This is a genomic window from Sphingomonas canadensis, assembly GCF_026013525.1.
GTDB lineage: Bacteria > Pseudomonadota > Alphaproteobacteria > Sphingomonadales > Sphingomonadaceae > Sphingomonas > Sphingomonas canadensis.
This window is the reverse complement of record NZ_JAPDRA010000005.1, coordinates 1-112,332: the sequence shown is the minus strand read 5'-3', so window position 1 is coordinate 112,332 and position 112,332 is coordinate 1. Positions and strand designations below refer to the sequence as shown.

General features: G+C 68.8%; 110 protein-coding genes and 1 tRNA gene (1 of these 111 only partly in view). 54 read left to right on the top strand and 57 right to left on the bottom strand.

What is annotated here, in order from left to right; all coding sequences use genetic code 11:
- The 3 genes from OM513_RS11950 to OM513_RS11940 form a co-directional block, all read left to right on the top strand.
- Positions 1-525 carry the 3' portion of an EF-hand domain-containing protein gene (locus OM513_RS11950; RefSeq protein ID WP_264944542.1) on the top strand. The gene continues 36 nt to the left of window position 1, outside the view, so the window shows 525 of its 561 coding nt (coding positions 37-561); the start codon falls outside the window, past its left edge; the stop codon is at positions 523-525.
- An 81-nt stretch (positions 526-606) separates the two neighbouring features.
- Positions 607-1,326, top strand: a complete 720-nt coding sequence (locus OM513_RS11945) for a response regulator (protein WP_264944540.1) — start codon at positions 607-609, stop codon at positions 1,324-1,326.
- Positions 1,323-2,726, top strand: a complete 1,404-nt coding sequence (locus OM513_RS11940) for a sensor histidine kinase (protein ID WP_264944539.1) — start codon at positions 1,323-1,325, stop codon at positions 2,724-2,726. The genes OM513_RS11945 and OM513_RS11940 overlap by 4 nt, the downstream gene beginning before the upstream one ends.
- 27 nt (positions 2,727-2,753) lie before the next feature.
- Here the strand turns inward: OM513_RS11940 and OM513_RS11935 are convergent, their stop codons facing one another.
- The gene (locus OM513_RS11935) at positions 2,754-3,962 is read right to left on the bottom strand and encodes a CapA family protein (protein ID WP_264944537.1); all 1,209 of its coding nucleotides are present in this window, start codon (positions 3,960-3,962) and stop codon (positions 2,754-2,756) included.
- A 386-nt stretch (positions 3,963-4,348) separates the two neighbouring features.
- Here OM513_RS11935 and OM513_RS11930 point away from each other — a divergent pair, with 386 nt between their 5' ends.
- Complete coding sequence (locus OM513_RS11930) at positions 4,349-4,885, top strand: cell wall hydrolase (protein ID WP_264944535.1); 537 nt, start codon at positions 4,349-4,351, stop codon at positions 4,883-4,885.
- Between the two features lie 61 nt (positions 4,886-4,946).
- On the opposite strand, the gene OM513_RS11925 is transcribed toward OM513_RS11930, so the two are convergent.
- From OM513_RS11925 to OM513_RS11900, 6 genes are all read right to left on the bottom strand, one after another.
- Positions 4,947-5,669 carry a hypothetical protein gene (locus tag OM513_RS11925; protein WP_264944534.1) on the bottom strand — a complete coding sequence of 241 codons (723 nt, stop codon included), beginning with the start codon at positions 5,667-5,669 and terminating at the stop codon, positions 4,947-4,949.
- A gap of 10 nt (positions 5,670-5,679) precedes the next feature.
- Complete coding sequence (locus tag OM513_RS11920; protein ID WP_264944532.1) at positions 5,680-7,086, bottom strand: MBOAT family O-acyltransferase; 1,407 nt, start codon at positions 7,084-7,086, stop codon at positions 5,680-5,682.
- Entirely contained in the window at positions 7,087-8,466 is a 1,380-nt protein-coding gene (locus OM513_RS11915) for an SGNH/GDSL hydrolase family protein (protein WP_264944530.1), read from the bottom strand.
- Complete coding sequence (locus OM513_RS11910; RefSeq protein WP_264944529.1) at positions 8,459-9,403, bottom strand: SGNH/GDSL hydrolase family protein; 945 nt, start codon at positions 9,401-9,403, stop codon at positions 8,459-8,461. The genes OM513_RS11915 and OM513_RS11910 overlap by 8 nt, the downstream gene beginning before the upstream one ends.
- 184 nt (positions 9,404-9,587) lie before the next feature.
- Positions 9,588-10,010: a nucleoside-diphosphate kinase gene (ndk, locus tag OM513_RS11905; RefSeq protein WP_264944528.1), complete on the bottom strand. Its 423-nt coding sequence runs from the start codon at positions 10,008-10,010 to the stop codon at positions 9,588-9,590.
- Positions 10,011-10,160: 150 nt separating this feature from the next.
- Positions 10,161-10,604, bottom strand: a complete 444-nt coding sequence (locus OM513_RS11900; RefSeq protein WP_264944527.1) for a DNA polymerase III subunit chi — start codon at positions 10,602-10,604, stop codon at positions 10,161-10,163.
- 152 nt (positions 10,605-10,756) lie between these two features.
- On the opposite strand from OM513_RS11900, the gene OM513_RS11895 reads away from it, so the two are divergent.
- The 4 genes from OM513_RS11895 (at position 10,757) to rsmA (ending at position 16,353) form a co-directional block, all read left to right on the top strand.
- Entirely contained in the window at positions 10,757-13,042 is a 2,286-nt protein-coding gene (locus tag OM513_RS11895) for an LPS-assembly protein LptD (RefSeq protein ID WP_380916333.1), read from the top strand.
- A 185-nt stretch (positions 13,043-13,227) separates the two neighbouring features.
- A complete protein-coding gene (locus OM513_RS11890) occupies positions 13,228-14,511 on the top strand; it encodes a peptidylprolyl isomerase (RefSeq protein WP_264944524.1) in 1,284 nt (427 codons plus the stop codon).
- A gap of 19 nt (positions 14,512-14,530) precedes the next feature.
- Positions 14,531-15,538, top strand: coding sequence for a 4-hydroxythreonine-4-phosphate dehydrogenase PdxA (pdxA, locus tag OM513_RS11885; RefSeq protein ID WP_264944523.1), 1,008 nt, complete (start codon positions 14,531-14,533; stop codon positions 15,536-15,538).
- Positions 15,535-16,353 (top strand): 16S rRNA (adenine(1518)-N(6)/adenine(1519)-N(6))-dimethyltransferase RsmA, encoded by an 819-nt coding sequence (gene rsmA, locus OM513_RS11880; RefSeq protein ID WP_264944521.1) that lies wholly within the window; start codon positions 15,535-15,537, stop codon positions 16,351-16,353. Before pdxA ends, rsmA begins: the two co-directional genes overlap by 4 nt.
- Before the next feature lie 7 nt (positions 16,354-16,360).
- On the opposite strand, the gene OM513_RS11875 is transcribed toward rsmA, so the two are convergent.
- The 9 genes from OM513_RS11875 to OM513_RS11835 all read right to left on the bottom strand — a co-directional run bounded on the left by OM513_RS11875 (position 16,361) and on the right by OM513_RS11835 (position 26,896).
- A complete protein-coding gene (locus OM513_RS11875) occupies positions 16,361-16,912 on the bottom strand; it encodes a tetratricopeptide repeat protein (protein ID WP_264944520.1) in 552 nt (183 codons plus the stop codon).
- 32 nt (positions 16,913-16,944) lie between these two features.
- The gene (locus OM513_RS11870; protein WP_264944519.1) at positions 16,945-18,129 is read right to left on the bottom strand and encodes an RsmB/NOP family class I SAM-dependent RNA methyltransferase; all 1,185 of its coding nucleotides are present in this window, start codon (positions 18,127-18,129) and stop codon (positions 16,945-16,947) included.
- Between the two features lie 124 nt (positions 18,130-18,253).
- On the bottom strand, positions 18,254-20,467 hold the full coding sequence (gene katG / locus OM513_RS11865) for a catalase/peroxidase HPI (RefSeq protein WP_264944517.1): 2,214 nt from the start codon (positions 20,465-20,467) through the stop codon (positions 18,254-18,256).
- Between the two features lie 118 nt (positions 20,468-20,585).
- Positions 20,586-22,043 carry an IMP dehydrogenase gene (guaB, locus tag OM513_RS11860; RefSeq protein ID WP_264944516.1) on the bottom strand — a complete coding sequence of 486 codons (1,458 nt, stop codon included), beginning with the start codon at positions 22,041-22,043 and terminating at the stop codon, positions 20,586-20,588.
- A 74-nt stretch (positions 22,044-22,117) separates the two neighbouring features.
- On the bottom strand, positions 22,118-23,362 hold the full coding sequence (locus tag OM513_RS11855) for an adenosylmethionine--8-amino-7-oxononanoate transaminase (protein WP_264944762.1): 1,245 nt from the start codon (positions 23,360-23,362) through the stop codon (positions 22,118-22,120).
- On the bottom strand, positions 23,359-23,982 hold the full coding sequence (gene bioD / locus OM513_RS11850; protein ID WP_264944515.1) for a dethiobiotin synthase: 624 nt from the start codon (positions 23,980-23,982) through the stop codon (positions 23,359-23,361). The genes OM513_RS11855 and bioD overlap by 4 nt, the downstream gene beginning before the upstream one ends.
- Positions 23,970-25,103 carry an 8-amino-7-oxononanoate synthase gene (locus tag OM513_RS11845; RefSeq protein ID WP_264944513.1) on the bottom strand — a complete coding sequence of 378 codons (1,134 nt, stop codon included), beginning with the start codon at positions 25,101-25,103 and terminating at the stop codon, positions 23,970-23,972. The genes bioD and OM513_RS11845 overlap by 13 nt, the downstream gene beginning before the upstream one ends.
- A 51-nt stretch (positions 25,104-25,154) precedes the next feature.
- Complete coding sequence (locus tag OM513_RS11840) at positions 25,155-26,084, bottom strand: DMT family transporter (protein WP_264944512.1); 930 nt, start codon at positions 26,082-26,084, stop codon at positions 25,155-25,157.
- Positions 26,084-26,896 carry an HpcH/HpaI aldolase/citrate lyase family protein gene (locus tag OM513_RS11835; RefSeq protein WP_264944511.1) on the bottom strand — a complete coding sequence of 271 codons (813 nt, stop codon included), beginning with the start codon at positions 26,894-26,896 and terminating at the stop codon, positions 26,084-26,086. Before OM513_RS11835 ends, OM513_RS11840 begins: the two co-directional genes overlap by 1 nt.
- 49 nt (positions 26,897-26,945) lie before the next feature.
- Here OM513_RS11835 and OM513_RS11830 point away from each other — a divergent pair, with 49 nt between their 5' ends.
- From OM513_RS11830 to OM513_RS11820, 3 genes are read left to right on the top strand one after another with little or no spacing between them, the layout of a single operon-like run.
- Positions 26,946-27,932, top strand: a complete 987-nt coding sequence (locus OM513_RS11830) for an SPFH domain-containing protein (protein WP_264944510.1) — start codon at positions 26,946-26,948, stop codon at positions 27,930-27,932.
- Between the two features lie 3 nt (positions 27,933-27,935).
- The gene (locus OM513_RS11825; protein ID WP_380916326.1) at positions 27,936-28,403 is read left to right on the top strand and encodes an NfeD family protein; all 468 of its coding nucleotides are present in this window, start codon (positions 27,936-27,938) and stop codon (positions 28,401-28,403) included.
- A 25-nt stretch (positions 28,404-28,428) separates the two neighbouring features.
- Positions 28,429-30,243 (top strand): DUF885 domain-containing protein, encoded by a 1,815-nt coding sequence (locus tag OM513_RS11820; RefSeq protein ID WP_264944506.1) that lies wholly within the window; start codon positions 28,429-28,431, stop codon positions 30,241-30,243.
- Between the two features lie 74 nt (positions 30,244-30,317).
- Here the strand turns inward: OM513_RS11820 and OM513_RS11815 are convergent, their stop codons facing one another.
- From OM513_RS11815 to OM513_RS11805, 3 genes are read right to left on the bottom strand one after another with little or no spacing between them, the layout of a single operon-like run.
- Positions 30,318-30,638: a hypothetical protein gene (locus OM513_RS11815; RefSeq protein WP_264944504.1), complete on the bottom strand. Its 321-nt coding sequence runs from the start codon at positions 30,636-30,638 to the stop codon at positions 30,318-30,320.
- A 39-nt stretch (positions 30,639-30,677) separates the two neighbouring features.
- The gene (locus OM513_RS11810) at positions 30,678-31,136 is read right to left on the bottom strand and encodes a hypothetical protein (protein ID WP_264944502.1); all 459 of its coding nucleotides are present in this window, start codon (positions 31,134-31,136) and stop codon (positions 30,678-30,680) included.
- A 46-nt stretch (positions 31,137-31,182) separates the two neighbouring features.
- Positions 31,183-32,805 (bottom strand): phosphoenolpyruvate carboxykinase, encoded by a 1,623-nt coding sequence (locus OM513_RS11805; protein ID WP_264944500.1) that lies wholly within the window; start codon positions 32,803-32,805, stop codon positions 31,183-31,185.
- Between the two features lie 176 nt (positions 32,806-32,981).
- Between OM513_RS11805 and OM513_RS11800 the strand changes: the two genes are divergently transcribed.
- The 8 genes from OM513_RS11800 to OM513_RS11765 all read left to right on the top strand — a co-directional run bounded on the left by OM513_RS11800 (position 32,982) and on the right by OM513_RS11765 (position 38,941).
- Complete coding sequence (locus OM513_RS11800) at positions 32,982-33,689, top strand: response regulator transcription factor (RefSeq protein ID WP_264944499.1); 708 nt, start codon at positions 32,982-32,984, stop codon at positions 33,687-33,689.
- A complete protein-coding gene (locus OM513_RS11795) occupies positions 33,658-35,241 on the top strand; it encodes a sensor histidine kinase (protein WP_264944498.1) in 1,584 nt (527 codons plus the stop codon). The genes OM513_RS11800 and OM513_RS11795 overlap by 32 nt, the downstream gene beginning before the upstream one ends.
- Positions 35,238-35,684, top strand: coding sequence for an HPr kinase/phosphorylase (locus tag OM513_RS11790; RefSeq protein WP_264944496.1), 447 nt, complete (start codon positions 35,238-35,240; stop codon positions 35,682-35,684). Before OM513_RS11795 ends, OM513_RS11790 begins: the two co-directional genes overlap by 4 nt.
- Positions 35,681-36,604: an RNase adapter RapZ gene (rapZ, locus tag OM513_RS11785; protein ID WP_264944495.1), complete on the top strand. Its 924-nt coding sequence runs from the start codon at positions 35,681-35,683 to the stop codon at positions 36,602-36,604. The genes OM513_RS11790 and rapZ overlap by 4 nt, the downstream gene beginning before the upstream one ends.
- Positions 36,605-36,624: 20 nt before the next feature.
- On the top strand, positions 36,625-37,032 hold the full coding sequence (locus OM513_RS11780; protein WP_264944493.1) for a PTS sugar transporter subunit IIA: 408 nt from the start codon (positions 36,625-36,627) through the stop codon (positions 37,030-37,032).
- Positions 37,029-37,301, top strand: coding sequence for an HPr family phosphocarrier protein (locus OM513_RS11775; protein WP_264944492.1), 273 nt, complete (start codon positions 37,029-37,031; stop codon positions 37,299-37,301). Before OM513_RS11780 ends, OM513_RS11775 begins: the two co-directional genes overlap by 4 nt.
- Positions 37,302-37,332: 31 nt before the next feature.
- A complete protein-coding gene (locus OM513_RS11770; RefSeq protein ID WP_264944491.1) occupies positions 37,333-38,142 on the top strand; it encodes a TrmH family RNA methyltransferase in 810 nt (269 codons plus the stop codon).
- A 73-nt stretch (positions 38,143-38,215) separates the two neighbouring features.
- On the top strand, positions 38,216-38,941 hold the full coding sequence (locus tag OM513_RS11765; RefSeq protein WP_264944490.1) for an META domain-containing protein: 726 nt from the start codon (positions 38,216-38,218) through the stop codon (positions 38,939-38,941).
- Between the two features lie 6 nt (positions 38,942-38,947).
- Here OM513_RS11765 and OM513_RS11760 read toward each other — a convergent pair whose 3' ends face one another.
- The 3 genes from OM513_RS11760 to recR all read right to left on the bottom strand — a co-directional run bounded on the left by OM513_RS11760 (position 38,948) and on the right by recR (position 41,591).
- Positions 38,948-40,222 carry a DNA recombination protein RmuC gene (locus OM513_RS11760; protein ID WP_264944489.1) on the bottom strand — a complete coding sequence of 425 codons (1,275 nt, stop codon included), beginning with the start codon at positions 40,220-40,222 and terminating at the stop codon, positions 38,948-38,950.
- 141 nt (positions 40,223-40,363) lie between these two features.
- A complete protein-coding gene (gene def, locus OM513_RS11755; RefSeq protein WP_264944488.1) occupies positions 40,364-40,891 on the bottom strand; it encodes a peptide deformylase in 528 nt (175 codons plus the stop codon).
- A 103-nt stretch (positions 40,892-40,994) separates the two neighbouring features.
- Positions 40,995-41,591: a recombination mediator RecR gene (gene recR / locus OM513_RS11750; RefSeq protein WP_264944486.1), complete on the bottom strand. Its 597-nt coding sequence runs from the start codon at positions 41,589-41,591 to the stop codon at positions 40,995-40,997.
- An 85-nt stretch (positions 41,592-41,676) separates the two neighbouring features.
- Between recR and fmt the strand changes: the two genes are divergently transcribed.
- The 3 genes from fmt (at position 41,677) to OM513_RS11735 (ending at position 44,189) form a co-directional block, all read left to right on the top strand.
- A complete protein-coding gene (fmt, locus tag OM513_RS11745) occupies positions 41,677-42,579 on the top strand; it encodes a methionyl-tRNA formyltransferase (RefSeq protein ID WP_264944484.1) in 903 nt (300 codons plus the stop codon).
- Complete coding sequence (truA, locus tag OM513_RS11740) at positions 42,576-43,313, top strand: tRNA pseudouridine(38-40) synthase TruA (RefSeq protein ID WP_264944483.1); 738 nt, start codon at positions 42,576-42,578, stop codon at positions 43,311-43,313. The genes fmt and truA overlap by 4 nt, the downstream gene beginning before the upstream one ends.
- Before the next feature lie 639 nt (positions 43,314-43,952).
- Complete coding sequence (locus OM513_RS11735; protein WP_264944482.1) at positions 43,953-44,189, top strand: hypothetical protein; 237 nt, start codon at positions 43,953-43,955, stop codon at positions 44,187-44,189.
- A gap of 266 nt (positions 44,190-44,455) precedes the next feature.
- Here the strand turns inward: OM513_RS11735 and OM513_RS11730 are convergent, their stop codons facing one another.
- The 9 genes from OM513_RS11730 to OM513_RS11690 all read right to left on the bottom strand — a co-directional run bounded on the left by OM513_RS11730 (position 44,456) and on the right by OM513_RS11690 (position 55,123).
- Positions 44,456-45,658, bottom strand: coding sequence for a class I SAM-dependent RNA methyltransferase (locus OM513_RS11730; RefSeq protein WP_380916327.1), 1,203 nt, complete (start codon positions 45,656-45,658; stop codon positions 44,456-44,458).
- On the bottom strand, positions 45,649-47,022 hold the full coding sequence (locus tag OM513_RS11725; RefSeq protein WP_264944478.1) for an NAD(P)H-hydrate epimerase: 1,374 nt from the start codon (positions 47,020-47,022) through the stop codon (positions 45,649-45,651). The genes OM513_RS11730 and OM513_RS11725 overlap by 10 nt, the downstream gene beginning before the upstream one ends.
- A gap of 20 nt (positions 47,023-47,042) precedes the next feature.
- Complete coding sequence (locus OM513_RS11720) at positions 47,043-47,474, bottom strand: hypothetical protein (protein WP_264944476.1); 432 nt, start codon at positions 47,472-47,474, stop codon at positions 47,043-47,045.
- 97 nt (positions 47,475-47,571) lie between these two features.
- Positions 47,572-49,293 (bottom strand): dihydroxy-acid dehydratase, encoded by a 1,722-nt coding sequence (ilvD, locus tag OM513_RS11715; RefSeq protein ID WP_264944473.1) that lies wholly within the window; start codon positions 49,291-49,293, stop codon positions 47,572-47,574.
- A gap of 82 nt (positions 49,294-49,375) precedes the next feature.
- On the bottom strand, positions 49,376-50,095 hold the full coding sequence (locus OM513_RS11710; RefSeq protein WP_264944471.1) for an N-formylglutamate amidohydrolase: 720 nt from the start codon (positions 50,093-50,095) through the stop codon (positions 49,376-49,378).
- Positions 50,092-50,826, bottom strand: a complete 735-nt coding sequence (locus OM513_RS11705) for an enoyl-CoA hydratase/isomerase family protein (protein WP_264944470.1) — start codon at positions 50,824-50,826, stop codon at positions 50,092-50,094. The genes OM513_RS11710 and OM513_RS11705 overlap by 4 nt, the downstream gene beginning before the upstream one ends.
- A gap of 190 nt (positions 50,827-51,016) precedes the next feature.
- Positions 51,017-51,844: a 4-(cytidine 5'-diphospho)-2-C-methyl-D-erythritol kinase gene (locus OM513_RS11700; protein ID WP_264944469.1), complete on the bottom strand. Its 828-nt coding sequence runs from the start codon at positions 51,842-51,844 to the stop codon at positions 51,017-51,019.
- Between the two features lie 2 nt (positions 51,845-51,846).
- Positions 51,847-53,436, bottom strand: coding sequence for a tetratricopeptide repeat protein (locus OM513_RS11695; protein WP_264944468.1), 1,590 nt, complete (start codon positions 53,434-53,436; stop codon positions 51,847-51,849).
- Positions 53,437-53,473: 37 nt separating this feature from the next.
- Complete coding sequence (locus tag OM513_RS11690) at positions 53,474-55,123, bottom strand: electron transfer flavoprotein-ubiquinone oxidoreductase (protein ID WP_264944467.1); 1,650 nt, start codon at positions 55,121-55,123, stop codon at positions 53,474-53,476.
- A 127-nt stretch (positions 55,124-55,250) separates the two neighbouring features.
- On the opposite strand from OM513_RS11690, the gene OM513_RS11685 reads away from it, so the two are divergent.
- From OM513_RS11685 to moaB, 3 genes are read left to right on the top strand one after another with little or no spacing between them, the layout of a single operon-like run.
- On the top strand, positions 55,251-55,988 hold the full coding sequence (locus OM513_RS11685) for a uracil-DNA glycosylase family protein (protein WP_264944466.1): 738 nt from the start codon (positions 55,251-55,253) through the stop codon (positions 55,986-55,988).
- Positions 55,985-57,805, top strand: a complete 1,821-nt coding sequence (locus tag OM513_RS11680; RefSeq protein ID WP_264944465.1) for a lytic transglycosylase domain-containing protein — start codon at positions 55,985-55,987, stop codon at positions 57,803-57,805. Before OM513_RS11685 ends, OM513_RS11680 begins: the two co-directional genes overlap by 4 nt.
- A complete protein-coding gene (gene moaB, locus OM513_RS11675; protein ID WP_264944464.1) occupies positions 57,795-58,322 on the top strand; it encodes a molybdenum cofactor biosynthesis protein B in 528 nt (175 codons plus the stop codon). The genes OM513_RS11680 and moaB overlap by 11 nt, the downstream gene beginning before the upstream one ends.
- A 68-nt stretch (positions 58,323-58,390) precedes the next feature.
- Here moaB and OM513_RS11670 read toward each other — a convergent pair whose 3' ends face one another.
- Together OM513_RS11670 and OM513_RS11665 are read right to left on the bottom strand one after the other, a co-directional pair.
- Positions 58,391-58,888, bottom strand: coding sequence for a YbjN domain-containing protein (locus OM513_RS11670; protein ID WP_264944463.1), 498 nt, complete (start codon positions 58,886-58,888; stop codon positions 58,391-58,393).
- A 64-nt stretch (positions 58,889-58,952) separates the two neighbouring features.
- Positions 58,953-59,303, bottom strand: a complete 351-nt coding sequence (locus OM513_RS11665) for a VOC family protein (protein WP_264944462.1) — start codon at positions 59,301-59,303, stop codon at positions 58,953-58,955.
- Between the two features lie 55 nt (positions 59,304-59,358).
- Between OM513_RS11665 and OM513_RS11660 the strand changes: the two genes are divergently transcribed.
- Positions 59,359-60,429 (top strand): PA0069 family radical SAM protein, encoded by a 1,071-nt coding sequence (locus tag OM513_RS11660; protein WP_264944461.1) that lies wholly within the window; start codon positions 59,359-59,361, stop codon positions 60,427-60,429.
- 60 nt (positions 60,430-60,489) lie between these two features.
- Here OM513_RS11660 and OM513_RS11655 read toward each other — a convergent pair whose 3' ends face one another.
- Both OM513_RS11655 and OM513_RS11650 read right to left on the bottom strand, forming a co-directional pair.
- On the bottom strand, positions 60,490-61,932 hold the full coding sequence (locus OM513_RS11655; protein WP_264944460.1) for a hypothetical protein: 1,443 nt from the start codon (positions 61,930-61,932) through the stop codon (positions 60,490-60,492).
- Positions 61,933-61,997: 65 nt separating this feature from the next.
- Positions 61,998-63,236: an SGNH/GDSL hydrolase family protein gene (locus tag OM513_RS11650; RefSeq protein ID WP_264944459.1), complete on the bottom strand. Its 1,239-nt coding sequence runs from the start codon at positions 63,234-63,236 to the stop codon at positions 61,998-62,000.
- 116 nt (positions 63,237-63,352) lie between these two features.
- Between OM513_RS11650 and OM513_RS11645 the strand changes: the two genes are divergently transcribed.
- On the top strand, positions 63,353-64,021 hold the full coding sequence (locus tag OM513_RS11645; RefSeq protein ID WP_264944458.1) for a cyclic nucleotide-binding domain-containing protein: 669 nt from the start codon (positions 63,353-63,355) through the stop codon (positions 64,019-64,021).
- 19 nt (positions 64,022-64,040) lie between these two features.
- Here OM513_RS11645 and rutA read toward each other — a convergent pair whose 3' ends face one another.
- The 7 genes from rutA to dnaE all read right to left on the bottom strand — a co-directional run bounded on the left by rutA (position 64,041) and on the right by dnaE (position 72,933).
- Positions 64,041-65,105 carry a pyrimidine utilization protein A gene (gene rutA, locus OM513_RS11640; protein WP_264944456.1) on the bottom strand — a complete coding sequence of 355 codons (1,065 nt, stop codon included), beginning with the start codon at positions 65,103-65,105 and terminating at the stop codon, positions 64,041-64,043.
- Positions 65,106-65,108: 3 nt separating this feature from the next.
- Positions 65,109-65,894, bottom strand: a complete 786-nt coding sequence (gene rutD / locus OM513_RS11635; protein WP_264944454.1) for a pyrimidine utilization protein D — start codon at positions 65,892-65,894, stop codon at positions 65,109-65,111.
- Complete coding sequence (gene rutC, locus OM513_RS11630) at positions 65,894-66,277, bottom strand: pyrimidine utilization protein C (RefSeq protein ID WP_264944453.1); 384 nt, start codon at positions 66,275-66,277, stop codon at positions 65,894-65,896. Before rutC ends, rutD begins: the two co-directional genes overlap by 1 nt.
- Before the next feature lie 114 nt (positions 66,278-66,391).
- Positions 66,392-67,111, bottom strand: coding sequence for a pyrimidine utilization protein B (rutB, locus tag OM513_RS11625; RefSeq protein WP_264944452.1), 720 nt, complete (start codon positions 67,109-67,111; stop codon positions 66,392-66,394).
- A gap of 59 nt (positions 67,112-67,170) precedes the next feature.
- Positions 67,171-67,749 carry a hypothetical protein gene (locus tag OM513_RS11620; RefSeq protein ID WP_264944451.1) on the bottom strand — a complete coding sequence of 193 codons (579 nt, stop codon included), beginning with the start codon at positions 67,747-67,749 and terminating at the stop codon, positions 67,171-67,173.
- A gap of 11 nt (positions 67,750-67,760) precedes the next feature.
- Positions 67,761-69,362 (bottom strand): long-chain fatty acid--CoA ligase, encoded by a 1,602-nt coding sequence (locus OM513_RS11615; protein WP_264944450.1) that lies wholly within the window; start codon positions 69,360-69,362, stop codon positions 67,761-67,763.
- A gap of 91 nt (positions 69,363-69,453) precedes the next feature.
- A complete protein-coding gene (gene dnaE, locus OM513_RS11610; protein WP_264944449.1) occupies positions 69,454-72,933 on the bottom strand; it encodes a DNA polymerase III subunit alpha in 3,480 nt (1,159 codons plus the stop codon).
- A 415-nt stretch (positions 72,934-73,348) separates the two neighbouring features.
- Between dnaE and OM513_RS11605 the strand changes: the two genes are divergently transcribed.
- Positions 73,349-73,780, top strand: coding sequence for a hypothetical protein (locus OM513_RS11605; RefSeq protein ID WP_264944448.1), 432 nt, complete (start codon positions 73,349-73,351; stop codon positions 73,778-73,780).
- Positions 73,781-74,051: 271 nt separating this feature from the next.
- Positions 74,052-74,237, top strand: coding sequence for a hypothetical protein (locus OM513_RS11600; protein WP_264944447.1), 186 nt, complete (start codon positions 74,052-74,054; stop codon positions 74,235-74,237).
- Positions 74,238-74,245: 8 nt separating this feature from the next.
- On the opposite strand, the gene OM513_RS11595 is transcribed toward OM513_RS11600, so the two are convergent.
- From OM513_RS11595 to OM513_RS11575, 5 genes are all read right to left on the bottom strand, one after another.
- Positions 74,246-74,725: a glutathione peroxidase gene (locus OM513_RS11595; RefSeq protein WP_264944446.1), complete on the bottom strand. Its 480-nt coding sequence runs from the start codon at positions 74,723-74,725 to the stop codon at positions 74,246-74,248.
- Positions 74,722-75,327, bottom strand: coding sequence for a GNAT family N-acetyltransferase (locus tag OM513_RS11590; RefSeq protein ID WP_264944445.1), 606 nt, complete (start codon positions 75,325-75,327; stop codon positions 74,722-74,724). The genes OM513_RS11595 and OM513_RS11590 overlap by 4 nt, the downstream gene beginning before the upstream one ends.
- A gap of 4 nt (positions 75,328-75,331) precedes the next feature.
- Entirely contained in the window at positions 75,332-76,006 is a 675-nt protein-coding gene (locus tag OM513_RS11585) for an ABC transporter ATP-binding protein (protein ID WP_264944444.1), read from the bottom strand.
- On the bottom strand, positions 75,999-77,249 hold the full coding sequence (locus OM513_RS11580; protein ID WP_264944443.1) for a lipoprotein-releasing ABC transporter permease subunit: 1,251 nt from the start codon (positions 77,247-77,249) through the stop codon (positions 75,999-76,001). The genes OM513_RS11585 and OM513_RS11580 overlap by 8 nt, the downstream gene beginning before the upstream one ends.
- Positions 77,250-77,688: 439 nt before the next feature.
- On the bottom strand, positions 77,689-80,148 hold the full coding sequence (locus tag OM513_RS11575; RefSeq protein ID WP_264944442.1) for a TonB-dependent receptor: 2,460 nt from the start codon (positions 80,146-80,148) through the stop codon (positions 77,689-77,691).
- Between the two features lie 295 nt (positions 80,149-80,443).
- Between OM513_RS11575 and OM513_RS11570 the strand changes: the two genes are divergently transcribed.
- Positions 80,444-80,920: an Hsp20 family protein gene (locus OM513_RS11570; RefSeq protein WP_264944441.1), complete on the top strand. Its 477-nt coding sequence runs from the start codon at positions 80,444-80,446 to the stop codon at positions 80,918-80,920.
- A 214-nt stretch (positions 80,921-81,134) separates the two neighbouring features.
- Complete coding sequence (locus OM513_RS11565; protein WP_264944440.1) at positions 81,135-81,320, top strand: hypothetical protein; 186 nt, start codon at positions 81,135-81,137, stop codon at positions 81,318-81,320.
- 130 nt (positions 81,321-81,450) lie between these two features.
- On the opposite strand, the gene OM513_RS11560 is transcribed toward OM513_RS11565, so the two are convergent.
- Both OM513_RS11560 and secG read right to left on the bottom strand, forming a co-directional pair.
- Positions 81,451-83,082, bottom strand: coding sequence for a CTP synthase (locus OM513_RS11560; protein ID WP_264944438.1), 1,632 nt, complete (start codon positions 83,080-83,082; stop codon positions 81,451-81,453).
- Between the two features lie 95 nt (positions 83,083-83,177).
- Complete coding sequence (gene secG, locus OM513_RS11555) at positions 83,178-83,567, bottom strand: preprotein translocase subunit SecG (RefSeq protein ID WP_264944436.1); 390 nt, start codon at positions 83,565-83,567, stop codon at positions 83,178-83,180.
- A gap of 203 nt (positions 83,568-83,770) precedes the next feature.
- On the opposite strand from secG, the gene OM513_RS11550 reads away from it, so the two are divergent.
- From OM513_RS11550 to OM513_RS11510, 9 genes are all read left to right on the top strand, one after another.
- On the top strand, positions 83,771-84,124 hold the full coding sequence (locus OM513_RS11550) for a MarR family transcriptional regulator (protein ID WP_264944761.1): 354 nt from the start codon (positions 83,771-83,773) through the stop codon (positions 84,122-84,124).
- 52 nt (positions 84,125-84,176) lie between these two features.
- Positions 84,177-84,440 (top strand): SH3 domain-containing protein, encoded by a 264-nt coding sequence (locus tag OM513_RS11545; RefSeq protein ID WP_264944435.1) that lies wholly within the window; start codon positions 84,177-84,179, stop codon positions 84,438-84,440.
- Positions 84,437-85,381 carry an N-acetyl-gamma-glutamyl-phosphate reductase gene (argC, locus tag OM513_RS11540; RefSeq protein WP_264944434.1) on the top strand — a complete coding sequence of 315 codons (945 nt, stop codon included), beginning with the start codon at positions 84,437-84,439 and terminating at the stop codon, positions 85,379-85,381. Before OM513_RS11545 ends, argC begins: the two co-directional genes overlap by 4 nt.
- A gap of 91 nt (positions 85,382-85,472) precedes the next feature.
- Positions 85,473-86,930, top strand: coding sequence for a glucose-6-phosphate dehydrogenase (zwf, locus tag OM513_RS11535; RefSeq protein ID WP_264944432.1), 1,458 nt, complete (start codon positions 85,473-85,475; stop codon positions 86,928-86,930).
- Between the two features lie 16 nt (positions 86,931-86,946).
- The gene (pgl, locus tag OM513_RS11530) at positions 86,947-87,654 is read left to right on the top strand and encodes a 6-phosphogluconolactonase (protein WP_264944431.1); all 708 of its coding nucleotides are present in this window, start codon (positions 86,947-86,949) and stop codon (positions 87,652-87,654) included.
- A gap of 109 nt (positions 87,655-87,763) precedes the next feature.
- Complete coding sequence (gene edd, locus OM513_RS11525; RefSeq protein ID WP_264944430.1) at positions 87,764-89,584, top strand: phosphogluconate dehydratase; 1,821 nt, start codon at positions 87,764-87,766, stop codon at positions 89,582-89,584.
- Positions 89,585-89,661: 77 nt separating this feature from the next.
- The gene (gene glk, locus OM513_RS11520) at positions 89,662-90,630 is read left to right on the top strand and encodes a glucokinase (protein ID WP_264944429.1); all 969 of its coding nucleotides are present in this window, start codon (positions 89,662-89,664) and stop codon (positions 90,628-90,630) included.
- Positions 90,631-90,647: 17 nt separating this feature from the next.
- A complete protein-coding gene (gene eda, locus OM513_RS11515) occupies positions 90,648-91,238 on the top strand; it encodes a bifunctional 4-hydroxy-2-oxoglutarate aldolase/2-dehydro-3-deoxy-phosphogluconate aldolase (RefSeq protein WP_264944759.1) in 591 nt (196 codons plus the stop codon).
- A gap of 389 nt (positions 91,239-91,627) precedes the next feature.
- Entirely contained in the window at positions 91,628-92,656 is a 1,029-nt protein-coding gene (locus OM513_RS11510; RefSeq protein ID WP_264944427.1) for an aspartate-semialdehyde dehydrogenase, read from the top strand.
- 488 nt (positions 92,657-93,144) lie between these two features.
- Here the strand turns inward: OM513_RS11510 and mltG are convergent, their stop codons facing one another.
- The 4 genes from mltG to OM513_RS11490 all read right to left on the bottom strand — a co-directional run bounded on the left by mltG (position 93,145) and on the right by OM513_RS11490 (position 96,684).
- Positions 93,145-94,152, bottom strand: coding sequence for an endolytic transglycosylase MltG (mltG, locus tag OM513_RS11505; protein WP_380916334.1), 1,008 nt, complete (start codon positions 94,150-94,152; stop codon positions 93,145-93,147).
- A 19-nt stretch (positions 94,153-94,171) separates the two neighbouring features.
- Positions 94,172-95,431 (bottom strand): beta-ketoacyl-ACP synthase II, encoded by a 1,260-nt coding sequence (gene fabF, locus OM513_RS11500; protein WP_264944426.1) that lies wholly within the window; start codon positions 95,429-95,431, stop codon positions 94,172-94,174.
- A gap of 154 nt (positions 95,432-95,585) precedes the next feature.
- Positions 95,586-95,822: an acyl carrier protein gene (locus OM513_RS11495; RefSeq protein WP_264944424.1), complete on the bottom strand. Its 237-nt coding sequence runs from the start codon at positions 95,820-95,822 to the stop codon at positions 95,586-95,588.
- A 94-nt stretch (positions 95,823-95,916) separates the two neighbouring features.
- Complete coding sequence (locus OM513_RS11490; RefSeq protein ID WP_264944423.1) at positions 95,917-96,684, bottom strand: hypothetical protein; 768 nt, start codon at positions 96,682-96,684, stop codon at positions 95,917-95,919.
- A gap of 155 nt (positions 96,685-96,839) precedes the next feature.
- On the opposite strand from OM513_RS11490, the gene OM513_RS11485 reads away from it, so the two are divergent.
- Positions 96,840-97,181 (top strand): acyl carrier protein, encoded by a 342-nt coding sequence (locus OM513_RS11485; protein ID WP_319951612.1) that lies wholly within the window; start codon positions 96,840-96,842, stop codon positions 97,179-97,181.
- A 41-nt stretch (positions 97,182-97,222) separates the two neighbouring features.
- Here the strand turns inward: OM513_RS11485 and fabG are convergent, their stop codons facing one another.
- Together fabG and fabD are read right to left on the bottom strand one after the other, a co-directional pair.
- Complete coding sequence (gene fabG, locus OM513_RS11480) at positions 97,223-97,960, bottom strand: 3-oxoacyl-[acyl-carrier-protein] reductase (protein WP_264944422.1); 738 nt, start codon at positions 97,958-97,960, stop codon at positions 97,223-97,225.
- 184 nt (positions 97,961-98,144) lie between these two features.
- Positions 98,145-99,080 carry an ACP S-malonyltransferase gene (gene fabD / locus OM513_RS11475; RefSeq protein WP_264944754.1) on the bottom strand — a complete coding sequence of 312 codons (936 nt, stop codon included), beginning with the start codon at positions 99,078-99,080 and terminating at the stop codon, positions 98,145-98,147.
- A gap of 198 nt (positions 99,081-99,278) precedes the next feature.
- On the opposite strand from fabD, the gene OM513_RS11470 reads away from it, so the two are divergent.
- From OM513_RS11470 to OM513_RS11440, 7 genes are all read left to right on the top strand, one after another.
- Positions 99,279-99,665, top strand: a complete 387-nt coding sequence (locus OM513_RS11470) for an RcnB family protein (RefSeq protein ID WP_264944421.1) — start codon at positions 99,279-99,281, stop codon at positions 99,663-99,665.
- A gap of 141 nt (positions 99,666-99,806) precedes the next feature.
- Positions 99,807-100,745 (top strand): hypothetical protein, encoded by a 939-nt coding sequence (locus OM513_RS11465; protein ID WP_264944419.1) that lies wholly within the window; start codon positions 99,807-99,809, stop codon positions 100,743-100,745.
- 165 nt (positions 100,746-100,910) lie between these two features.
- Complete coding sequence (gene rpsF, locus OM513_RS11460; protein ID WP_264944417.1) at positions 100,911-101,291, top strand: 30S ribosomal protein S6; 381 nt, start codon at positions 100,911-100,913, stop codon at positions 101,289-101,291.
- A 12-nt stretch (positions 101,292-101,303) separates the two neighbouring features.
- The gene (rpsR, locus tag OM513_RS11455; protein ID WP_188055160.1) at positions 101,304-101,528 is read left to right on the top strand and encodes a 30S ribosomal protein S18; all 225 of its coding nucleotides are present in this window, start codon (positions 101,304-101,306) and stop codon (positions 101,526-101,528) included.
- Between the two features lie 12 nt (positions 101,529-101,540).
- A complete protein-coding gene (gene rplI / locus OM513_RS11450) occupies positions 101,541-102,137 on the top strand; it encodes a 50S ribosomal protein L9 (protein ID WP_264944415.1) in 597 nt (198 codons plus the stop codon).
- A gap of 240 nt (positions 102,138-102,377) precedes the next feature.
- A complete protein-coding gene (locus OM513_RS11445; RefSeq protein WP_264944414.1) occupies positions 102,378-102,830 on the top strand; it encodes a hypothetical protein in 453 nt (150 codons plus the stop codon).
- A gap of 239 nt (positions 102,831-103,069) precedes the next feature.
- On the top strand, positions 103,070-103,453 hold the full coding sequence (locus OM513_RS11440; RefSeq protein ID WP_264944413.1) for a hypothetical protein: 384 nt from the start codon (positions 103,070-103,072) through the stop codon (positions 103,451-103,453).
- Between the two features lie 6 nt (positions 103,454-103,459).
- Here the strand turns inward: OM513_RS11440 and mutL are convergent, their stop codons facing one another.
- On the bottom strand, positions 103,460-105,292 hold the full coding sequence (gene mutL, locus OM513_RS11435) for a DNA mismatch repair endonuclease MutL (RefSeq protein WP_264944411.1): 1,833 nt from the start codon (positions 105,290-105,292) through the stop codon (positions 103,460-103,462).
- A 149-nt stretch (positions 105,293-105,441) separates the two neighbouring features.
- Between mutL and OM513_RS11430 the strand changes: the two genes are divergently transcribed.
- From OM513_RS11430 to OM513_RS11405, 6 genes are all read left to right on the top strand, one after another.
- Complete coding sequence (locus OM513_RS11430; RefSeq protein ID WP_264944410.1) at positions 105,442-106,482, top strand: rod shape-determining protein; 1,041 nt, start codon at positions 105,442-105,444, stop codon at positions 106,480-106,482.
- Between the two features lie 19 nt (positions 106,483-106,501).
- Positions 106,502-107,401 carry a rod shape-determining protein MreC gene (mreC, locus tag OM513_RS11425; protein WP_264944409.1) on the top strand — a complete coding sequence of 300 codons (900 nt, stop codon included), beginning with the start codon at positions 106,502-106,504 and terminating at the stop codon, positions 107,399-107,401.
- A gap of 74 nt (positions 107,402-107,475) precedes the next feature.
- Positions 107,476-107,910, top strand: a complete 435-nt coding sequence (mreD, locus tag OM513_RS11420; RefSeq protein ID WP_406701369.1) for a rod shape-determining protein MreD — start codon at positions 107,476-107,478, stop codon at positions 107,908-107,910.
- 7 nt (positions 107,911-107,917) lie between these two features.
- The gene (mrdA, locus tag OM513_RS11415) at positions 107,918-109,951 is read left to right on the top strand and encodes a penicillin-binding protein 2 (protein ID WP_264944408.1); all 2,034 of its coding nucleotides are present in this window, start codon (positions 107,918-107,920) and stop codon (positions 109,949-109,951) included.
- Positions 109,948-111,069 carry a rod shape-determining protein RodA gene (rodA, locus tag OM513_RS11410; RefSeq protein WP_264944407.1) on the top strand — a complete coding sequence of 374 codons (1,122 nt, stop codon included), beginning with the start codon at positions 109,948-109,950 and terminating at the stop codon, positions 111,067-111,069. Before mrdA ends, rodA begins: the two co-directional genes overlap by 4 nt.
- Before the next feature lie 122 nt (positions 111,070-111,191).
- A tRNA-Lys gene (locus tag OM513_RS11405) sits at positions 111,192-111,267 on the top strand.
- A 609-nt stretch (positions 111,268-111,876) separates the two neighbouring features.
- Here OM513_RS11405 and OM513_RS11400 read toward each other — a convergent pair.
- Positions 111,877-112,158, bottom strand: a complete 282-nt coding sequence (locus tag OM513_RS11400) for a hypothetical protein (protein WP_264944406.1) — start codon at positions 112,156-112,158, stop codon at positions 111,877-111,879.
- Positions 112,159-112,332: the final 174 nt, after the last annotated feature.

Genomic DNA, 112,332 nt, shown 5'->3' with positions numbered 1-112,332 from the left:
GCCGCGCTCGCCGGCCCCGCCGCCGCGCAGGACGGCCCGCCGCGCTTCGACCCGCTCGCCGCCGCGGACGCCAACAAGGACGGCGTCATCACCAAGGACGAGATGCTCGCCAGCGTCTCCACCCGCTTCAAGGCGGTGGACAGCAACAAGGACGGCAAGCTCACCCCCGCCGAACGCGAGGCCGCCCGCGAAGCCATGATGGGCGACCGCGGCGAAGGCCGGGGCGGACGCGGCCAGCGCTTCAAGCGCGAACGGCTCGACGCCAACGGCGACGGCGTGGTCTCGCTCGCCGAACAGCAGGCGCAGGCCGCGCGCCGCTTCGACTGGGTCGATACCAACAAGGATGGGAAGATCGACCAGGCCGAGCGTGCGGCCGCGCGCGGCAAGATGATGTCGATGCGCGGCAAGGGCCGCCATGGACGCCACGGCCCGCCTCCCGGCCCCGGCTGGGGTCCGCCCCCGCCGCCCGAAGGCGCCGCCCCTCCCCCGCCGGCCGGTGCCCCCGACGCCCCCGAAGGCAACTAACCGGCCGGCGCGCCCGGGCGGGCTTTTCCTCTTCGCCCGCCCGGGCCTTCCGCTCCGCCAACGAGATGCTATCTCCCGGTCATGTCCGAGATTCCGCACCTGCTGCTCGTCGATGACGAGCGCTCCATCCGCGAGCCGCTCGCACAGTATCTGACGCGCCAGGGCTTCCGCGTGACCCAGGCGGGCGATGCCGAGGGTGCCCGCGCGCGGATGAACGCCTATGCGATCGATCTCGTCATCCTCGACATCATGATGCCGGGCGAGGATGGGCTCAGCCTGTGCCGCCACATCCGGGCGACCAGCGAAATCCCCGTGATCCTGCTCACCGCGCGCAGCGAGGAGACCGACCGCATCGTCGGGCTGGAGATGGGCGCCGACGATTATGTCGTGAAGCCGTTCAGCCCGCGCGAGTTGGCCGCGCGCATCAAGGTGGTGCTGCGCCGCACCGGCAACGGCGCCGCCCGCCAGCATGCCCCCGAAACCGGCAGCTACGCCTTCGCCGGATGGGTGCTGAAGAGCGGCGAGCGCACGCTGGTGGACCGCGACGGCGTTTCGGTTCCGCTGTCCACGGGCGAATACAATCTGCTGCTGACGCTGGTGACGCGCCCGCGGCAGGTGCTGACGCGCGACCAGCTCCTCGACCTGACACAGGGGCGCGAGGCCGCCGCCTTCGATCGTGCGATCGACAACCAGGTCAGCCGCCTGCGCAAGAAGATCGAGCCCGATCCCAAGAACCCGGCGATCATCAAGACCGTGTGGGGCGGCGGCTATACGCTGGCCGCCGAGGTGACGCGGCTTTGACCGCGACGCTGCGACGCTTCCTCCCCAAGAGCCTGACCGGGCAGATCGCGCTGCTGGTGGCGGTGGCGCTGTTCGTGGCGCAGGCGATCAACTTCGGCCTGCTGCTGCGCGAGCGGCGGGAAGCCCGGTTCAGCCAGGTGATCGTGCCCGCCGTCACGCGCATCGCCGATACGGCCGATCGCGGGGCCAACGGCAATGCCGATGCCGCGCAGCAGCCGCGCGAACGCCGCCATGGGCGCCCCCCGTCCGGCCCCTTCGACCTGCGGCTGCGCGTCCAGCAGTTCGATGCGAACCCGATCCCCGCCGGATTGCCGCGCCGCTCCGATGTCGAGCAGGCGGTCCGGCAGGGGCTGATCGACCTCGGCGTCACGCCGCGCGACGTGATCGCCACGATCCGCCAGATCGACGAACGCGAGCCGCTGCTGCGCCGGCTGGACCCCATCCGCCGCGATCGGCTGTTGCGGCTGGGCGCCGAGCTTCAGGTGGCGGTGCAGCTCGACGACGGCCGCTGGGTGGCGCTGCGCAGCGCCTGGCCGCGCGCCGAGCGGATCGTCATCTGGCAACTGATCGCGCAGACGCTGATCCTCTATATCGTCGTCCTCCTGCCGGTGCTGCTGGCCGGGCGGCGGATCGCCCGGCCGCTGCGGCGGCTGGCCGAGGCGGCGCGGCGCTTCACCCCGGGCGAACAGCCCCAGCCGGTGGAGGAGCGCGGCCCATCGGACGTGCGCGCGGTGATCGCCGCCTATAACGCGCTCAGCCTGCGCGTGAACGCGATGCTGGACGAAAAGGACCGGATGCTCGGCGCGATCGGCCACGATCTGCGCACCCCGCTCGCCGCGTTGCGCGTGCGCATCGAATCGGTCGAGGACGACGAGGATCGCGCGCGGATGGCCGATACCATCGACGAGATGAACCGCACGCTGGAGGACATATTGAGCCTGGCGCGGCTCGGCCGCCCGAGCGAGCCGCCGGTCGAGGTGGACCTGGCGGCGCTGATCGACGCGGTGGTGGAGGATTTCCGCGACCTGGACCAGCCCGTGCAGTTCGAAGAGGCGCCGCGGCTTACCATGCGGCTGCGCCCGTCGCTGATGCGCCGCGCGGTGCGCAACCTGATCGAGAATGCCGTCAAATATGGCGGCGCGGCCGAGGTGCGGCTGGTTCCCGGCGAACAGCAGATCGCGATCGAGGTCGCCGATCGCGGCCCCGGCATCCCGGAGGCCCAGCGCGAGGCGGTGTTCGACGCCTTCACCCGGCTGGAGGGATCGCGCAACCGCGATACCGGGGGCATCGGGCTGGGGCTCGCGCTGGCCCGCGCGATCGTGCGCGATGCCCGCGGCGACATCACGCTGCGCCCGCGCGAAGGCGGCGGGCTGGTGGCTACGATCAGGCTGCCGCGCTGAGGCGGCCCGGCGGGCGGCCCGGGCCTGTTACCTGCGCCAGCTCACATTGCCGTCCGCGTCGATCGCAATGCCCGCTTCGGGGAAATCCTGGCGCGAAAGCTGCTCGATCCGCGCCGCGGCGGCGCCCGAGGGGTCGAGGAACGGCCCGCCCGGCTTCACCTGCCTGGCCGACACGATCCGCGCCGACTGGAGCGCGCCGTCCGCCCCCACCTTCAGCGCCGCGATCGGCGCATAGCCGGCGGTGTTGCTCAGGTTGAAGCGGCCATAGGTCCAGAAATTGCCCAGGCTGTAGGCGATGAAACGGCCCTTATAGACCTCGATCGCGCGCGGGATGTGCGGGCCGTGGCAGAAGACGATATCGGCGCCCGCGTCCACCGCAGTATGCGCGAAGGCATAGGGATTGCCGCGGTTTTCGCCCAGGAACATTTCGGTCTGGCGCGTCACGGCGCTGCGCCCCTCGCCCTCGCCGCCGATGTGGCAGGAGACCATGACGACATCCGCCACCCGGTCCGCCTCATGCACCATCGCGGTCAGGCGGGCCAGGTCGGTTACCTGCATCAGCCCGGGGTTGTGCCCGAAGGCGACGAGCGCGAAGCGCGTGCCGTCCGGCAGCGTCTGCACGCCGATGCGGGTGCCCGGCGTGTCGGCGCCGCTCACCGCCAGCCCCGCACCGGTCAGGTAGCGATAGGTCTGCGCGCGGTTCGCCTCGCCGAAATCGCGCGAGTGGTTGTTGGCGTTGGAAACCAGCGTGAAGCCGACGCTCGCCAGATATTTCGCGTGGAACGGCGGGCTGCGAAAGGTGAAGCACACCGCCGGGTTGCTGCAGCTCTTCGCATTGTCGCTGTTGGTGTGGATCGTGCCTTCGTAATTGCCGAACACCACGTCGCCGCCCTTGAACAGGCGCAGCATCTCCGGCCCGATCACGTCCGCCGGATCGGCGCCGGGGGCCACGCGCGCGTCCATGATCGGGCTGGGGTAATCGCTGCCCATCATGATGTCGCCGACGCCGATCACGCTGTATCCGCCCTTCGCCGGGGCGCGCACGGCGGCCTTGGCCGGTGCGACGAGCTGCGGCGCGGGCGCTTCGGCGGCAGGCGGAACGGGCGCCGATTCGGCCGCCGCCTCGGCCGGGGGCAGCTCCGCCGCGGGCAGCAGCGCGGTGCGGCCCAGCGGATAGGCCATCGCCGCGGCCGCCACACTGCCCACCAGGATAACCGCCAAACTTCTGAAACGCATAGAGAAACTTCCACCCCGCCGGCGCGAATCACGCTGCCTCAACGATATCCGCATACCAGCCGCGGGCGTTCGTTTCGACTCCGAAGGCGGGCCAAAACTCCGACTTGGGGACTAGGCATTCATCCCGCCCACCGCTCGCTTCGCCGCACTTTCGTTGCATTGGCGGTTCTTCCGCGCCAATCGCGCCTTCGATCGCGGGAGGGGCGTATTTAACTCTCCGATCACGACGTGGATCGCGTCCCTGTGCCACCGGGTATTTTCGGCACCGGCGACCCGCTTCGCGCACTCGACTGGAGCAATAATTGAAGTTTCTTCGTAAGTCGCACGCTGCGGCGCTTGGCGTTGCAGTGGCTTTCAGTGCCGGTACGGCGCTGATGACGGTCCCGATGGGCGGTTCCGCAACCGCGCAGGCCCAGGGTGCCGATACCGTTTCCCAGGATAGCCTCGCCACCGCCCAGGCAAATGCCGTGCAGGCAGAGCAGGACGAGGTTCCGGCGCAGACCGCGCCCGTCGCCGCCAAGCCGGCTATCGACGATTCCGCCCTTGCCGCCGCCAGCATGCCGGTTGATTCCGAGCTGGTGTGCCTGGCGAAGGTGATCGTGCATGAGGCCGGCAACCAGTCCCGCGAGGGCCAGCTTGCCGTTGCTCAGGTGGTGATGAACCGCCTCCGTTCGCCGAAGTTCCCCAAGACCATCTGCAGCGTGGTGATGCAGCGCGGACAGTTCTTCAACGTCCACGCCTATAACCCGCCGAAGGACAAGCGCTGGACGCTGGCGCTGGAGATCGCGCGCGATGCCCGTGCGGGCGTCAGCGATCCGGTGGTCGGCAACGCGCTGTTCTTCCGCGCGGCGCAGGTGAACCCGGCGTTCTTCCGTTCGCGCCCGATCGTGGGGCGGATCGGAAACCATTATTTCCACGAATAGGGGCGGCTTCGCCCTTACGGCAGCGAACGGCCCGGCCTCCCCTTGAGGCTGGGCCGTTCTGCTATTCGGCGGCGGCCGCCGCGTTTTCCGGCCCGCCCTCTCCCGCCTTGGCATCCTCGCCGAAGCGCGCGTCTTTGAGATCGCCGTACCAGGCGTGGAGCGCCGCATAGGGCCGGTCGAGCCCGACGGAGGCGGTGATGTTGAACCAGGTCTCGGCCGCGCCGGCGATGCTCGCGCTCAGCGGGCTCGGCGGAAGCTGATAGGCCCAGCTCCGGATCGTCTGCGCGTTGAACAGCGCCAGGAACAATGTGGCGACCGCGATCACGATGGTCGTCCAGCGCAGCGGATGCGGCAGCGGCACGGCCGGCTCGGGCAGGTCCACCGGCGAAGTCGTGTCCCCAAGCCGCTCGCGGACCGGCGCGGGCGCAGGCGCGGATTCCGGCTCACGCGCGGCTGGCGCGACGGGCTCCGCACGCTCCGGCGGTGCGGGCGGAGGCGGCGGCGTGGGCGCGAACACCGCCAGTTCGGGCGGTGCGTCCTGCATCGCCCGCGCGACATCGGCGGCGGAGCGGGGCGGCGGCGCATCGGCGGGCGCGGTCTCCGGCTCCTTGTGATAGGCGGGCTCCGGCCCCAGCTCGGGGTCGGCGAGCGGCGCATCGTGCGGATCGGTCGCCGCGATCTCCTCGCGCGCGGTGGGCGTGCCGATCCCGTCCAGCGCCGCGCGGGCGCGGGCCAGCGCGTCGGAGGCTACCGGCTTGGGCTTGCTGTCTTCGGGATCGCTCACAGCCCCTCCCTCAGAACTGATAGTAGATGAAGGGCGCCACGCCCTCCGGCCGCATCGATTCGATCACCAGCACCAGCACGCCCACCATCAGCCCGGCCCAGATCGCCGGGATGGTGCGCAGCCGCATCGCCGCATGATGCAGCGTATGCGCCGGGAAATAATGGAGCGACATGCCGATCAGCAGCAGCCCCAGCATCAGCGGCGTGATCGTGCTCGTCCAGTTTCCGGCGAAGATGCCGCCGATATAGGTCAGCGCATCGTCCAGATGCTCCAGCCGGAAGAAGATCCAGCCCAGCAGCACGATATGGAAGGTGATGACGATCCCCGCCACCGGCGGCAGCGATCGCCAGCCCTCCGGTTTATATTCGCGCCACAGCCGCTCGGCCGCCAGCACGCCGCCGTGCAGCGCGCCCCAGATGACGAAGTTCCAGCTCGCGCCGTGCCACAGGCCGCCGAGCAACATCGTCGTCATCAGCGCCATGCACAGCCGGGCGATGCCGTAGCGCGATCCGCCGAGCGAGATGTACAGATAGTCGCGCAGCCAGCTCGACAGGCTGATGTGCCAGCGCCGCCAGAAATCCTGGAGCGATTGCGCGCGATAGGGCTGGTTGAAATTGTGCGGGAAACGATAGCCGAGCAGCGCCGCCAGCCCCACCGCCATGTCGCTGTATGCGGAGAAATCGCAATAGATCTGCACCGCATAGCCATAGGCGGCCAGGACCAGGTCGCCGCTGGAATGCGCGCCCGGATCGAAGAACACCGCATCGACATATCCGGTCGCCAGCTCGGACGCGATCACCGCCTTCTTGAACAGGCCCCAGACGATCAGCGCGATGCCCATCGCCGCCATGCCGCGGGTGATGTGCGGCGTTTCCTTGAACTGCGGGATCAGGTGCGACGCGCGCACGATCGGCCCGGCCACCAGATGCGGGAAGAAGCTCATCAGCAGCGTCATGTCGAGCAGCCCGGCGGGCTGGGTCTGCCGCCGGTAGATGTCGATGACGTAGCTCATCCCCTGGAAGGTGAAGAACGAGATGCCGACGGGCAGCACGACCTGCATGATCGCCAGATCGCGTTCCCAGCCGAAATCGCGCAGCAGCGCCTCGAGCTGCTCCATGAAGAAGCCGTAATATTTGAACCAGCCCAGGATCGCGAGGTTGATCGCGATGCCCACGCCCAGCAGCGCCTTGCGCGTCCCTTCCCTGCCCTCCGCCGCGACGATCAGCCGCGCCGCGCCCCAGTTGAGCACGCCGCTGGCGATCAGCAGCGCCACGAAGCGCGTGTCCCACTCGGCGTAGAAGAACCACGACGCCATCAGCAGGATGATCTTGCGCCATTCGTTGCTAGCCTTCGCCCCCCACGCCAGCGCGTAGACGACAAGGAAGAACAGGCTGAAGTTCAGCGTCGGAAAGAGCATTTAGGGGCGCTGGACCTCCGAAGCGCCGGGGGGCGCGTCGCCGGCCCGGTCCCGGAGCGCCTCCTCGGCCTGGTCCATGTTTCCGGCCGAGACCTGCACCAGCGGCGGCGTGAGCCGCGGCCGCAGCACCGCGGGACGAACCGCCAGCGAGGCGCGGGTGAGATCGGAATCGAGCATCTGGCCGATCATCGTTCCGCCCTCGCGGGTGAAATGGACGAAATCGCCGCGCATCTGGCCCGCGGTCTTCCAGCTATAGGCCGCGCATTGCGATCCCATCGCCGCCGCCCAGTTCCAGAAGCCCAGCCGCATGTCGTGCGCCACGCGGATCTGGCGCGCGCGCACCTCGCCCAGCGAGCGCGGGGGGCCGAGGCCCTCGCCGCAATCATATTCGGGCCTGAGCGCCACGTTGCGCGTCGCCGCGTCGGGCGCGCCGAGCAGCAGGATCGGCACGTTCGGCCCCGCCAGCCGGCGGATGCGCGCCACCTGGCGGCGAAGCTGGGTCTCGTAATTGTCGATCGCGAAGTTCGGCGCAAAGCCTTCGTTGGTGCCGAAGGCGAGAACGATCAGGTCGGGCGCATAGGCCTGGAACTCGGCGCGGACCACCGCGTCGCTGGCGCGGTTCAGGTGGATCGCCTGCGATCCCACCACGCCCAGGTTGGAAAGCACGACGCCGCCATCGCTGCGGAAGGTGGCGAAGGAGGTGATCGAAACCGGCCCCTCGTCCAGCGTCACGATCTCGGCAGAGGCGACCTTGGTGCGCGTGCGCATCGTGCGGCACGCCGGCTGGCGCTCAACCGACGCGAGCCGCCATTCCTCCTCGGCCACCATCCCCATGCGCAGCAGCACCGCGCCCGCGCCCGGCGAGGTCATCGCGCAGACGGTGATCTGGTCGAAATACTGATCGGGCGAATCCGCCGCGATCGACAGCCGCTCGCCCGGCGCCGCCACGCTCTGGGTAAAGCCGGAGATGCCCAGTTCCGGGCCATATTCGGAATAGGCCTTGCCGAAGGTGGCATTCACCACCCAGCCCGGCGTCTGCGACGCGGTGACGCCCCAGGTGAGGTAGCCGCCATAGGGCTTGCCGCCGGCCAGCACCCCGCGCCCGCCGTTGCCGTAACGCGCCTGGAGCTGCATGCGCCAGCCGTTGGTGATCATGTCGCCGGCGGTGTGGCTATCGCCGATCTGGATGATGTGTACCGGCACATGCGCCCGGCGCGGATCGGCGCGCAGCTTGGCCAGGAACGGCGCGATCGATTCGGCGTAGCAGAGGCGCCCGTCGCAGGCCCCCGGCTCGGGTGGGTAGCCGTCGCGCGCCATCGCCGCGGGCGCCCCGCACAGCAGCAGCGCGAGCGCCGCGGCGGCGGAGCGCAGCCTAGCCATCGCTCTTCGCCGCTTCCCCGGCGGGCTTGCCGGCGTCTTGCCTTGCGGGATCGCGATTGGCGGCGCCGCGCGCCTGGGCGATGGATTTCTGGATGTCGCCGGTAAGCCCGTGAATAAGGAAGCCATAGCCGCTCATCGTCATGTGGATGCCATCGTTGGCGCGGGCCATGACGCGCTCGCCCGTATCCGGGTTGCGGAGATAGGGAGCGTATTTGCCATCCGCGTCGACGCTGGCTGGCACGGTATCGATGAACGGGACGTTGAGCGCACGGGCGCGGGCGGCGAAGAATGCGTTGAGTTGCTGGATATCTGCGTCGAATTCCGGCTTGCGCATGCGCGGCAGGCCCACCCAATAGACCTGGGCGCCGCGTTCGCGCAGCATCGTGACGATCGCCGCCACGCGATCGCCGACGATCTTCTGCCAGTCCTCGCTCATGAACTTGGCGGCGTGGCCGTTGTCGTAGATGCCCTGGGTGTCGTTCGCGCCGAACGAGATCACCGCGATATCGACCGGCTGGCGATCGATCTTGCCGCGGATGTCGTCGAGCAGGTTCAGGCTGCGATATCGGGTAAAGCCCGTCGATCGCTCGCTGAACTGATGGACCTTGATCGTGTCGTCCTTGCGCAGCCCGTTGTAGAGCGCTGCCCAGATGCCGTCGCCGAAGCTGTCGCCGAACACGCCGACATGCACCTCGCGGCCCGCCGCGGCGGTGCTGGCGAGCGCCGGCCCCACCGTCACGGTGGGCGGCAGCGCGGCGGCGGGAACCGCAGGCGCGCCGGGCTGGTCCCCGGCCGGTGCCCCGGGCTGCGGAGCGGCCGGCGGCGCGACGGGCGCGTTCACCGTGTAGAAGGATGCCGTGATGAAGGCGCCCGCGGCAAGGCCGAGGAACAAGACCGCCGTGCGATCGGCCAGGAAGGCCAGCTTCCCCCGCATCATCTCGAAACCCGGAACCTCCGCATTACGCAACGATTCGAGCCCCCCGCCCGAACGCCTCCGGGAGTTAATAGGAGCTTAGGGGCGTTGGCAAGCCGGGCAATCCCGGAAGCCTGCCGATAAATCGCAGGATTCCGGGACATTCCGGACAATCAGGCCGGCCAGTCAGGCCGGACTGGCCCGCGCCTCAGCCGACGATCTCTTCCGGCTTGAAGAAATAGGCGATCTCGATCGCCGCATTCTCGTCGGAGTCCGAACCGTGGACGCTGTTCGCCTCGATCGATTCCGCCAGTTCCTTGCGGATCGTGCCGGGCTCGGCGTTCGCCGGGTTGGTGGCGCCCATGATGTCGCGGTTGCGCTGCACGGCGTTCTCGCCCTCCAGCACCTGCACCACCACCGGGCCGGAGATCATGAAGGAGACCAGATCGCCGAAGAAGGGGCGCTCCTTGTGGACCGCGTAGAAGCCCTCGGCCTGCTCCTTGGTCATCTGGATGCGCTTGGAGGCGACGACGCGCAGGCCGGCCTCCTCCAGCATCTTGGTGACCGCGCCGGTCAGGTTGCGGCGGGTGGCATCGGGCTTGATGATCGAAAAGGTCCGGGTCGCGGCCATGGCCGTGCGGCTCCTGTGGTTAAGGGTGTGGAAAAGTCGCGGCTCCCTAGTCCGCGAGCCCGCCCAAATCAAGCGTTCGCACGTGCGAAGACCGCCCCGATCGGGGCATTTCGTGCCATCCCGGGCTGGGCCGCTGCCGATACCGGCCGGTCAGGCGGCCTGTTCCCAGCCGCCGCCTTCCTTCTGCTTCCAATAGCGCCGCTCGACGCCTTCGCGGCCGGCCAGCGATTTCCAGGCGGTGCGCGCCTCCGCGATGCGGTCCTCGCCGAAGAAGTGGAAGGCGCGGTCGAATTCCAGCGCGGCATCGCGCCACACCCCGTCGGCGATCGCCACGTTGCGCGCGCCATTGGCGGGCGGCGCGGCATCGGCGGCGATCAGCACCGGCTGGCGCGCGTCATGCTCGCCCCCCGCCTGGCCATGCGGCAGGAAGCTTTCGGGCGAATAGGCCCACAGCAGCCGATCCAGCTTTTCGCGCGCGGCGGGCTCGTCCGCCACAACCAGCAGCCGTCCGCCGTCCGCCAGCACCCGTTCGGCGATTCTGGGTAGCGTGCGTTCGAGCGGCAGCCGCGTGAGGTGATAGAAGTCAACCTTCATGCGCCCCGATTAGCGCGCCGCGCCGCCATATCCAACGCGGCGTTGCGGAGCGCACGGTCCGGTGCGATAGGGCGGTGGAGCGCCATGCCGGTTTCGCATGGGCGCAGCGGAGCGTTGTAGGGAAGGTGGATCGAGTCTTGACGCGCAAGGCCATGTTGCTCGCCACCGCCTGGCCGATCGCGCTGCTGTCCGCGCCGCATGCGCTCGCGCAGGAGCAGGAGGCCCCGGCCGCCCCCGCCCCCCCGGCGGCACAGGCGCCGTCCGCGCCGCCTTCGCTCACCGCACCCGTGCCCGCCGTCCCGGCCTTCCCCGATGCGGCCCCCGCCGAGCCGGACGAGGTCAGCTTCAGCGCCGACGTGCTGGAATATGACCAGAAGGCCGAAATCATCACCGCCACGGGCGAGGTTCGCCTGGTCCGCCGCGGCGACCGGCTGCGCGCCGACAAGGTGGTGTGGAACCGCGGCACCGGCGAGGTGGTTGCCGAGGGCAACATCGTCATCATCAACGACACCGGCGACACCGCCTTCGGCGATCGCATCCAGCTAACCGACACGCTGCGCGACGGCGTGGTGGAGAATATGCTGGTGGTGCTGGAGGGCGGCGGCCGGATCGCCGCCCAGCACGGCGTACGCGACAACGGCGTGATCACGGTGGACAACGCCGCCTACACCCCCTGCTCGGTCGTCGATTCGGAGAATTGCCCGAAAGAGCCGAGCTGGAAGATCACGGCGAAGCGCGTCGTCTATGATCCCGCGGCGCAGCGGCTGCGCTACACGGGCGCCCGCGTGTCGGTGTTCGGGGTAGCGACGATCCCCCTGCCCGTCTTCTCGCATCCGGTTGGCGGCGCCAGCGGCACCGGCTTCCTGATGCCCGACATCAGCTACAACCGCACCAACGGGCTCCACGTCGAAGTCCCCTATTTCTTCAGCTTCGGCCCGAATCGCGATCTGCGCGTCACGCCCCATTTCTATTCCGCCGTGCTTCCGGTGCTTCAGGCGGACTATCGCGAGCTGAACGAGCTCGGCGCGATCCACCTGGGCGGCTATGTGACCTACAGCCGCCGGGCGGACGACCTGCTGGTGCCGGTTACGCCGGCCACCTCGCGCAACGCGGTCCGCGGCTATCTGGACGGGGTCGGCCGCTATCAGCTCACACCGGAATGGAGCGTCAGCGGATCGCTGCGCGTATCGAGCGACCGCACGTTCCTGCGCCGTTACGACATCTCGCGCGACGACCGGCTGCGCAACAACATCCGCGTCGAACGGATCGACCAGGACAGCTATTTCGCGATCAACGGCTGGGCGGTGCAGACGCTGCGCATCGGCGATCGCCAGGGCCTTCAGCCGATCGCACTGCCCGAGATCGACTATCGCCGCCGCCTCGACGACGGGCTGATCGGCGGCCGTGCCGAGGTGCAGGTCAACACGCTTGCGATCACCCGCACCGGCGGACAGGATTCGCAGCGCGCCTTCGCCTCGCTGCGCTGGGATCTGCGCAAGCTGACCTCCTGGGGCCAGGAGATCACGCTGACCTCCTATGGCCGCGGCGACCTGTACAACGCCTCCAACACGCTCGCGACCACGGTGGCCAGCTATCGCGGCGAGGAAGGGTTCCACGCCCGCGGCATCGGCGCGCTGGCGCTGGACATGAAGTGGCCGCTGGTCGGCCCGGCGTTCGGCGGCACCCAGCGCATCACCCCGCGCTTCCAGGTGGTGGCAGCGCCGAAGATCGCGAACCTGCTGGTCCCCAACGAGGACGCCCGCGCGGTGGACCTTGAGGATTCGAATCTGTTCGCGCTCAACCGCTTCCCCGGATACGACCGGTTCGAGGATTCGACGCGCTTCACCTGGGGCGTCGATTATTCGCTGTTCCTGCCGGGCTTCTCGCTCGATGCGACGATCGGCCAGAGCTATCGCCTGACCGACCGGCCGACGATCCTGCCCAACGGCACCGGGCTGGACGGCCGCGTCTCCGACGTCGTGGGCCGCACCGTGGTGCGTTTCCGCGATTTCCTGACGGTCACCCACCGCTATCGCATCGACAAGGACAGCTTCGCCGTCCGCCGCAACGAGGTGGACGCGACGGTGGGTTCCAGCACCACCTATGTCCAGCTCGGCTATCTGCGGCTCAACCGCAATATCGGCGCGGCGCTGGAGGATCTGCAGGATCGCGAGGAGGCCCGCATCGGCGCGCGCTTCCAGATCGCCCGTTTCTGGTCGATCTCGGGCTCGATGCTGGTCGACTTGACCAGCCGCAACGAAGACATATTGTCGCTGTCGGACGGTTTCGATCCGGTGCGTCACCGGCTCGGCATCGCCTATGAGGACGATTGCCTCCGGCTCGGCTTCACGTGGAAGCGCGATTATGAGACGACGGGCGACGCGGTGAAAGGCAACAGCTTCCTGCTTTCGCTTTCGTTCAAGAACCTGGGCCGCTGACCAATGGCCGGGAGCATCGTTATGGTACAATGCGTTGGCGGCCGCCGATCAGCCTTGGTTCAGGCACAATTGACGAGTAAGCGGCTGAAACTTCGGCACTGGATGAGGGTGTCTTGCTGGTGAATTTTGGTGTTGTGAATGCGGTGCGCGCTGCCCGCGGCGTGATTGCGGTGTTTGGAACCGCGGTGTTGGCGACGGCAGCCGCCGCGCAGACCGTGCCCGACGAGGAGGTCCCTTCGGCCGGCCTCGACCTGCCGGCGAACCTCCAGATCTTCGGCAAGGCGGACCCGAACGTCCGCAAGCCGACCGCGATCGTCAACAACACGGTGATCACCGGGACCGACGTGGACCAGCGCCTGGCGCTGGTGCTGGCGATCAACGACCTGAACCCGCCCGCCGCCGAGCGCGACCAGATCCGCCTGCAGGTGCTGCGTTCGCTGATCGACGAGACGCTGCAGATTCAGGAGGCCGCGGCGGCCAAGATCACCGTCGACAAGGCGGAGGTCGACCAGACCTTCGCCCGCGTGGCCCAGCGCCGCCAGCTTACGCCGGATCAGTTCCGTCAGTGGATTCGCTCGGTCGGCTCGTCGGAACGTTCGATCCGCCGCCAGATCGAGGGCGAGCTGGCATGGAGCCGCCTGCTCCGCCGCCGCGTGAGCATCGACATCAGCGATGCCGAGGTGGAATCGATCCTGAAGCGTATCGAGGCGGCCAAGGGCACGCACGAATATCGCGTCTTCGAAATCTACATGAGCGCGACGCCCGAGCGCGCCGAGGAAGTCTATCGTCAGCAGCAGGCGCTGCTCCAGCAGATGCGCGAGGGCACGCCCTTTGACTCGCTGGCGCACATCTGGTCCGAGGCGACGACCAAGATCAAGGGCGGCGACCTGGGCTGGATCCGCACGGTGACGCTGCCCGAACAGCTCGCCACGCCGCTGCAAACGATGCAGGTCGGCCAGGTGGCCGGGCCGATCGAGGTGCCGGGCGGCTTCTCGATCATCTATCTTGCCGACACGCGCCAGGTGCTGGTCGCAGATCCGCGCGACGCGCGCCTGAACCTGCGCCAGATCACGCTGACCTTCGCACCGGGCACGACCGAAGAGGCAGCCACGACCAAGGCGGCCGAGCTGGCCAAGCAGACCGCTTCGATGCAGGGCTGCGGCGATGTGCCGCGGATCGCCCAGGCGCTGGGCGCCGATGTGGTGAACCGCGATTCGATCCGCGTGCGCGATCTGCCGGGTCAGGTGGCGAACCTGGTCGTCGATCTTCAGGTCGGCCAGGCGACCCAGCCGTTCGGTTCGCTGGAGAGCGGCGTGCGCGTGCTCGTGCTGTGCGGACGCGACGATCCCGTGGCGGAGCTGCCCTCCAAGCAGGACGTAAGCCAGTCGCTGGAGGATGAGCGCACCGGACGCCGGGCGGAACGCATGCTGCGCGATCTGCGCCGCGACGCCATCGTCGAATATCGCTGATGCCGGCACCGGGCCGGCGATGATCCGGCCGCTGGCCGTTGCGATGGGCGATCCCGCCGGGATCGGTCCGGAGATCGTCGCAAAGGCGTGGAAGGCGCGCGAGCTCCACTCGCTGCCCCCCTTCTTCACGATCGGCGATGCGCGCGCCGTGCAGCGCGTGTGGGACGGGCCGGTGCGCGAGATCGCGTCGCCGGACGAGGCGGAGGCGGTGTTCGCCGAAGCGCTGCCGGTGATCCAGATCGCCGACGCGGGCGCGATCGTGCCGGGGAAGCCCGATGTGGACGGCGCGCGCTGCGCCTTCCAGTCGCTCGAGATCGCGGTGGGCCTGACCCGTGCGGAAAGCGCCGGCGCGCTGGTGACGGGGCCGGTGTCCAAGGCGCAGCTCTATGGCGTCGGCTTCACCCATCCCGGCCAGACCGAGTTCGTCGCCGAACGCTGCGGCGTGGCGCGGAACAACACCGTGATGATGCTCGCCGGGCCGTCGCTGCGCGTCGTGCCGGTGACGGTGCATGTGCCGCTGGCGCAGGTGCCCGAGCTGCTGACCATCGAGCTGATTGTCGCCAAGGCGCGCGGCGCGGCGCGGGGGCTGCATCGCAACTTCGGGATCGAGAACCCGCGCCTCGCCTTCGCGGGGCTCAATCCGCATGCCGGAGAAGGCGGCGCGATCGGGCGCGAGGAGATCGAGATCGTCGCCCCGGCCATCGCCCAGTTGCGCGAGGAAGGGATCGACGCCACCGGCCCCTTCGCCGCGGATACGATGTTCCACCCGCGCGCACGCGCCGGCTATGACGCGGCGATCTGCCTCTATCACGATCAGGCGCTGGTGCCGCTCAAGACGCTGCACTTCGACGAAGGCGTCAACATCACGCTGGGGCTGCCGATCGTGCGCACCGCGCCGGACCATGGCACCGCCTTCGGCATCGCGGGGAGCGACCAGGCCAATCCGGGCGCGATGATCGCGGCGATCCGCATGGCGGCCTCCGCCGCCCAGCACCGCGCCGAACTGGCCGCCGCCGGAGCGCCGTGACCGGGCTTCCGCCGCTGCGCGAGGTGATCCGCAAGCACGGGCTCAGCGCCAGCAAGGCGCTGGGGCAGAACTTCCTGTTCGACCAGCAGCTCCTGGCCCGCATCGCCCGGGTTCCCGGCAATCTGGACGGTGCCGAGGTGTTCGAGGTCGGCCCCGGTCCCGGCGGGCTCACCCGCGCGCTGCTGGAGGCGGGCGCCCGGGTGACCGCGGTCGAACGCGACCGGCGCTGCATCCCCGCGCTGGAAGAGGTGGCGGCGGCCTTCCCCGGCCAGCTCCGCGTGATCGAGGGCGACGCGCTGGAGATCGACGCGCCGGCGCTGTTCGCGGGGCGGCCGCATGTCGTGGCGAACCTGCCCTATAATGTGGGCACCGCGCTGCTGGTCGGCTGGCTCTCGGTGCCGTGGCAGCCCTGGTGGGCGAGCCTGACGCTGATGTTCCAGAAGGAGGTCGCCGAGCGGATCGTGGCCCCGGCCGGGGGCGAGGCCTATGGCCGCCTGGCGGTGCTGGCGCAGTGGCGCTCCACGCCGCGGATCGCGATGACCGTCCACCGCTCCGCCTTCACTCCGCCGCCCAAGGTGATGTCGGCGGTGGTCCATATCGTCCCCGCCGAGCCGCCGGAGGGCGTGCGGCTGGAACGGCTGGAGGCGCTGACCGCCGCGGCATTCGGCCAGCGGCGCAAGATGCTGCGCCAGAGCCTGAAGTCCGTCCCCGGCGCGCTCGACGCGCTGACCGCGCTCGGTATCGACGGCAGCCGCCGGGCGGAGACGGTGAGCGTCGCCGAATTCGTGGCGATCGCGCGGATATTGAGCCGCTGACCGCCCCTCAGGGCTTGGGGTCCTTGGCGGGTGCCGATTCCGGTGCCGCGGGGGTGCCGAGCTGGGCGGCGACCGCGGCCGGCCCGGCCGGGGCTGCGGCAACCGCGGGCGGCCCCTTCGCGATCACTGCGGCCAGCACGGCCGCATCCTTGCACTGGGTACGGCAGATCGTCTTGATCTTGGCGAGGTTCTCCTTCGCCTTCTCGACCGCGCCCTTCTCCATCATCGCCTCGCCCTGCCCGCGCAGCGCGGCGAGATCGTTGGGCTCCAGCACCAGCGCCTCGCTGTAGAAGCGGATCGCCTTGCCGGGCAGGCCACGCTTGCGGGACACCTCGGCCAGCAGGATATAGGCCTGGCGGTTACGCGGATCGACGGCCAGCGCGGTTTCGAACGCATCGACGGCGCCGTCCAGATTGCCCGCGGCCTGCGCCGAACGGCCTTCCTGAAGCAGCGTCATCGATCGCGGATCGATCTGATCGTCGGGGCGCTGCGCCGTCAGCGCGGTGGAAAGGGTCAGCGCCATCAGCGCGGCGGGAACCGAAATCGCAGCGAACCGCATCAAATTCTCCGAAACAGACACGCCCCAGGCTATCATCGCCGGATCAGCTTCGCGACAAAAAAGCCGTCGGTGGAATGGGACAGCGGGGTTAGGCGCATGCCCGGCCCATGCGCCTGCCCCGCGCCCAGGGCAAGCGGCGCCGCGTCCCACTCCGGATGCCGCTCCAGAAAGGCCTGCACCTGCCCCGCCCCTTCCGCATCCAGCAGCGAGCAGACGACATGCACCAGCGCGCCGCCCGGCCGCACCAGCCCTGCGGCGACGTCCAGCAGATGCGCCTGCGTCCGCACCAGCCGTTCCAGCCGCGCGGGGGTCAGCCGCCAGCGCGCCTCGGGATTGCGGCGCCAGGTGCCCGTGCCGGAACAGGGCGCATCGACGAACACCAGATCGGCACGGTCCCGCCAGTCGGCCAGCCCCTCCGCCTCGCGCCCCGGATCGAGCAGGCGGGTGGCGGCGATCGTCACCCCTGCCCGCTCCGCGCGCGGCATCAGGCGCGAGAGGCGCGGACGATCCACGTCACAGGCCAGGACAGCACCCCGGTTGTCCATCGCGGCAGCGAGCGCGAGCGTCTTGCCCCCTGCCCCCGCGCACAGATCGATCACCTGCCAGCCCCGCTCCGCGCCGGACGCAATCGAGACGAGTTGCGAACCCGCGTCCTGCACCTCGATCGCGCCGTCGCGATAGGCGGGAAGCTGCTCGACATTGGTGTCGGGCGGCAAGCGCAGCGCATCGGGAACGGAATCCAGCGGCCGGGCATCCGGAATCTGCGCGGTGATCGCGCCGCGGTCCGCCTTCAGCCGGTTCACCCGCAGGTCGAGCGGCGCGCGATCGAGCAGCGCGGCCTGCTGCGCGGCGTCCAGCCCCGATGCGGCCATCGCACGGGCCAGCCAGCGCGGCAGCGCGCCAGTTTCGGCCGGAGGTTCGTGCGGGTCCAGCGGCGCGGGGCCATAGGGTGAGCCATCGAAGGTAGCGGCCAGCGCCGGATCGCCCAGCGTCAGCGCCACCATCGCGCTGCGGCCGCTTTCGGGCCGTTCGCCGCACAGGCGGATCGCGTCATAGACCAGCTCGCGGATCGCGCGGCGGTCCTTCGACCCCGCATAGCGCCGCGCCGCCAGCCCGCGTGCCAGGATCGTGTCCGCCGCCGGGCCGGAATCGCGCGCGGCGGCGATGATCTGGTCAAGCAGCTCGATCGCCGCCTGGGTGCGCGCGGCGGGGGTCATTCGGATTCGCGGTCGCGGACGAACATGGCCCGGACGTGGAGCAGATGAAGCCCGGCTTGGCCAGCCCCATCGCGGCCCGCCGGAACGGCTGCGGGCTCCCGCCAGTGCGGGAGCCCGGGCCGGGTCAGGCCAGATCGAAGCGATCGGCGTTCATCACCTTGTTCCAGGCGGCGATGAAATCGTCGACGAACTTGCGGCCCGCGTCCGCCGAGGCATAGACCTCCGCCAGCGCGCGAAGCTGCGAGTTGGAGCCGAACAGCAGGTCCACGCGCGTCGCGGTCCATTTCGGCGCTCCGGTGGCGCGATCGGTGCCGGCGAACACGCCCTTCTCCGTCTCCTTCCACGCCGTCGCCATGTCGAGCAGGTTGACGAAGAAGTCGTTGGTGAGCTGGCCCGGACGCGCGGTGAACACGCCATGCGCCGATCCGCCGTGATTGGCGCCCAGCACGCGCAGGCCGCCGATCAGCACCGTCATCTCCGGCGCGGTGAGCGCAAGCAACTGCGCACGATCGATCAGCAGCTCTTCGGCCGAGATGCTGAAATCGGCCTGGAGATAGTTGCGGAAGCCATCGGCGCGCGGCTCCAGCACGGCGAAGCTCTCCGCGTCGGTCTGCTCCTGCGCCGCGTCGGTCCGTCCCGGCGCGAAGGGCACCGCCGCGGGATAGCCGGCGTCGCGCGCCGCCTTCTCAATCGCCGCGGCGCCGCCGAGCACGATCAGGTCGGCGATGCTCACCTTCTTGCCGGTCGATCCGTCGAAATCGCGCTTGATCGCTTCATAGACCGCCAGCACCCGCGCCAGATCGGCGGGCTGGTTGACGTCCCAGTCCTTCTGCGGGGCAAGCCGGATGCGGCCGCCGTTGGCGCCGCCGCGATGATCCGATCCGCGATAGGTGGAGGCGGAGGCCCAGGCGGTGCGCACCAGATCGGCGACGCTGAGGCCCGACGCCAGGATGCGCGACTTCAGCGACGCGACGTCGCCGTCATGCACCGGCGAATAATCGGCCGCCGGGATCGGGTCCTGCCAGATCAGGTCCTCGGCCGGAACGTCCGCGCCCAGGTATCGCGCCTTCGGCCCCATGTCGCGGTGGCACAGCTTGAACCAGGCGCGGGCGAAGGCATCGGCGAACTGAGCGGGATTGTCGCGGAAACGCAGCGAGATCGCGCGATAGGCCGGGTCCTCGCGCATCGCCATGTCGGCGGTGGTCATCATCGTCGGCAGGCGGCGTTCCGGGCTGCGCGCGCCGGGGGCCAGATCCTCGGGCTTCGCGTCCACCGGCTGCCACTGGTGTGCGCCGGCGGGGCTCTTCACCAGCTCATATTCATAGTCGAACAGCATGTGGAAATAGCTGTTGTCCCATTTGATCGGCGTCGGCGTCCAGGCGCCCTCGATGCCGCTGGTGATGGTGTCGTCGCCGTTGCCGGTGCCGTGCGTGCTCATCCAGCCGAAGCCCTGCAGCGCGATGTCCGCGGCTTCCGGTTCCGCGCCGACATTGGCGGCGCTGCCCGCGCCGTGCGCCTTGCCGAAGGTGTGGCCGCCCGCGGTGAGCGCCACCGTCTCCTCGTCGTTCATCCCCATCCGCGCGAAAGTCTCGCGGATGTCGCGGCCGGAGGCGACGGGATCGGGCACGCCGCCCGGCCCTTCGGGGTTCACATAGATCAGGCCCATCTGGATCGCGGCCAGCGTATCCTCCAGCCCGATCTGCTTTTCGGGCTGGATGCGGGTCTCGTTGCCGGGCTGGCCGACCCATTTGTCCTCGCTGCCCCAATAGACGTCCTTCTCGGCCTCCCACACGTCCTTGCGGCCGCCGCCGAAGCCGAACACCGGGCCGCCCATCGATTCGATCGCGACATTGCCGGCCAGGATCATCAGGTCCGCCCAGCTCAGCTTGCGGCCATATTTGGCCTTGATCGGCCACAGCAGGCGGCGGGCCTTGTCCAGGTTGCCGTTGTCCGGCCAGCTATTCAGCGGGGCGAAGCGCTGCTGCCCGGCGCCCGCGCCGCCGCGGCCGTCGCCGGTGCGATAGGTGCCGGCGCTGTGCCAGGCCATGCGGATGAAGAAGGGGCCGTAATGCCCATAGTCGGCGGGCCACCAGGGCTGGCTGTCGGTCATCAGCGCGGTCAGGTCGCGCTTCACCGCGTCGAGATCGAGCGACTTGAACTCGGCGGCATAATCGAAGTCCGCGCCCATCGGATCGCTGGCGGGGCCATGCTGGGCCAGGATGTCCAGCGGAAGCTGGTTCGGCCACCAGTCGCGGTTGGTGCGCCCCAGCAGCGAGCGCGCCGAACCGGCGTGCTTGACCGGGCAGCCCCCGGCGGCGTCGTTCGTGTTCGCGTCCATCGCTCTCTCCTGCATCCTGCAAGGGCCTGCGGAAACCGGCCCGGTGGACATGGTGTAGGAGCGAAGCAGTGATCGGTAAAAGCGATTAACTTAGCTTAGTGTGAGCCGGAAAATCGATCTATCGCGTCGGATAGTTGGGCGCCTCGCGCGTGATGGTCACGTCGTGGACGTGGCTTTCCTTCAGGCCCGCGTTGGTGATGCGGACGAAGCGCGCCTTCTTCTGGAATTCCGGAATGGTGCGCGCGCCGACATAGCCCATCGCCGCCTTCACGCCGCCGACGAGCTGATGCACCACGTCGCGCGCGGTGCCCTTGAACGGCACCTGGCCCTCGATCCCCTCGGGCACCAGCTTGAGCTGGTCCTTGATGTCCTGCTGGAAATAGCGGTCGGCCGATCCGCGCGCCATCGCGCCGACCGATCCCATGCCGCGATAGGATTTATAGGCACGGCCCTGGTAGAGGAAGGTCTCGCCCGGCGCCTCCTCGGTCCCCGCCAGCAGCGAACCGACCATCACCGTAGCCGCGCCCGCCGCCAGCGCCTTGGCGATGTCGCCAGAGGTGCGCAGGCCGCCGTCGGCGATCACGGGAACGCCGGCCTTCGCTGCTTCGTTCGCCGCCTCCATCACCGCGGTGAGCTGGGGCACGCCCACGCCCGCCACCACGCGCGTGGTGCAGATCGATCCCGGGCCGATACCCACCTTCACCGCATCCGCGCCCGCGCCGATCAGCGCCTTGGCGGCCTCTGCCGTGGCGATATTGCCGGCGACCACCTGGACGCGGTTCGACAGCTTCTTCACCCGCTCGACCGCGCGGCTCACGTCCTTGTTGTGGCCATGGGCGGTGTCGATCACGATCAGGTCGCATTCGGCATCGACCAGCGCCTCGGTCCGCGCATAGCCCTTGTCGCCCACGGTCGAGGCGGCGGCGACGCACAGGCGGCCGGCCGCGTCCTTGGTGGCGTGCGGATAGGTGACCGCCTTCTCGATGTCCTTGACGGTGATCAGGCCGACGCAGCGATAATTTTCGTCGACCACCAGCAGCTTCTCGATCCGGCGCTGGTGGAGCAGGCGGCGGGCCTCCTCCTGGCTGACGCCGGCCTTCACGGTGGCCAGGTTCTGGTGCGTCATCAGCTCGGACACCGGCTGGTCCGGGTTTTCGGCGAAGCGCACGTCGCGGTTGGTGAGGATACCCGCCAGCTTGCCCGATTCCTCGACGATCGGGATGCCGCTGATGCGGTGGCGGGCCATCAGCGCCTGCGCCTCGGCCAGCGTGCCGCCAGGCGTCATGGTGATCGGGTTCACCACCATCCCGCTCTCGAACCGCTTGACGGCGCGGACCGCCTCCACCTGCTCCTCGATATCCAGGTTGCGATGGAGCACGCCGATGCCGCCGAGCTGCGCCATCACGATCGCCATGTCAGCCTCGGTCACCGTGTCCATCGCGGAGGACAGGATCGGGATGTTGAGGCTCAGCCCGCGCGTAACCTGCGTCCGCGTATCCGCCATGCTGGGCAGCACCTCGGATTCGCCCGGATACAGGAGGACGTCGTCGAAGGTGAGGCCGAGGGGGATTTCCATGGGGTGCGCCAAGTCCTGAGTCGGAAGTTGGCGGCCCATGTAACCGCGGTGGTGGGGAAGCGCTAGGGCCTGTTTCAGCGCAGCCCGGCCGCCTCGGCGATCGCCGCGTGGATATGGTCCAGTTCCGCGGCCCCGGTGCAATAGGGCGGCATGACATAGACGGTGTTGCCCAGCGGGCGGATCAGCAGTCCCTGGTCGCGGAAAAAGGCGAGCAGGCGCGGGCCGAGCTCGGAGAGATATCCGCCCTCGCGCGCGTCGATCTCCAGCGCGGCGATGGTGCCCAGGGCGCGCGCGCCGCTGACGCCCGGCAGCTTCGCCAGCGCGGCCACGTGCGCCGCCTGGCGCTCCGCCAGCAGCGCGATCCGCTCGCGCACCGGCTCGTCGCGCCACAGCTCCAGGTTCGCGCAGGCGGCGGCGCAGGCGATCGGATTGGCGGTGTAGCTGGAGGAATGGAAGAAGGTGCGCGAACGATCGGTGCCGTAATGCGCCGCGTACACCGGCTCGATCGCCAGCGTGACCGCCAGCGGCACGGCGCCGCCGGTCAGCCCCTTCGACAGGCACAATATGTCGGGCACCACCTCCGCCTGTTCGCATGCCAGCAGCGTGCCGGTGCGCCCCCAGCCGGTCATCACCTCATCCGCGATGAACAGCACGCCATGCGCGGCGCAGATCCGGCGCATCTCGGCCAGGACATGGGGCGGATAGAAGAGCATCCCCCCCGCCCCCAGCACCAGCGGCTCGACGATGAAGGCGGCAGGATGCGCGCGGCAGGCGGCCTCCAGCGCGTCGAGCGTGTCCTGCTCCTTCCCCGGCGCGGGATAGGGCACGGTGCCGACATCGAACAGCAGCGGGGCATAGGCGCGGTTGAACACGCCGCGCGCGCCCACCGACATCGCGCCGATGGTGTCGCCGTGATAGCTGTGTTCCATCACCAGTATGCGGTCGCGCGGCTCGCCCCGGTTCGCCCAGAAGCCGAGCGCCATCTTCAGCGCCACCTCGACGCTGGTCGAACCCGAATCCGAGAAGAAGACGCGGGTGAGCGCAGGCGGCATGATCTCCAGCAGCCCGCGCGCCAGCGCCTCGGCGGGTTCGTGGGTCCATCCGGCGAAGATGATCTGGTCCAGCCGGCCCGCCTGCTCGGCGATCGCCGCCATGATGCGCGGGTGGCGATGGCCATGCGTGATCACCCACCAGGAGGAGATGGCGTCGATCACCCGCCCGCCATCGGCGAGGTGGAGGTACGCGCCCTCCGCCCCCGTCACCATCGGGATCGGCTCGCCCAGCCCATGCTGGGTGAAGGGATGCCACACCGCGCTCAGGCGAAGTCCTCCAGCCGGAAGGCCGCCGCAAAGGCGGTCGCGAGCGTCCCGGCGTCGAGCGGATCGAGCAGCGGCAGGCGCCCCAGGCGGCGGACCCCGCCGATCGCGGCGATGGCGGCCTCGCTGTCCTCCACCGCGTCTCCCATAAAGGCCACGCCCAGCATCGGCACGCCCCGGCCGCGCAGCGCCTCGATCGTCATCAGGCTGTGGTTGATGGTGCCCAGCCCGGTCCGCGCGACGATCACCGCCGGGCATCCCCAACGCGCGAGCTGATCGGCAAACAGCAAGTCGCGGCGCAGCGGCACCAGCGCGCCGCCCGCCCCCTCCACCACCAGCGGCCCCGCGACATCGGGCAGCGCCAGCCGCTCAGGGTCGATCGTCACCCCGTCGATCTCCGCCGCGCGATGCGGCGAACAGGGCGTGGCAAGGCGATAGGCCTCGGGCAGGATACGCTCCGGCGGCACGCCGAGCGCGGCGGCGCGCGCGCTGTCCGTTCCGCCCTCCAGCCCCGCCTGCACCGGCTTCCAGTAGCGGGCGCCCAACGCGGCGGCGAGACCGGCGGCGAACACGGTCTTGCCCACATCGGTATCGGTGCCGGTGACGGCGATCACGCGGGGCATGCCAGCTCCCGCGCCATCGCGGCGGCCAGGGCGTCCACGTCATCGGCGGTCACGTTAAGCGTCAGCGAGATGCGCAGGCGCGAGGTGCCCGGCGGCACCGTGGGCGGGCGGATGCCGCGCACGTCGAAGCCGCGCGCCTGGAGCGCCGCCGCGGCCGCCATCGTCCGCGCATCCTCCCCCAGCACCAGCGGCAGGATCTGCGATCCGGTGGGCGCCACGCCCAGCGGGGCCAGCGCCGCCTCCGCCCGGCGCACCAGCGCGGCCAGCGCCTCGCGCCGCCACGGCTCGTCCGCCAGGATGCGCAGGCTCTCGCGCACCGCCTCGGCCATCAGCGGCGACGGCGCGGTGGTGAAGATGAAGCTGCGCGCGCGGTTGATCAGGAAATCGCGCACGGCGCGGCTGCCGGTCACCAGCGCGCCCTCGCACCCCAGCGCCTTGCCGCAGGTGTGGAGCGCGATCACCTCCTCACGCCCGTCGAGATGCCCGGCCAGCCCCTGGCCGCGCGGGCCGAACACGCCCGTCGCATGCGCCTCGTCCACCAGCAGTACGCCATCGTGCCGCCGCGCCACCTCCGCCAGCGCGTCGATCGGGGCGCGGTCGCCGTCCATCGAATAGAGGCTCTCCACCGCGATCCAGGGCGTCCCCGCCCCGCCCCGCCCGCGCCATTCGCGTATCGCCCGATCGAATGCGCCCGCGTCGTTGTGCGCCGCCGCCAGCGCGGGCGCGCGGCTCAGCCGCATCCCGTCATGCGCGCTGGCGTGGATCCATTCGTCATGGACGATCAGGTCGCCCGGCTGGGGCAGCGCCGAAAAGAGCGCGACATTGGCCATATAGCCGTTGGCGAAGAACAGCGCGCTCTCGCTGCCGAAGAAGGCCGCGGCCTCCGCCTCCAGCGCCTCATGCGCGCGATCGTTGCCGCGCAGCAGCCGCGATCCGCCCGATCCGATCGCGGCGCCCGCCTCCAGCGCCGCCGCCACCGCATCGCGCAACCGCTGCGACCCGGCCAGGCCCAGATAGTCGTTGGAGGAGAAATCGGCCCCGGCGCGGGGGCTGAGGCCACGCAATCGCTCCCGGGCGCCAAGGCGGGTCAGATCGGCGCGGTGGAAATCGAACACGGGCATCACGGTGGCGCATAGCCGCGCCGCGCCGCGCAGGCCAGTATCGCGCTAAGCTCAGGCCGCGCCCGGCTTGCCCGCGAACCAGCCCGCCGCGATCCCCGCCGCGATCAGCGCCATCCCCACCGCATGATAGCCATGCAGCGCCTCCCCCAGCAGGGGCACCGCCAGCAGCGCGCCGAACAGCGGCAGCAGGCTGATCGCCTGGCCCGACAGCGCCGGTCCCACCTCCGCCACCGCCGCATTGTAAAGCGCATAGGCCACCACCGATGGGAAGACCGCGACATAGGCGAAGGCACCGAACAGCTCGGGCCGCCAGTGCATCGCCGCGATCTCCGCCCATTCCGATGCGGCGAGCGGCGCCATCCCCGCCACGCCGATCGCGAAGGTGACGGCAAGCAGGCTGGTGGGATGGATCGCCGGGCGCAGCCGCAACAGGCTGGTGTACAGCGCCCAGGCGACCACCGCGCACAGGATAATCAGGTCCCCGGCGCCGAAATGCAGTGCCAGAAGCTGGGTCAGGCTGCCCTGGCACACCACCACCGCCACGCCCGCGCCGCCGGTCAGCACCGCCAGTATCTGGAACCCGGTGGCACGCCGGCCGAAAAACAGGCGGTCTGCCAGCAGCACCAGCGGGGGCACGCCCGCCTGTAGCAGCAGCGCGTTGGCCGCGGTGGTATAGCGCAGGCCCGAATAGAGCAGCGCGTTGAAGCACACGATGCCGAAGAAGCCGATCAGCAGCAGCGGCAGCCATCCCGCGCGCATCGCCGGCCAATCGCGCCTCAGGTGCCGCGCGGCAAAGGGCAACACCACCAGCAGCGCCCCCGTCCAGCGGACGAAGGCCAGCAGGAACGGCGGAATATCCGCTCGTACCGCGCGGCCGACGAACGAATTGCCCGCCCACATCAGCATCACCAGAACCAGCGCAGCCAGCGCCAGCAGCGATCGCGGCGCGCGCTGCGGGCCGGTGCCCGCCCCGCCCGGCATCAGTCCGCGCGCTCGATCAGCGCCCTGGCCTGCGCGACGTGCATGTCCTCGATCATCGCGTCGCGATAGCGTTCGGCGCCGCCCGTCGCCGCGGCGATCAGCGCGCGTGCCTCCTCCAGCTCCGCCTCGCTGGGGCTGTATGCGGCGCGGGCGATCGCGATCTGGTTGGGGTGGATCAGCGACTTGCCGTCGAAGCCCAGCATCCGCCCCTCGGCGCACTCGGCCGCCAGCGCTTCCGGATCGTCCAGCCGGTTGAACACGCCGTCGATCGCCCAGGCGCCGCCCGCGCGCGCCGCCAGCACGATCGCCTGCAGCGCCATGCCCATGCTCGCCCGCCCGGCGGACGGCGGCAGGCGGAGCTGTGCCGCCAGATCGTTTGTGCCCGCGATCAGCCCGGCGCATTCGCCCCCGTCCGCCGCCGCGGCGATGGCGGGCGCGGCCAGCACGCCGGCGGGCGTCTCGATCATCGCCAGCACCGGGCGGCCCGCGGCATCGGCGACCCGCGCCAACGTTCCCGCCGCCTCCACCTTCGGCACCACGACATAGTCCGCGCGCGATTCGGCCACGGCGCGCAGATCTTCGCGATGATGCCCGCTGCCTTCGGCGTTGATGCGGATCGCGAACAGCCGCCCGGCGAACGGCCCCGCGGCGCGCGCGGCATCACGGGCACGCTCCTTGTCCTCCTCGCGCACGGCATCCTCCAGGTCCAGGATCACCATGTCGGCGGGTAGCCCATGCGCCTTTTCAATCGCGCGGGAATTGGAGGCGGGCATGAAGAGCGCCGTGCGCGGCGCCAGTCTGGCTGTGGTCATGGGATGTCTCTATGCTAGCAATGCCGGCAATCGGCGAGGGGAGTCGGAAATGGACACGATGACGATATTTCTGCTGACCACCGTGGCGGTGGTGCTGCTCTACCTCTTCTCCAGTCTCAAGGTGGTGACGCAAGGCTATCAATATACGATCGAATATTTCGGCCGCTTCACCGCCGTGGCGACTCCCGGCCTGAATTTCTACCCCGCCTTCTTCTATCGCGTCGGCCGCAAGGTGAACATGATGGAGCAGGTGATCGACATCCCGGGGCAGGAGATCATCACCAAGGACAACGCGATGATCTCCACCGACGGGGTGGTGTTCTTCCAGGTGCTGGACGCCGCCAAGGCCGCCTATGAGGTCAGCGACCTCTATGTCGCGCTGCTCCAGCTCACCACCACCAACCTGCGCACGGTGATGGGCTCGATGGACCTCGACGAGACGCTGTCGAAGCGCGACGAGATCAACGCGCGGCTGCTGTCGGTGGTCGATCACGCGACCGGGCCGTGGGGCGTCAAGATCACGCGCGTGGAAATCAAGGACATCCGCCCGCCCGCCGACATCGTCAACGCGATGGGCCGCCAGATGAAGGCGGAGCGCGAGAAGCGCGCCAACATCCTGGAGGCGGAGGGTACCCGCGCTTCCGAAATCCTGCGCGCAGAGGGGCAGAAACAGTCGAAGATCCTGGAGGCCGAGGGCCGCCGTGAGGCCGCCTTCCGCGACGCCGAGGCCCGCGAGCGATCGGCCGAGGCCGAGGCCAAGGCGACCGAGCTGGTGAGCGAATCCATCGCCAAGGGGTCGTCGCAGGCGATCAACTATTTCATCGCGCAGAAATATGTCGAGGCGGTCAGCAAGTTCGCGACATCGCCAAACGCCAAGACGATCCTGTTCCCGGTCGAGGCGACCAGCCTGATCGGCACGCTGGGCGGGATCGGCGAGCTGGCAAGGGAAGCGCTGGGCGGCGGAAGCGGCGGCGGAACGCCCTCCCCGGCCCCCGCGCGGCCGCGGCCCTCGCCCTTCACCCCGCAGGAGGGCTGAGCGATGGTGACCGAGATATTGGAGACGCCCGGGCTGTCCTGGCTGATCCTGGCCGGCGTGCTGGCGCGGGTCGAGCTACTGGTGCCGGGCATTTTCCTAGTGTTCGTAGCGGCCGGAGCGGCGGTCACCGGGGCCGCGGTGCTGTTGTTCCCGGGCATGTCGTTCTTCGCGGAAATGGCGCTGTTCGCCGTCGCCACGGCCACGGCGGTGGCGATCGGACGCCGCTGGTATCTGCGCAATCCCGTGCCCAGCGCCGATCCGCTGCTCAACGATCGCGCCGCGCGGCTGGTGGGCGAAACCGTGCCGGTGGTGGAGGCGATCGTCGATGGTCACGGCCGCGTGAAGGTGGGCGACGGCGAATGGCTGGCGCACGGCCCGGATGTTCCCGCGGGCGCGCGCGTGCGGATCACCGGCGCCGATGGCGCGACCCTCACCGTAGAGCCCGTGGCCGTGCTAGCCTCGGGCGGTTGATTCGAATTTCTCCGGAGAATTGTTGATGCTTACCAGCCGCCGCGACCTTCTGACCGGCGCAGGCGCCGCAGTTGCGCTCTCCGCCCTGCCCCGCGCGGCCTGGGCCTCCCCGGCCGATGCCGACGCGGCGGCGCTGATCGCGCAGGTGGCCGAACGGCTGCTGGCCGACTCGCCCGAAAGCGCCACGGGCCTGGGCATCGACAAGGGTGATCGCGCGGCGTTGAAGCACAAGCTGGGCGACCGCTCGCCCGCCGGGCAGGACGCGGCCGCCAGCCACCTGCGCGAGGCGCTGGCAGCGATCGCCAAGCTCGACACCACCAAGCTTGATCATACGATGCAGGTGAACCTGGACGTGGTGAAGACCGCGTTCGAATCGGGGCTGAAGGGCCTTTCCTTCGGCTTTGGCGACGTTGCGGTGGGCGGATGGCGCAACGCGCCCTATGTCGTGATCCAGAATGTCGGCGCCTTCCTCGATACCCCGCGGATGCTCGACAGCGATCACCAGATCGAGAACTCCGACGATGCCGAGGCCTATCTGGACCGGCTGGCGGCCTATGCCGGCCAGCTCGACGGCGAGACCGAGCGGCTGAGGATCGCCGCGGGCAAGGGCGTGATCGCGCCCGATTTCCTGCTCGACAAGTGCCTGAAGCAGATCAAGCTGGCGCGCGAGGGCAATCCGGCCGGCTGGGGGCTGGTCACCTCGGTCGCCAACCGTACCGCCAGCCTGAAGCGCGACTATGGCCAGCGGGCGTTTGAGATCTGCGGGTTCAAGGTGCTGCCCGCGATCGACCGGCAGATCGCCGAGCTGGAAAAGCATCGCGCGCGCGCCACGGGCGACGCGGGCGTGTGGAAATTCCCGGACGGCGACGCCTATTACGCCTGGGCGCTGAGCGCGGGCACGACCACCACGCGCAGCCCCGAGGAGGTCCACAAACAGGGTCTGGACGAGCTGGCGGAGCTCCAGGCGCAGATGGACCCGATTCTGCGCGCGCAGGGATACAGCCAGGGCAGCGTCGGCGAGCGCATGACCGCGCTGGGCCGCGACCCGCGGTTCCTGTTCCCCGACAACGACGAGGGCCGCAAACAGATCATCGCGCTGCTGGAGAAGAGCATCGCCGAGATGCGCGCCAAGATGCCGCAGGCGTTCCATACGCTGGTGCGCGGCAATGTGGAGGTGAAGCGGCTGCCGCTGGCCGAGGAGCCCGGCGCGCCCGGCGCCTATGGCGGCCCCGGCACGATCGACGGCAAGGTGCCCGGCCGGCTGTGGATCAACCTGCGCTCCACCGGCATCTGGCCGCGCTATTCGCTGCCGGACCTGGCCTATCACGAATCGATCCCGGGCCACGCCTGGCAGGGCGAATATACGTTCAAGCTGCCGCTGGTCCGATCGCTGCTCCAGTTCAACGCCTATTCGGAAGGCTGGGCGCTCTATGCTGAGCAGCTTGCCGACGAACTGGGCGCCTATGCCGACGATCCGATCGCGCGGCTGGGCTATCTGCAGAGCCTGTCGTTCCGCGCGTGCCGGCTGGTGGTGGACACCGGGCTGCACGCCAAGCGCTGGACGCGCGAGCAGGCGATCCAATGGTTCGCCACCACCAATGGATCGACCGTGGAAGAGGTTCAGGGCGAGGTGGACCGCTATTGCTCGTGGCCGGGCCAGGCCTGCGGCTACAAGGTCGGGCACAGCGAGATCAACCGCCTGCGCCGCCACGCCCAGGCCGAACTCGGCGGCCGCTACGACTTCAGGGCGTTCAACGACGCGCTGCTCCTGGGCGGCAATGTGCCCATGACGGTGCTGGGCCGGGTGATCGATCGCCACATCGCCGAGCGCAAGGGCTGATACACAATCCCCCGCCGGCGCATGCACCGGCGGGGGATTGGAATTTCAGAATTTTCCAGAAATTACGACCGCGGTCACTTCTTTCCGAAGAAGCCCGCCGCCATGCCCGCGATATCGTTGAGCGGGTTGCCGTCGCCATCCTTGTCGAGCATCGAGGCGTAGTTGGCGAGCGAGCCCTCGCCGCCGATATGGCCGATCAGCTCCTGCACCTTGTCGAGCGGCAGGCCCGTCGCCGCAGCGGCGCCCTCCGCGGTGTCGCCCTGCATCGGGTGGAACTTGGCGAGCGCCGCCACCGCCTGCTGCACATGCTCGGGCGAAAGGCCGACCTTGGCCGCAAGATTGGCGACATCGGTGCCGCCGCCGAACTGGCCGAGAAGATTGTCGAGGATGCTCATGCGCCGTTCTCCCTTGGGAATCGCTGGGTCGCCGCCAGACTAGCATGCCCCGGGCAGCGGCGCACGATCCGGCGGCACGAATCCGCGCCGCGCCGCCACAGAAAACAGCAGATCGCGGCTGTAGAAGCCCAGCGGCCAATCGCGGCGGCCCACGGGCGAAAGCAACAGCGCATTGGCCCGCGCGGCCAGCCCCGCATCGCCCCGCCAGCCGCGCAGGAAATGCCGCACGCCCGCGACGTAAACATGGGTGATCGTATCGTGATAGCCCTGGGTATCGTCGTTCACGCCGCCGGCGCTTTCGTTGTAGCGCGCGATGATCCACGCGATGCGGGCGTCCACATCGATGTCGGGCCGCTCGGCGAGCAGCCACAGGCAGGCGGCGAGATGCGCCTCATGCGTCCAATCGGCGCGGGGCAAGGTGCGCGCCAGCAATCCTTCGCCGATGCGGATCACATCGGCGTCGGAGGCGAACAGGCGGGGCGAACATGCTTCGGTCATCGGATCGGGCCTTCCCTTCGGGGTGCCCGATCCTTGGACCGGGCCGTTACTCGGCGGCTTCGGTGGCTTGTCCCGGAGCGGCCTGGCGCACCCCTTCGTCGACATGATCGGCGAATTGGGCGAAATTCTCGACAAAGGCGTCGACCAGCTTCGCGGCGGTGGCGTCATATTCCGCCTTGTCCGCCCATGCCTCGCGCGGATCGAGCAGCGCGCTGTCCACGCCCGGCACCGCGACCGGCACCATGAAGCCGAAGTTCGGATCCTTGCGGAATTCGGCGTTGTTCAGGCTGCCGTCGAGCGCGGCGTTGAGCAGCGCGCGCGTGGCCTTGATCGGCATGCGCTTGATGCCCGGCATCGTCGCCTTGCCGCCGCTCCAGCCGGTGTTGACCAGCCAGCAATCCACGCCGCCCTTGGCGATCCGCTCCTTGAGCAGGTTGCCGTAGACGGAGGGGTGGCGCGGCATGAACGGGGCGCCGAAGCAGGTGGAGAAGGTCGCCTCCGGCTCGGTCACGCCGATTTCGGTGCCCGCCACACGCGCGGTGTAGCCCGAAAGGAAGTGGTACATCGCCTGCTCGGGCGTCAGCTTCGCGATCGGCGGCAGCACGCCATAGGCGTCCGCGGTCAGCATCACGACGTTGTTCGGCACCGGCCCCATGTTCTCGGCCGAGGTGTTCGGGATGAACTCCAGCGGATAGGAGCCGCGGCTGTTCTCGGCCAGGCTGTTGTCGTCCAGGTCCAGCGCGCGCGATTCCGGGTCCATCACGACATTCTCGAGCACCGTGCCGAAGCGCTTGGTGGTCGCGAAAATCTCCGGCTCCGCTTCCGGCGACAGGCGGATCATCTTGGCGTAGCAGCCGCCTTCGAAGTTGAACACGGCGGTGTCCGACCAGCCATGCTCGTCGTCGCCGATCAGCGTGCGGCTGGCATCGGCGGAGAGCGTGGTCTTGCCGGTGCCCGACAGGCCGAAGAACACGGCGGTGTTGGTGCCGTCATGCGCGGTGTTGGCCGAACAGTGCATCGGCATGATGCCGTCCTGCGGCAGCAGATAGTTGAGCAGGCCGAACACGCTCTTCTTCATCTCGCCGGCATAGGCGGTGCCGCCGATCAGGATCAGCTTCTCGGTGAAGTTGACCGCGATCACGGTTTCCGTGCGGCAGCCATGCTTGGCGGGATCGGCGCGGAAGCTGGGCAGATCGATGATGGTGTATTCGGGCAGGAAGCCAGCCAGTTCATCCTCGCCGGGGCGCACCAGCAGCGTGCGGATGAACAGGTTATGCCACGCCAGCTCGTTGATCACGCGCACCTTCACGCGATGCTCGGGCTGCGAACCGCCGTACAGGTCCTGCACGAACAGCGTGTCGCGGCCCTTCAGCTCGGCGAGGAAATCGGCCTTGAGCGCGGCGAACGCCTCCGGCGTCATCGCCACGTTGGTCTTGCCCCACCAGATCGTGTCCTCCGTCTCCGCGTCGCGGACGATGAACTTGTCCTTGGCGGAACGGCCGGTGTGCTTGCCGGTGGCGACGACCAGCGGGCCATCCTTGGCCAGCTTGCCCTCTCCGCGCGCGACAGCATGCTCGACGAGCGGCGCGGTGATCAGGTTCCAATGGATCGTAGCCCCGGTCTCGATACCGTGAAGGTCGAGCCCGTGGCGCGGAACACGCTGGGTCAAGGCAAATTCTCCCTCTAGCGGCGCAGAAGCCTGCGCCGCCGCCGATGCTGTCCCTTGCCCTGTAGGCAGCCGCAGAAACCGGGGTCAATCCAGGTAACCGGTGTCAATAGATTGTGGGGCTTCCAACTTTGGTCTAACCCCGGGACAGAAACAGTAGCGACACGCCGGAAGGCCGCATGACAGCAACGATCGCGCTCGTCGACGACGACCGCAACATCCTTACCTCCGTATCGATCGCGCTTCAGGCCGAGGGCTTCCTGACGCGCGTCTATTCCGATGGCGAGGCCGCCTTGAAGGCCCTGATCGACAACCCGCCTGACCTGGCGGTGCTGGACATCAAGATGCCAAAGATGGACGGGCTGGAATTGCTGCGGAGGCTGCGCGAGAAATCGGGCATCCCGGTGATCTTCCTGACCAGCAAGGACGACGAGCTGGACGAGGCGCTGGGCCTGGCGATGGGCGCGGACGATTATATCGCCAAGCCGTTCAGCCAGCGGCTGCTGATCGCACGCATCCGCGCCATCCTGCGCCGTACCGAGGTGAACCAGCCCGCGGCAGAGGGCGGCGAGCAGGAGGCCGCCCAGCCGCTGGTGCGCGGCCGCCTGTCGATGGACCCGGCCCGCCACCGCGTCACCTGGGACGGAACCAATGTGACGCTCACCGTCACCGAGTTCCTGATCCTGGAGACGCTGGCGCAACGGCCGGGCATCGTGAAGACGCGCAACCAGTTGATGGACGCGGCCTATCAGGACGATATCTACGTCGACGACCGCACCATCGACAGCCACATCAAGCGCGTGCGCCGCAAGTTCCGGCAGGTGGATTCGACCTTCGACGCGATCGAAACCCTCTATGGCGCCGGATATCGATTCTCCGACGAGTGAGGAGCGCGGCCTGGCGCTCAAATGGTCCAACCGGCTGTCGCTGACGCCGCGGATACTGGCCGTGAACATCTTCGCGCTGGCGCTGCTGGCCGGGGGGTTCTCGTACCTCGATTCCTATCGCGCGCGCATCGTCGAGAGCCGGATGGCGCAATCGAGCCGTGAGGTGCGGCTGATCGCCCAGTCGCTCGCCGCCGCGGCCAAGGACCCGCCGCGCCGCGACACGCTGGTGCTCAGCCTGGCGCGCGACATGGGCGTGCGCATCCGCCTGTTCGGCGAGGACGGCAAGCTGCTGTCGGACAGCCGCGACCTGGGGCTCCACAACGTGGTGCTGCGCGATCCCGACAAGGACCCGTGGAACCAGGACGTGGCCCGCTTCCTCGACGCGGTGATCGACACGGTGGCGGGCGCCGATCGCGCGCCGCAATATCGCGAGCGCCCGCCGGATCGCGGCTTCGACTGGCCCGACGTGCGCAGCGCGGGAACCGATCACGGCGCCCCGTCCACCGTCTGGCGCGCGCCCGACCGCACCCCGGTCATTACCGCCGCCGCGCCGATCACCGGGCTGGGCGTGGTGATGACCACGGTGAACGCGCGCGACATCACCACCACGGTCCGCACCGAACGGTTGCGGCTGGGCGTGGTGCTGCTGATCGTCATGCTGGCGTCGATCGGCCTCTCGCTGTTCCTGGCGCGGACGATCGTGCGGCCGTTGCGCCACCTGGCCGATGCGGCGATCCGCGTGCGGCTGGGCCGCGCGCGCGAGGTGGTGGTGCCCCGCCTGCCCAGCCGCATGGACGAGATCGGGCGGCTGGCCCGCGCGATATCCGACATGAGCCAGGCGCTGCGCGCACGAATCGACGCGACCGAGAGCTTCGCCGCCGATCTGGCGCACGAGCTGAAGAACCCCCTCGCCTCGCTGCGTTCCGCGGTGGAGGGGCTGGGCCATGTCCGCAAGAGGGAGCATCGCGACCAGCTCCTGGCGATCGTGCGCGAGGATGTGTTGCGGCTCGACCGGCTGATCACCGACATCTCGGACGCCTCGCGCCTCGACGCGCAGCTCAGCCGCGCCAAGTTCGAGCCGGTCGATATCGGCGAGATGATCGCCGCGCTGATCGCCCAGCGCGAGGAGCGCGGCGTGCCCAACGGCATCCGCCTCTCCTTCGATCGCGCTTCCCGGGCACGGATGCGCGTGCTGGGCGAAGGCGGGCGGCTGGAGCGCGTGTTCGAGAACCTGATCGACAACGCCGTTTCCTTCTCGCCGAAGGGCGGCCGGATCGCGCTTTCCGCCGCGCGCGAAGGGCGCATGCTGGTCGTGCAGGTCGAGGACGAAGGCCCCGGCGTGCCCGAAGACGAGCGCGAGGCGGTCTTCCGCCGCTTCCATTCGGTACGCCCCGAAGGCGAGGCGTTCGGCCGGCATTCCGGGCTGGGGCTGGCCATTGCGCGGACGATCGTGGAAGCGCATCAGGGCAGCATCGCCGTGGAAGCGCGGGCGGACGGGATGTCCGGCGCGCGCTTCGTGATACGGCTGCCGATAGCCGAGAAGAACGGATGACCGACGTGCGTGCCCCCATGGTATCCACCGAACGCCTGCATGCGTCCTGCGTGGCGATCGGCGGCCAGGCCGTGCTGATCGAGGGGCGTTCGGGCGAGGGCAAATCCGATCTGGCGCTGCGGCTGATCGATCGCGGCGCCGTGCTGGTTTCCGACGATCAGACGCTGTGCCACCGCCAGGCGGACGGCACGCTGCTCGCGAGCCCGCCCGCCACCATCGCCGGCAAGATCGAGGTGCGCGGGCTGGGCATTTTCGAGATGCCGCACGCCGAGCGCGTACCCGTGGCGCTGGTGATCGCGATCCTCGATTCGCCGCCGCGCTTTCCGGAAGAGCAGCGGACGCGGCACATTGCCGGGGTCGCCGTGCCGGTGCTCGCGCTCGCCGCGCTGGAGCCTTCGGCCCCGGTGAAGGTCGAGCTCGCGCTGAAGCGGATCGCGGCATGAGCAAGAACACGCCCAAGAACATCCTGCTCGTCACCGGCATGTCCGGCGCGGGCAAGTCCACGGTGCTGCGCACGCTGGAGGACCTGGGCTGGGAGACGGTGGACAATCTGCCGCTGCTGCTGCTCAACCGGCTGCTCGACACCGATCTGCCCGAGGGGATCGACGGCGGCGACGATCGTCCGTTGGCGATCGGCATCGGCGCCCAGACGCGCGGATTCGACGCCGAGAGCATCGTGCGGCGCATCAAGAAGCTGCGCGAGGACCACGGCCACGACATCGGCACGCTGTTTCTCGAATGCTCGGGCGCGGAGCTGGAGCGGCGCTATTCGGAGACGCGGCGGCGCCACCCGCTGGCGCTGGACCGCCCGGCCGCGGACGGCATCGCCCGCGAGCGCGACCTGCTGGCCCCGCTGCGGCGCTGGGCCAACCGGCTGATCGACACCACCCGCATGACCGCGAACGAGCTGGCGCAGCAGATCCGCCAGTCCTTCTCCGGCGAGGGGATGGGCGATTCGGTGCTTTCGATCGGATCGTTCGGCTATGCCCGCGGCATCCCGCGCAACGCGGACCTGGTGTTCGACATGCGCTTCCTGCGCAACCCGCACTGGGTGGAGGATCTGCGCCCCGGCACCGGCCGCGATCCCGATGTCGCCGCCTATGTCGCCGCCGATCCGGCCTATCGGGAGGCCATGGCCCAAATCGAAACACTGCTGCTGCTGCTGCTCCCGCGCTATCAGGCCGAAGGGAAGGCCTATGTCACGATCGCCTTCGGCTGCACGGGGGGACGGCACCGTTCGGTCCATGTCGCGGAGCACATGGCGGGGCGGTTGCGCGAGGCGGGATTTTCGCCCACGGTGACCCATCGCGATCTGCAGACCGCGCCGCAGGACTCGCTGGAGGGAGCGCCGGTGGCCATATGAATGGGGCGGAGAACTAACCAATGATCGGTCTGGTACTCGTGACGCACGGGCGGCTCGCCGAGGAGTTCGTCGTCGCGATGGAGCATGTGGTCGGCAAGCAGGAGCGGATCGCCACGATCTGCATCGGCCCCGAAGACGATATGGAAGAGCGCCGCGCGGATATCGCCCGGGCCCTGCAGGAGGTCGATTCGGGCCGCGGCGTGATCCTGTTGACCGATCTGTTCGGCGGCACGCCCTCCAACCTGGCCATCTCGCTGATGGAGGCGGGCCGTTACGAGGTGATCGCCGGCATCAACCTGCCGATGCTGATCCGCCTGGGCGGCGCGCGCAAGACGATGAAGGTGACCGAGGCCGTCGCCGCCGCGCGCGAGGCCGGGCGCAAATACATCACCGTCGCATCCGAAGTGTTGGGAGAAGCCGCCGCGTGAGCGAGATTTCCCGGACCGTCCAGATCTGTAACAAGCGCGGCCTCCACGCGCGCGCCTCCGCCAAGTTCGTCACCCTCGCCTCGTCGCAGCCCGTGCCGCTGACGGTGGAGAAGGATGGGTCCCAGGTCACGGCAACCTCGATCATGGGGCTGATGATGCTGGGCGCGGCGATGGGCGACACGATCACCATCCGCGCCGCGGGCGACGGCGCCGAGGACGCCGTTCAGGCCCTGGCCGAACTGGTCGAGGCGCGGTTCGGGGAAGACTGAGCCCCTACCCCGCCCCATCCAGCGCATCGCCATGCCCCGCCAAATCACCGCCTTCTCCAACCCGCTGGTCAAGCAGGTCCGGCTGCTGCGCGACAAGCGTCACCGGCGCGAGCAGGGCCGGTTCCTGGCCGAAGGGCTGCGCATCCTGACCGAAGCGCGCGAGGCCGGGCGGCTGCCCGAGCATCTGTTCTTCGCCGCGGACAGCGCCGCCCATCCGCTCGTCACCGCGCTGGTCGCCGCGACCGAGGCGGCAGGCGGCGAGGCGATCGAGACCAGCGCGGACATCCTCTCGAAGCTTTCGGGCAAGGACAATCCGGGGTCGGTGGTGGGCGTCTATCGTGAGTTCGCGCTGCCGCTGGACGCGCTCGACCGTGCCGCCGCGCCGATCTGGCTGGTGGCGGAGCGGCTGCGCGATCCGGGCAACCTGGGCACGATCCTGCGCACCGGCGACGCGGTGGGCGCGGGCGGGCTGATCCTGGTGGACGATTGCGTCGATCCCTTTTCGGTGGAGGCGGTGCGGGCGAGCATGGGGGCGCTGTTCACCATGCCCGTGGCCCGCGCCGCATGGGACGACTTCCGCGCCTGGCTGCGTTCCGGGCCGGGGCAGCTCGTGGGCCTCAGCCTCGACACCGAGCATGATTACCAGGCGCCGCGATATCAGGCACCCACCTTCCTGCTGACCGGCAACGAGGCGCAGGGCATGCCGGACCATATCGCCGCCGAATGCGACCTGCTGGTCAAGATCCCGATGCTGGGCAAGGCCGACAGCCTGAACGCCGCGGTGGCGACGGCGGTGATGGCCTATGAGGTGCTCAACCAGGGCCGCCGCGCGGAAACCTGAACCGGCGCCTGTCGTTGCGGCAATGCGCCGTTCAGCCGCCTCCTGCCAATCGGGCCGGGAAGGAGTTCTACCCATGCATCTCTCCACGATCGCCACCGCCGGCCTGATGTCGCTGGCCATGCTGATGCCCGCGGACAGCAACGCCCAGCGCGGCGGCCTGGAGACCTACAAGGCCCGCGGCACCGAGCCCTTCTGGTCGCTGACCATCGACCAGCGGACGATGCGGCTCGAAACGCCCGATGGCCGCCCCGTGGTGGTGGCCGCGCCGCGCCCGATCCACGGCTTCGCTGGCGAGACCTATCGCACCCGCACGATGACCGTGAACATCGTCCACAAACAGTGCAGCGACGGGATGAGCGACCGGCGCTATCCGGACACCGTGACGGTGAACCTGGGCCGGCGCACCTACAATGGCTGCGGCGGCGATCCGATCGTCGCCAATCCCGGCGCAGGGCCGATCGCGGGCGACTGGCGCATCCTGCAGATTTCCGGCCGCCAGGTGATCGGCAACAACGTCACCATCCGCTTCACCGCTGACCGGGTGAACGGCAACACCGGCTGCAACAGCTTTTCCGGCGCCTACCGCTTCGATCGCGGTGCGCTGGTAACCGGGCCGATGGCGGTCACCAAGCGCGGCTGCATGGGCCCGGTGGGCCAGCAGGAGCGGACGATGCTCGACATCCTGGGCCGCCGCCTGACCGTGACCAACAACCGCAACGGCAGCGTGCTGCTCAGCGCGCCGGGCGGGCGCACGCTGCTGATCCAGCGCGAGCGCGACGGCGGGCCCTGGCGCCGCTAAACCCCGTTATTCCGCGGCTTCCTCCCCCGCCCCGCCGGCCAGGCCGATCAGCTTGGTCAGCGGGCGGGGCGAGGTTTCCACCACAGGAAGCTGCTCGATCTTCTTCGCGCCGTTCGCCACCTCCAGCGCCTCGAAGCGCTGCGCCTGGGTCATCACCTGGCTCTCCAGGCTTCCCACCATCGCGTTATAGGCGCGGTTGGCGGTCTCCAGATTCTTGCCCAGCCGCCCGACATGCTCACCCATGGTGGCAAGACGCGCGTGCAACTCCTTGCCCAACCTTGCGATTTCCGCCGCCTCCTCCGCCAGCTTCTCCTGCCGCCAGACGCTGGCGACGGTGCGCGCGATCGCGACGAGGTTGGTCGGCGTGGCAAGCAGCACGCGCCGCTCGAACGCCCATTCCCACAGCACATCGTCCTGCTCCAGCGCGGCCGTTAGGAAATGTTCGCCGGGGATATAGAGGATCACATAATCGGCCGCGTCGCCGAACCGCTCCCAATAGCCCTTGGAGCCAAGCTGCTCGGCATGGCGGCGGATCGCGGCGGCATGCGCCTTCAGGTGCGCGGCGCGCGTCGCATCGTCCACCGCGTCGGTGGCGTCGAGATAGGCGTTGAGCGAACATTTGGCGTCGACGATCAGCTTGCGCCCGCCCGGCAGGCGGACGACCACGTCGGGCCGCAGCCGCCCATCCTCGGTGTTCACCGAAACCTCGGTCGCGAAATCGGCGAATTGCGAAAGGCCCGCCTGCTCCAGCACATTCTTCAGGCTCTGCTCGCCCCAGCGGCCGCGCGACTTGGGGCTGGCGCGCAGCGCGTTGACCAGCTTCGCCGTTTCGTCGCGCACCTGGCCGTGGCTGGAATGGAGAAGCTGCACCGCCTCGCGCAGCGCGGCATATTGATCGACGCGGCTCTTCTCGACCTCGTTCAGCCCCTGCTCGTAGCGCTTGAGCACCGCCTCCACCGGCTGGAGCAGCGCCTTTAGCTGGGTCTCGCTCTTCTCGCCGGCCTGGTGGAAGCGCTGGTCGGCGCGTTCGAGCAGCGCCTTCTGCGCATCGCCCAGCACGCGATGCGCAAGGTTCGCGAAACGCTCCTCGAAGCCCTGGCCCTGCCCGCGCGTTTCGGCCAGCTCGATCTGGGCGCGGGCGAGATCGGCGGCGGCGGCCTTGAAATCCGCCTCGCGCGCGTCGCGCTGCGCCCGCATCTCCGCTACGCCGCGCGTGCCCAGGAACCAGCCGATCCCCAGCCCCGCGATCAACGCGGCCACCGCCATCGCCACCAGTTCCACGCGCCGTCTCCCGCCGGATGTTCAAAGAGGTTCAGAGGCCGTGCGCATCGCGGCGCACCTCCCCCGGAAGCGAACGCCGGAGCGCCGCCGAACGCAGAACATATACCGAACAGTCGCGACAGGACAGCGGCTTTTTTCCGATCAGGCGGCCGTCTTGCGCGCCTTGGCCAGCTTCTTCAGGATCATGTCGCGCTTCAGGCGCGAGAGATGGTCGATGAAGACGATGCCTTCCAGATGATCCATCTCATGCTGGATGCAGGTGGCGAGCAGCCCTTCGAAGAGCGCGTCGTGACTCTCACCCTTCTCGTCGAGCCACGTCACGCGGCAACGGGCGGGGCGCTCCACATCGGCATATTGATCGGGGACCGACAGGCAACCCTCGGTATAGACCGACTGATCTTCCGACGGATCCAGTATCTCCGGATTGATGAAGACGCGGGGCGCGCGGATCGGCTTGCCCTCCTCGTCCTCTTCCTCCTGCAGGTCCATCACGATCACGCGCTTGGGCACGCCCACCTGGATCGCGGCCAGGCCGATGCCGGGCGCGTCGTACATGGTGTCGAACATGTCGCCGATCAGCGCGCGCAGCTCGTCATCCACCGTCTCGACGGGCGCGGACACGGTGCGCAGGCGGGGATCGGGGATCTCTACGATGGGAAGAACTGCCATGCGGCGGATTTAGGATTGGGCCGGTGGGGCGTCAAGCAAGGGGGAGGCCGGGCGCGCGCCAGCCAAGGACATTCGGTTGTTTCACGCGACGGCGTGAGGAAACTCAGGCCACCGGCCGCCGTGCGCGCAGCGCCTGGGCCAGCGTGCCCTCGTCCAGATAATCCAGCTCGCCGCCCACCGGTAGCCCGTGCGCGAGCTGGGTGACGCGGACGGGGAAGCTCTCCAGCCGGTCGGCGATATAATGGGCGGTGGTCTGGCCCTCCAGCGTGGCGTTCATCGCCAGCACCACCTCGTCGATACCCCCCTCGCCCACGCGGCGGACCAGCGCGTCGATGGTCAGGTCCTCCGGCCGCACCCCGTCCAGCGCGGAAAGCCGCCCGCCCAGCACATGGAAGCGCCCGGGGAACAGCCGCGCGCGATCGAGCGCCCACAGGTCCGCCACCTCCTCCACCACGCACAGCGAACGCGCGTCGCGCCGCGGATCGGCGCAGATGCCGCAGGGATCGCTGGTATCGACATTGCCGCAGGTCGCGCAGGCGGTGAGCCGCCGGCTGACCTGCTCCAGCGCCGCCAGCAGCGGATCGAGCGCGGTCTCCCGCTTCTTGATCAGATGCAACACCGCGCGCCGCGCCGAACGCGGACCCAGCCCGGGAAGCCGCGACAGGGCCTGGGTGAGCGCTTCGATCTCGACGGATGCCATGGCGTGGAGATAGCGAGCCGGGAACAGAAAGGAAACCGCCCGCGCCAGCTTTCGCGGGAGTGGCGGACTGGCTAAAGCCGCGCCCATGCGTGTGATCTTCATGGGAACGCCCGAGTTCGCGGTGCCCGCGCTCGAGGCGCTGGCGGCGGCGGGGCATGATGTCGTGGCGGCCTATAGCCAGCCGCCGCGTCCCGGCGGGCGGCGCGGCAAGGCGCTGACCCCCTCCCCCGTCCATGCCCGCGCGGAGGCGCTGGGGATTCCCGTCCGAACCCCGGTGTCGCTGAAGGGAGCGGACGAGCAGGCGGCATTCGCGGCGCTGGGGGCCGATGTGGCGGTTGTGGCCGCCTATGGCCTGATACTGCCCCGCCCGGTTCTGGAGGCGCCGCGGCTGGGATGCCTCAACATCCACGGATCGCTGCTGCCGCGCTGGCGGGGCGCCGCGCCGGTCCAGCGCGCGATCCTGGCGGGCGACGCGGAGACGGGCGTGGGGATCATGCAGATGGAGGCCGGGCTGGACACCGGCCCGGTGCGGCTGCAAGGGCGCACCCCGATCGACGGCAAGACGGCCGGCGAGCTGACCGCCGAGCTTGCCGCCATGGGCGCGCGGCTGATGGTGCAGGTGCTGGGCGACATCAGCGCCCATCCGGCGGTGCCGCAGCCGCAGGATGGCGTCACCTATGCCGCCAAGATCGACAAGGCCGAGACGCGCCTCGATTTCACGCAAACCGCAGAGGAGGTTGAGCGGCAGGTGCGCGCGTTCAATCCGCCGGGGGCCTATTTCGAATGCGCCGGGGAACGGGTGCGCGTGCTTGCGGCGGAGATCGCCGATGGCGGCGGCGAGCCCGGCACGGTGATCGATGACCGGATCACGGTTGCCTGCGGACGGGGCGCGATCCGCCCGCTGCGCGTCCAGCGCGCAGGCCGTGGCGCCATGACGGCGGAGGAGCTGTTGCGCGGCTTCCCGATCCCGCCCGGGACGCAGCTTTGACGCGCTTCGCGCTGACGCTGGAGTGGGACGGGCGGCCCTTCATGGGCTGGCAACGGCAGAACCATGGGCCAAGCGTGCAGCAGGCGCTGGAGGAGGCCGCACGATCGGTGACGGGCGAGGACGTCATCGCCCATGCCGCGGGGCGCACAGACGCCGGGGTCCACGCGCTGGCGATGCGCGCGCATGTCGAGATCGCGAAGCCGATCGCGCCCTTCCGGCTGATGGAGGCGCTCAACGCGCGGATGCGGCCGCATCCGGTGGCGGTGCTGGCGTGCGAGGCGGTGGCGGACGATTGGCACGCGCGCTTCTCGTGCGTCGGTCGGCATTACGAATATCGCATCGTCAACCGGCGCGCGCCGCTGACCTTCGAGGCCGGGCTGGCATGGCGGATCGCGGCGGAGCTGGACGCGGACGCGATGCACCGCGCGGCGCAGGTGCTGGTGGGGCTGCATGACTTCACCACCTTCCGCTCGATCCACTGCCAGTCGGCCAGCCCGGTGAAGACGCTCGACCGGCTCGACGTCTCGCGCGAGCTTGACCGGGTGGTGGTGCGCGCGTCGGCGCGATCGTTCCTGCATCACCAGGTACGATCGATGGTGGGATGCCTGGCGCTGGTGGGCCAGGGGCGCTGGACCGCACGCGACGTGCGCAATGCGCTGGAGGCCAAGGACCGCCAGACGCTGGGACTGAATGCGCCGCCGGACGGGCTGTATTTCGTCCGGGCGGATTATTGAATTCCCGCGGAGGGCGGGAGTTTGTCTCGCACAAAGCCACGAAGGCACGAAGAAAAAGTCTTGGTTCGCGCGGTTACCGTACTTGGGTTTGCGGCCGTCGGCGCTGCGCGATCCCTTCGAGCAGATAGCGCCGCTCCCGCGCGAACCTGCCTGCTTTGTGGCTTTGTGGCTTTGTGCGAGAAAGCGACGATGAGAAGCGTTATAATAAATATTGGGACGATCTGGCCAGTAAACCGCATAGTCTATCTAATACAAACGTGAGAGCGTGGTATAAGTATCAGATATCAAGACTTCCGGAGATATTGCAAAATAGCAAAATGTCACTTGAGGAGAAGGCGCGATACGCTCATAGTTTCAGGAATGAGTTTCGCACGCGAGCAAGGGATCTAATGGCCGATCGCCCGCTGGCTGCCAAGCTTGACCGAGAAGACCCAAATATGTCGTGGGACGAAGTCGTTGCCTATACAAGATCAAAGGGGGATGGCTTTTTTGGTGACGCTTTGCTACGTGAGATCATAGCTTCAGCGGGCAGGTCGCGGGCAACGGTTGATAAGGATATGGGTTTCCTTGACTGAAACTTTCACTTTTCGGAGAAGAGGTCTCCTTTATATACATTTTATGCGATTTAAAACGTCGCAGTTGAAGGAATTTATTTCTTTCCTCTCTCAACAGCTGGATGTCGATATTAGCAATATCAAGGGATTGGTCTTTGCGAAGGATGCGGATTTCACCTACTGTGGTGAAAATTATGTAGTAGTTTCTGGACACTTGGGCACTTGCCATGTGGTGGCGGAAGGCGATGATGCACGAATTTCGCTTTTACGTGGTTTGTATGGCGACGCTATTGACGAAAAAATCCACGAGATTCATTACTGAATTGTAGTCGATTACGGGATTAGAATTACGGTGACACGTGCAATACCCCCAATTAGTGCTAACCAATTACGCAATTACGGTGACACGTGCAATAATCCCTTTACTCCCTTCGCGCCGTCGCTGGCCTCGGGCCATGGCGAGGCTTCGTTGCATTGTCCTCCCGGGCATCCCGCATCATATCACCCAGCGGGGCAACCGATCCGCGCGAGCTGCACTATTATTTCAACGGCGTCCGCGTCGGCGACATCTCGAACAACGGCACAAGGTCAGCGGCGGAACTTCGCGGCCAGCTCGACATGCGTGGACCAGCGGAACTGGCCGACCGGCTGGATCCAGTCGAGCCGGTAGCCGCCCTTGCACAATATCTCCGCATCGCGCGCAAAGGTGCTGGGATTGCACGAGATATAGGCTACGGACGGCACCCGGCAGATCGCCAGCTCCTCCGCCTGCTCGCGCGCTCCGGCACGCGGGGGATCGAGGATCACCGCGTCGAAATGATCGAGATCGGCCACGGTTAGCGGGCGGCGGTAGAGATCGCGATGATCGGCATAGACGGGGCGCTGCGCCGCCCCCGCCGCCGCCTTGAGCGACAGGATCGCGTCGCGTGCCGCCTCGGCCGCATAGACCTTGGCGCGGGGGAAGGCGAAGGTAAAGGTGCCCAGCCCGGCGAACAGGTCCGCCACCGCGGCCGCATCGCCCGCCACCTCGCGCGCGGCGTCGACCAACGCAGCCTGCCCCTCCGCCGTCGCCTGGAGGAAGCTGCCCGCCGGCAGCGGCACCGGCACGCCCGCCAGCGTGATCGTCACCGGATCGGGTTCCCAGCGCGGCGTGGGGCCAAGCCCCTCGTCGAGCGAAAGCCGCGCTAGGCCATGGCGCCGCGCGAAGCCGCTCAGCGCTTCCGCAGCGGCCAGCCCCTCCGCCTCCAGCCCGTCGATCAGCACGTCGCGGCCCTGATCCGCCAGCGTTACATGCACGTTCGCGCGGCGCGATCCGGGCAGCAGCGCCGACAACAGCCCGCGCAACGGATTGAGCAGCCGGAACAGCTCGGGATGCAGCACGCTGCATTCCTGCACGTCCACCAGCCGGTGGCTGTTCGCCTCGGTAAAGCCCAGATGCACCTGGCGCCCGCGCCGTTCGGCGTGGAAAGTGGCGCGGCGGCGCGTTTCGGGCGGCGAGAGCAGCGGCGTGCGGATCTCCGTCTCCAGCCCGTGCTGGCGCAGCGCCCCGGCGATGCGATCGGTGATGAAGCCGGCCCAGGCATCGTCGTCCAGATGCTGGAGCTGGCATCCGCCGCAGGTGCCGAAATGGCGGCATGGCGGCGTGCGGCGGCGCGGACCGGGCGCGACGGTGCCGTCGTCGCGCAGCCGGTCCCCCGGCGCGGCGAAGGGCACGTGGCGGCCGTCCCCGGTCACCCCGTCCCCGCGCGCCGCCACGCGCACGATCTCGTCATCCGCACCGTTCACACACATTCTCCCAAAGCCGCGGCGGCATGATCCACCAGCGCGTCGGCAGCAAAGGCCGGTCCGGCGAGCGACGCGGCGCGCGCATGGAGCCATACCGCCGCCTCCGCCGCCGCCACGCCGCGCAGCCCGCGCGCCGCCTGGGCCGCGAGCAGCCCCGCCAGCACGTCGCCCGTACCCGCGGTGGAGAGCCATGGCGAGGCCCCCGCCAGCACGCGCACCGCCCCGTCCGTGCCCGCGATCACCGTGTCGGCGCCCTTGTGGAGCACGGTGGCGCCCGTCTCCAGCACCAGCCCCAGCGTGCGATCGATCTTGCTGCCCTCCCCCTCGAACATCCGCGCGAACTCGCCGGCATGGGGGGTGAGCCAGGTGGGCGCGCGGCGGTCACGCAGCCAGCGGCCCGCCTGACGGCCGAGCAGCGTCAGCGCATCGCCATCCAGCACCAGCGGGTGCGGACAGGCCAGCGCGGCCTTCAGCAGCGCCTCCGAACGGCGCTCGCGCCCCAGGCCAGGGCCGATCACCACCGATGCGATCCGGTCGCTCTCCAGCAGCTCGGCCAGGTCCTCGGCGGCCTCGATCCGGGTGCGGACCAGCGCATCGGGTCCGCCCCCGCGCGGATCGGCGCCCGCCAGCGTGACATAGCCCGCCCCGCCCGCCATCGCCGCGCGCGCCGCCAGCCGCGCCGCCCCGGGCATCGCGCATTCGACCGCGACCACCATGCCGCGGCTGTACTTGTGATCCCCCGCCCCCGGCGGCGCCAGCCGTGGCCGGGCGGCGGCGCGCCGGTGCGCCGCCACCGGAATGGCGATGTCCGCCAGCAGCACATGGCCGCAACGCTCAAGCCCCGCGTCCAGCACATGCGCCGGCTTCAGCGCCGCCAGCGCCAGCGTTGCGGACACGCGCGGGGCGCCGAAATCGGCCCCGCTGTCGGTCTCCAGGCCCGACGGCAGGTCGATCGAAAGGCTGAAGTCCGCCGCCGTCACCAGATCAGCCAGCAGCGCGCGCGGGCCGCGTTCCAGCGGGCGCGTCATGCCCGTGCCGAACAGCCCGTCGACCAGCATCGGGCGCGGCCGCGCCTCATAGAGAGAGACCACCGGCCCTTCCCAGCGCGACCACATCTCCGCCGCCGCCCCGGCCTTGGGCTCGCCCATCGCCGCGACGCTGACGTCGAGGCCGCCCTGGCGCAGGTGGCGCGCGCAGACATAGGCGTCGCCGCCGTTGTTCCCCGGCCCCGCAACCACCAGCACCGGCCGGCCGGTCGCGAAGCGCGCCGCCTCGCGCGCCACCGCCGCGCCGGCCCGCTCCATGACGTCAAGCTGGCGCTCGCGGCGGAACACCGCCTCTTCGGCGGCGCGCATCTCGGCGGCGGTCACTATCGGGACGCCGGGCGGAATCATGACGGCTTGGCCTTTGACGTTGCGGGCGATGGCGTGGGGCTGGCGGCGCCCCCGGGTTGGCGCACCGTGGCGGGCAGGCGATAGCGGCCGCCGCCGATCGCGACCTCGATCAGGTCGGGCGCCAGCGGGGTGACGACCGCCGCCTCTGCCCCGTCCGCCGCCGCGACGCCGCTGCCGTCGCGCATCACCATCAGCCGGCGGAAACCGCCGTCCGGATGGCGCAGCGTCAGGATCAGCCCGTCCTGCGTCTGGCGCCGGTCGATCGTGCAGACGAAGCCGAAGGTGTCCGCCCCCGGCGGCATGCAGTCTAGCGGGCTTTCGGCCTTGGCCATCGCCTGTTTGTGCGCGTCCGCCTTGGCGGCGGCAACCTTGTCCGGGACCAGCCGGTCGCACGCCGCAACGAGCATCAGGGGGGCGAGCAGCAGCACGCGCCCGCCCCAGGCCGGCCGGACGGCGGCTGACGCCCACCGTCTCGCGCGGTTCGACAGATTCAGTGCCGGCGGATCGATGATGTCTCCGCCGGCATCAGATGTCCGCATAGACATGGGTTTCGGCCGCGGCTCCGGGGTGGGTCACCGCACCCTTATAGGCCGGCCCCACGTTCTGCGCATAGCGCCACAGCGCGCCCGACTGATAGTCGTTGGTCCGCGCCTGCCACGTCGCGCGGCGTTCGGCGAGCACCGTTTCCGGAACCTCCAGGTCGATCGTCCCCGCCTCCGCATCGATGCGGATCAGGTCGCCGTCCTGCACCAGCGCGATCGGGCCGCCCTCGGCGGCTTCCGGGCCGACATGGCCGATGCAGAAGCCCCGCGTCGCGCCGGAGAAGCGCCCGTCGGTGATCAGCGCCACCTTCTCGCCCATGCCCAGGCCATAGAGCGCGGCGGTGGTGGACAGCATCTCGCGCATGCCCGGTCCGCCCTTCGGCCCTTCGTAGCGGATGACGACGACCTCGCCCTCCTGGATCTCGCGCGCCTCGACGGCGGCGAAGGCGTCCTCCTCGCAATCGAAGCAGCGCGCCGGCCCCTCGAACTGGAGCCGGTGCATGCCCGCCACCTTCACGATGGCGCCGTTGGGCGCCAGCGTGCCGCGCAGGCCGACCACGCCGCCGGTGGGCGTGATCGGCGACTTGACGTCATAGATGACCTTCTGGTCCGGGTTCCACGTCACCGCGTCGATATTCTCGCCCAGCGTCTTGCCGGTCACGGTCATGCAGTTGCCGTCAAGCAGATCGTTGGCGAGCAGCGTCTTCATCAGCATGTAGACGCCGCCGGCCTCATACATATCCTTGGCGACATATTTCCCGCCGGGTTTCAGGTCTGCGATGTAAGGCGTTGATTTGAATATCTCCGCCACGTCGAACAGATCGAAGGCGATGCCCGCCTCATGCGCCATCGCCGGCAGGTGGAGCGCACCGTTGGTGGAGCCCCCGGTCGCCGCGACGATGCGCGCCGCGTTGACGAACGCCTCGCGCGTGCAGATGTCGCGCGGGCGGATGTTCTTCTCCAGCAGCTCCATCACCTGATAGCCGGCGGCGACCGCGATCTGCTCGCGGCTGGTGTAGGGCGCGGGGACCATGTTGCTGTTGGGCAGCGAAAGGCCGATCGCCTCGCCGACGCAGGCCATGGTGTTGGCGGTATATTGCCCGCCGCACGCGCCATGGCCGGGGCACGCCACCTTCTCCAGCGCATGGACCTCGCTGATCGGGCAGGTGCCCGCGGCGAACTTGCCCACCACCTCGAACACGTCGACCACGGTGACGTCGCGATCATGATAGCGGCCGGGCAGGATCGATCCGCCATAGACGAAGATCGACGGGATATTGAGGCGCAGCATCGCCATCATCATCCCCGGCAGCGACTTGTCGCACCCCGCGAAACCGACGAGCGCGTCATAGCAATGGCCGCGCACGCTGAGCTCGACCGAGTCGGCGATCACCTCACGGCTGACCAGCGAGGACTTCATCCCCTGGTGCCCCATGGCGATGCCGTCGGTCACGGTGATGGTGTTGAAGCGGCGCGGCATGCCGCCGCCCTGCTCCACGCCCTTGCGCGCGGCGTCGGCCTGGGCATCGAGCGTGGTGTTGCACGGCGCGCTGTCGTTGCCCGCGCTGGCGAGCGCCACGAACGGGCGTGCGATCTCGGCCTCGGTAAGGCCCATCGCGTAATAGTAGCTGCGGTGCGGGGCGCGCTCCGGGCCGACAGAGACGTGGCGGCTGGGGAGCTTCGATTTGTCGAAACGATTGGTCATGGCGCGACCGCCTATGTCGCGGGAAGGCGGATTCGCGCAAGAGAATTGCGCCGGGACGCGGGCCGGGAGGCTTGGCGCGTAATCAAAGCGCCCCGCGCAGCACCCCGGCCAGATCCGCCAACACCCCCGTCCAGCGCGCCACGCCCGCAGGGTCGCGGATCAGGTCGTTGCGGATCTCGATCGCGATCGACGGGATGCCGTTGGCCTCCGCATGCCGGTTCAGCGTCGCGTTGAGCAGCTTGCCCGAATAGGGTTCGTTGTCGCCCGTCACCAGCCCCCGGGCGGCGAGCCAGGGCACCGCGATGCGCGCGGCGCGCTCGTCCTGATTGTAGAGCACGCCCACCTCCCACGGCCGGTCGCCGCCGCCCTGCTCCAGCCGCGGCGTGAAGCTGTGGATCGACAGGATCAGCGCGGGCCGCACCGCCGCGATCCGGGCGGCGATGAAATCGTGATAGGGCAGATGGAAACGCAGCAGGCGATCTTCAGTCCCGATCGGAAGATTGCCCGGTATCACATGGCCATCACTGGATTTCGGGACCAGGTTGGGATGATCCGGCTCGCGATGCAGATCGAGCACCAGCCGCGATACCGTGCCCAGGATCGCCGGCGCGCCCAGCCGCGCGGCCAGCCCGCGCGTAACGTCCGCCGCGCCGATGTCGATCGCGATGTGCAGGTCCAGCAGGCGCGGATCGATGCCCAGATCGATATCCGCGGGCACATGGCTCGACGCATGATCGCACAGCAGCAGCAGATCGTCCGCCGGGCCGTCGATCCATTCGGCCGGCGGCTCAGGGGCGCTCAAGGATACACCGCCGGGCGCCGTTCGCGGAAGGCGGAGACGCCCTCGGCGAACTCCGCGCCGCCATAGGCATCCTCGAACGCCTGGTCGTGCGCGGGGTTCGCCGGGTCCGCCAGCGTGGCCTTCAGCAGCCGCAGCGCGTTGGGCGCGTTGCCGGCCACCGCGCGCGCCATGGCGGTAGCGACATCGTCGGCCTTGCGCGCCTTCAGCTCGATCAGCCCGATGCGATAGGCCTCGTCCGGGCGCAGCTTGTCGCCGGTGAACAGCAGCAGCGATGCCATGCCCTTGCCCACCTGCGCCGCCAGCCGGGCCACATCCTCGCGCGGATAGCCCAGGCCCAGGCGGCCGGGCGTGATCGCGAATTCCGAATAATTGCCCGCGATCCGAACGTCCGCCGCCAGGATCAGCGCCACCGCGGCGCCGAAGCAGCCGCCGTCCACCGCCGCGATCACCGGCATCGGCAGCGCGGCGATCGCGTCTATCCCCGCGCGCATCGCCCGGCGGAACGCCCCGCGCATCGCCGGATCGGTCTGCAACTGCTCGAACTCGCGCACATCGGCGCCGGCGGAAAAGATGCGGGGCACGTCCGAACGCAGGATCACGGCGCGCGCGTCCGCCACCTGCGCGGCAGCATCGGCCAGCGCCAGCCAGGCGGCGGTTGGCATCGCGTTGCGTGCTTCGGGGCGGGCCAGGGCGATGATGGCGACGGGGCCGTCACGGGTGACGCTGATCATCCCCGCGCTCTGCCCTAATGCAGCGCGCGTGTCACGGGGATGGCGGCGGGGGAAGCGTTGCGGCGGGGATGGCGCCCGCCGTGGCCGTGGAGGCCGTGGCGGGGACCACCGGCGAACGTCCCGCATCGCGTCTGATCCGCCGCCTGCCCCGATACGGCGGCATTCGCAAACAAGCCGTTCAGATGCCTGGTTAACCGGTCAGCCGGGTCAGCGCCCGCCACCAGCCCGGCCCCGCCTTGCGCACGCGCCGGTCCGCCGCCTCGGCCGCGGCATCGTCGTCATAGAGGGCGAAGCAGGTGGCGCCCGAGCCCGACATGCGGACCAGCGCGGCGCCGCTGCCTTCCAGCGCCGCCAGCACCTCGCCGATCACCGGGGCGATGGCGATCGCGGGGGCCGCCAGATCGTTGCGCCCCGCCCGCGCGACATCGAGCAGCGGACCGGCGCCCAGCGGGCCGCGGTCCACTCCGTCCCAGCGGCGGAACACCTCGGCGGTGGAGACCGCCACGCCCGGGTTCACCAGCAGCGCGGGCATCCCCGGCGCCCCCGCCACCAGCTCCAGCACCTCGCCCCTGCCCCGGCCCAGCGCGGTGCGGCCTAGCAGGCAGGCGGGCACGTCCGACCCCAGCCGTTCGGCGATGGCGAACAGGCGCGGATCGTCCGGCGCCACGCCCTCCAGCTCCGCCAGCGCGCGCAGCGTCGCCGCCGCGTCGGCCGAACCGCCGCCAATGCCGGAAGCGACCGGCAGCCACTTGCCCAGCCCGATCGCCCATGGCCCGCCGCCGATGTCCGCCGCAAAGGCGGCGGCGGCGCGGGTGATCAGATTGTCGTCCTCCGCCCGCAACGCCTTGCAGAAGCGGCCGTCGATGGTGAAGGAGGGCGCATCGGCGCGGGCCACGCGGATCTCGTCGCCATGCTCTACGAAGGCGAACAGCGTCTCCAGCTCATGATAGCCGTCCGGCCGCCGCGCGCGGACGTGCAGCGCCAGGTTGAGCTTGGCTCTCGCCCGTTCGACAATCATGCCTAGTTGGCGGCCGCGGGGCCGTTCGCGATCTTCGCCTCGATGCGCGCGGTAGCCGCCCCGCTCTCGGCATGGAGCGCCGCCGCAGCCCAGGCGTAGCGCGCCTCGAACCGGCGGCCGAGCTGCCAATAGGCGTCGCCCAGATGCTCACTGATCTGGCTTCCGGCAGGATCGGTCTCCGCCGCCACTTCGAGCAGCGGGACGGCGCGGGCGGCATCGCCGCTCTTGTAATAGCCCCAGGCGAGCGCGGCGGTGATCTCCGCATCGTCGGGCTTCAGCGTGCGCGCGCGCTCCAGCAGCACCAGCGCGCCCGCCGGATCGACGCCGCGCGCAAGCTGGGCGGTGCCGAGGTAGGAGAGCGGCTCCGGCTCATCGGGCGCGAGCGAAATGGCGCGGTTGAGCGCGGCAACCGCCGGCTTCCATTTGCCGGCGCGCTCCAGCGCCTTGCCGCGCAGGAAATGCAGCCTCCAGCCGCCATCGCCCCCCGCCCGGCCGATCGCATCGGAATAGGCGTCCGCGGAATCGGCGAACCGGCCCGCATCGAACAACAGGTCGCCATAGGTGCGCAGGTCCGCCGCGGTGGTGTCGCCGCGGGTGGCCAGCGTGCGGGCGAGCGCGATCGCCTCCTGCCCCTTGCCGTCACGGCGCAGCACCGCGATCGATCCGGCGGCGGCCCCGCGCGCAAAAGGGCTGCCCGGCTTCACCTCCGCCAGCGCGGCGAGCGCGAGCCGGGCGGAGCCGCTGCGCGACAGCGCCTCGGCCAGGTGGAGCCGCGCGCGATCGTCGGCCGGATCGAGCAGCATCGCCGAACGAGTGAGCACGATCGACAGCGGCTCCATCTCCTCGCCGCCGATCTGCGCGGCCAGGCTGACGAACATCCGCGCGGCGCCGAAGCGGGCGCCGGGCTTCACCGTGGCGATCCGCCCGCGCAGCGCGTCCAGCCCCGGCTCGCTGGTGCCGAGCAGCGCGCGCGCATCGGCATCGCGCCCGCCCGCGGCGAGCAGCAGCGCGGCATCGATGCGCAGGTCGCCGCTGTCGTCGCCCGCCGTCAGCAGCGGGCGCAGCGCGGCCAGCCCCTCGTCCGCGCGGCCCGATGCGATCAGCAGCAGCGCGCGATGCTCGGCCGCGTAGCGGCGCTCCAGCGCGTTGCCGTGATCGGGATCGAGCAGGCGGAACGGGTCTTCCCCCCGCTCGAACGCCATCCAGGCGCCGATCACGGGCGCCATGAAGTCGAGCGGGCCGCCCTCCATCCGCTTGAGCGCGGCATGGGCGGCCAGCGCATCACGTGCGTCCAGCGCCACGGCCACGTCGATGATCGTTGTGTCCGCAGGCGCGATCCCGGCCTTGGTGAGCGCGGCCGAGGCACGGGCGGCCAGCCGGTAATCGCCCGCGGCCAGCCCCTGGCGATAGGCGCGATAGGCGATCACCTGATCGCCCGGGATATCGTCGAGCGCGGCGGCATAGCCGATGGCGGCGACATCCGCCGATCCATCGGCATCGGCCGCGCGGGCGCGGACATAGGCGGTCAGATCGTCCCCGCTCGCCTGGGCCTGAGACCCGGTCTGGGCCTGCGCAAGCGCAGCGGGCGCCACGGCGCACAGCAGCGCGGAAAGGGCGAGGACGCCGGCCTTACATGTTGGGATAATTGGGACCTCCGCCGCCTTCCGGAACCACCCAGGTGATGTTCTGGGACGGATCCTTGATGTCGCATGTCTTGCAGTGGACGCAGTTCTGGGCGTTGATCTGGAAGCGCGCCTCGTCGCCCTCGCCCACCACTTCGTACACGCCCGCCGGACAATATCGCTGCGCGGGCTCCGCGTACAACGGCAGATTGACCTTGATCGGCACATCGGGATCGGTGAGCCGCAGGTGGACCGGCTGATCCTCCTCATGGTTGGTGTTCGAGAGGAACACCGAGGAGAGCTTGTCGAAGCTGATCACGCCGTCGGGCTTGGGATAGTCGATCGGCTTCGCCTCGGCCGCGCGGTGCATATAGCTGTAGTCGGGCTTGTGCTTCATCGTGAACGGCCAGCGCAGCCCCAGCAGCTCCGACCACATCGACATGCCCGCCAGCGCCGTGCCCCAGGCCGCGCCGAACTTCTTCACGAGCGGCACCACGTTCCGCACGCCGCGCAGCTCCTTGTACATCCAGCTCGCCTCATAGGCTTCCGGATAGGCATGGAGCGCGTCCGCCTCGCGGCCCGCCTTCACCGCGCCGAACGCCGCTTCGGCCGCCAGCATGCCGCTCTTCATCGCCAGGTGCGTGCCCTTGATGCGCGGCACGTTGAGGAATCCCGCGCTATCGCCGATCAGCGCGCCGCCGGGGAACACCAGCTTGGGCACCGACTGGAAGCCCCCGTCGCTGATCGCCCGCGCGCCATAGGCCACACGCTTGCCGCCCTCCAGGATCTTGCGGATCTCCGGATGCGTCTTCCACCGCTGAAGCTCGTGGAAGGGCGAGAGCCACGGGTTGGCGTAATCGAGCCACACCACGAAGCCGAGCGCCACCTGGCCATCCGCCTGGTGATAGAGGAACCCGCCGCCGTTGGTGTCGTCGTCCAGCGGCCAGCCCTGGGTGTGGATCACGCGGCCCGGCACATGCTTGGCCGGATCGATGTCCCACAGCTCCTTCAGGCCGATGCCATAGACCTGCGGCTGCGATTCGGCGTCGAGCGCGAACTGCTTGACGAGCTGCTTGGTCAGGTGCCCGCGCGCGCCCTCTGCAAAGAAGGTGTATTTGGCGTGCAGCTCCAGGCCCGGCTGGTAATCGGGCTTGTGGCTGCCGTCGCGCGCGACGCCCATGTCGCCGGTGGCGACGCCCTTCACGCTGCCGTCGTCGTTGTAGAGGATCTCCGCGGCGGCGAAGCCGGGGAAGATCTCCACCCCCAGCTCCTGCGCCTTGTCCGCCAGCCAGCGGCACAAATTGCCCAGGCTGCCGGTATAAGTGCCCTTGTTGTGCAGATAGGGCGGCGTCAGGAACTCGGGCATCGCCGAATGGCCGGACGCGCTGAGCACCCAATGGTGGTTCTCCGTCACCGGGGTACGCGCCAGCGGGCAATCGTCGCGCCAATCGGGCATCAGCTCGTCCAGCGCGCGCGGATCGACCACCGCGCCGGACAGGATGTGCGCGCCAACCTCCGAACCCTTTTCGAGGATGCAGACCGACCGTTCGTCGCCCGATTCGGCCGCGAGCTGCTTCAGGCGAATCGCCGCGGACAGGCCCGCAGGGCCGGCCCCCACGATCACCACGTCATAGGGCATCGACTCCCGTTCGCTCATTAACGCCTCCGTGCTCCGTCTCGTACCGGGACGCCACGCGCCCAGTCGTCGTGCGTGCGCCTCGTCTTGTCTCTGCGTCGATGGCGGCAGATTGACCGCGGCGTCAAGGCAGGACCCTATGGAACGCATGGGGCGGGAACTGGCAAGCGACTGGCAGACAGGCATCGCAAGCGCGCTCGATTGGTGGCGCGAGGCGGGCGTGGACACGCTCGTCGAGGATGCGCCGCGCGACTGGCTGGCCCGCACCGCCCCGCCGAAGTCTCCCGCCGCCGCCGAAGCGGCCGCCGATGCCGTAGCGGCAGCCCCGGCCGAAGTCCTGCCGGACACGCTCGACGCCTTCGTCGCCTGGCGGCTCGGCCCCGATGCGCCGGAGGCCGGATGGATGGCGCCGGTGGTGCCGCCCGCGGGCACGCCCGGCGGCCTGATGATCCTCACCGACATGCCCGAGGAAGGCGATGCCGATGCGGGCGAGCTGATGTCCGGACGCTCCGGCCGGCTGCTCGATGCGATGCTGGCGGCGATCGGCGAATCGCGCGCGGGCGTCTATCGCGCCTCGCTGGCCACCGCGCGGCCCGTCACCGGCACGATCGCGGGCGCGGACGCGGCCCGGCTTGCCCGGCTGGCACGCCATCATGTGTCGCTGGTCGCGCCGCAACGGCTGCTGCTGATCGGCTCGGCGACGAAGCGTGTATTTGACACGACGAACGGTTCAGAGTTCGGAAATGCCGGATGTGACATTAACCAACCAGGCGGAAATATGGAGGTCGTCGCGATCGACGCGCTCCGTTTCCTGCTGGAGCAGCCGTCGGCGAAGGCGACTGCCTGGAACCGCATATTGCCGTTTTATCGGGGGACCAGCCTGTGAGCTTGCGTATCCTTCTTGCTGCCGCGCTCGTCGCGCTTCCCGTTTCCGCCCCGGCCTTTGCCGATGGGGGCGACGCGGGTGACCGCCCGGCGGGCACCGGGGCCTCCGCCGTTCCCGCCGCGATGCGCGACGGCGATGGCGTTCCCGATCAGCTAACCGCCGAGCAGCGCACCGCCTATCGCGCGATCTTCGCCGCGATCCGCGGCCAGCGCTGGGACGAGGCGCGCGCCAGGCTGGACGCGATGAAGGCCGGGCCGCTGCACGCCTTCGCCCGCGCCGAGCTGTACACCGCCAAGGGTTCGCCGCGCGTCGAGCTGGACCCGCTGGTGGTCCTGCTGCGCGAGGCGCCGGAGCTGCCGCAGGCGGCCCAGCTCCTCAAGATGGCGCAGGGCCGCGGCGCAGTGAGCATGCCGCAGCTTCCCGCGCTCCAGCGGCTGAGCTGGCTCGGGTCGTCGCCGACGCGCCAGCGCCTGCGCTCGGTGAAGAGCGATAGCGCCGCGACCGAGATCGCGCTGGCGATCCAGCCGCACGTCAAGTCCGACAACGGCCCCGCCGCCGAGGCGCTGGTGGACCGGTTCGGCCCGGATCTGACCAGCGACGCGCTGACCGAATGGCAACAGAAGGTCGCATGGATCTATTACGTCTCCGGCGATGACGCCAACGCGCGCCGCATGGCCGCCAAGGCGCAGGCCGGCAGCGGCGAATGGGCCGCGCAGGGCGATTGGGTGCAGGGCCTGGCCGCCTGGCGCCAGCAGGATTGCGAGACGGCGCGCGCCGCCTTCGCGTCGGTCGGCCGCCGCGGCGGCGACAGCGACATCCGCGCCGCCGGCCTCTATTGGGCGTCGCGCGCGGACATGGCGTGCGGCCGCCCCGAAAGCGTGCAGGCGAACCTGAAGGCCGCGTCGGTCTATTCGGAAACCTTCTACGGCCTGCTCGCGCGGCAGGCGCTGGGCATCGCCGATCGCGGCGAGGACGGCGAGACCTTCCTGGCCGAGGACTGGCAGGTGCTGGCCCGGCTGCCCAACGTCCGCGCCGCCGCCGCGCTGATCGAGATCGGCGAGACGCAGCTTGCCGACGAGCTGCTGCGCCATCAGGCCCGACTGTGCAACACCGCCCAGCACAAGGCGCTGGCACGGCTCGCGAGCCGGCTGAGCCTGCCCACGACCGCGCTGTGGCTGTCGCATAACGGGCCGGCGGGCGCGCAGCCGGTGATCGAGGCGCGCTATCCGGCGCCGAACTGGGCGCCCGCGGGCGGCTGGCGCGTCGATCGTGCGCTGGTGTTCGCGCATACGCTCCAGGAATCGCGCTTCAACGCCGAGATCAAGAGCGCGGCCGGCGCGATGGGGCTGATGCAGGTCAAGCTGGGCGCCGCCACCGACGTGGGCCGGCGCAAGGGCGTGACCTATGCCAGCTCCGACCTGATCAAGCCCGCGGTGAACATGGAGATCGGCCAGTCCTATCTGGAGCAGATGCGCGATTCGCCGCTGACCCAGGGGCTGCTGCCCAAGGTGATCGCATCGTACAACGCCGGCCCCTCGCCGGTTTCCAACTGGAACACCCAGATCCGCGATAACGGCGATCCGCTGCTCTATATCGAAAGCATCCCCTATTGGGAGACGCGCGGCTATGTGATGACCGTGCTGCGCAACTATTGGATGTACGAGCTGCAGGAGGGCCGCCAGTCGGTGAGCCGCGAGGCGCTGGTGCAGGGCCTGTGGCCGCGCTTCCCGGGGCTGCCCGGCGACACGGCGGTGCGCGTCGGCGGCGGTGGTGGCCCGGTCATCCCCGCGCCCGCCCCCGCCAATCGTGCCGATTGACGAAAGCATCGCCTTCCGGCCCGTCCGGATCGCGGTGCTCACCATCTCCGACAGCAGGACGCTCGCCGACGATCGTTCGGGCGACACGCTGGTCGCGCGGCTGGGCGAGGCCGGGCACGAGCTGGCCGCGCGCGCGCTGATCCATGACGACGCCGACGCGATCGTCCGCCAGCTCCAGGAATGGATCGACGATCCGGAGGTGGATTGCGTGATCACCACCGGCGGCACCGGCGTGACCGGGCGCGACGTGACGCCCGAGGCGTTCGCGCGTGTGTGGGAAAAGGAGATCCCCGGCTTCGGCGAGCTGTTCCGCTGGCTCAGCTATGCCAAGATCGGCACCTCCACCATCCAGTCGCGCGCCTGCGCGGGGGTGGCGCGGGGCACCTATCTGTTCGCGCTGCCGGGATCGACGGGCGCGGTGAAGGACGGGTGGGACGGCATATTGGCCAGCCAGCTCGACATCCGCCACCGGCCCTGCAACTTCGTGGAGCTGATGCCCCGCCTGCGCGAGCGATAGGCGGCCCTGCCCCGCGGCGCGGCCAAACAGGCACGCAATGCCGCGAACCTGTTTGGCCGTCCCGCCCGCTATTTGGTCTTCTTGTCCGGCTCGCGGGCCTCCAGCCATTCGTTGAACTGGCCGTCGATCGTGACGTACCAGTCGAGCGCGTCGGCGAAATAATCGAAGCTCACCGGGCCGCTGCCCGGCAGGTCCATCGATTGCATCAGCTCGCCCTTCTCGTTCACCGATACGAACATGAAGCGTTTCGAGCTGTTCCATTCGTTCGCCAGCTCCGCGGTGAACCAGGGCTGCGGCTCCCAGCGGCTGAAGAATTCCAGCGAGGTGCATTTGATCTGCTCCTCGCAGCCATAGAGGCGGATGATGAACTCCGATCCATTGGCATGGCTGACGATATAGGGGCTGCCCTTCTCGCTGGTCTTCACCTCCGCATCATATCCGGCATCCTCCAGCGCCATGGCGACGTTCATCGGATCGGTGAGGTCCACCATCTTGGCCTGCGCCAGCGCGGGTGCCGCCGGGAGCACCGCCAGCGCCGCGGCGAGAACGATCGAACGTGACTTCATGCCTTCCCCCCTCCCCCGAGTCCCGGGGCCGCAGGATAGCATGGCTGCGGCCCGGGCAAACGGATCAACCGGCGGCTTCCTGCTCCACGATGAACACGCCCATGTCGTTCCCCGCCGGATCGCGGAAATGGAAGCGGCGCCCGCCCGGGAAGGCGAAGACCGGCACCGTGATCGTGCCGCCCGCCGCCACGACGCGATCCAGCGCGCCTTCCAGATCCGCCTTCACCTCCACGATGGGCAGGACACAGGGGATCGGATGATCCTCGCTGCCGTTCAGCCCCAGGTCGACGTCGCCGGTGGTGGTCGCGGCATAGTCCGGGCCGAAATCGGTAAGGCTCCAGCCGAACGCTCCGGCATAGAAATCGCGCGCTGCGGCAACGTCCTTCACCGGCAGCTCGACATAGCTGATGCGCATCGCTTCGCTCCTTGATGTTCTTGCTATGTTCTACATGTCCGCCTAGACTGGGGCAATGGCGAAGAACCGGCCCGTGCGCGGCGCCACCCGCAACGATTCGAGCGCGCGCTTCAACCTGCCCGCGCGCGAGGAGGACGGCGACTGGCTGGACGCGCGCACGGTCATTGACGGCGCTCCCGCCCCGCTGCGCACCACCGTTGCGATCGAGAAGCCGCGGACGATCATCACCCGCAACGCATCGCCCGACGTGGGCTTCGATCGTTCGATCAACCCCTATCGCGGGTGCGAGCATGGCTGCATCTATTGCTTCGCGCGGCCGACGCACGCCTATCATGACCTGTCGCCCGGGCTGGATTTCGAGACGCGGCTGTTCGCCAAGCCCGATGCGCCCGCGCTGCTTCGCGCCGAGCTGGCGAAGCGGGGCTATGCCTGCCGCCCGATCGCCTTCGGCACCAACACCGATCCCTATCAGCCGATCGAGGGCACGTGGCGGATCACCCGCGCCTGCCTGGAGGTTCTGGCGGAGACCAGCCACCCCTTCACCATCACCACCAAATCGGACCGGGTTACGCGCGACCTGGACCTGATCGGGCCGATGGCCGCGCGGGGGCTGGCGGCGGCGATGGTGTCGGTCACCTCGCTCGACCCGAAGATCGCGATGACGCTGGAGCCGCGCGCGCCGCATCCGGAAAAGCGGCTGCGTGCGATCCGCGCGCTGGCCGGCGCGGGCGTGCCGGTGCTGGTCAGCATCGCCCCGGTGGTGCCGGCGGTGACCGATCATGAGATCGAGCATATCCTGGAACGCGCGGCCGAAGCCGGGGCGCGTGCCGCGGTGTTCCTGCCCGTGCGCCTGCCGTTTGAGGTGGCGCCGCTGTTCCGCGCCTGGCTGGAGGAACATTTCCCCGATCGCGCGGGCAAGGTGATGGCAACGATCCGCTCGATCCGCGGCGGGCGCGACAATGATCCCGATTTCTTCACGCGGATGAAGGGGCAAGGCCCCTGGGCCGATCTGATGCACACGCGCTTCCAGCTCGCGGCGAAGCGATACGGACTGGAGGGCGATCGCATCCGCCTGCGCACCGTTCTGTTCCGCCCGCCCGCCGGGCCGCAGGGGGAGCTGTTCTAAGGGAGCGGCCGCGCGGCGATGCGCCCTTCGACACGCCCTGGGCGAACGGAGAAGGCCTTCCTACTCCTTCGCCTCCTCGCCCGGCTTCACCAGCCGCAGGCCCTCGCCCTTGTCCGCCACTGCAACGCCCACCGCACCGAACAGACGCTTCCAGAAGGCGCGCGGATCTGGGCTGCCCTGTTCGACGAACCGGCGGACATCCCCCGCCAGCGCCGCATCGCCCGATGCGGCAGCGAACAGCCGGAGCCAATCGTCCGCCGCCACCGTTCCAGCCTCGCGCCGGTCGTCGATCAGGCGGCGGACGAAGCGAAAGCCGTCGGCCGCGGCGTCCGCGCGCCGCTCGGCCGCCTCCGCCGCCAGGTAGAGCATCGCGCCGCACGAATAATGTGCGCGGAACTCGCCACGCTCCTCGGCCTTTTCCAGCGGCTCGCCAGCGCCGGTCGTCGCCAGGCAGGCGTCCAGCTCATCCTGAAGCGCGGCATCGGCGTCGTAATCATCCGCCAGCGCCTGGGTGCCGCGGATCGCCAGGATCTGGGCGGCACCCTCGGTGATCCAGGTGTCGTTGCGCCGTGCATAGCTGACCGTCTGGCCCATCCAGAAATGCGCCGATTCATGCCCCAGGAACCAGCGCAGCCGGGCAAGCAACGCCGGGCTGGTCTTCAGCACCTCCTCGCCCGAGATCTGCATCACCACCATCGCTTCAAGCACGCTGCCCGCCAGCGACGATCCCGGATGATCCGCGCCCTGCCACGCGATCAGCGCCATCGGCCTGCCAAGCCGCATGCGGCCCAGCCGGTCGGCGTAGAGCCGCATCAGCCGCGGGGTGAATCCGTCGAGCTCGCCGCGCACCCAATCGGGCAGGCCGGGATCGACGACCCCCGCGAACGCCTCATTCTCGATCACCTTCGACGAACCGGAATAGACGTACAGCCCGTCGCCGCGCAGCGCCATCGCCACGCTGTTGCTGGCGGCGCGCCCGCTCACCAGCAGGCTGCGGCCCGGATCTTTGAGCGTGAAATACTCGTTCACCTCCTCGACGTCGGTGTTGCCGATATCGATTGGCAGCGCCGCCGCCGCCGCGCGACTGGCGATCGGGGACACACGGAAATGGCCGGTGAACAGCGCCAGCCCGCCGTCGGAAAAGGTCAGCACCGGGGTGTAATCGCCCATCAGCGGGCGGACATAGGGCCGCATGCGGATGCGCACGCGATCCAGCGCCGCGCCGCTATCCGAAGCCAGGATGTCGTGGTTGCCCACGCGATCCAGCCGCACGCCCGGCGTCTCCACCGTCCAGCTCTGCGGGCGCCAGGGCTTGCCCTCCAGATCGCCGTTCGATCGCATCAGCACCCACACGGGCGATCGGCGGACGAAGCGGTAATCGACCAGCCAGTCCCCCTCCGGCGCGCGGGTGAGCGTCACCTGGACAGCATATTTGGCCATCGCCTGCGGAACCGGCGCCAGCACCAGCACGGCCAGCGCCGCCAGCCATCGAACCAACTGCACCCCCGTCTCCCTCTCTTCCACCGTCGATCGAAGCCGCACGGCGATGAACCCGGGGTGAAGCCGGATCAGTCGCCCCTCAGCAACGCCAGATCCACCGCCGCGGCCATCGCACGATAGCCCTCCATCGAAGGATGGAGTCCATCGCCGCCGTCATAAGCCGGAAGCAGTTTCGTGGGGTTCGCCGGATCGCGCAAGGCCGCATCGAAATCGATCACCGCGTCGAAATTGCCCGGGGTACGTATCCAGGCGTTCACGGCCTTGCGATCCGCCTCGTTCAGCGCATCGGGATGATAATAACCCGAGCCGCCATAGGGCAGGATCGTGCCGCCGATCACCTTGATCCCGCGCGCCCGCGCCCGCGCCACGATCTGCTGCAGCGCGCCGGTCATCCGCTCCACCAGCGCGGCATGCTCCCCGGGCGTAGCGGGCGCGTCGCGGGTCAGCGTGCCCAGGTCGTTCACGCCCTCGATCACGATCAGATGGGTGACCCCGGGCGGGGTCAGCACGTCGCGATCGAAGCGGGCGAGCGCGTTCGGCCCCAGCCCGTCGAGCAGCAGGCGGTTGCCGCCCAGCCCGGCGTTGAGCACCGCCATGTTCGTCAGCGCCTTGTCGCCGCGCAGGCGGAGCTGGAGCGCGTCGGTCCAGCGCAGGTTGGTGTTGGGCTTCACCCCCGATCCGTCGGTGATCGAATCGCCCATCACCACCACGGCGCTGCCCTTCGGGCACACCACCTCGATGCCGGACAGCAGATACCAATGGTCCACCCCCGTCGCGCCGGGCAGGTCCGCCTCGGCGCTCCGGTCGCCATGGAGATACCAGGAGGTGGCGCGCGATCCCGGGTGGCCCGTCTGCTGTTCCGGCGCCTTGGGCAGATAGAGCGTCACCGCCACATCCTGCCCCGCCGCCACGCGCAGATCGACCGGATCGGACCAATAGTCCGCGCCGGCGGGGATTGTGACCGCGGTCATCCCGTTGAATTTCAGCGCGCGGATGCTGCCCGCGGCCACCCGTGCGCCCGCATTGTCCGCGGAGAAGGCGACGGTCGCCGCCCCGATCCGCAGCGGCGCTGTGCCGAAGGCGTTCGAGAGGCGCACGCGCAGCTTCGGCCCGCCGATCTGCATCCGCACGATCTGGCGCAGCGTGGCATCGGTCAGGTCCTCCGGCGCCATAGCGTTGCGCGGCTCCGGGATCTGCTGCGCGCTGGCCCAGCCCGCCACCCAGCGATCGCGATGTTGCGCCGCGGCCGGCTGAACGATGCCGAGCGTCAGCGCGGCGAAGGCAAGCAGCATCCGCAAGCCGGTCATGTCCCTCTCCCTCTATGGTAGCGATACCATAGGGAGGCGGACGGCCGAGGCAAGCATGCGCTACTTGCGCAGGGCGGGATATTTGCCGCAATCTGCACCGCGACGGAGGACGGATCGTGGATACCGGAACGCTGACGCTTCAGCTCAGCTATGCGCTGCTCCTGCTTGCGGCGATTACGTCGCGCAGGCTGCCGCGGCTGTTCCTCGGCCTGTCGGCGGCGGTGGCGCTGACGCACGCGCTGGTGTGGAGCGGCGATGCGGCGACGATCGCGTGGATGGCGCTGGTGCTGGCGGCCTGCGCCGTCGTTCTGGGCCGCGACCTGATCGCGACGATGGGCGCGCGCTTCTCCGCCGACGAGGAGGCGATGCTGGCGGGATTCCTCTCGGGCGTGCCGCGCCATCTTGCCCGCCACCTGATCGATCGCGGCGTGTGGGTGAACGGATCGATCGGCGACGAGATCACGCGCGAGGGCGAGCGGGTGGAGCGGCTGGTGTTCCTGGGATCGGGCGAGGCGCTGGTGATCAGCGACGGGCGCCAGGTCGCCACCTGCCGCCCCGGCGACCTGATCGGCGACGCAACAATCCTGACGCGCGAACCCGCGACCGCCACGGTGATGCTGGCCGGCCCGGCGCGCTTCTGGTGCGTGGGCGCGGACGATTTCCGCGCCTATCTGGCCGCCAATCCGGAACTGGCCGGGCTGATGGAACGCAGCTTCGCCCGCACCGTGCGCGCCAAGCTGCACGCCAGCAACCGCACGATCGCCGCGGCGGGGGGCGTGGCCTGAGCGGTCGCAGCCGGGCCGGTCAGCCCTTCTGCCGGCTCTTCATCAGCGGCTGCACCTTGGTTCCGAAATCCTCCACGCCCTGGACGAAATCGTCGAAGGTGAGCAGCACGCCGCCGGTGTTCGGCACCTCCGCCATCTCGTCCAGCATCGCCGCGATCTTCGCGTGGCTGCCCGCCAGCGTGCCCATGTTGATGTTCACCGCCCCTTCGGGCGCGGCGAGCTGGCGGACGTTGGTGGTGGCGTTGTGCTTGTCCGCCGCGCCCTGATCCATCAGCCAGCGGATCGCGTCCACGTCCACGCCCTCGTTATAAGATCGCCACTTGGCCTCGGCCTCCTCGTCGGTCTCGCCCATGATCAGCATGACGAGGACGAACACCTGCACCTGCCGCCCGGTCTTCTCCAGCGCACCCGCCAGCCGTTCGTTGTTGAAGGCGAAGGCCTTGGGCGTGTTGACCCCCTTGCCCAGGCAAAAGGCATAGTCCGCCCATTTGGCGGAGAAGGCGAGCCCTTCGTCCGAGCTGCCCGCACAGATGATCTTCATCTCGCCTTCGGGCTGGGGCCGGACCAGGCAGTCGTCCATCTGGTAATATTTGCCCTTGAAGTCGCTCCGCCCGGTTTCCCACAGCTCGCGCAGGATATGGGCATATTCGTCGAGCATCTGATACCGGTTGCGGAAATGCTCGTCGCCGGGCCACATGCCCATCTGGCTGTATTCGGGGCGCTGCCAGCCGGTGATCAGGTTCAGCCCGAAGCGGCCATGGCTGATGCTGTCGATCGTGTTGCACATCCGCGCGGCGAAGGCGGGCGGGATGACCAGCGTCGGGCAGGTGGCGTAGATCTTGATCCGCTCGGTAACCGCCGCCAGGCCGGACATCAGCGTGAAGCTCTCCAGCCCATATTCCCAGAACTCGGTCTTGCCGCCGAACCCCCTCAGCTTGATCATCGAGAGCAGGAAATCGAGCCCGTGCTTCTCCGCGCTGAGCGCGATCCGCTTGTTGAGATCGAAGCTGGGCAGATACCGCGGCGCATTCTCGCTGATCAGCCAGCCGTTGTTGTTGATGGGCACGAACACGCCGACCTGCATGGATCAGTCCTCCAGAATTTCGAGCAGCAGGCGATTGAAGGTCGCCGTATCGGTGAAGTTGCAGGCATGGCCGCCCCAGCCCATCAAGGCCATCGTCGCGGCCGGGATCGCCTCGGCGATCCGTTCGGAACAGGTCCAGGGCACCAGCATGTCGTCCTCCGCCGCGATCACGGCGGTGGGCACGCGCACGCGGCCTAGCTGATCGTCGGCATCGAACGCCATCAGCGCCGCGATGCGCTTCTCATAGGCCTCGGCGCCGGCGAAATGGGCGAGATGATCGGCCTCCTCCGCCGCCAGGAACTCGTGCATCCGCGAGATGAACACCGCCGGATAGAGAAACAGCGGCTGGGCGTGCAGATAGGCGCGCGGCCCGCTCTTGCGCAGCAGTTCCAGCCGCGTTTCGAAACAGCGGACGAAATGGGGGTCGGGCTTCGACCAGGCGTTGACCAGCACCAGCCGGGCCACCCTCTCCGGCGCGCGGAGCGCCAGCGAGAGGCCCGCGACGCCGCCCGCGGCATGGCCGATCACCGTCGCCACCGCCACGCCCAGCGCGTCGATCACCGTCAGGATATCGTCGCCCATCTGATCGACCGTAACGACATCGGGCAGCGCGCGATCGCTGCGCCCCGTGCCGCGGTGATCGTAGAGGACGACGTGGAACCGCTCCGCCAGCGCGGGAAGGTTCGGCTCCCAATATCGGCCCGATCCGCCCAGCCCGGGCGACAGGATCAGCGCGGGCGCATCGCGCGGCCCATGCTCCTCATACCAGATGCCGCCCGCGACGGGCATCAGCCGATATGCGCCACTGAGGCGACCTCGACCAGGCAATCGGGCTTCACCAGATCGGCCTTGATGCAATAGCGGGCCGGCTTGCTGCCCGGAAAATACTCGGCATAGACCGCGTTGAACGCGGCATAATCGGCGAAATCCTTCAGGAAGATATGGTTCATCGCCACGTCCGCCATCGTCGCCCCGGCGGCCTCCAGCGTGATCCGGATCGTCTCCATCACCGCGCGCGTCTGCGCCGCGGCGTCGCCGGGATGAAGCACCACGCCCCCCTCCCCCAGCGCCAGCACGCCGGAGACATAGACGGTGTTCCCCGCCTTCGCCCCTGCCGAATAGGGCGCGATCGGCGTGGGGAACTGGGGCGGGTTGATCGGTTCGAAGGGCATTTCCTTATCCTTCCATCGCAACCGTTCGCGCTGAGCCTGTCGAAGGGCGCCGGGCCATCAGCGGATCGCCCGCTGCAAGCCGCTCTTCGACACGCTCAGGGCGAACGGATGTCTTCATGCCTCCGGCAACTGCCCGAAAGCGCCGCAGAAATCGGCGGTGCTCGACACCCAGCCGAAGAATTTCTCGATATTGTACACGCTCGCCGCCTGCATCTCGGGCGGGCCGAGATGGTGGGTCGCGTCCTCCAGCATCACGCCGAAATATTCGAGATGGAATCCGTCGCGCAGCGTGCTTTCGACGCAGACGTTGGTGGCGATGCCGACGAACACGATCGTACGGATACCGCGCGATCGCAGCACGCTGTCTAGCTGCGAGTTGAAGAAGGCCGAATAGCGCGTCTTGTGCAGGCTGATGTCGCCCGGCTGGGGCGCCAGCGCGTCGACCAGCGCATAATCCCATCCGCCGCGCGCCAGCAGCTTGCCCTGAAGCTCCGGCTGCTTGCGCATCGTCTTGAGCGCGTTGGACTTGTGCCAGTTGGGCGATCCCGGCCCGCCGGCCTCCACATAGTCTGGGTCCCAGCCGTTCTGGAGATAGATCACCTGCACGCCCGCGCGCCGCGCCGTATCCAGCACCTGCGCAATCTTGCCGATCGTGCCCGCCGCGCCCGAAATGTCGAACCCCGCCTGATCGACATAGCCGCCGGGCGAGGCATAGGCGTTCTGCATGTCGATCACGACGACCGCGGTTTCGGAGGGGACGACGCGAACCGCCTCAGGCCGCGCGCCAAGGGTCACCCCCTCGACGCCCGCAGATCCGATGTTCACCGTTTCCATTTCGCGAAGTGTGACGCGCGGCACCGCACAAGGCAATCCCCAGCCGCCGCGCGCCGCGTTCAGAAGGCGCGGGCGGCCTCCGCGTCCTTCGCCGGATCGCGATCCTTGCCCTGTGTCGCGTAATAGAGCGCGCGCAGATTGGGCATCGGATCGGTGACCTTGTTGGGCGGGATGCCCTGGGAACTGGTCTGATAGGCCAGGATCAGCCAGCGCCCGTCCTTCTCCTGCCGTTCCAGGACGAAGCTGGCCGCCGCGCCGCGCTCATAGGTCTTCTGAGCCGCCCAAGCGTAGAAATAGCCGCGCTCCCACACCTGAACCCGCGCGAAGACCGCGTCCGCGCGGATCAGATCGACGTCATAGGAGAATTTGAGCGCCGTCGCCGCCAGCGAGGTATAGACGCGCGGCCCCAGCGCCGCCGAGCCCGTGTCGGCATATTCGACATAGGGCGTGGCGCTCATGAACCCCGGCGCGGTGAGCTGCCCCGGCCGCCCCTCATCGCGCCTGGCCAGCGCCTCGTACCAGCGCGCGATCACGGCGCGGATCTGCTCGCCGGCCGGCTGGGCGGCGGCGGGAAGCGGCGCGAGCAGGAACAGCAGCAACAGCCCCAGCAGGCCCGCCCGGATACGCCGCATGCCCATCGCCGCTCTCCTCAGGCAGCCTCCAGCCGATAGTCCTTGTACTTCTCGCGCAGCGCGGTCTTCAGCAGCTTGCCGGTCGCGGTATGCGGCAGCGAATCGACGAAGTGGATCTCGTCCGGCAGCCACCATTTGGCGACATGCTCGGCCAGATGCGCGCGGACCGTTTCCGCCGTCACCTCGCTGCCCGGCTTGCGCACCACCAGCAGGATCGGGCGCTCGTCCCATTTGGGATGATAGACGCCGATCGCCGCCGCCTCCGCCACGCCCGCGCAACCCACCGCGGCGTTCTCCAGATCGACCGAGCTGATCCATTCGCCGCCGGACTTGATCACGTCCTTGGCGCGATCGGTGATCTGCATCACCCCGTCCGGATGGATCACAGCCACGTCGCCGGTATCGAACCAGCTATCGGGGTCCACCGCGTCCGCATCCGCCTTGAAATAGCGCTTCACCACCCAAGGCCCGCGCACCTGGAGCCGGCCCGAGCTCTTGCCGTCGCGCGGCTGGACATGCCCTTCGTCGTCCACGACGCGCAGCTCGATGCCGAAGGGGGTGCTGCCCTGTTTCGAGATCAGGTCGAGCCGCTCCGAAAGGCTCATCTCCTCCCAATGCGGCGGCGGCGTGCCCGCGGTGCCGATCGGCGAGGTCTCGGTCATGCCCCACAGGTGCTTCACCTCCACGCCCATGCCCATGATCCGCTCGATCATCGCGCGCGGCGCGGCCGATCCGCCGATCGTCACCTGCTGGAGGTAGCGCGGCGTCTCGCCGGTCTCGTCGATATGCTGGAACATACCGAGCCACACGGTGGGCACGCCCGCCGAATGGGTCACCTTCTCGCGGTTCATCAACTCGCACAGCACCTTGGGATCATTGACCGCCGAATAGACGAACTTCGATCCCGCCAGCGCGCCCGCGAAGGGCAGGCCCCAGGCCGCGGCATGGAACATCGGCACCACCGGCAGGATCACCGATCGCGGCGACATGTTGAACACCCAGGGCGCAACCTCCGCCATGGCGTGGATCATCGTCGAACGATGTTCGTACAGCACGCCCTTGGGGTTTCCGGTGGTGCCGCTGGTGTAGCAGATCATGCACGGGTCGCGTTCCGGCCCCTCGTGCCACCGGTAGTTGCCGTCCTCCTGCGACAGCAGCGCCTCGAACCCGTCAGGCCCGTCGCTGTCGAAGACGACATAATGCTCGATCGTCTTCCATTCGGGCTTCAGCCGGTCGACGATCGCCTGGAACGCCTTGTCGTAGAAGAGGACGCGATCCTCGGCATGGTTGGCGATATAGACGAGCTGTTCGTCGAACAGGCGCGGGTTGATGGTGTGGATCACCCCGCCCATCCCGATCGCGCCATACCAGGAAACCAGATGGCGGCTGTGGTTCATGCCCAGCGTGCCGATGCGGTCGCCCGGCTTCATCCCCATCCGCTCCAGCGCCTGCGCCAGCTTCTTGGCGTCGCGCGCCACCCCGGCCCAGGTGGTGCGCGTCTCGCTGCCGTCGGCCCAGCGCGTCACCAGCTCCCGGCCCCAATGCTCGCGCTCGGCATGATCGAGCAGCCGCATCACCCGAAGCTCGAAATCCTGCATCCCTCCCAGCGTCATCTGCATCTCCACGCCATACCTGTTTTTCGGGAAGCGTAGCGGACAGGACGAAAGAGTCGAGAGGGGCCGGGACGGCGCCGCCTAAACAGGACAGGCGCTAGGCCGCCGCCGCCAGTTGCGGCTCCGCGCCGCCGAAGCGCGCCGATCCGATGCCGGGGAGCGCGCGGATGCGGCCTGCCAGTTCCTCGTCGAGCCGGTAATCGCGCCCGGCCACCACCTCCGCCGCGCCGTCCTCGATCGCCAGGTGGAGGCGCACGGTGCCGCGCCCGCCGCCGCGCTGGGGCGCGAGCAGCCCGGCAAGCGCGGGAAGCGCCGCCACATCCTCCACCGTCAGGTCCAGCACCAGCCGTGCCGATGCGACCAGGCTGTCGAACGGCTGGACGCGGCGGACGGTGACGCGCGCCGAATCCTCGCCCGCGCGGCGATCGAGCTCCACGGTCACTACCGCGCATCCGCCCGCGCGCGCGGTCTCCTCCATCTCCTTGCCGACATCCTCGTCGAAGCAGGAGACGGGCACCTGGCCGCTGGTGTCCGAAAGCGTGGCCATCAGATAGCGGTTGCCCCGCGCCGAGGTGCGCCAGCGCGCATCGTCGATCAGCGCGGCGATAGTAGCTCCCGCGCGGCCGCCCTCGGCGATCTGGATTTCGCCCAGCGACGCGATCTCGCGCGCGCCCTGCGAACGGACGAGATGCGCGTAGCGATCGAGCGGATGCGCCGAGAAATAATAGCCGAAGGCCTCGCGCTCGGCGTTGATCCGCTCGGCCAGCGACCATTTGGCGCTGGTGGGCAGCTTGATCGCGCCGCCGCCGGGCTCGGATTCGCCGAACAGGCCGCCCTGGCCGCTCGTCCGGCTCTCCTGCGTGCGCTGGGCTACCGCCAGGATCGTCTCCGCCGCAGCATAGACGCCCGGGCGATCGGGCGCGATCGAATCAAAGGCGCCCGCCCCCGCCAGCGTCTCCACCTGCCGCTTGTTGAGCAGCCGCGGATCGACGCGCCGGGCGAAATCGTCGAGGCTCTGGAAGCGGCCATGCTCGTCGCGCTCCTCGCCCAGCAGCTCCATCGCGCGCGTGCCCACGCCCTTCAGCGCCGCCAGCGCATAGCGCACCGCCAGCCCGTCCGCGTCCTCCTCCACCGTGAACTCGGCGCCGGAAAGGTTGATGTCAGGCGGCAGGCAGCGGATCGACAGCCGCTTCATATCGTCGGCGAACACCGCCAGCTTGTCGGTCTGATCGGCGTCGAAGCACATCGATGCCGCGAAGAATTCATGCGGATAATGCGCCTTCAGCCAGGCGGTCTGATAGGCGAGCAGCGCATAGGCGGCGGCGTGCGACTTGTTGAAGCCGTAACCGGCGAACTTGTCGATCAAGTCGAACAGCTCGTTGGCCTTGGCCGCCGGGATCTTGTGCGTGGCGGCGCAGCCTTCGACGAAGGTCGCGCGCTGGGCATCCATCTCCGCCTTGATCTTCTTGCCCATCGCACGGCGCAGCAGGTCCGCGCCGCCCAGGCTGTATCCGGCCAGGATCTGCGCGGCCTGCATCACCTGTTCCTGATAGACGAAGATGCCGTAGGTCTCCTTCAGGATGCCTTCCAGCAGGGGGTGCGGATACTGGATGTCCTCGCGCCCGTTCTTGCGCGCGCCGAAGCTGGGGATGTTGTCCATCGGCCCCGGGCGATAGAGCGAGACGAGCGCGATGATGTCGCCGAAGTTCGACGGGCGCACCGCGGAGAGCGTGCGCCGCATGCCTTCCGATTCGAGCTGGAACACGCCCACCGTGTCGCCGCGCTGGAGCAGGTCGTAGACGGCGGTATCGTCCCAGGCGAGCGTATCGAGATCGATGATCACGTTGCGCTCCGCCAGCAGGTCCACCGCCTTGCGCAGCACCGACAGCGTCTTGAGGCCCAGGAAGTCGAACTTCACCAGCCCGGCGCCCTCGACATATTTCATGTCGAACTGGGTCACCGGCATGTCCGACCGCGGATCGCGATAGAGCGGGACGAGCTGGGCCAGCGGCCGGTCCCCGATCACCACGCCCGCGGCATGGGTGGAGCTGTGGCGCGGCAGGCCCTCCAGCTTCATCGCCAGATCGATCAGGTTCCGCACGTCGCTCTGGTGCTGATATTCCGAATGGAACTCGCTGACGCCGTTCAGCGTGCGTTCCAGCGTCCAGGGGTCGGTCGGGTGGTTGGGGATCAGCTTGGCCAGCCGGTCGACCTGGCCGTAGCTCATCTGGAGCACGCGCCCGACATCCTTCAGCACCGCGCGCGCCTTCATCGTCCCGAAGGTGATGATCTGCGCCACATGGTCGCGGCCGTATTTTTCCTGGACGTAGCGAATCACCTCGCCCCGCCGGGTTTCGCAGAAGTCGATGTCGAAGTCCGGCATCGACACGCGCTCGGGATTCAGGAAGCGCTCGAACAGCAGCCCGAGCTTGAGCGGATCCAGATCGGTGATGGTCAGCGCCCAGGCGACCACCGAACCCGCGCCCGATCCGCGGCCCGGCCCCACCGGGATGCCCTGGGCCTTCGCCCATTTGATGAAGTCCGCGACGATCAGGAAATAGCCGGGGAAGCCCATGTCGACGATGACCTGGGTCTCGAACTCCAGGCGCCGGAAATAGGCTTCGCGCTCTTCCTCGCCGGTGACGCCGGCCTTTTCCAGCCGCGCCTCCAGCCCGCGCCTGGCGTCGTCGCGCAGCATCCGCGCCTCGCCCTCGCGGTCGCCGGCCAGGCTGGGCAGGATCGGCTTGCGCTTGGGCGCCTTCACCGCGCAGCGCTGGGCGACGACCAGCGTGTTCGCGATCGCTTCGGGCAGATCGGCGAACAGGGTCTTCATCTCGTTCGCCGGCTTCATCCAGGCGTCGGGCGAGCTGCGCGGCCGGTCTTCGCTGGCGATATAGGCCGAGGCGGCGATGCACAGCATCGCGTCGTGCGCGGGATGGAAGCTCTCCTCGGCGAAGCAGCTCGGGTTGGTGGCGACCAGCGGCAGCTCGCGCGCATAGGCCAGCTCCAGCAGGCGCGGCTCGGCTGCGCCCTCCACCTCGTTCAGCCGGCGCGCGATCTCGATATAAAGGCGGCCGGGGAACAACGCCTCCAGCCGCGTCGCATAGTCCGCGGCGGCGGCATCCTGCCCCTCGGCATAGAGCCGGGCCAGCGCGCCCTCGCCCGCGGCGGTGAGGCAGATCAGTCCATCCGTGCGCCCCTCCAGCGCCGCGAAGGGCACATGCGCGTCCAACTCGATCGGGCGATCGAGATGCGCGCGCGAAACCAGATCGCACAGATTGCCGTAGCCGGTGTCGTCCTGCGCATAGAGCGCCAGCCAGTCGATCGCCGGCGCGGCCGAATCGTCCTGCCCAGGCCGCGCGACCGCCAGCAGCGTACCGACCACCGGCTGGACGCCCGCCTTCGCCGCGGCATCGGAGAAGGACATCGCGGCATAGAGGCCGTTGCGGTCCGCCAGCCCGGCGGCGGGAAAGCCCAGCTCGCGCGCGCGCTTTGCGATCGCCTTGGGATCTATCGCGCCCTCCAGCATCGTGTAGGACGAGAAGATCCTGAGCGGAACGAACCCCGAATGCGCCATGCCCCACCCTAGGGCGCGGCCGCCGCCGATGCCAAGCCGCGCGACCGGGATATCAACAAGTTTCGCATCCGGCCCTTGGATTCCTCCTTAGGGCGCCCTGCGTAAGTGGCTGGCCGTATTGCCGATTCCCCTTAGGGCCGGACTCGTAAGTGCGCGACCGGAATGGCGACTCACCGCGCGTCGAGTCATTCATTAACCATAAGGAGCGTCCCGGACGGTCTGATGCGGTAAACGGTTCGTCGATAAAATCGAACGGTTCATCGCCAAGACAGATTTGGGCAGTAATATGGCAAATGTTGGGCAAGGGGATCGAAACCCCGAAGCGCCGACAAGGAACCAAGGGGCCGGGGGCGGCCGAAATCGCCCCGGACCCGAAACGTCGAAGCCGCCACAGGCGCTTCAGGGAGTGATTGAGATGACGCTGCTCTGCTCGGTTGCCGGTCATACCGCCGAAACCACGCACCACCACAATCAGGGGCTGGATTTCACGCGCTGCCATCGCTGCGGCTGCGACCTGATCCGCCCCGAGGCGGACGGCGAGTGGACCGAGGTTCCCAAGGGTTTCCGCGTCGTGTGGCGCGAGTTCGGCCGGACCGGCGACGCCGCTTCGGTGGCCGCCCGGATGGGCCGCATGGCTCCCCCGCCCCGCCGCGAGCCGCGCAACGCCCGCCCCCAGCCGAAGCGCGACCGCCGCGGCAAGCCCCTGACCGGCGCGATGAGCATGTTCGGCGCGCTGAGCAACCTGGGCAAGCTGGTGAGCGGCAACCACCCGGTGGAAGACACCGAGGGCCGCACGATGGAGACCAGCGGCCAATATGTGATCTGCCTGCCCGCCGCGGCCGGCTGAACCGGATGGGGCGGCGCGGTTTCCTCCCTCTCCCGCGTCGTCCCTGAGCCTGGTGGTGGGGGTGTTCCTTCCTCCCGCCCCCACCACCCCAGGGCTACCCTCCCGAACCGGCGCCGGCCCCCTCTCCGGCGCCGGTTTTCTTTTGCCCGCGCGCAGAAAAACATCGGGAACGGAGCATCTTCGCGGCCGGATGCGCGAGGGACCGCCTGTCGGGTCCGATCCCGACCGGGTCGGTGTCGCGCGCACGGCCCTGCCGGACCTAGCTGCCCGGATGCGGCTTGTAGCCACCCTGCTGCTGATCGCTGCCGCCGGCCCCGCGGCGATCGATCCCTGCACCGCCCGCGCGGCGGCGGGCGCCTGTTGCAAGGTCTGCACAAAGGGCAAGGCGTGCGGCAACACCTGCATCGCCCGCCACCTGAACTGCCATCAGCCGCCCGGCTGCGCCTGCAACGGCTGAAACAGGCCCTACAGCAACGCCTCGATCGCGCCCTCGATCGCTTCCGGCTTGGTCGTCGGCGCGAAGCGGTCCACCACCTTGCCGGAACGATCGACCAGGAACTTGGTGAAGTTCCACTTGATCCCTTCGCTGCCCAGCACGCCCGGCGCCTCGTGCTTCAGGTGACGGAACAGCGGCGCGGCATCGGCGCCGTTCACGTCCACCTTGGCAAAGACCGGGAAGGTCACGTCATAGGTTAGCGAGCAGAAGCTGGCGATCTCCGCCGCGTCGCCGGGCTCCTGCGCGCCGAACTGGTTGCAGGGGAAGGCCAGCACCGCGAAGCCGCGATCGCCATATTTGCGCCACAGCGCCTCCAGCCCGGCATATTGCGGGGTGAAGCCGCATTTGGACGCGGTGTTGACGATCAGCAGCACCTTGCCGGCATGTTCTGCCAGCGTCGTCTCTGCCCCCGCCGCGGTGCGCACGGGGATGTCGGTGATCGCGGTCATCGCTGCTCTCCTCTTGCGAGCATCATCTCCAGATTCTGCCGCACGCCGCGCCATTCATGGTCCAGGATCGAATAGACCACCGTATCGCGCACGCGCCCGTCGGGCATGATCCGCTGGCCGCGCAGCACGCCGTCCTTCTTCGCGCCGAGGCGCTCGATCGCGCGCTGCGACGGTTTGTTGAACCAGTCGGTGCGGATCTGGACGCAGACGCAGCCCAGCGTTTCAAAGGCATGCCCCAGCAGCATCAGCTTCGCCTCGGTATTCAGCCCGGTGCGCTGGACGCGCCTGGCATAGAAGGTGCCGCCGATCTCCAGCCGCCGGTTACCGGGATTGATGCGCAGATAGCGGGTTGATCCCGCCACCCGCCCATCGGCGTCCAGCACAGCGAAGGGCAGGCCCCTGCCCTGTTCCTTCTCGCGGAAGGCGGCTTCCATCCACAGGTCGATCGTCTGCGGCCCGGGCGCGAGCGAATAGAACAGCTCCCACAGCCGCCCGTCGCTCACCGCCTCGACCAGCGCATCGCGATCCTCTCGCGCCAGCGGCCGCAGCGTGACGTGGCGGCCGGCGAGCGTCGGGGTCTCGGCCCAGCGTGCCGCGTTCACAGGGCTATTCCAGCAAGCCGTCGTGCAGCCGCACGACACGATCCATCCGCGCCGCCAGCCGCTCGTTGTGCGTCGCGATCAGCGCCGCTGAACCCTGGTTGCGGACGAGCTGGAGGAACTCGGCCAGCACCACGTCCGCGGTCGCCTCGTCCAGGTTGCCGGTGGGCTCGTCGGCCAGCACCAGCGCGGGCCGGTTGGCCAGCGCGCGGGCCACCGCCACGCGCTGCTGCTCGCCGCCGGAAAGCTGGCTGGGCTTGTGCGTCATCCGCTGCGCCAGGCCGAGCGCGGTCAGCAGATCGCGGGCGCGCGCTTCCGCCTCCTCGCGCGTGGCGCCGCGCACGAGCTGGGGCAGCACCACATTCTCGGTCGCGTTGAAATCGGGCAGCAGGTGGTGGAACTGGTAGACGAAGCCCAGATGCTCGCGGCGGACGGCGGTGCGGCCCTTGTCGTCGAGCTGGGCGGCCTCGCGCCCGGCGATGCGGATAGATCCGCCGAACCCGCCCTCCAGCAGCCCCACCGCCTGGAGCAGCGTGGACTTGCCCGATCCTGACGGACCGAGCAGCGCCACGATCTCGCCCGGCGCGATCTTCAGGTCCACGCCGCGCAGCACCTCGATCACCGCCTCGCCCTGGACGAAGCTGCGCGTCAGCCCGCGCGTTTCCAGTACCGGCTCACTCATAGCGCAGCACCTGCACCGGATCGGTGCTCGCCGCCTTCCACGCCGGGTACAGCGTGGCCAGGAAGGCGAGCAGCAACGCGATCAGCGCGATCGCCAGCACCTCCCACGGATCGGTCTTGGCCGGCAGTTCGGTGAGGAAGCGGAACTGCGGGTCCCACACATTCTGGCCGGTCACCGCGCCGATCGCCCACACCACATTCTCGCGGAAATGGATGAACAGGAAGCCCAGCAGCACGCCTGCCAGCACGCCCAGCGCGCCGATCGTCGTGCCCACCGTCATGAAGATGCGCATCAGCCCGCCGCGCGTGGCGCCCATGGTCCGCAGCACCGCGATGTCGCGCGTCTTGGCGCGCACCAGCATGATCAGCGACGACAGGATGTTGAACGCCGCCACCAGGATGATGATCGACAGGATGGTGAACGACACGATCCGGTCCACCGCCAGCGCCTCGAACAACTGCGAGTTCATCATCCGCCAGTCGACGAGCTGGCCGCGGTTCTTCACCTTGTCCGCCAGCGGGGCCAATATCTGCTGCACGCGATCGGGGTTCTCGGTGTCGATCTCCACCATCCCCACCGCGTCGCCCATCAGCAGCAGCGTCTGCGCGTCCTCCATCGGCAGGATCACGAACGCCTTGTCGTAATCATAGATGCCGACCTCGAAGATCGCGGCCACCTCATATTGGACGATGCGGAACATCGTGCCGAACGGGGTGGCCGCGCCCTGCGGATTGATGATCGAGATCTTACTGCCCACCGTCGCGCCCAGCGAATCGGCCAGCCGCGTGCCGATCGCCACCCGTTCGCTTCCCGGGGTCAGCCGCGCGAGCGATCCGGCGACCTCCTTGCCCTTCAGCGTGGGGTTCTCGGCGATGTCCTCCACCCGCATGCCGCGGACCAGCGCGAACTCGACGCGGCCGTTGAAGCTGGCGAACAGCGGCTGCTCGATCAGCGGGGTGGCGCTGGTGACGCCGGGCGTCGCCTTCGCCTCCGCCGCCACGGCGCGCCAATCGTGGAGCTGGCCATTGTATCCCTGGATCACCGCATGGCCGTTCAGCCCCGTGATCTTGTCGAACAGCTCCGCGCGGAAGCCGTTCATCACGCTCATCACCACCACCAGCGCGGCCACGCCCAGCATCACCGCGAACAGGCTGATCCCCGCGACCATGGCGATGAACGCCTCGCCGCGGCCAGGAAGCAGGTATCGGCGGGCAATCATCCGCTCGTAGCGCGAAATCAGCATGACAGTCGGCGGAACCCCGGGAGGCGAGCGATACCGCCGTCTAGGGCAGTTGCGGGCCGCCTTGCAAATAGAGATGCGCGCATCGCTGTGTTGCCCGCCGGACACAGTACGCGACCAAATTGGCGCAGACCCCCGCAAGCCCGGTGACAAGCCAGCGGCCACTCCCTAGCAAACGCATGTCGAAACGCAGGCAATGGCCGTGGTTCGGGGAGGTACCCAGCTCCGCTCGCAGGTATAAGCGGGCGCGCGGGCGGGTCCTGACTAAGGGGGCTGACGAAGCATTCGTCACGCGGGCGCCCGGGCTGGAAACAGCCCGGGCGCTTCCTTTTTGGGCGCTGCCAACCCGCTCTTCAAGCTCCGGAGGGTGTGGGAGGGGGCCATGCGGGCCGGCCCCCTCCCCCCGGCCTCCCCCGGCCATGCGGGAGACCGGATTCGCCGATCAGAAGTTCTTGCTGACGGTCAGGCCCCAGGTCCGCGGATCGCCCGGCTGGCCGACGATCAGTCCGGTGTTGCTCGGTCCGACGGTAAGCTGCTCGAAATATTCGGTGTCGAACGCATTGCGGACCCAGGCGTAGACGTTGAATTCGCCCTGGGCGCGGAAACCCAGCCGGAAGTTGGTGAGCGCATAGCCGTCCACCCAGGTATAAGCCGAGGGCGACGGGTTCGACGAGAAGTTCGAGCGATAGCTGCCGTCGAAGGCCAGATAGGCCTGGCCTTCCTTGCCCAGGAAGGTGACCGGCGCGTTCGCCTCCGCGCCATAGGAGAAGGCCCATTTGGACACGCCCGGCAGCCGCTGGCCCGAGATGTCGCAGTTGGCGGGGCTGAGGCCGCCCGGCGTGCCCGGTGCGCTGGGCGTCTGGCCCGCCCCAACGGTGGTGCCGCCCGAAAGCTCCGGCGGGCACGGCGCGTCCACGAACTTGACGTATTTCGCGTCGGTATAGGCGCCATTGACATAGGCGTTGAAGCGATCGGACGGGCGGATCGAGAAATCGACCTCCACGCCCTTGCTCCGCACGCGATCGGCGTTGGCCAGATAGCCGCGCAGCACGCCGAACTGGCCGTTGGTGACGTTCGCCTGGAAATCGTCGATCGTGGTGTGGAAGCCCGCGATGTTCAGCGTCGCGCGGCGGTCCCAGAACTGGGTCTTCACCCCGAATTCGAAGTGCTTGACCGATTCGGGCTTGATCGTCCCCGCCGCCAGGATGGGGTTGTTGCTGGCGTCCACGGGCACGCCGTTCTGGTTGATGCCGCCGGTCTTGAAGGTCTTGGCATAGGTGCCATAGGCCAGGATGTCCGGCGCCAGCGCATAGCTGACGGTCAGGTCGTAGCTGAAGTTCCAGTCGCTGAACTCCGGCGTGATGAGCTGCGGCGCCAGGATGCCGCGCTGCGCCACCTTGCGCGGATCGGTCTGGCCATAGAGCACGGGATTGCCCTGGCCGTCGAACACCTGGCGCTCGTAATATCCGTCCTTCTTGTCATAGTTCAGCCGCACGCCGGGCTGGATGGTCAGCCGGTCGGTGACGCGCCAGCCGAGCTGGCCGAACACCGCGAAGCTCGTGTTCTTGAGGTACTGGGTGTTGTAGGCAACCAGCCCGTCCAGCACCGTCGGATCACTGGCCAGCGCGCCGGTGAGGTTCCACCTGCTGGATGCCGCGCCATGCTGTTCGGTGCCCTGGGTGTCGATGCGCTGGTAGAAGCCGAACGCGCCGATCACGAAATCCAGGCTCTTGCCCGAATAATTGTAGCGCAGTTCCTGCGTATACTGGTCGTGCTGTGAGGGGTTCTGCGACTTCGAGACGATCGGCAGGCCGGTGTAGTCGCGGTCGTTCTCCGGCTTCCAGTCCCAGAAACGCCAGGCGCTGATCGAGGCGAGCGTGCCCGGCCCGACGTCCCAGTTCACGCGCAGCGATACGCCGCCGATTTTGTTGCCCGCGTTCAGATTGGCATCGACGTCGGTCAGGCGATCGAACGGGTTGGTGCTGACCACCGAATAGCCCTGGGCCGATGCGAGCGCCGCATATTGCCGCGCCAGCGCGCGCTGGGTGGCGCCGGTGCGCACGAACACGGTGCCGCAGCATTCCGGGTTCTGGGTGTTGAAATCGCCCGCCAGCGTGATGCTGAGATCGTCGTTCGGCTTGAACAATAGCTGGCCGCGCAGGCCGATATTCTCCTGCTCGTTGATCCAGTTGCCGCTGGCGACGTTGAAGATCGTGCCGCGGCGGCTGGTGCCCGAAAAGGCGACGCGCGCCGCCAGCGTTTCCGAAATCGGGCCGGAAACCGCGGCCTTCGCCTGCTTGAACGCCAGGTTGCCGATGCTCAGCTCGGCCTTGCCCTGGAAATCGAAGGTCGGCTGGTTGGTCGTGATGTTGATCGCGCCGGCCGTGGTGTTCTTGCCATAGAGCGTGCCCTGGGGGCCGCGCAGCACCTCGATCCGGTCGACGTCGAGGAAATCGAACACCGCCGATGCGACGCGCGCATAATAGACGTCGTCGACATAGATGCCGACACCCTGTTCGAAGCCATCGTTGGTAAGGCCGAACGGCACGCCCAGGCCGCGGATGTTGACCGCGGTGTTGCGCGGGTTCGACGAATAGAGCTGCAGCGTGGGCGCAAGCTGGGTCAGCTTGGCGACGTTATAGCTGCCGGTCGTCTCGATCTGTTCGCCGCCGACGACGGAGATGCCCAGCGGCACTTCCTGCGCGGTCTCCTCGCGGCGGCGCGCGGTGACGACGATCTCGCCCGATCCATGCTGATCGGACTCCGCCCCGGCCTCATATTCGGCCGCATCCTCGGCTCCCGCAGGTGCCGAAACCGGCGCCGGAGCCTCAGGAATCGCCGCACCAGCGGGCACCGCAGCCGCGCCGCTCAGCAGCGCAAGTGTCAGAGAAGAAAGGCTCATTCTATGGTCTCCCTGTCTGGCCGGACATTAATACCTAGTGATTTGATGGGAGATTATCTAAATTCCTATCAATTTGAAGGAAATTAAAACTCGTGCCGTCCCAAGCCAGGCTCTTCTTGCCGCCCTGCCGGCCGCGGGGCATGCGCGCGCCGCGCCGCCGGGGCGCCCCTTGAAAGCGCCCGGCCCTTTCCCAAATAGCTGGAGCGCGGCGCCGAGACGGGCCGCGCAAGACCCCGGCGCCGCGGATTTCCGGGCACCGGACGACGTTAAGATTGCTCATTTGGAGGACTTAAGGATGCGTCAGTTCGACTTTACCCCGTTCCGCCGCTCGACCATCGGATTCGACCGGCTGTTCGACCTGCTCGAGGCGAGCGCGCGCCAGGGCACGGAGAACTATCCCCCGTTCAATCTCGAGAAGATCGCCGACGACCGCTATCGCATCACGCTTGCGGTGGCCGGGTTCAAGGCGGGCGAGATCGACATCACCGCGCAGCAGAACCTGCTCGTCGTTTCCGGCAAGAAGAGCGAGGAGAGCGAGCGTGACAGCGCCGCCTTCCTGCACTTGGGCATCGCCACCCGCAGCTTCGAGCGCCGCTTCGAGCTCGCCGATTTCGTGCGCGTTGAGAACGCCAACCTCGCCGACGGCCTGCTCACCATCGAGCTGGTCCGCGAGGTGCCCGAGGCGATGAAGCCCAAGAAGATCAGCGTGCGCACCGGCAACCTGCGCGCGATCGATCACGAATCGCCGGAGAGCGAGGCCGACGCGGCCTGATTCCCCCCGCGGCTCGCGGCGCATTCTCCCTTTGGGCGCCGCAGCAGGGGCGTCCGGGCAACTCGCCCGGGCGCCCTTTGCGTGTCGGGATATCCCCGGGGAGCGGGCCGGCGCTGTCTCGATTCAGCCTGGCTCAATGCGACTCTAAGACTTTTTTGGAACCTGCCGCGCTATCGGGCGATCTTTCCGGATGAATGGCACGGAACGGCAGGCGATGACGGACGGCCCGGATCGGCACGGCGAAAACGGCGGGCGCAGCGCGGAGGAGTACCGCGCCGAGGCCGAACGCTGCCGGCGGCTTGCCAGCACCGCGCTCGATCCCCGGACGCTGCACGCGCTGCGCGCTTTCGCCAGCGAATGCGAAGCCGCCGCCGAACGCGCCCGGCAACCGGGCGGATAGGGCTGCGAAGGCGGCCTTCCGCACTGGCGGCAGATCACCAAGCCGCTTCCCCGGCGCAGGCCGGGACCATCCCTGAGCGGCGATTCCGGCCCATTGTCTCAATCGGGCCGCCGGACCCTTTGCCGGTTCCCTAGACCAGCCGGCTCTGCCGCACGGCCGCGCCGATGAACTGGCGGAACAGCGGGTGCGGGTCGAACGGCTTGCTCTTCAGCTCCGGATGGAACTGCACGCCGACGAACCAGGGATGGTCCGGCCGCTCGACGACCTCGGGCAGCGTGCCGTCCGGCGACATGCCGGAGAACACCAGCCCGCTCTTTTCCAGCACGTCGCGATAGGCGGTGTTGACCTCATAGCGGTGGCGGTGGCGCTCGCTGATATCGGTCGCGCCATAGATCGACGCCGCCACGCTGTTGCCCGCCAGGCTGGCCGGATAGGCGCCCAGCCGCATCGTGCCGCCCAGATCACCGCCTGCCTCGCGCTTCTGCAGCCCCTCGGCGGTCATCCATTCGGTGATCATGCCGACCACCGGCTGCTCGGTCGGGCCGAATTCCGTGGTGGAGGCATCGGCGATGCCGGCCTCGCGCGCGCCTTCGATACAGGCCATCTGCATGCCCAGGCAGATGCCGAAGAAGGGCACGCCGCGCTCGCGGGCGAAGCGGACGCTGGCGATCTTGCCCTCGCTGCCGCGCTCGCCGAAGCCGCCGGGGACGAGGATGCCGTGCATCGGCTCCAGCCGCGCCGCGGTCTCCGCCTCGTCGCCTTCGAAGATCTCCGCGTCGAGCCAGCGGATATGGACCTTCACCTTGTTGGCGATGCCGCCATGGACCAGCGCCTCGTGCAGCGACTTGTAGGCGTCCGGCAGGCCCACATATTTGCCGACGACACCGATCGTCACCTCGCCCTCCGGATTCTCGATCCGGTCCACGATCTCGGTCCAGCGGTCCAGCCGCGGCGGCAGGCCGGGCTCGATGCCGAAGGCGCGCAGCACCTGCTCGTCCAGCCCCTCGGCATGATATTGCAGCGGCACCTTGTAGATGCTCGATGCGTCGCGCGCCTCGATCACCGCGGCCTTGGGCACGTTGCAGAACAGCGCGATCTTGGCGCGCTCGCCCTCCGGCAAGGGCTGTTCGCAGCGGCACACCAGCACGTCAGGCTGCACGCCCAGCGCGGCCAGCTCGCGCACGCTGTGCTGCGTCGGCTTGGTCTTCAGTTCGCCCGCCGCCGAGATGAAGGGCACCAGCGTTACATGGATGCTGATCGTCTGGCCCCGGCCCAGCTCGTTGCGGAGCTGGCGGATCGCCTCGATGAAGGGCAGCGATTCGATGTCGCCCACGGTGCCGCCGATCTCGCACAGCACGAAATCCAGCCCGTCGGTATCGTCCTGCGCGAACGCCTTGATCGCGTCGGTGACGTGCGGGACGACCTGGACGGTGGCGCCCAGAAAGTCGCCGCGCCGCTCCTTCTCGATGATCTGCTTGTAGATCCGGCCGGAGGTGACGTTGTCCGACTGGCGCGAAGCGACGCCGGTGAACCGCTCATAATGGCCTAGGTCGAGATCGGTCTCCGCACCGTCGTCGGTCACATAGACCTCGCCGTGCTGATAGGGCGACATCGTGCCCGGATCGACGTTGAGATACGGATCGAATTTCCGGATGCGGACCTTGTAGCCGCGCGCCTGGAGGAGAGCGGCGAGGCTCGCCGCCATCAGACCCTTGCCGAGCGAGGAGACCACGCCGCCGGTGATGAAAATATACCGCGCCATGGGAGGACAGCCCTAGGAGTAAACCGCGCGCACCGGCAAGCCCCCGACTCCGGAGCCGCGCGAAAAAACGGTGGATAGCCGGGGGTGGCCGGGCGTCAGTTGCCGGTCGGGATCGCCGAATTGCCCGTCACGATGCCGGGTATCGCGGAGCTGGCATTGTCCGCCGGGATCCCCGGAATCTGCGCGGGGGCCGTTACGTTGGCGGCGGGTGCCGCGGCCTCGGGCGCCTTCTGCAACGAAGCGTCGATCCGGCCCGACTGGCGATTCGCCGCCAGCACCGCCAGCAGGATGCACAGCGCGACGAACGCGGTGGCCAGGATCGAGGTGGCGCGCGTCAGGAAATCCGCCGCGCCGCGCGCCGACATCAGCCCCGACGGGCTGCCGCCGGTGGTGAGCCCGCCGCCCTCGGAACGCTGCATCAGGATCACGGTCACGAGCAGCGCCGCGACGATGAACTGGACCACGAGCAGGAAAGTGAAAAGCATCGACGCGCGCACCTGGATTGTTCGGAAGCGCGCGACATAGTGGAGCGCACCCCCTTGATCAACCGTTGCGGCACACCACCTACGTAACAATTCGTGATGGTGCTGAAACCCGCGAAGGTGCAAGCGCGTTGTCAGAACCGGCGCGGCCTTGCCCGACGGGCTTCAGTATCCGCTTTGTAAAAGAGTATCGTACCGTGAACGCGATTTCCCACCAGTCGCTCGCTAGCTGGAAGAACACCCTCATCGATTATGTCCGCTCCGGCGAGCCTGACCTTACCAACCGCCAGATGGCGCTCCTCCTCCTCGTCTACCTCGATCCGGGCCCGCACACGGTGCGCGGGCTGGCACGTGCGCTGAACGTGTCGAAGCCCGTCGTCACGCGCGCCTTGAATCGACTGGGCTCGCTCGGCTATCTGCGCCGCCAGCGCGACGAAACCGATAAGCGAAACATCTTCGTCGCGCGGACTGCGGAAGGGGCAGAATTTCTTGCAGAATTCGGGCATTTCCTCACCGGCGGGGACGTCGCGGAACCAGCCGCCCTCCGGGCCGGCGCGTAAACGCTTCGCGCTGACCGGCCGTTCGGTACCGGTAGATTCGCTGACGCAGGCCGTGCGCCGCGATCTCGCGGACGTGCGACTCGCGGGCAGCGTCTTCGCGCCGCATTACGCCGCACCGCTGCCGCGCAAGCTGGCACGCGGCACGGCGTTGCGCGCCGAATCGGCCGCCGGCTCGCCCACGGTGGCGCAGCTTGGCGCGGGCGACACGTTCGAGGTGCTCGAATTCGCCGGCACCCATGCCTGGGGCGTGGCCCCGGGCGCCGGCCGCGTGGGCTATATCGACGCCGACGCGCTCGCCGCGGACGACGCGGCATGACGGCGCGCGTCTTCATCGATGGCGCCGCCGGCACCACCGGGCTGGAAATCCGCGAGCGGCTGGCCGCGCGCACGGATATCGAGCTGCTGCTGCTGCCCGAAAACCTGCGCAAGAACAGCGTCAAGCGGCGCGAGGCGCTCAACGGCTCCGATTTCGTCATCCTCTGCCTGCCCGACGATGCGGCACGCGAGGCGGTGGCGCTGATCGAGAACCCGGAAGTGCGCGTGATCGACGCATCCACCGCCTTCCGCACCGGCGAAGGCTGGACCTATGGCCTGCCCGAGCTGGAGCCGAGCCAGCCCAAGGCGATCGCCGAGGCGCGTTTCGTCAGCAATCCGGGCTGCTGGCCCACCGGCTTCCTGGCGCTCGTCCGCCCGCTGGTGCGCATGGGGCTGGTGCCGCATGACTGGCCGCTCGTCTATTCGGGCGCGTCGGGCTATTCGGGCGGCGGCAAGGCGATGATCGCCGAGTTCGAGGACGAAAAGGCCAAGGGCCACGAAAAGTCCGCCTATCGCGCCTATGGCCTGGGCATGGCGCACAAGCATCTGCCGGAGATGCACAAGCACGCGCGCATCGCCACCCCGCCGCTGTTCCTGCCGGCGGTGGCGCGGACCTATCGCGGCATGCTGTCAGAGGTCGCGCTGCCGCTCCACGCGCTGCCGCGCAAACCCAGCCTGACCACGATCGAGACGACGCTGCGCGAGGCGTACAAGGATTCGCCCGTCGTCAGCGTGATGCCCGCCGAGGATATTTCGCAGGTGCGCATCGAGGAGAATGCCGGGACCGACCGGCTGTGGATCCGCGTGTTCGGCAATGCCGAGACCGGGCAGGCGCGGCTGATGGCGACCTATGACAATCTGGGCAAGGGCGCGGGCGGCGCCGCGGTGCAGAACCTGAACCTGATGGCGGGGCTGGACCCGACGGCGGGCCTGGTCCTCTGATTTCGCTGCGGCGCGGCAACGCGCGGCTTGATCTTTGCCCCCCTTTGGTGTCGACCTGAGCGGGGATATTTCCAGCAAGGAAGCGGCGCATATGAACCAGCCGGCGGGCAAGCTCCTGCTGTTCGGAGCCACGGGTGACCTTTCGCGGCGGATGCTGCTGCCCTCTCTGTTCGCGCTGCATGCGGACGGGCTGTTGCCCCCCGGGCTGACGATCACCGGCACCGCGCGTTCGGAAAAGGACGACGCCGGCTTCCGCGCCTTCGCGGCGGAGGCGCTGGACCAGTTCCTGCCCGCGGAACGGAAAGGCGACAGCGCTGTCGCAAGTTTCCTTGAGCGGCTCGGCTATCAGACGCTGGACGCCGAGCATGCGGAAAACTTCGATCCGCTGGCGCAGAAGCTGGGGGATATCAGCGGCGGGCTGGCCATCTTCCTGTCCACCGCGCCATGGCTGTTCGGGCCGACGATCAAGGGGCTGGCGGCCGCCGGGCTGGCCTGCGGCAACGTCCGCATCGGGCTGGAGAAGCCGCTGGGCTTCGATCTGCCTTCCAGCCGCGAGATCAACGACATCGTCGCCTCCGCCTTCCCCGAGGAGCGGACGTTCCGCATCGATCATTATCTGGGCAAGGAGACGGTGCAGAACATCATGGCGCTGCGCTTCGGCAACTCGCTGTTCGAGCCGGTGTGGAACGCCCAGGGGATCGACAACATCCAGATCACCGTTTCCGAAACGGTGGGGCTGGAGGGGCGCGCGGGCTATTACGACGATGTCGGCGCGCTGCGCGACATGCTCCAGAACCATATGCTCCAGTTGGTGGCGCTGATCGCGATGGAGCCCCCCGCCCGCTTCGACGGCACCGCGATCCGCGACGAGAAGGTGAAGGTGTTGCGCTCGCTGCGCCGCATCCGGCCGGAGGAGGTATCCCAGCTCACCGTCACCGGCCAATATGGCAAGGGCGCGGTGACCGGGAAGCTGGTGGAAGGCTATGCTGACGAGCTGGGCAAGCCTTCGGGAACCGAGACCTTCGTCGCGCTGAAGGCGCATGTCGACAACTGGCGGTGGCGGGGCGTGCCCTTCTACCTGCGCACCGGCAAGCGGCTGGCGGAGCGGCGGTCGGAGATCGTGATCCGGTTCAAACCGGTGCCGCATTCGATCTTCGCCGAGCGCGGGGGAATGCTCCAGCCCAATACGCTGGTGATCCGGCTGCAGCCCGAGGAATATGTGCGGCTGCTGGTGATGGCCAAGCAGCCGGGGCTGGACCGTGAAGGCATCCGCCTGCGCGAAGTGCCGCTGAACCTCAGCCTGGATACGGAGTTTGCTGCCACGCCGCGCCGCATCGCCTATGAACGGCTGCTGCTCGACCTGATCGAGGGCGATCCGACGCTGTTCGTGCGCCGCGACGAAGTGGAAGCGCAATGGGAATGGATCGATTCGATTCGCGCGGGCTGGGCGGCTAACGACGTGAAGCCGAAGCCCTATGCCTCCGGAAGCTGGGGGCCTTCGGCCGCCATCGCGCTGACCGAACGCGACGGCGTGACCTGGAACGAATGACGATAAGGATGCCCAAGTGACCGACGAAGTCGAATGGTGGGATTATGACGACGCCGAAGAGATGGCGGAGGCGGTCGCGGGCGACCTGGGCTTCATCATCGGCCAGGCGCTGGACGATCGCGGCAACGCGGTGATCGCGCTGGCGGGCGGCAAGACCCCCCTCCCCATCTATCGCGAGCTGGCCAAGCAGCCGATCGACTGGAAGAAGGTGACGATCGTGCCCGGCGACGAACGGCTGGTGCCGCTGGGCGATCCGCTGTCCAACGTCACCGCCATCGGCAAGATCTTCCTGCCGAAGGGCGCACGGGTGATCCCGCTCGTCAGCGACAAGGCGCCGGACTACAAGGCCGCCGGCCGCGCCGCCGACGCGCTGCTCCAGGATCTTCACTGGCCGCTCGACCTGTGCCTGCTGGGCGTGGGCGCGGACGGGCATGCGGCGTCGATCTTCCCCGGCCCCGATTACGACGAGGCGCTCAACGGCCCGAAGGAACGGCGCGCGCTGGGCGTGATGCCCGATCCGATGCCCGCGGAGGCCGCCGTGCCCCGCGTATCGCTGAGCCGCGCGGCGATCGTCGCGTCCAAGGCGCTGATGATCGCGGTGACCGGACAGGCCAAGCGCGACGTGATCGAAAAGGCGATCAAGCAGGGCGCCTCCTCCCCCTATCCCATCGGCCGCATCCTGGCGGATATGGAGCTGCCCGTGGACATCCACTGGGCGCCGTGAGCGGGCGGAATCCTCTGCACCAGCGTTTCCCCGGCGAAGGCCGGGGCCACGCGGGTTGGGCCGGGGCACTTCGACAGGCCAAGCGCGAACGGATTGAGGATCGCAGGCGATGACCATCCACCCCGAACTCGCCGCCGTCACCGATCGCGTGATCGATCGTTCGCGGGCCAGCCGCGCGGCCTATCTGGCGCTGATCGGCCGCGAGCGCGATTCGGGCGCGGACCGGCCCCGGCTGGGCTGCGCCAACCTGGCGCACGCCTATGCCGGAACCGACGAGCAGCGCGACCTGCTCAAGCCCGGCAACCGGATGAACATCGGCATCGTCACCGCGTACAACGACATGCTGTCGGCGCATGCGGTCTATTATCGCTATCCCGAGCAGATGAAGCTCTGGGCGATCGAGGCGGGTGCCACGGCCCAGGTGGCGGGCGGCGTTCCGGCGATGTGCGACGGCGTGACCCAGGGATATCAGGGTATGGAGCTGTCGCTGTTCAGCCGCGACACCATCGCGCTGGGCACGGCCATCGCGCTGTCGCACCGCACGTTCGAGGGCGCGGCGCTGCTCGGCATCTGCGACAAGATCGTGCCGGGGCTGCTGATGGGCGCGCTGCGCTTCGGCCATCTGCCGATGGTGCTGGTGCCCGGCGGGCCGATGCGGTCCGGCCTGTCGAACAAGGAGAAGGCGCACGTCCGCGAGCTTTATGCCGAGGGCAAGGCCGATCGCGAGACGCTGCTGGAGGCGGAGATCGCCGCCTATCATTCGAAGGGCACCTGCACCTTCTACGGCACCGCCAATTCGAACCAGATGATGATGGAGGCGATGGGCCTGCACATCCCCGGCGCCGCCTTCGCCAATCCGGGGACGAAGCTGCGCCAGGAGCTGACCCGCGCCGCCGTCCACCGGCTGGCCGAGATCGGCTGGGACGGCGGCGATTACCGCCCGCTGGGCCAGTGCGTGGACGAAAAGGCGGTGGTGAACGCCGCTGTCGCGCTGCTCGCCACGGGGGGATCGACCAACCATCTGATCCATCTGCCCGCGATCGCGCGCGCGGCGGGGGTGATCATCGACTGGGAGGATTTCGACCGGCTTTCGCGCGCGGTGCCGCTGCTGGCGCGCGTCTATCCGAACGGTTCGGCGGACGTGAACGCTTTCGAGGACGCGGGCGGCCCCGCCTTCGTGATCCGCGAGCTGCTGAAGGGCGGGCTGATGCACGCCGATATCCTGACGATCGCCGCCGGGGGCATGGCGCAATATGGCCGCAAGCCCGCGATCGAGGGCGATTCGCTGGCGTGGCCCGATCTGCCGGCCGAAAGCGGCGACACCGCGATCGTCCGCACGATCGAAGCCCCCTTCTCGCCCGAAGGCGGCTTCCGCATCCTGAAGGGCAATCTGGGCCGCGCCTGCATCAAGGTTTCCGCGGTCGAGCGCGATCGCTGGACGATCGAGGCCCCGGCCCGCGTCTTCCACGACCAGGCCGAGGTGCAGGCCGCGTTCAAGGCGGGCGAGCTGGACCGCGACGTGGTTGTCGTCGTCCGCTTCCAGGGGCCGCGCGCCAACGGCATGCCCGAGCTGCACAAGCTCACGCCGCCGCTGGGGGTGCTCCAGAACCGCGGCTTCCGCGTCGCGCTGGTCACCGACGGGCGGATGTCCGGCGCCAGCGGCAAGGTGCCCTGCGCGATCCACCTGAGCCCGGAGGCGCTGGGCGGCGGCCCGATCGCGAAGCTACGCGACGGCGACGTGGTCCGGCTGTGCGCGCAGACCGGCACGCTGGAGGCGCTGGTGGCCCCGGCGGAGTGGGATTCGCGCGAACATGCCCCCGCCCCGCCCCCGCAGGACGGCACCGGCCGCGAGCTGTTCGCGATGATGCGCGCGGGCGCGAGCGAGGCCGAAGCCGGCGGATCGGCGATGCTCGCCGCCGCCCGGCTTTAGAATTCCTTTTGTGTTCCGGTATGACAACGCTGTACATGACGTCCAAACGCGATAAAGCGGTGCGTGAGGGGATGGGCATGGAAGTCGTCGCGGTCGATATCGGCGGGACCTGGGCACGCTTCGCGATCGCAACCGTGGCGGACGGCCGCGTCACATCGATCAGCGCCGCGATGAAGCAGAAGGTGGCGGATCACGCCAGCCTGCAACTCGCCTGGCAGGCGTTCGGCGAATCGATCGGCCGCCCCCTGCCCTCCGCCGCCGCGATCGCGGTCGCATCGCCGGTGAACGGCGAACTGATCAAGCTCACCAACAACCCCTGGATCATCCGGCCCCAGCTCATTCCCGAACGGCTGGGCGCCGGTGCCTGGACCGTGGTCAACGATTTCGCCGCGATCGGCCATGCCGTGGCCCAGCTTGGGCCGGAGGCCTTCGTCCATGTCTGCGGCCCGGAGGGCAACCTGCCCGATCAGGGCGCGATCACCGTCTGCGGCCCCGGCACCGGGCTGGGCGTGGCGCAGGTGTTCCGCCACGACGGCGGCTATCATGTGATCGCGACCGAGGGCGGGCATATCGATTTCGCCCCGCTCGACGCGATCGAGGACCGGCTGGTGCAGCGGCTGCGCAAGGATTTCACCCGCGTCTCGGCCGAGCGCGTGGTCGCCGGGCCGGGCATCGTGGCGATCTATGAGACGCTGGCGGAGATCGAGGGCAAGCCCGTCCACCGGCTGGACGATCGCGCGATCTGGCAGATGGCGCTGGCGGGCGAGGACGGCCTGGCCGTGGCCGCGCTCGACCGGTTCTGCATGAGCCTGGGCGCAGTGGCGGGAGACCTGGCGCTGGCGCACGGGCCGAGCGGCGTGGTGATCGCGGGCGGGCTGGGCTTCCGCCTGCGCGATCACCTGGTCCATTCGGGCTTCGGCGAGCGCTTCATCGCCAAGGGGCGCTTCCGCAATCTGATGGCGTCGGTGCCGGTAAAGCTGGTGACCTATGCCGAACCCGGGCTATACGGCGCCGCCGCCGCATTCGCCCAGGAGCACGCCCGTTGAAACCCATCGAAGCGATCATGCGTACCAGCCCGGTGATCCCGGTGCTCGTGATCGAGGATGCCGCCACCGCCCGCCCGCTGGCCGAAGCGCTGGTGAAGGGCGGCCTCAGGGTGCTGGAAGTGACGCTGCGCACCCCCGCCGCGATCGAGGCGATCCGCGAGATGAAGCAGGTGCCCGGCGCGATCGTGGGCGCAGGCACGGTGGTGAGCACCGATCAGTTCGAGCTGGTGATGAAGGCCGATGCCGAGTTCATCGTCTCCCCGGGCCTCACGGACCGGCTGGGCAGCGCGATCACCGGCAGCGGCGTGCCCTTCCTGCCCGGCGTGGCGACCGCGGGCGATATCATGCGCGGGCTCGACCTGGGGCTGGAGCATTTCAAATTCTTCCCGGCCGAAACCTCGGGCGGGCTGAAGGCGCTGAAGGCGCTGGCCGCGCCCTTCTACCAATGCAAATTCTGCCCCACCGGCGGCATCTCCGCCGCAACGGCGCCCGAATGGCTGGCGTTCGATCCGATCCTGTGCGTCGGCGGAAGCTGGGTGACGCCCAAGGGCGCGAGCATGGCCGAGGTGGAAACGCTGGCACGCGAGGCTTCGGCGCTGGGCCGGTGATCCGTTGAAGCACGCGAAGGCGGCAGGAATCTCCCCGCCGCCAAAGCGGATCCGGGCGTTCGAGACGCTCCGGCGCCTCGCATGAAGCAAAAAACTGCGTGGCGTCGTCGCGCCTTCGCGCGAAACAAAATCACGCCGCGCCCCACCCCCGGGTAACTTCCGGTCGCAAACGGTCTTTACACCCGTCTCCGCCGCCCCTAAAGGCGCCCCCGCAATGAGCATCGCGCCGATCACGATTACCACCAAACCGACCCGTGCAAGCGGGGCGGCGATGGTGTGCGCGGACTGATCCGAGCGAGCACCTGAGCGAAGCCCCGCCGAAGCGCGGGGCAGCCAACCGGAACCGGCAAGCCCCCCGCGCCTCGGCACCCAACCGAGGAGATACCCACGTGCCCCTGCCCCAGCTTCCCGCCCGTCCCAATGTCGGCATCGTCGGCGCAACCGGCCTGGTCGGATCGATGATGCGCGCGCTGCTGGCCGAGCGGAACTTCCCGGTGGGCCAGCTCCGCCTGTTCGCCTCCGCCCGCTCGGCCGGCAGCGTGGTGGACGGCGTGACCGTGGAGGACGCCGCCACCGCCGATTATTCCGGCCTCGACGTGGTTTTCTTCTCCGCCGGCGGCAGCACGTCCAGGGCACTGGCGCCCAAGGTGGCGGCGGCAGGCGCGATCGTGATCGACAACAGCTCCGCCTGGCGCTCCGATCCCGAAGTGCCGCTGGTGGTGGCCGAGGTGAACCCGCACGCGATGGAAAACCTGCCCAAAGGCATCATCGCCAACCCCAATTGCACCACCATGGCGGCGATGCCGGTGCTCAAGCCGCTGCACGCGGCGGCGGGGCTCAAGCGGCTGGTGGTCAGCACCTACCAGGCCGTCTCGGGCGGCGGGATCGAGGGGATCGAGGTGCTGGCCGGGCAGCTTCGCGGCGGCATCGCGGCGTGCGAGGATTTCGCGCGCAGCAACGACACCTCGGCGCTGCCGCCGGTCCGCAAATGGGCGGTGCCGATCGCGTACAATGCGGTGCCGCTCAACTATGTGCTGGGCGAGGAGGGCTATACCGAGGAGGAGCTGAAGCTGCGCGACGAGAGCCGCAAGATCCTGGAGCTGCCCGGGCTGGCGGTGTCGGGCACCTGCGTGCGCATCCCCGTGTTCACCGGCCATTCGCTGTCGATCAACGCCGAATTCGAACGCCCGCTCTCGCCGGAGGCGGCGCTGGCGCTGCTGGGCAAGGCGCCCGGCGTGGTGGTGAGCGACGTCCCCAACCCGCTGGAGGCGACGGGCCAGGACCCCGTGTTCGTCGGCCGCGTGCGCCGCGATCCGGGCGTGGAGAACGGGCTGGCGCTGTTCGTCGTCGGCGACAACCTGCGCAAGGGCGCCGCGCTCAACGCCGTGCAGGTGGCGGAGGTGCTGCTGGGGCGGTGATCCGGCTTTGAGGCACACGGGGAGGGTTGCGCACGCCCTCCCCGCAGCGGGCTGCGGCGAGGCATTTTTTTGATTCACGCGAAGGCACGAAGGGCGCGGAGATGCTTCGCTTGCTTGCGCCGAAGGCGCCTATTCACGTGCCCGTGCGCAGCGGCGCTGGCAGTAGAGGGCGGCTATCGCGGCAAATCCCTCTCCGCGCCTGCACGTGAACCAAGAAACTTCCTCGCGCCTTCGCGCCTTCGCGTGACAAGAACCCCGATACCATGCCCCAAAGCGGGAGCGCCCTGCGTTAGCGTTATGATCGCGCTGGGCGGCGGCAGCATCTTCACCGATCCCGCAGCGGATTCGGCGGAGGCCCGGCGCACGCCGGGGCCGATATAGAATACACTGCCATTGGGTGGCCGGGTGCGGGTGCGGGTGCGGGTGCGGGCTGGTGCAGCCTGAACAGGGCGGACTCCAAAACCGCCGTTCGCCCGGAACCGGAAACGCTACATCTCCCCCCGCTCGCGGCGGAGCGCGCGCCATTTCTCCACATTGGCGTTGTGCTGTTCCAGCGTGTCGGCGAACACATGGCCGCCGCTGCCGTCCGCGACGAAATAGATCGCGCTGGTCGGCGCCGGATCGAGCACCGCGTCGATCGAGGCGCGGCCGGGGTTGGCAATCGGCCCCTTGGGCAGGCCGGTCATCGTATAGGTGTTGTAATCGTTCACCGCGTCCAGCTCCGAACGCAGGATGCGGCGGCCCAGCGGCTTGCCCTTGGTCACCGGGTAGATCACCGTCGGATCGGCCTGGAGCATCATCCCGCGCTTCAACCGGTTGGAATAGACGCCGGCCACCATCCGCCGCTCCTCGGGCTTGCCGGTCTCCTTCTCCACGATCGCGGCCAGGATCACCGCCTCTTCGGGCGTGTTCACCGCGATGCCCGGCTTGCGCCGCGCCCAGGCGGCCTGGAGGTAATCCGCCATCGCCTTCTGCATCCGCGCCAGCACGGCGGCGCGCGAATCGCCGCGCGTATAGGCATAGGTGTCGGGCATCACGCTGCCCTCCGCGGGCACGTCGATGCTGCCGGTCAGGCCCTCGGCCTTCATCAGCGCCTCATAGACCTGCACCGCGGAACGCCCCTCGGGCACGGTGAACTTGAGCTGCAGCGTCCTGCCGCCCAGCAGGTCCTGGAAGATGTCCGACTGGCTCTGGTGCGCGAGCAGGCGGAATTCGCCCGCCTTCACCTGTCCCCCACCGCCGAACAGCCGCGCGAGCAGCGCGAATTCGCGCGCCGAGCGGATCGCGCCCGCCTTCTCCAGCTCGTTGGCGGCGCGATACAGGCTCGCGCCTTCCGGGATGACGACGGTGACGTTGGCGTTCGCCGGCCCAGGCCGCGCCCATAGCTGGAGCGCGGTGAACCCCGCCGCCGCGACCAGCAGCAGCAGGATCAGCAGGAAACAGCCGATCGCCCGCCCCTTGCGCTTGCGCGGCGGCGGCGCGGGAACCGGCTCCAGGACCGGCAGAGGGCCGTCGTCAGACAGCCTTCATCACCAGGCTGGCGTTGGTGCCGCCGAAGCCGAACGAGTTGTTCAGCACCGCCTTCACCTTGCGCTCCTTGGCCTTGTGCGGGACCAGGTCCACGCCCTCACAGCTCTCGCTCGGGTTATCGAGGTTCAGCGTCGGCGGCACGATCTGGTCGCGCAGCGCCAGGATGCAGAAAATGCTCTCCACCGCGCCCGCGCCGCCCAGCAGGTGGCCGATGGCGGACTTGGTCGAGCTCATCGAGAGCCCGCCGATCGCATCGCCGAACAGCCGGCGGACCGCGCCCAGCTCCAGCTCGTCGCCCAGCGGGGTCGAGGTGCCATGGGCGTTGATATAGTCGATGTCCGCAAGGCTGAGGCCAGACTTGCGCATCGCCATCTGCATCGAACGGAACGCGCCCGATCCTTCCGGATGCGGCGCGGTGACGTGATAGGCGTCGCCCGACAGGCCGTATCCCACCACCTCGGCATAGATCGTGGCGCCGCGCTTCTTGGCGTGCTCATATTCCTCGAGCACCACCACGCCCGCGCCCTCGCCCATGACGAAGCCGTCGCGATCCTTGTCATAGGGGCGGCTGGCGCGCCACGGCTCGTCGCGGAAGGCGGTGGAAAGCGCGCGCGCCTGGCCGAATCCGGCGATGCCGATCGGGCAGATCGCGGCCTCCGCGCCGCCCGCCAGCATCACGTCCGCGTCGCCGTCCACGATCATCCGCGCGGCGTCGCCGATCGAATGCGCGCCGGTGGAGCAGGCGGTGACCACCGCATGATTCGGCCCCATCAGCCCGTATTTGATCGAAACCTGGCCCGAGATCAGGTTGATCAGGCGGCCGTGGACGAAATGGGGGGAGACGCGCTTCGGCCCCTTTTCGGCCAGCACGAGCGATTCGCTCTCGATGCCCGGCAGGCCGCCGATGCCCGAACCGATCGAACAGCCGGCGCGCAGCCGCTCCTCCTCGCTCATGTCGGTAAGGCCCGCGTCCTCGATCGCCTGGCCCGCGGCATCGATGCCATAGACGATGAAGGGGTCAACCTGGCGCTGGATCTTGTGATCGACGCGCTTGGAGGCGTCGAAGCCGTATTGGTGATCGGCCGGCTTCACCTCGCAGGCATAGTTGCTCTGGAAATCGGTCGCGTCGAACCGGGTGATGGTTCCGGCGCCCGATTTCGCGGCGATGATGTTCTTCCAGGCCGTTTCGACATCGGCACCCAGCGGGGTGACGAGGCCGAGGCCGGTCACGACTACGCGGCGCATCCTATCTCTCCGTCAATCTCAACGATGGTTGTTTCCGGCACTACGCAAACGGCCCGGAAACGAAACGGCTCCCCGCCCCTCGCGCAACGCACGGGACGGGAAGCCGCCAAAACTCGCTGCCGCCCCATAGGCGCGACCGCGGCACAGACGCAGATCAGGCGCCCTGGTGCTGATCAATATAGGCGATCGCATCGCCAACGGTCTGGATCTTCTCGGCGGCGTCGTCCGGGATCTCGACCCCGAATTCCTCCTCGAAAGCCATCACCAGCTCGACGATGTCGAGGCTGTCTGCGCCCAGATCGTCGATGAAGCTCGCCTCAGGCTTTACCTCGTCCGCTTCGACGCCGAGGTGGTCCACAACGATCGACTTGACGCGGTCGGCGGTGCTCATGGTCCCTGTTTTCCTTCTCTGACTGGGATGTCCGGTTTCGTTCACGCACCTAAAGCGGGTGCGCTGCGCTGACAAGAGGGGGCAAGCCGAGCGTTCAGCGCCTGCCCGGGGCGGGCGGGCCGGCCTCCTCCGGAATGGCAGTATCCGCTTCGGGCACTTCCGGCGCGGCGCCGGCTTCGGGGAGTTTGAGCACCGCGTCCTGCGGGACATCGGCCTCGGGTGCGGATTCGGGCGGCATCGCGGCGGCCGCAGGCGCATCGGGCGCCTCCGCGGCGGGGGCCGTGGGCGCCTCGGCAGCGGCCGGGGCATCCTCGCCCGCCGCAGCCTCTCCGGCATGCGCGAACTCGACGCTGGAATATTGCTGGACGCTCAGCAACTGGAAGAATTCGCTCAGGAATTCGCCGTTCACAGCGGTACGGCGGTCATCGCCCTCGGGCACCGCGGCATCGGCGAGCTGGCGATAGGCGGCGACGTCGAGCGGCTTGTCGCGCCGCTCCTCGGGCAGCGCCACCCAGATCGTCTCCAGCGTCGCGGCATCGAAGCCATGCTCGCCCGCGACGCGCTCGGCGACGTTCATGCTCAGCTTGGCGCGGGTGTAGAGCGCAGCGGGCTGCAACGCCTCCGGCGCCCATTTGTGCTGCGCGGCGCACGCTTCGGTCGCGGCCTTGATCGCGGCCATCAGCTTGGCGTCATAGGTGGGGCGCTTGCCCGATTCCCGCATATTGCGCTCGACGTCGATCTCGAGCTGGGCCTTCGCCAGCAGCGGAAGCTTCTCCGCCACACAGCCGAGCGTGGCCAGGTCCGCCGCCATCGCGGGCGCCGGGGCGGAGGCAAAGGCGAGCAGGATCAGCAACTTGCGCATGACGGCAACTCCGCGGCCGGAAACGGGGCGGCGACAGAAATGGGGCGGCCCGCCCGCTCGCGCAAGGGCGGTCAGGCACGGCTGCGACATTCGTACAGTTCCCTTCGCGCCGGATTGCGGGCAGACCCGCCTGCGTTTCGGGTAAGGAGTATCGAATGCGCAAGAATATCGGGAAGCTTGTATCGGCCGTGGCGCTCGGCGCCGCCCTCACTCTGCCCGCCAGCCAGGCCGTTCAGGCCGCCCCGCAGACCGCCCCGGCCGAGGGCGACATCAAGCGCAAGCTGATCGAACTGATCGTGGCGCAGCTCGGCGTCGACGAGAAGGAGGTCCACAATCAGGCCTCGCTGATGAACGATCTTGGCGCCGACAGCCTGGACATGGTCGAAATCACGATGGCCGTCGAGGAGGCATTCAACATCGCGATTCCCGACGATCAGGCCGAACGTCTCCTGACCGTCGGCGACTGGGTTTACTACGTCACCAGAAACGCCCGCTGAGGATATCCGGCCCCGCCGGCATGCGGCGGGGCGAGATCCGTTCAGAGCATCGCCATGCCGCCGTTGACGTGGATCGTCTGGCCGGTGACGTACCCGGCCTCCTTCGACGCCAGATAGACCACGGCGGCGGCGATATCCTCGCCGCTGCCCAGGTCGCCGGCCGGGATGCGGCCGAGCAGCGCCTGCTTCTGCGCGTCGGGCAGCACATCGGTCATCGCCGATCGGATGAAGCCGGGGGCGACGCAGTTCACCGTGATGTTGCGGCTTGCCAGCTCCTGCGCCAGCGCCTTGGTCATCGCGGTGATTCCGCCCTTGGACGCAGCATAATTGGCCTGGCCCGGATTGCCGGTGGCACCCACCACCGAGGTGATCGAGATGACGCGGCCGAAGCGCGCCTTCATCATCGGCTTGGCGGCGGCGCGCACCAGGCGGAACGCGGCCTCCAGGTTGACGCGGATCACCTGGTCCCACTCCTCGTCCTTCATCCGCATGACCAGGTTGTCGCGGGTGACGCCGGCGTTGTTGACCAGGATGTCGATCTTGCCCAGCGCCTCGAACGCGCGCGGGACGAGCGCGTCGACCTGCTCCGGATCGGAGAGGTCGCACACCAGCGCGACATGATCGCCGCCCAGATCGGCGCGGAACGCCTCCAGCTTCTCCGGATTGGACCCGGAGATCGCCAGCCGCGCCCCCTGCGCCGCCAGGCCCCGCGCGATCGCCGACCCAATACCCCCCGAAGCGCCGGTTACCAGGGCGGTCATGCCAGTGAGATCGAACATCTGCTTCGTTCCTTTGTTGATTTCTATCGGTTCACACGGAGCGCGGAGACGCGGTGGGTTTATCGTCGTTCTCGACGCGCCGCACGCCCGCCCGAGGCGTCTCGCCGCCGAATTTGATATCCGCCATGTGCCAGCCCTCCGCGTGAACCCTTCATCTCAGCCGCCCCCTAGGCGAACGGAAAAATCAAAGCCCCTTAGCCAGCGCCTCTATGTCGTCCATCGTGATCACGCTCACGGCAGCGGCGTCGGGGGCGGAGCGCTTGATCATCGGGCCGAGGACCTTGCCGCCCAGCTCCACGAAATCATGCACGCCCGCATCGAACATCGCCGCCACCGATTCGCGCCAGCGCACCCGGCCGGTGATCTGATCGACCAGCAGCAGCTTCGCGTCCGCGCTCTGCGTCACCGGCGCCGCGGTGACGTTGGCGTAAAGCGGCACCATCAGCCCGTCCACCGCCGTCCCGGCCAGGATCGCGCTCATTTCGTCGGCTGCGGGCTGCATCAGCGAGCAGTGGAACGGCGCCGACACCGGCAGCAGCACGCCGCGCTTGATCTGGAAATCCTTCACCAGCGCCGCCGCACGCTCGATCGCGCCGCGATGGCCGGAGATCACGACCTGCGACGGATCATTGTCGTTGGCGATCTCGCACACCTCGCCCTCGGCCGCCGCGGCGCACAGCGCCTCCGCCTTGGCGATGTCCGCGCCCAGCAGCGCCGCCATCGCGCCGACGCCCACCGGCACCGCCGCCTGCATCGCCAGCCCGCGCGCGCGCAGCAGCGTGGCGGTCTGCGCCAGGCTGAACGCGCCCGATGCGCATAGCGCGCTATATTCCCCCAGGCTGTGGCCCGCGACGAAATCGGCCTTGTCGGCCAGGCGGATGCCGCCCTCCTTCTCCAGCACGCGCAGCACGGCGATGGCGTTGGCCATGATCGCCGGCTGGGCGTTGGCGGTGAGCGTCAGCTCGTCCTCGGGGCCTTCCGCCATCAGCTTCGACAGCTTCTGGCCGAGCGCATCGTCGACCTCCTGGAACACCTCGCGCGCGGCGGGGCTGGTGGCGGCCAGCGCCGCGCCCATGCCCACCGACTGGCTGCCCTGTCCGGGAAACACGAATGCCCGCAACTTCATTCTCCCTGAAATCAAGGCGACAGCGCCTAGGATCGTGTCGGCATCGCGGTCAAGGCGCGCGAAGCTGAACGAAACCCGCGCGGCGGTGACAGGTTGCGACCATTTCGCGGCTTTCCGGGCACAGCATTGCGACAGCCGCGGCCGATACCGTCCTCAACGCCACCGCATGGCGTCACACTGAGGAGGCAAGTCATGAAGAAGTTCATTCTCGCGGCGGTCGCCGCTTCGCTGGTCGCCACCCCCGCGCTCGCCGCGCCCCAGCCGGGACCGAAGGCGCAGACCCAGACCCAGACGTTGGTCAAGCAGAAGCCCAACGGCACGGTGATAGTGAAGCAGAAGGTGGCGGCGCCGAAGAGGGCGGTGAAGCCCGCCCCGTCGCCGTACCGCAACTGGAAGAAAGGCGAGCGCTTCGATTCCCGCTATGCCCGCAACTATCGCCAGGTCGATTACCGTCAGTTCCACGGCCGGCTGAAGGCCCCGCCGAAGGGCTATCGCTATGTCCAGTCGGGCAACGACGCGGTGCTGGTCGGCGTCACCTCCGGCATCATCGCCGCGGTGTTCGCCAGCATCTTCAACTGATCCCCGCCGGGGGCGGAAAGAGGACGGGCGGCGGGAGAATATCCCGCCGCCCGGCGCGTTGCGGACCGGAAACGATTCTCCGCTTCGATTCATCGGCGGTTGAGATTATGGTTAACGCCGATGCACTGGAGGAATCCCGCCATGGTCCGGTCCGGCCTGATCGCGTTGCTTGCCCTGTTGATGTTCCCGCTGGCCGCCGCCGCCCAGACTCCCGACGACGGCAAGCTGGACCCCGACTTCGAAGGGCAGGTGGCCTATTTCGGCAACTACACCGGCAAGACGACCGTGCTCGCGTCGCGCGATCAGCGGTTCCAGCCGCAGAACTGCCCCTATCGCGATCATCGCTGCTATGAACAGACAGTGGGCGGCGGCGTGAAGGTGGTCCTCACCTTCGACGGCGTGCATGTGACCGGTTTCTACATCAGCGTCGACGGCTTCATCGGCCCCAACGGGCTGAGCAGCGGCACGCTGGTCGGCCGCCGTACCGAGGCCGGGTGCGAGCTGTTCGAGGCGGACGGAACGCTGTGGCGCGCCAGCGCGTGCGACAAGCGCGAGTTCCTGGGCCAGATCATCAGCGTGAACGGCACGCCGAAGCAATCGGACGTCAAGTTCGGCACCGTGGGCATGTACATCCGCGACACGGGCCGGATTTCCAAGCTGATCGAGGAGGCGGAGCGGCGCGAGGGGCGCATCGAATGGCTCCGCTCGCGGCTGGGCTGGGGCACGCCGGAGGAGCGGTTCCGCGCCGCGGTGGAGCTCGATTCCTACTCCCGCTACTTCCGCGGCATCGATCCGCAGCGGCTTTCGTCGCCCACCCAGGTTCCCGGCCGCAACAACAAGCGCAAGGACGGCAAGCCCTGGGACATCGAGGCGACCTATGAGCGCTGGAACGGCGGCACCGGGGCGGTGCGCGGCGTGATCCTGAACGGCGAGGTCCAGTGCGTGCAGTGGGAAGGCCGCGAGTGCGAGGGCATCCACCCGCCGATCGAATTCCGCCCGCCCACGCTGGACGACGACAAGGGCTGGCTGTCGCGCTCCACCGCGCCGATCGCCGGCCCGGCGCCCGCTCCCGCCAAATAGCGCCGCGCCCGGGCGGCCCTCAGCCTTGCCAAGCGGCACCTGAGCCGCTAAGGGCCCGCGCTTCGGCGTATGGGTCCGCCCAAACGCTGTTTCATTTTGGGACGACAGCCGGAGGGGCGTCCGCATGGTGCGGCGTCAGCGATCGGCCAACACGAAAGAGTACGCATGCCGCTTTACGAGCATGTGTTCCTTGCGCGCCAGGATCTGGCACAGGCGCAGGTGGACGCACTGGCGGAAACCGCCACCAAGATCATCGAGGACAACGCCGGCAAGGTCGTCAAGACCGAGACCTGGGGTCTTCGCAGCCTCGCCTACCGCATCGCGAAGAACCGCAAGGCGCATTACGTCATGCTCGAGATCGATGCGCCCGCGGGCGTGGTCGCCGAGCTGGAGCGCCAGACGCAGATCAACGAGGACGTCATCCGCTACATGACCGTCAAGGTCGACGCGCTTGAGGCCGGTCCGTCGGTGATGATGCGCAAGGGCGAGCGTGAGCGCGGCCGCCGCCGCGACCGCGACGACGCCGGTTCGAGCTTCGAGGGCTAAGGAGAAAGCAACATGGCACGACCCTTTTTCCGCCGCCGCAAGAGCTGCCCCTTCTCCGCGAAGGACGCGCCGAAGATCGATTACAAGGACGTTCGTCTGCTGCAGGGCTTCGTGTCCGAACGCGGCAAGATCGTCCCGTCGCGCATCACCTCGGTGAGCGCCAAGAAGCAGCGCGAGCTGGCCCAGGCCATCAAGCGCGCGCGCCATCTGGGCCTGCTGCCCTACATCGTTAAGTAAGGAGCGCAGAGCATGGAAGTCATTCTGCTCGAGCGGGTCGAGAAGCTCGGCCACATCGGCGACGTGGTGAAGGTGAAGGACGGGTTCGCCCGCAACTACCTGCTGCCGCGCAAGAAGGCGCTGCGCGCCAACGAGGCGAACCGCAAGGTGTTCGAGGCGAACCGCGAGCGCATCGTGGCCGAGAACGCCGCCAAGCGCGGCGAGGCCGAGAAGGAATCGAAGACCCTCGACGGCGTGTCGGTCACACTGATCCGCCAGGCTTCGAACACCGGCCAGCTCTATGGATCGGTCGCGGTGCGCGATCTGGTCGACGCGCTCGCCGCCGACGGCCACAAGGTCACCAAGAGCCAGGTCGTGCTCGACAAGCCGATCAAGGCGATCGGCCTGTTCGAAGTGCGCGTCGCGCTGCACCCTGAGGTGTCGGTGACCGTCAAGGTCAACGTCGCCCGTTCGCCGGAAGAGGCGGACATGCAGGCGCAGGGCGTCGACGTGATGGCCGCGATGTTCGAGAAGGACGAGGCGGGCTTCACCGAGGATTACGATCCCAACGCCGAGCCCGGCGAGATCGCCGTCGAGGCCCCCGCGGCCGAGGACGAAGCGCAGGGCTGATCCCCGCGCGCTTTCGCGAAACGAAAAAGGGCCGCCGGAGCGATCCGGCGGCCCTTTTTGCGCGCGCGCGCCGGGCGGGCAGCCCGAACAGTCCCCGCGATTCCCCGGCGCTGGCCGGGAGCCGGTTCCGCCCCATTCGAAGCGATGCCCGCCGCGACACCCCGTTCGACAGGCCCGGAACGAACGGATAGAAACGCCCCCGATCCGCGCACCCCGCCCATAGCCAACGAAGGCCCGCCCATGCTCCTCGCCACCCTGCTTCTGCTCGCTGCCCAGGATTCGCCGGAGCCGATTCCGGTGGGCAACTGGCTGGTCGGCCGGCTCGATGCGGAAAGCTGCCAGGCGGAAGCGCGCTTCGGCCATCTGCTGATCAACGTCACCGCCGATGCCGCGGGCGACGGCATGCTGATCATCCGCGACGACCGCTGGATATTGAAGGACGGCGCGACCAAGCCCGGCCAGATATCGTGGGACAATTGGGCGAGCTGGACCGACACCAGCTTCGCCGCGGTGACCACCGAAACCGCCAATTCCTATCTGGTGACGGAAATCGGCGCGGACTTCCTCCCCAGCCTGGGCAGGGCGAAGCAGATCGCGCTGCGCATCGCGGGCGTGGACCTGCTTGAGGATTTCGACGTGCCGGAGGGGCCTGCCCTGGCCGCCGCGGTCACGGAATGCGCCGCCGCGGGATAACGCCGGTCACGGGCAGGCGATACACGCCCCCAACACCGCCACCAGCGGGATCAGCGCGAAGACCAGCGGGGCTATCGTGCGCATCTCGGGCACTCCTCATCCGTTGCTCTGCACCGGTGATAACGATCGCCGCGCCCGCCGGTTGCAGCGCGCGTTAACCTTTTTGGCGATGCCGCATGCGGGGCTGGCAACTTGCCGTTCAGGCGCGGGGTGGCACGCAGGCCATCAAAGGAGACTTCATGCGCCCCCTGCCCGTCCTTGCCGCCGCGATCGCCGCCGCGCTGCTCACCGCCTGCACCGCGGCCACCCCGCCCGTGAAGCCGGTCCCGGCGCCCGATCAGGTGCCGCAGGATTGCCCGCTGACGGTAACCTTCGCCAGCTATGCGATGGGCATCGACCGCGAGACCCACGACGCGGTCGAACGGCTGCTGACCGGCGTGCCCTATGATCGCCACCCCTGGGGCCGCGAGGGCGAGGTGACGCTGTGCGTCCACCCGCGCACCGCCGCGGAGAAGGACGTGCTGCTCGGCAAGATCCAGTCGCTGTTCCCCTCCCGGCCGCGCGGCCCGCTGTCGGTATCCACCAGCGAAGGCCGGGCGTTCAGGGCGCCCGCCGGGGAATAGCGGGCGCTATTTCCGCCCGAACAGCTTCTCGATATCGCCATGGGCGAGCTTCACCCAGGTCGGCCGGCCGTGGTTGCACTGGCCCGAATGCGGGGTGACCTCCATCTCGCGGAGCAGCGCGTTCATCTCCGCGACGGAGAGGATGCGTCCCGCGCGGACCGATCCGTGACACGCCATGGTCGCGGCGACATGGTCCAGCTTCTCCTTCAGGCTCAACGCCTCGTCGAAGCTGGCGAGTTCGTCCGCCAGATCGGTGACCAGGCCGCGGACGTCGCCCTGCCCCAGCATCGCCGGGGTGGCGCGCACCAGCATCGCGCGCGGGCCGAACCGCTCCAGCTCCAGCCCCAGCTCGGCCAGCTCGGGCGCGCGCGCCTCCAGCCGGTCGCAGCCGGGCTCGTCCAGCTCCACCACCTCGGGCAGCAGCAGCGCCTGGCTCGCCACGCCGCCGCTGGCCATCGCGCGGCGCATGCGTTCGAGCACCAGGCGCTCATGCGCGGCATGCTGGTCCACCAGCACCAGCCCGTCCTCCGCCTCCGCGACGATATAGGTGCGCGCCACCTGCCCGCGCGCCACGCCCAGCGGATAGCTGATCGTCTCCGGAACCGGCGCGTGCGCGGGCTCGGCACGGGCCTGGGGCGGCGCGATGAAGCCGGGCCGGCGATCGTGGACATATCCGAGCCCCGCCCCTTCAGGGGAGGGATTGGGACGGGGCATATAAAGCTCAGCCGTGCCGGCGCCCGCATAGACGGGCTCAAGCCCCTCCCCTGAAGCGGAGGGGCCTGCAAGCGAGCCCGGCTGCCACATCCCCAGCGCGGCCTCCGCCGGCCGCTGGGCGCTGCGGTGCCCGGCCGCGTCCAGCGCGCGCCTGAGGCCGCTGACGATCAGCCCGCGCACCATGGCCGGATCGCGGAAGCGCACCTCGGTCTTGGCGGGATGGACGTTGACGTCCACCTGATCGGCCGGAACCTCCAGGAACAGCGCCACCACCGGATGCCGGTCGCGCGCCAGCATCTCGGCATAGGCGCCGCGCACCGCGCCGGCGAGCAGCCGGTCCTTCACCGGGCGGCCGTTGACGAACAGATACTGATGGTCCGCCACGCCGCGGTTGAACGTCGGCAACCCGGCGACGCCGCCCAGCCGGACGCCCTCGCGGTCCAGGTCCACGGCCACGCTGTTCTCGTGCAGCGCGCGATCGGTGAGCGCGGCCACACGCTCGGGCTGAGATTCGCCACCCTGCACCTGCATCGCGCGGCGGCCGTCATGCTCCAGGCTGAAGGCGATGTCGGGCCGGGCCATCGCCAGCCGCTTCACCACATCGAGGCAGGCGGCATATTCGGCGCGATCGGAACGCAGGAACTTGCGCCGCGCGGGCACGCGACCGAACAGAGCCTCCACGCGGACGCGCGTGCCCGGGGGCAGCGCGGCCGGCCCCTCCGCCACCCGCTCGCCATTGTCGACGGTCAGCGACCAGCCGTCGGCACCGCGCACGCGGCTCTCCAGCGTCAGCCGCGCGACGCTGGCGATCGAGGGCAGCGCCTCGCCGCGGAAGCCCAGCGTGGTGACCGCCTCGATCGCCCCCTGCTCCCAAAGACTCTCGGGCAGCTTCGAGGTGGCGTGGCGCTCCAGCGAGAGCGCCATTTCGGCGGGCGTCATGCCGCATCCGTCGTCGATCACCTCGATCATTCCGGTGCCGCCGGCGGCCAGCCGGATCGCGATGCGCGTGGCGCCCGCGTCGATGGCGTTTTCCACCAGTTCCTTCAGCGCGCTGGCAGGGCGCTCGACCACTTCGCCAGCCGCAATCCGGTTGACAAGATGCTCTGGCAGACGGCGTATTGACATGGCTGTCCGTCTAGCCCAAGCGGCGGCATCCCGCGACCCGCATTAGCTTGTATCCGAGACCGGAGAATCTCCGCTCCGGAGGGTTCCGGAAAAACTATGTGCGAACAGCCGCGGCAGCCAGGGCGAGCGCGGCAGGACGGATCTTTTTGATGGTTTTCTCCCGCTTTTTCAAATTCATGTCCCATGACATGGCGATCGATCTCGGCACCGCGAACACGGTGGTCTACCTGCGCGGGCGCGGCGTGGTGCTCAACGAGCCTTCGGTCGTGGCGGTCGAGACCATGAACGGCGTGCGCAAGGTGAAGGCGGTCGGCGACGACGCCAAGCTGATGATGGGCAAGACGCCCGGCACGATCGAGGCGATTCGCCCGCTGCGCGACGGCGTGATCGCCGACATCGACGTGGCCGAACAGATGATCAAGCACTTCATCCAGAAGGTGCATGGCCAGCGCCGCTTCATGCGCTGGCCCCAGATCGTGATCTGCGTGCCTTCGGGCTCCACCTCGGTCGAGCGCCGCGCGATCCGCGACGCCGCGTCGAACGCCGGCGCCAGCCAGGTCTTCCTGATCGAGGAGCCGATGGCCGCCGCGATCGGCGCCGACATGCCGGTGACCGAGCCGATCGGCAGCATGGTCGTCGATATCGGCGGCGGCACCACCGAGGTCGCCGTTCTGTCGCTGCGCGGCCTGGCCTATTCCACCTCGGTCCGCGTGGGCGGCGACAAGATGGACGAGGCGATCGTTTCCTATGTCCGCCGCAACCACAACCTGCTGATCGGCGAAGCCACCGCCGAGCGGATCAAGCAGGAAGTCGGCGTCGCCAAGCCGCCTGCGGACGGCATCGGCCAGACGATCCACATCAAGGGCCGCGACCTCGTCAACGGCGTGCCCAAGGAAATCCAGATCAACCAGGGCCAGATCGCCGAAGCGCTGAGCGAGCCCGTGGGAACGATCGTGGAGGGCGTGCGCATCGCGCTGGAGAACACCGCGCCGGAGCTGGCCGCCGACATCGTCGACCAGGGCATCGTGCTCACCGGCGGCGGCGCGCTGCTCCAGGGCATCGACGAAGTGCTTCGGGATGAGACGGGATTGCCCGTGACCGTGGCTGAGGACCCGCTGACATGCGTGGCGCTCGGCACCGGTCGTGCGCTAGAAGATCCGGTGTTCCGCGGCGTCCTGATCCAGGTCTGAGCGGGGATAGAGGGGTAAGATGGCGCCGCCGAGAAACCGGCGCCCGGGGTTTTCGCGGCGGGCGCAGTACGGGCTGTTCCTGGGGTATGTGGGTGCGATCGGCGGTGCGCTGGTCGGCGCCGTCCTGCTGCTGCTTTCGACGTTCAACCCGCCCGCCTATGCGATGGTGCGCGGGTTCTTCGCAGAGCTGACCACGCCTGTTTCCACCGCGCTCGCCTGGGTCGAGCGCGGCTTCGCGGGCATTCCGGGTGCCGTATCCGAACATTTCAACGTCCAGGGCGAGAACGAGCGGCTCCGCAAGGAGATCGAGACCAATCGCACGCTGGTCGATCGCGCGCGCACGCTGAACCAGGAAAACCGGCGCCTGCGCCAGCTCCTGGGGCTGAAGCGCGAGAGCGCCGACGCGGTGGTCGCGGCCCGGCTGGTGAGCAGCACGCCCACCAGCACGCGCCGCTATGCCGTGCTGAACGCCGGGTCGCTCCAGAACGTCGCGCGCGGCATGCCGGTGCGCGAGGCCGACGGGCTGATCGGCCGCGTGATCGAAACCAGCCTGAACACCTCGCGCGTGCTGCTGATCGTCGATTCCGAATCGAGCGTGCCGGTGCGCCGCACGCGCGACGGTCTGCCCGCGCTGGCCAAGGGGCGCGGCGACGGCAAGCTCGACGTCCATTCCGCCAGCCTCACCGGCGTGGGCTTCAAATCGGGCGACGTGTTCGTCACCTCCGGCACGGGCGGGCTGTTCCCGCCCAACATCCCGGTGGCGGTGATCGCCAAGGATGCGCGCGACACCGCGGAGGCCGTGCCGGCCGCCAATCCCGACGCGCTCGATTTCGCGCTGGTGCTGAAGCCGTTCCTTGACGAACCGCCCCCCGAGCACCCCGCCCCCGGCGGCGAGGCACCAAAGGCCGCGCCCAAGTGAGCCCTCCGGAGTTCGTGCCGCTCGGCGGATCCGAACGGTTGCCCCGTGCCCGCTGGCTTGCGCCGCTCTCGGTCGTGATCGGATCGCTGGTCACCATCCTGCCGGTGATCGCGACCTTCACCTTCCTGCCGCCGTTCGGGCTGCTGATGCTGCTCGGCTGGCGCATGCACCGCGCGGACGCGATGAAGGTGTGGGCGCCCGTCCCGCTCGGCCTGCTCGACGATCTGGTGAGCGGCCAGCCGCTGGGCAGCGCGATGCTGTTTTGGACGCTGTGCTTCCTGGCCATCGACGTGCTAGACACGCGGCTGGTGTGGCGCGATTTCTGGCAGGATTGGGCGATTGCGGCGGGGGCGATCGGATTCTGCCTGATCGCGGGCAGGCTGGTGGCGGCGCCGCTCAGCGCGCATGTCGATACGGCGCTGCTGATCCAGATCGTCGCCAGCGCCGCGCTGTTCCCGCTGGCCACGCGGCTGTGCGCCCGGCTGGACAGCGACGTGAAACGGAACTGAAGCCACGATGCGCATAACCGAGGCCGCACAAAGCTACAGCTTCTCCCGCCGGGCGATGATGCTGGGCGGCATCCAGGGCGCGGTGGGCCTCGTGCTCGCGGGGCGCATGGCCTATCTGTCTGTGTTCGAGAACGAGCGATACCGGCTGCTGGCCGAGAGCAACCGCATCAACCTGTCGCTCACGCCGCCGCGGCGCGGCTGGATCGTCGATCGCAACGGCAAGCCGCTGGCGATCAACCGCACCGCCTTTCGCGTCGACCTTATCCCTGATCGCATCGAGGACAAGGCGAAGCTGGTCGGCCAGCTCCGCGACGTGCTGGCGCTGACGCCTGAAGAGGTCGCGCGGCTGGAGACCGATCTGAAGCGGTCGCGCGGGTTCCAGCCGATCCCGGTGGTCGAGAACCTGGATTGGGAGCGCTACGCCGCCGTCAGCGTGCGCCTGCCCGACATGCCCGGCGTTTCGCCGACCCAGGGCTTCGCGCGCTATTATCCGCTGGGCGCGGGCGTGGGCCATCTGCTCGGCTATGTCGGCGTCGCATCCCAGGCGCAGTATCAGCGCGACAAGGATCCGCTGCTGATCGCCCCCGGCTTCAAGCTGGGCAAGGACGGCGTGGAGAAGACGCTGGAAGACCGGCTGCGCGGGGTACCCGGCGCCAAGCGCGTGGAGGTGACCGCGCGCGGCAAGGTGGTGCGCGAGCTGGAGACCCGCGCCGACCGCCCGGGCGAGACGGTGAAGCTCACCATCGACGCCGGGCTGCAGGAATATGTCGCGCGGCGGCTGGCCGACAATTCCGGCTCGGTGGTGGTGCTCGATTGCATCAACGGCGACGTGCTCGCCATGGTTTCGATGCCGGCCTATGATCCCAACAGCTTTTCCGACGGCATCAGCCAGAGCGAATGGAAGATGCTGAGCGAGGACGATCACGTCCCGCTGATGAACAAGGTGCTGCAGGGCCTCTATCCCCCCGGATCGACCGTGAAGCCCATGCACGCGCTGGCGCTGCTCCAGAACGGCATCTCGCCCAGCCAGACGGTGCATTGCGGCGGATCGCTGCGCGTGGGCAACCGCAACTTCCACTGCCACAAGCGCGGCGGCCACGGCGCCGTCGACATGACGCGCGCGGTGGCGCAGAGCTGCGACGTCTATTTCTATTCGATGGCGCGCGACCTGGGCTATGACACCTTCGCCAAGACGGTGCGCCAGATGGGCCTGGGCGCGCGATACGACCTGCCCTATGCCAGCCAGAGCTTCGGCACCGTGCCCGACAGCGCGTGGAAGCTGAAGAAATACAAGCAGAAATGGACCGTCGCCGATTCGGTGAACGCATCGATCGGCCAGGGCTATGTGCTGGTCAATCCGATGCAGCTCGCCGTGATGACCGCGCGCATGGCCCAGGGCCGCGCGATCGTGCCCCGGCTGCTGCTCGACGGCCCGCACAATCCGGCGCCCTCGCTCGGCATCGATCCGGAGCATATCCAGAAGGTGCGCGAGACGATGTGGGCCGTGGTGAACGGCGGCGGCACCGCCGGGCGCGCGCGGCTGGATATCCCGGGCGTGGAGATGGCGGGCAAGACCGGCACGGCCCAGGTGCGCGCGATCACCGCGGCGGAGCGCGCGCGCGGCGTGCTGAGCAACAACCAGCTTCCGTTCAAGCTGCGCGATCACACGCTGTTCGTGTGCTTCGCGCCCGCGGATAACCCGCGCTACGCCATGTCCATCGTGCTGGAGCACCACGGCCACGTGAACGCCATCACCGACGTGGCGCCCACCGCCAAGGACATCATGACCTATCTGTTCGATCGCGAGAAGGCGATCGCCGCGCTGGCGGCGCTGGAGCCCACCTGGGGCGGCGACTACAAGACGCGCGCCGCCAAGCAGGCCGCCGATTTCCGCGCCACCCAGGCCGCGCCCCCGCCCCCCGTTCCCGAGGATGCGGAGGCCGCCGCAAGCAACGTCGCCGCGTCCGAGGCCGCGAACGCAACCGCCACCGCGGGCGGCGACGTGGCCGAGACCGGCAGCCGCGGGGAGCCGAGCGAGTGAACAACACGCTGGGTCCCGGCCTTGTCCCCAGCCCCATCGCGCAGCTTCCCTGGCGGATCATCCTGCTGGTGGTGGCGATCGGCGTGTTCGGGCTGCTCGTGCTCTATTCGGCCGCCAGCGGCGATATCCGCAAATGGGCGATGCCCCAGGGCATCCGCTTCTTCGCGTTCCTGGCCATGGCCATCGTGCTCTCGCGCATTCCGGAGAGCTTCTGGGCGATGGGCGCGCTGCCCGGCTATGTCGCCATCCTGGTGATGCTGATCGGCGTGGAGCTGCTGGGCGCGGTGGCGGGCGGCAGCCAGCGATGGCTGGATTTGGGCATCATCCGCCTCCAACCGTCGGAACTGATGAAACCGGCGATCGTGCTGGCGTTGGCGCGTTTCTATGAGGTGCTGCCGGCGGGCGAGATACGGCGCTTCGCGGCGATATGGCCGGCGGCGGTGATGATCGGCGTGCCCGCGGCGCTGGTGATGCTCCAGCCGGATCTGGGCACCGCGCTGATGATCGTCGCGGGCGGGATCACCGTGATGTTCCTGGCCGGCGTACCGCTGCGCCTGTTCATCGGCGGCGCGCTGGCGATCGCGGTGGCGGTGCCGCTGATCGTGAACTTCGTGCTGCACGATTATCAGCGCAACCGCGTGCTCACCTTCCTCAATCCGGAGGCGGACCCGCTGGGCACCGGCTATCACATCAGCCAGTCGAAGATCGCGATCGGATCGGGCGGGATTTTCGGCAAGGGCTTCCTGAACGGCACGCAGAGCCACCTCGACTATCTGCCCGAAGGCCACACCGATTTCGCGCTGGCGACGATGATGGAGGAATGGGGGCTGATGGGCGGCCTGTTCGTCATCATCGCCTATCTGATGCTGATCCGCTGGGGCATCGGCGTGGGCGTGCGCGCGCAGAGCCGCTTCGCGCGCCTGGCCGCGGCGGGGCTTTCGACGACGATCTTCTTCTACGTCGCGATCAACATGGCGATGGTGATGGGCCTGGCGCCGGTGGTGGGCATCCCCCTGCCCCTGATCAGCTTCGGCGGCACGGCGCAGATGACGGTGCTGATCTGCATCGGCATCCTGATGTCGATCGACCGCCAGAACCGCCGCATCACCCGCTGGTAAGGCCCAGACGAGACGCTTTTTCGCGCCGCTGCATTTTGGGGTTTGCATTCCCCGGAATCGATGCTAACCGCGCCCCTCCAACGCGGCGGGCCATCCCCGGATAGCCCAACCTTCGCGATCGTGGACGCATAGCTCAGTTGGTAGAGCAGCTGACTCTTAATCAGCGGGTCCTAGGTTCGAGCCCTAGTGCGTCCACCATTCTTAGTTATTGATGTCATTATATAAACCCGTGAAAACGGTCGAGGATGCTCTACAACAGGCGGGTCAGTGTAACCACGGGGCACCCACCGACGCGAAATTCACCCGTTTGAGTTTAGCCGCTGCCGACACCCTTCGAAGAGCTTTTGGCAATCGCCAGGAACGCACCTAACTCAAGCGCCGGTTCGTCGTGCAAATCGTTTTGCGATTCGAAACCTGAGTTTGCGGCGGCTGGGTTTGAGGGCTAGCGTTACTATCGTGAACCCAAACCGGCGCGCCCTTCATGAATTCTTCCGGTTCTGCCAATCTCAAGGGATGGCAGCGCGCGTGAATCGCGGGTGGATAGAGGCCCGAGTATTATTCGAAGCGAAGGGCCGCACGCGCATCGGCGAGGCTGAAGTGCGTCTCAGCGTGGACGCGGCCGACCGATCGCAGGTCTCTTTAGACACGGTCACCTTCAGCCCACGTGCGGTGCCCGGGGACTACAGCGCGGACTTCGGCGAGTGGACCTACAGGGATGGAGCCCTCACAATCGACGGGACCCACCCAGTCCACGGGGCATATAGGACATTGGTGACCTATCTGCGAGAAGCTGAACGAGGTTAGCCGTCAGAACAGGCGGCCAAACCGCGTCAAAAACGCCCGGTCACACTCCTCGGCCAACGCCTCATAGCGATCCCATAAACTTGTATAGGTGCGCCGCCACATGCCGCGCGGCTTTCGAGCCAGCCCCATATCCCACCCGATCTCGCCGCCGAGCTTGCGCTGTAGGCGATACATCGCCTCGAACGGCCGGTCGCAGGCATCGATACGTTGTGAATGATAGCCCAGCCGCCAAGCGCTACGGCCAGCGAACCTATCACCCCAATTCGGCAGATAGAGCTTTCCCACGCGGTTCCCGCGATATGGGCAGATCATCCACCAGCGCCGCCCGCCGTAGGGTCAGGACCCATAAACGGGGTTCCCTTGGCGGCTGAGGTGTGATTCAAGCTCCGCGACAGCAGGAGCGTGGATTTGAGCGAGTTTTGGTTGAGTGAGGCACAGTTTGAGCGGCTTCGGCCGCTG

Excerpts from the sequence above, each read along its gene's own strand:
- katG (WP_264944517.1), bottom strand. The coding sequence starts at position 20,467 with ATGGACGCGAACACGAACGACGCCGCCGGGGGCTGCCCGGTCAAGCAC.
- OM513_RS11820 (WP_264944506.1), top strand. The coding sequence starts at position 28,429 with ATGCTTACCAGCCGCCGCGACCTTCTGACCGGCGCAGGCGCCGCAGTT.
- eda (WP_264944759.1), top strand. The coding sequence starts at position 90,648 with ATGCGTACCAGCCCGGTGATCCCGGTGCTCGTGATCGAGGATGCCGCC.
- OM513_RS11815 (WP_264944504.1), bottom strand. The coding sequence starts at position 30,638 with ATGAGCATCCTCGACAATCTTCTCGGCCAGTTCGGCGGCGGCACCGAT.
- OM513_RS11670 (WP_264944463.1), bottom strand. The coding sequence starts at position 58,888 with ATGAAGTCACGTTCGATCGTTCTCGCCGCGGCGCTGGCGGTGCTCCCG.
- glk (WP_264944429.1), top strand. The coding sequence starts at position 89,662 with ATGGAAGTCGTCGCGGTCGATATCGGCGGGACCTGGGCACGCTTCGCG.
- recR (WP_264944486.1), bottom strand. The coding sequence starts at position 41,591 with ATGGCATCCGTCGAGATCGAAGCGCTCACCCAGGCCCTGTCGCGGCTT.
- OM513_RS11915 (WP_264944530.1), bottom strand. The coding sequence starts at position 8,466 with ATGGCTAGGCTGCGCTCCGCCGCCGCGGCGCTCGCGCTGCTGCTGTGC.
- OM513_RS11620 (WP_264944451.1), bottom strand. The coding sequence starts at position 67,749 with ATGGGCATGCGGCGTATCCGGGCGGGCCTGCTGGGGCTGTTGCTGCTG.
- mreC (WP_264944409.1), top strand. The coding sequence starts at position 106,502 with ATGGCGCCGCCGAGAAACCGGCGCCCGGGGTTTTCGCGGCGGGCGCAG.
- rapZ (WP_264944495.1), top strand. The coding sequence starts at position 35,681 with ATGAGCAAGAACACGCCCAAGAACATCCTGCTCGTCACCGGCATGTCC.
- OM513_RS11900 (WP_264944527.1), bottom strand. The coding sequence starts at position 10,604 with ATGAAGGTTGACTTCTATCACCTCACGCGGCTGCCGCTCGAACGCACG.
- fabG (WP_264944422.1), bottom strand. The coding sequence starts at position 97,960 with ATGTTCGATCTCACTGGCATGACCGCCCTGGTAACCGGCGCTTCGGGG.
- OM513_RS11800 (WP_264944499.1), top strand. The coding sequence starts at position 32,982 with ATGACAGCAACGATCGCGCTCGTCGACGACGACCGCAACATCCTTACC.
- OM513_RS11930 (WP_264944535.1), top strand. The coding sequence starts at position 4,349 with ATGGGCGGTTCCGCAACCGCGCAGGCCCAGGGTGCCGATACCGTTTCC.
- OM513_RS11790 (WP_264944496.1), top strand. The coding sequence starts at position 35,238 with ATGACCGACGTGCGTGCCCCCATGGTATCCACCGAACGCCTGCATGCG.
- rutC (WP_264944453.1), bottom strand. The coding sequence starts at position 66,277 with ATGCCCTTCGAACCGATCAACCCGCCCCAGTTCCCCACGCCGATCGCG.
- OM513_RS11605 (WP_264944448.1), top strand. The coding sequence starts at position 73,349 with ATGACGCTGCTCTGCTCGGTTGCCGGTCATACCGCCGAAACCACGCAC.
- mrdA (WP_264944408.1), top strand. The coding sequence starts at position 107,918 with ATGCGCATAACCGAGGCCGCACAAAGCTACAGCTTCTCCCGCCGGGCG.
- OM513_RS11765 (WP_264944490.1), top strand. The coding sequence starts at position 38,216 with ATGCATCTCTCCACGATCGCCACCGCCGGCCTGATGTCGCTGGCCATG.
- OM513_RS11835 (WP_264944511.1), bottom strand. The coding sequence starts at position 26,896 with ATGACCACAGCCAGACTGGCGCCGCGCACGGCGCTCTTCATGCCCGCC.
- OM513_RS11840 (WP_264944512.1), bottom strand. The coding sequence starts at position 26,084 with ATGCCGGGCGGGGCGGGCACCGGCCCGCAGCGCGCGCCGCGATCGCTG.
- def (WP_264944488.1), bottom strand. The coding sequence starts at position 40,891 with ATGGCAGTTCTTCCCATCGTAGAGATCCCCGATCCCCGCCTGCGCACC.
- OM513_RS11945 (WP_264944540.1), top strand. The coding sequence starts at position 607 with ATGTCCGAGATTCCGCACCTGCTGCTCGTCGATGACGAGCGCTCCATC.
- OM513_RS11665 (WP_264944462.1), bottom strand. The coding sequence starts at position 59,303 with ATGCGCATCAGCTATGTCGAGCTGCCGGTGAAGGACGTTGCCGCAGCG.
- OM513_RS11700 (WP_264944469.1), bottom strand. The coding sequence starts at position 51,844 with ATGATTGTCGAACGGGCGAGAGCCAAGCTCAACCTGGCGCTGCACGTC.
- fmt (WP_264944484.1), top strand. The coding sequence starts at position 41,677 with ATGCGTGTGATCTTCATGGGAACGCCCGAGTTCGCGGTGCCCGCGCTC.
- OM513_RS11585 (WP_264944444.1), bottom strand. The coding sequence starts at position 76,006 with ATGAGTGAGCCGGTACTGGAAACGCGCGGGCTGACGCGCAGCTTCGTC.
- guaB (WP_264944516.1), bottom strand. The coding sequence starts at position 22,043 with ATGGAAATCCCCCTCGGCCTCACCTTCGACGACGTCCTCCTGTATCCG.
- rutB (WP_264944452.1), bottom strand. The coding sequence starts at position 67,111 with ATGGAAACGGTGAACATCGGATCTGCGGGCGTCGAGGGGGTGACCCTT.
- OM513_RS11920 (WP_264944532.1), bottom strand. The coding sequence starts at position 7,086 with ATGCTCTTTCCGACGCTGAACTTCAGCCTGTTCTTCCTTGTCGTCTAC.
- rplI (WP_264944415.1), top strand. The coding sequence starts at position 101,541 with ATGGAAGTCATTCTGCTCGAGCGGGTCGAGAAGCTCGGCCACATCGGC.
- mutL (WP_264944411.1), bottom strand. The coding sequence starts at position 105,292 with ATGTCAATACGCCGTCTGCCAGAGCATCTTGTCAACCGGATTGCGGCT.
- OM513_RS11690 (WP_264944467.1), bottom strand. The coding sequence starts at position 55,123 with ATGAGCGAACGGGAGTCGATGCCCTATGACGTGGTGATCGTGGGGGCC.
- rutA (WP_264944456.1), bottom strand. The coding sequence starts at position 65,105 with ATGCAGGTCGGCGTGTTCGTGCCCATCAACAACAACGGCTGGCTGATC.
- ndk (WP_264944528.1), bottom strand. The coding sequence starts at position 10,010 with ATGGCCGCGACCCGGACCTTTTCGATCATCAAGCCCGATGCCACCCGC.
- ilvD (WP_264944473.1), bottom strand. The coding sequence starts at position 49,293 with ATGACCAATCGTTTCGACAAATCGAAGCTCCCCAGCCGCCACGTCTCT.
- OM513_RS11565 (WP_264944440.1), top strand. The coding sequence starts at position 81,135 with ATGACGGACGGCCCGGATCGGCACGGCGAAAACGGCGGGCGCAGCGCG.
- OM513_RS11575 (WP_264944442.1), bottom strand. The coding sequence starts at position 80,148 with ATGAGCCTTTCTTCTCTGACACTTGCGCTGCTGAGCGGCGCGGCTGCG.
- OM513_RS11685 (WP_264944466.1), top strand. The coding sequence starts at position 55,251 with ATGGGGCGGGAACTGGCAAGCGACTGGCAGACAGGCATCGCAAGCGCG.
- OM513_RS11810 (WP_264944502.1), bottom strand. The coding sequence starts at position 31,136 with ATGACCGAAGCATGTTCGCCCCGCCTGTTCGCCTCCGACGCCGATGTG.
- OM513_RS11465 (WP_264944419.1), top strand. The coding sequence starts at position 99,807 with ATGGTCCGGTCCGGCCTGATCGCGTTGCTTGCCCTGTTGATGTTCCCG.
- secG (WP_264944436.1), bottom strand. The coding sequence starts at position 83,567 with ATGCTTTTCACTTTCCTGCTCGTGGTCCAGTTCATCGTCGCGGCGCTG.
- OM513_RS11615 (WP_264944450.1), bottom strand. The coding sequence starts at position 69,362 with ATGCAGATGACGCTGGGAGGGATGCAGGATTTCGAGCTTCGGGTGATG.
- OM513_RS11875 (WP_264944520.1), bottom strand. The coding sequence starts at position 16,912 with ATGCGGTTCGCTGCGATTTCGGTTCCCGCCGCGCTGATGGCGCTGACC.
- OM513_RS11560 (WP_264944438.1), bottom strand. The coding sequence starts at position 83,082 with ATGGCGCGGTATATTTTCATCACCGGCGGCGTGGTCTCCTCGCTCGGC.
- OM513_RS11485 (WP_319951612.1), top strand. The coding sequence starts at position 96,840 with ATGCGCAAGAATATCGGGAAGCTTGTATCGGCCGTGGCGCTCGGCGCC.
- OM513_RS11870 (WP_264944519.1), bottom strand. The coding sequence starts at position 18,129 with ATGACCCCCGCCGCGCGCACCCAGGCGGCGATCGAGCTGCTTGACCAG.
- argC (WP_264944434.1), top strand. The coding sequence starts at position 84,437 with ATGACGGCGCGCGTCTTCATCGATGGCGCCGCCGGCACCACCGGGCTG.
- edd (WP_264944430.1), top strand. The coding sequence starts at position 87,764 with ATGACCATCCACCCCGAACTCGCCGCCGTCACCGATCGCGTGATCGAT.
- rutD (WP_264944454.1), bottom strand. The coding sequence starts at position 65,894 with ATGCCCGTCGCGGGCGGCATCTGGTATGAGGAGCATGGGCCGCGCGAT.
- OM513_RS11830 (WP_264944510.1), top strand. The coding sequence starts at position 26,946 with ATGGACACGATGACGATATTTCTGCTGACCACCGTGGCGGTGGTGCTG.
- rpsF (WP_264944417.1), top strand. The coding sequence starts at position 100,911 with ATGCCGCTTTACGAGCATGTGTTCCTTGCGCGCCAGGATCTGGCACAG.
- OM513_RS11430 (WP_264944410.1), top strand. The coding sequence starts at position 105,442 with ATGGTTTTCTCCCGCTTTTTCAAATTCATGTCCCATGACATGGCGATC.
- OM513_RS11600 (WP_264944447.1), top strand. The coding sequence starts at position 74,052 with ATGCGGCTTGTAGCCACCCTGCTGCTGATCGCTGCCGCCGGCCCCGCG.
- OM513_RS11770 (WP_264944491.1), top strand. The coding sequence starts at position 37,333 with ATGCCCCGCCAAATCACCGCCTTCTCCAACCCGCTGGTCAAGCAGGTC.
- OM513_RS11660 (WP_264944461.1), top strand. The coding sequence starts at position 59,359 with ATGGCGAAGAACCGGCCCGTGCGCGGCGCCACCCGCAACGATTCGAGC.
- OM513_RS11935 (WP_264944537.1), bottom strand. The coding sequence starts at position 3,962 with ATGCGTTTCAGAAGTTTGGCGGTTATCCTGGTGGGCAGTGTGGCGGCC.
- OM513_RS11730 (WP_380916327.1), bottom strand. The coding sequence starts at position 45,658 with ATGTGTGTGAACGGTGCGGATGACGAGATCGTGCGCGTGGCGGCGCGC.
- OM513_RS11825 (WP_380916326.1), top strand. The coding sequence starts at position 27,936 with ATGGTGACCGAGATATTGGAGACGCCCGGGCTGTCCTGGCTGATCCTG.
- OM513_RS11910 (WP_264944529.1), bottom strand. The coding sequence starts at position 9,403 with ATGATGCGGGGGAAGCTGGCCTTCCTGGCCGATCGCACGGCGGTCTTG.
- OM513_RS11650 (WP_264944459.1), bottom strand. The coding sequence starts at position 63,236 with ATGACCGGCTTGCGGATGCTGCTTGCCTTCGCCGCGCTGACGCTCGGC.
- OM513_RS11580 (WP_264944443.1), bottom strand. The coding sequence starts at position 77,249 with ATGCTGATTTCGCGCTACGAGCGGATGATTGCCCGCCGATACCTGCTT.
- OM513_RS11445 (WP_264944414.1), top strand. The coding sequence starts at position 102,378 with ATGCTCCTCGCCACCCTGCTTCTGCTCGCTGCCCAGGATTCGCCGGAG.
- pdxA (WP_264944523.1), top strand. The coding sequence starts at position 14,531 with ATGATCCGGCCGCTGGCCGTTGCGATGGGCGATCCCGCCGGGATCGGT.
- OM513_RS11795 (WP_264944498.1), top strand. The coding sequence starts at position 33,658 with ATGGCGCCGGATATCGATTCTCCGACGAGTGAGGAGCGCGGCCTGGCG.
- OM513_RS11895 (WP_380916333.1), top strand. The coding sequence starts at position 10,757 with ATGTTGCTCGCCACCGCCTGGCCGATCGCGCTGCTGTCCGCGCCGCAT.
- zwf (WP_264944432.1), top strand. The coding sequence starts at position 85,473 with ATGAACCAGCCGGCGGGCAAGCTCCTGCTGTTCGGAGCCACGGGTGAC.
- bioD (WP_264944515.1), bottom strand. The coding sequence starts at position 23,982 with ATGCCCCGCGTGATCGCCGTCACCGGCACCGATACCGATGTGGGCAAG.
- OM513_RS11490 (WP_264944423.1), bottom strand. The coding sequence starts at position 96,684 with ATGCGCAAGTTGCTGATCCTGCTCGCCTTTGCCTCCGCCCCGGCGCCC.
- OM513_RS11595 (WP_264944446.1), bottom strand. The coding sequence starts at position 74,725 with ATGACCGCGATCACCGACATCCCCGTGCGCACCGCGGCGGGGGCAGAG.
- dnaE (WP_264944449.1), bottom strand. The coding sequence starts at position 72,933 with ATGGCGCATTCGGGGTTCGTTCCGCTCAGGATCTTCTCGTCCTACACG.
- OM513_RS11705 (WP_264944470.1), bottom strand. The coding sequence starts at position 50,826 with ATGATCAGCGTCACCCGTGACGGCCCCGTCGCCATCATCGCCCTGGCC.
- OM513_RS11440 (WP_264944413.1), top strand. The coding sequence starts at position 103,070 with ATGCGCCCCCTGCCCGTCCTTGCCGCCGCGATCGCCGCCGCGCTGCTC.
- OM513_RS11495 (WP_264944424.1), bottom strand. The coding sequence starts at position 95,822 with ATGAGCACCGCCGACCGCGTCAAGTCGATCGTTGTGGACCACCTCGGC.
- OM513_RS11845 (WP_264944513.1), bottom strand. The coding sequence starts at position 25,103 with ATGCCCGTGTTCGATTTCCACCGCGCCGATCTGACCCGCCTTGGCGCC.
- OM513_RS11470 (WP_264944421.1), top strand. The coding sequence starts at position 99,279 with ATGAAGAAGTTCATTCTCGCGGCGGTCGCCGCTTCGCTGGTCGCCACC.
- fabF (WP_264944426.1), bottom strand. The coding sequence starts at position 95,431 with ATGCGCCGCGTAGTCGTGACCGGCCTCGGCCTCGTCACCCCGCTGGGT.
- rpsR (WP_188055160.1), top strand. The coding sequence starts at position 101,304 with ATGGCACGACCCTTTTTCCGCCGCCGCAAGAGCTGCCCCTTCTCCGCG.
- OM513_RS11570 (WP_264944441.1), top strand. The coding sequence starts at position 80,444 with ATGCGTCAGTTCGACTTTACCCCGTTCCGCCGCTCGACCATCGGATTC.
- OM513_RS11780 (WP_264944493.1), top strand. The coding sequence starts at position 36,625 with ATGATCGGTCTGGTACTCGTGACGCACGGGCGGCTCGCCGAGGAGTTC.